The sequence below is a fragment of the Draconibacterium mangrovi genome (genome assembly GCF_010586825.1).
Classification (GTDB): domain Bacteria; phylum Bacteroidota; class Bacteroidia; order Bacteroidales; family Prolixibacteraceae; genus Draconibacterium; species Draconibacterium mangrovi.
In genome coordinates, this window is sequence record NZ_JAAAGB010000004.1 from 346,029 (window position 1) to 455,564 (window position 109,536).

A 109,536-nucleotide genomic window follows, 5' to 3' on the forward strand; every position below is an offset into this window, starting at 1 on the left:
TGGGAGTCGGTTTATCAAACCGATAAAAAAGATGAAAATGGTAATGCAGGAATGGGAGAGGCCATATTTTTAGATGCTAAAAACTCGTACGTGTCTACCGACGATGGACTTGTTGCTGTGGTTGGTCTTGATGATGTAATTGTTGTGCGCGACGGAAATACAACCCTGGTTTGCAAACGCGATAATGCAGAGGATATTAAAAAAATTGTTGAACAGCTAAAAGCTAATAATAAATCAGAGTACCTGTAGAAAGTTGTGCCCGGAAATGTTGCCGGGTAGCTTGCTAAAACTGCACTAACTTCCAGTATTTTAGTAAAACTATTAAACCAATGAATAAAACAAAACCAATTGTTGTGGACAAGAAAATTCTTGTTCCCTTTATACTTATAACCAGTTTATTTGCCCTTTGGGGGTTTGCCAATGATTTGACCAACCCGATGGTGGCTGCGTTTCAAACGGTAATGGAAATTTCCAACGCAAAAGCAGCTATGGTACAGTTTGCATTTTATGGCGGATATGCTACCATGGCGATTCCGGCGGCGTTAATTATAAAACGATATTCGTATAAAACCGGAATTATTGTTGGCCTGGCATTATATGCCGTTGGTGCCTTGTTGTTTTTTCCGGCTGCACAATACGAAATTTTTGGATTCTTCCTTGTGTCGCTGTACATCCTCACTTTTGGTTTAGCTTTCCTCGAAACCACTGCCAATCCGTATATTTTATCGATGGGAGATCCGGCAACCGCAACGCGTCGTTTAAACCTGGCGCAATCGTTTAATCCAATGGGATCGATATTGGGAATGTTTGTGGCCTCAAAACTCATTCTTTCGTCGTTGGAGTCGGATAAACGGGATGCTGCCGGAAACCTGATTTTCGATACTTTAAATGCAGCCGAGAAAGCAGCTATTCGTACCAACGATCTGTCTGTAATACGCAACCCGTATGTAATTTTGGGATTCGTAGTAATTTTAATGCTGATTATTATTGCTGTTTCAAAAATGCCGAAACGCGAAAGTGCCGACCATGAAATTCATCCATGGCACTCGGCAAAACGATTATTCCGCAACAAAATATACCGGGAAGGCGTAATTGCCCAGGTATTCTATGTGGGGGCACAAATCATGTGCTGGACCTTCATTATTCAATATGCCGATAACCTGGGTATTCCAAAAGCAAAGGCTCAGGATTTCAATATAATCGCCATGGCGATTTTTATCGTCAGCCGATTTATCAGTACCTTTTTAATGAAATACCTGAATGCCCGTTATATGTTGTTGCTTTTTGCCATTGGCGGAATGTGTACAACGACCGGAGTAGTTTTAATTCAGGGAATGATGGGCTTGTATTTACTGGTGGCCACGTCGGCTTTTATGTCGCTGATGTTTCCAACCATTTACGGAATTGCACTTGAAGACGTTGGTGATGATGCCACGCTTGGTGCCGCCGGTTTGGTAATGGCAATTGTGGGCGGAGCATTAATGCCTCCACTGCAGGGTTTAATTATCGACCAGGGGACTATCGGGCCGCTTCCGGCAGTGAACTTTTCGTTTGTTTTGCCTTTTATCTGCTTTGTTATAATTGCAATTTATGGTAAGAGAACATATAACGCATTTAAAAAAGCTCGATAAGGCTAGACTCCAATAGCTAATTATAATTCATAAATGTGGAAAACAATACGAAATTGATTGAGTAGTATAAAAAAGTGCGTGTAACTGATATCATTTATCCTAAAGTTACCTGTAACATCGGCAACATTGGTATATTTGATATGGAAATCTATCCGGATGGAAATATAATTTAATCAGCTACTCTATTAGTATTTGCTGAGTATAAAGTGTTTCCGGCCGGGAGATTTAAGCTACAGATTTTCGTTAAAACAATTGCATAATCGAACTGTTTGTGTAACTTAAAACAAAGTTTTCTGTATGAATGCATACCTCTTTCTTATTGGCCTTTGTGTCATTATAATATTTTCTTTTTTCACTAATATGTTTTCGCGGAAAACCAACGTGCCTAGTGTGTTGATTTTAATATTGCTGGGTGTTGGAGTACAGGAATTAATGACCTACTTTGAAATGGAGCCCGATTATTTCTGGGCACTCGAAGTATTAGGAATTGTTGGATTGATAATGATCGTGCTGGAAGCCGCTCTCGATCTTGAGTTGAAGAAGGAGAACTGGCCAATTATATGGAAATCGTTTACCATCGCTTCTTTATCGTTGGGATTAACAGCCGTTTCAATTGCATTTATCATTCAGTCTTTTATCCCCGAAATCAATTTCTTACCGGCACTGGTTTACGCTTTGCCACTTTCAATAATGAGCAGTGCGATCATCATACCAAGTGTTGCGAACCTTACAAAATACAAACGGGAATTTTTAATTTACGAAAGCACATTCTCTGATATTTTGGGTATAATGGTGTTTTACATGATTGTTGAAAACCTTCATGTTGAAGGGATGCGCCAGTTAAGTTTTGCCATTGGCAGTAACATCGTACTTACGTTGGTAATTTCGGTGGTACTATGTTATGGTTTACTTTATATCATTCAAAATATTAAAGGCGATGCAAAGTTTTTCCTGTTTTTGGCGGTGCTGGTTTTACTATATGCCGTTGGTAAAATGTTCCATCTGTCGTCGTTAATTATAATTTTAATGTTTGGCCTTCTTTTACGTAATTACAAAGTTTTACTTTTTGGAAGGCTCCGTGAGTGGTTAAACGATGCAAGAATTGATGGTCTTTTTGATCAGTTTAATATGATAACCACAGAAACCGCCTTTCTGGTGCGTACTTTCTTCTTCGTTGTTTTTGGGATGACTTTACCGCTGGCGTCGTTATTTAGCGGGAAAGTTTGGCTGATCAGCGTTATCTTCCTGGCGGTTACTTACATTTTACGATTTGGATTATTCTATGTTATCGAACGAAAAGATACGCTGCCGCAAACATTTATAGCACCAAAAGGATTAATTACAGTGCTACTGTTTTTTGCTATTCCCGAATCGTTAAGGGCCGAGAAATTTGAAGGAGCTGTATTGTTTGTTGTAATTATCGCAACCAGTTTAATTATGGCGTGGGCTTTAATTGCAACAAAAAGTACGAGTACAAAAAATGGGGGAGATGAAGAGAGTTCGGAAGGTGATGAGGGGAAAAACTCTGATTTTATTGAGCTGCCGATTGACTAATCACGATTAGAAATAAAACTGAGCTTTTGGTTCATTTATTCCCAAAGTCTCCTTTCTTTACTATTGGCATTAACCATTGTAATTTCAGAGCTTCGCTTGAGGCTCACTCCGAAAAACAATTGGTATAAAATAAAAAAGGTTGCCATTTTTGTAATGACAACCTTTCTTTTTTTCTCCTTAGCCCAGATATGATTTTAATAATTTGCTACGCGATGTATGTCTTAATCGTCTGATAGCTTTTTCTTTTATCTGCCTTACCCTTTCGCGGGTTAATCCAAATCGTTCACCGATTTCCTCCAATGTCATTTCCTGGCACCCTATGCCAAAAAACAGTTTAATGATGTCACTTTCTCGCTCAGTCAACGTTGCTAACGCGCGAAAAATTTCTCTTGCCAAAGATTCGTTAATAAGGCTCTTGTCGGCATTTGGCGAATCGTTGTTCACCAATACGTCAAGAAGACTGTTGTCTTCACCATCAACAAATGGTGCATCAACCGATACATGTCTTCCCGATACTCTTAAAGTATCAGCAACCTTATCAGCAGGCAGCTCTAATGTTTCAGCTAACTCTTCAGGCGACGGTTTACGTTCGTGTTCTTGCTCAAATTTTGAATAAGCCTTATTGATCTTATTCAGTGAACCTACCTGGTTCAAAGGCAAACGAACAATACGCGACTGCTCTGCAAGCGCTTGAAGAATAGATTGGCGAATCCACCATACTGCGTAAGAAATGAACTTAAAACCGCGGGTTTCATCGAACTTCTCAGCTGCTTTAATCAACCCAAGGTTTCCTTCGTTAATTAAATCGGGTAAGCTTAGTCCCTGGTTTTGGTACTGCTTAGCCACCGATACTACAAATCGAAGGTTTGCTCTTGTAAGTTTCTCCAAAGCTGCCTGATCGCCCTTTTTAATCCGCTGTGCTAACTCCACTTCTTCCTCTACAGTAATCAGCTCTTCCTTACCAATTTCCTGCAAATACTTATCTAAAGAGGCACTTTCACGGTTAGTGATCGACTTTGTGATCTTTAGTTGTCTCATATATAATCCTTAAAAAATCGTGCAAATATAGAACATTAATATCTAATGGTCAAGGAGAAAGCTCATCGTATTCTGTAATTAATACAAAGTTAAAGGTTATGTACTTTGAATGTTAACGTTCAACGCCAAAAACATAGTATGCTGATTCCCCATTTGGATAAACACCTTCAACCAGAATTCCTCCTCTCGCATTTCCAACTTCTCTCTTAAAATCTGATACCTCGTAAATAGGTTTTTTGTTTACCGAGGTAATAATAAAACCTTTTTCGAGACCGGCATCCTTTAGTTTTCCTTTATTCAGACTGGTGATCATGATGCCATTATTGATTCCCAAATCTTGTTTAACACTGTTACTAACTGTTTCAAACTCGGCACCCAGCACGGTTATATTGTCGCGTACTATTTCGGTGTCGCCATGTTTGTTACGCAAGGTAACGGTAAATTGTTTCTTTTCATTGTCTCTAATTACAACAATGTCAACATTGTCGCCCGGACGGTACTGACTAACTTTTTCCTGTAGCTCGGCTGCTGTTTTTACTTTATCTCCATCAACGCTGATGATTACATCTTCTTCTTTTATGCCGGCTTCGTTGGCAGCTCCGTTCTCAACGACTCCACCTATATAAACACCTTCCACCTTGTCAAGGTTCAGTTCTTCAGCAATTTCTGCATTTACGTCGCCAATATTTACACCGAGTAATGCACGTTGTACCTCTCCAAATTCTTTTAAGTCTTCAACAACTTTTTTTACAATTGAAACAGGTACAGCAAAAGAATATCCGGTATATGATCCTGTCTGTGAGGCAATTGCAGTGTTAATTCCAATCAGGTTGCCTTGCTGATTCACAAGTGCTCCTCCGCTGTTTCCTGGATTTACTGCCGCATCGGTTTGAATAAACGATTCGATACGATACTGATCCTGGTTAATTCCCAGGTTTCGTCCTTGCGAACTGATAATACCAGCAGTTACTGTAGAGGTAAGATTAAACGGGTTACCAACTGCCAAAACCCATTCGCCAAGTTTCAGATTATCAGAATTTCCATAAGTTAAATATGGTAAATCTTCGGCGTCAACTTTTAACAGGGCAATATCGGTTGATGGATCGGTTCCAACCAACCGGGCTTCAAACTCGCGTTTGTCGTTTAATATTACTTTAATGTTCTGTGCATCTTCAATAACGTGGTTATTGGTAATAATGTACCCATCTTCCGACATAATTACACCTGATCCAAAACCTTGTCTCACTTGTGGTTGTTGCCTTTGCAAGCCAAAAAACTCATCAAGAAACGGATTACCGCTCGACCATTGACCCGTACGAACTGATTTTGTGGCAATATGCACTACCGCATGAATTGATTTTTCGGCGGCAAAAGTTAAATCGGGTAACTGTTGTTCACTGTCTGCGGGGTAATTAACAAATCGTGCTGCTTGCTCTTCTTTCACTGTTACAACTTGTGGCTTGTCGAAAAAAGTGCTGTAAGCCCAAACTCCTACAAATGCACCTGCTATAACAAGTAAAAATGTCAGCGAAATTCTTCCTACTCTTTTCATAACTTAAAATTTTTAAAACGTTCTTGTTTTCTCAGGGAATTAAGAACGCAAATTTATTGCCACTGTTTTGCTTGTCTGCCAGTGATTGCCGCTATTTTGCATAATTTAACACGCACATGCTTATAGTGTTAAAAAGTGAAAATAAAAACGGTGTCAACTGAAAGTATGTCAGTATGGCTTGACAGAACGTGCAAATAATACGACAATTTATCGTATTAATAATTACAAATACAAGCAATTATTTTTCGGGAACTTTAAACCATTTGGAATCAAGTTCTACTTCCTCGTAATTTTCGATGTATTTCATCGCTTCTTCCGGCGTTTCTGCCACAAAATATAATTGTCGGTAAATATCTTTTGCAAATAGTTCGACATATGAAACCTCAAATTGTTTAAAGAGGTTGTCGAAAAAATTATTAGTGTTAACAAATACAATTGGTTTGTGGTGATAGGAGAGTTGGCGAAGTGTAATAACCTCCAGTATTTCTTCGAGCGTACCAAAACCACCGGGCAATGCAATAAAAGCATCCGACATGTCGCGCATTTGAGCTTTCCGTTCCATCATATCAGTGGTAATTATTACTTCGTGCGAGTTGTTGGAGGCCAGCGAACGGCCGATCATTCGTTCAGGAATAATACCTACTGTTTTTGCACCTGCTTTGCTGGCAGCGATGGTAGCCGCCTCCATAAGTCCAACATTGGCACCACCATTTATTAAACTATGGCCGCTGTTACCAATTAGCTCGCCCAGGTTTTGTGCGGCCTCGAAGTACTTTTCGTTTATGGCATTGCTCGATGAGCAGAAAACACAGATGTTCATATGTTAGGATTTAGTTAAGCGAAAAAATCCGGGAAATGATCCCGGATTTTAACACAGTATTTTATTAATAGCATTCCGAATCGTAACTCGCCGTGCTATTTGTTGTTCAAACGAATTACGCGTCGATATTTGCGTAGGTAGCGTGGTCTTCAATAAACTTACGGCGAGGCGGTACATCGTCGCCCATAAGCATAGAGAAAATATGGTCAGCTTCAGCAGCATTTTCAATGGTTACCTGCTGTAACGTACGTTGCTCAGGATTCATGGTAGTTGACCAAAGTTGCTCGGCATTCATCTCTCCCAAACCTTTGTAACGCTGCGTGTGAACAGCACTTTCGTTACCGTCGGCCCATTCTTCAATGAGTTGCAGACGTTGTTTCTCTGACCATGCATATGCTTCTCTCTTTCCTTTTTTTATAAGGAAAAGTGGTGGAGCTGCAATATAAAGGTGACCTCTTTTAATCAGATCATTCATATAGCGGAAAAAGAAGGTCATAATAAGCGTTGCAATGTGACTACCGTCAACGTCGGCATCGGTCATGATCACAATCTTGTGATACCTTAATTTTTCCATATTGAGTGCTTTTGAATCTTCATCAGTACCAATGGTTACACCCAATGCTGTAAATATATTTTTGATCTCCTCGTTTTCGAAGATTTTATGTTGCATGGCTTTTTCCACGTTCAAAATCTTACCACGCAATGGCAGAATAGCTTGAGTTCTGCGGTCGCGACCTTGTTTTGCCGTACCACCTGCCGAGTCTCCCTCGACAAGGAATACCTCACATTGAGCAGGATCTTTTTCCGAACAGTCGCTCAGTTTACCCGGCAAACCTCCACCCGAAAGTGCGTTTTTACGTTGCACCATCTCACGTGCTTTACGTGCCGCATGACGAGCTTGAGCTGCAAGAATTACTTTGCTAACAATCTGCTTGGCTGCTTTTGGATTTTCTTCCAGGTAGTTTTGTAAGGCTTCACTGGTTGCCTGGTCAACGGATAAACTCACTTCAGAGTTACCTAATTTGGTTTTCGTCTGACCTTCAAACTGTGGCTCCTGAACCTTAACCGAAATAATTCCGGTCAATCCTTCACGGAAATCGTCTCCACTGATGTCAAATTTCAGTTTTTGGAGCATTCCGCTTTGGTCAGCATAGTTTTTCAAAGTTCTGGTTAAACCTCTGCGGAAACCGGTTAAATGCGTTCCTCCTTCAATGGTGTTAATGTTATTCACGTAAGAGTGAATATTCTCAGAGAAAGAAGTGTTGTATTGCAAAGCGATTTCTACCGGAATACCATTTTTCTCGGTGGTTATGTGAACCACATCGTCAATTAGTTTTTCACGAGTACCATCAAGGTATTCAACAAACTCTTTTAATCCTTCTTCCGAAAAATAATCTTCCGATTTGAATGAGCCATCTTCTTCCGTCACACGCTCATCGATAATTCTTAATTTGATTCCTGCATTGAGGAAAGCCAGCTCGCGTAAACGGGCCGCCAGAATTTCATATTTATATACGGTGGAAAGGAAGATACTGGCATCAGGCTGGAATGTAACCTGAGTACCTGTTTTGTCGGTTGTACCAATAACCTGAACATCGCCCTGTGGTTTCCCAATAGCGTATTCCTGTACATAAATTTTTCCGTCGCGGTGCACTTCTGCTTTCAGGTAGGTAGAAAGTGCGTTCACACACGAAACACCTACACCGTGCAAACCACCTGAAACTTTGTACGAATCTTTATCGAATTTACCACCGGCGTGTAAAACGGTCATAACAACTTCCAGCGCCGATTTATTTTCTTTTGTATGTCTTTCGGTAGGAATACCGCGTCCATCATCTTTTACAGTGATGGAATTATTTTCATGAATAATAACTTCAATGTTGTTACAGTAACCGGCCAATGCTTCGTCGATCGAGTTATCAACCACTTCGTATACCAAATGGTGTAACCCTTTTTCGTTGGTGTCGCCAATGTACATCGACGGCCTTTTTCTTACTGCTTCCAAACCTTCAAGCACCTGGATACTATCTGCTCCGTAGTTTCCGTTGCCATTGCTTTGGACTTCATTTTTTTCAATTTCGCTCATCTCTGTTTGTTAAAATTAAATCCTCTAAAATAAAATAGTTTCCCCCGCAAAAAATTCTTTAAAACTTTTCGAAGAAAACTAGTTGATTTTTAAGCTCTTATCTTGTTCTAAAAATGATCTGATAATCACGCCACAAATATATAAAAAATAGGCAGAAATGTGCTGTTTTTAATGTGTTAAAAGACCTTATTTTTCAACAAAATATTAACCTCAAAATCAGGGTGAAGCAGCCGGTTTTTATTTCGGAGAAAATTGAGTAGAAAAAACGGTTAAATTGAGTCTGGTTTTTTCGTTAATTACATTCATTTTTCTGGAAAATTACCAGCATTGATGAGAGTAAAGTAAGTTGAATCTAACTCTCCCTCATTCCCTCTCTACGCGTAGAGAGGGACGATTGTGTCGCAGGCGCAATCAGGGTGAGTGTTTAAATCTTGATCCAGATTTCGCTATTGATTTTCAAGTGACTCCAACGAAAAAAGGGAAGCTTTTGCCTCCCTTTTACCGAATTGAGTTGTTAGTATTGTTTAGAACGAATAGCTTATACCGGCCAGCATATTAAAGCTTTGTACCGGGTATCCGAACCAGCGTTGATATTTTTGAAAACCAAAGTTGTTGAGTTGTGCAAACACCGAAAATTGATTGGTGATCTGGTAGTTGCCTTTTACGTTTAGATCGAAAGCTGTTTCCAGGTTGTTTTTGTCTATCCTTACACCATTTCCATTAAATGTGTCGTCATTAATGATCAATGCTTTCCTTTCACCCATTAAAAAGATATCAGCCGACAAACTTAATTGGTCGTTTACTTTGTAACCAATGTTTAAGTTTGCGTCCCAGGTTGGCATATTCCACGCTTCTGTATTTTCCTTAGGAAGTGTGAAGTTACTAGGATACGCAAAAGTTTGCTCTTCAGTTTGATAGTTGTAATAATTCACTGAAGCTGTCAAGTCAACATTGTCTGACGAGGCGTGAAATATTTCCGCATTAAGTTTTAGTCGGTTCATATTTCCATAGAGTACATCAAATGTATTGTCGACAATCGATAGGGCAGGATTGTATGCCGGATCGAGATATAATGCTTCGCTCAGGTAGTAAAACGGTTGGTTGTCGATTATAGCATATTCTGCCGAAATTTTAAAGTTGGTCTTTTTCGAGAACTTACCATCAAAACCACCATAAAAACGAAACTTTTGGAACGAATTCATTACATCGTGCTCCGGATCTACAAATGGATTTTCGTAGGCTATTTTTGAATAGTAATTGCTAACGTAATCGCCATCAATACCGGCATAAAGATTTATCAGCTCCGGAACCGGTGCCCAGTTGGCGCGGATATTAGGCGAAATTTTAGCTTCGGTATCTTCGTCGGAAACCATAACAAACCAGGTGTTTACTCCCAGGGTAATGTTTGCTGTTTCGTCGCCAACAAACCAGGCCGGTTTGGCGTGTATGATAATCTGCGAACGGTTGCCGGTTGTTGAGTCAGCCTGTAGGAAAATATCGCTGGCCTGAGTGTATAAAATGCCACCTTCGAGCAGTCCAACGCCGGTAACCATTGGTTGCTGCACATCCAATACAAAACTGGCGTAATGTTCGCGCTGATCGGTTTTTGTTCCAAAATAATGGTAGGTAAAATCAAAACCAATGGTGGCATCGTCGTATTCGGCAGTCGGGTTTTTCAGCCCAATGTTAATGCCGCCCTTAGCAAACGACTGTTTGGTATCGAAATAATTAATGGTCTGACCGTCTTCGAGCAAAGGATCAGGAACGGCTGTTAACGGGTAACCGTAGTAATTAAATGCATCGTGTTTAAAATCCAGGTTCACCGAAAGTACATTGTCCTGAACCAGGTGTTTTACAAACAGATCGACCTCGTTCTTCATAAACGGAGCATCCACTTTATTGCCGCCTTCCAGTTCAATATCGTCAAACGACGAAAGGTGCATGGCATGAATTCCAAACAACGAATTTCTTGAGTTTTGGTTGTTAAAGAAAACCTCGCCATACGGGCGGAAAGTTGTTCCCAAACCGGCGCGTACCAAACCGTAACCGTTGTCCTCATTCTTCGATGTCTCAACAATGGCTGCTTTTAACGGATTCACCGAAAACGTGCTAAAAACAGGTTTGCTGTTAATGTTGTAGTTAAAGGTTGGTTTCTGGTGTTCCGTTTCATCAATTGTTGGCATGCTGTTTAGTTTGTTGGCATCAGAAAGTGTGGGTTTGTAGGCTTTTGTAACCTCAACCTCCTTCGTAAGCGTGGTGTCTTGTTGCGCCTGTACAAAAACGGCAGTACCAAGTAATATAAGTGTGAAAATATATCGTGCTGTTTTAAACATGTTGTGCATTTTTAGTTTTGTTTAATTTCCATTTGGAACGAGCTGTCAACTGCGTTTTGTTGTTCCTGTGCTTCTTTTGCCAGAATAACATCAAGGCGTTGCTGCGCTTCGGCTTTTATTCCGTCGTTGTCGTCGTTATAATTTTCAGCAAGGCTTTTTAACGTATGTTTTGCCTGAAACTGATCGCCGCCATCTTCGTAAATGCTGGCCAGCAACAAAAAGGCTTTACCCAGCCAGTAAGTGTATGGCGTTCCTTTATCTATAAAATCAACAATCTCTTCCTCGGCTTTTGCTCTGTTATTGTCGCGGTAATAAATTTCTGCCAACAGGTATTTGGCTTCAGCACCCTGTTCCAGTTTGGTGTCTTTTGCCACATCGCGTAACGGACTAATTGCCGAACTTAAATTGCCCAGTTCGTAGTTCGATTTTCCAATGGCATAATCCGTTTCCTTTTTCAGCGCTTCGTTGGCTACGTCTGATTTGTTTACTTTTTCGGCTGCTACAATTACCGCCTGATAATTTTGATTGATCAACTGGCAACGCATTTGGCCGGTGTTGGCACGAAGCGAATTCCATTTTCCGGTTGATTTTTCTTCCAGACGGTTAAACAGATCAAGCGCAGTATCGTAGTCGCCGGCATTATATGTCAGCTCCGATGCACGTGCAAGTGCCTGTTCTGTAAAAATATTATCGGGTTGGTTGGCTACAAACGAGTAGTGTGAATTGGCTTCCCCGTAACTGCCTTCTTTGTATTTTATTTCTGCCAGATAGAAATGTGCATTGGCAGCGTAAGCTCCGTTTGGAAATTGATTCAGGTATTGTTGAAGCTGGATATCAGCATCATCATTTCCTGCCATATAAACACGTTCTGCAGCCGAGTAAGTTAACTGATCCTGTTCCGATGCACTAACACTAACATCACCGCCCAAACGTTTTACGTAGGCAAAATAAGCATCCACATTATTCAGTTCCACGTAGCAGTTTTTTATGCCTTGCAAAGCTGAATTGGCCTCGGGTGTACCTTTGTAGTTTTCGGCTACTTCTTTGTACTGGCTCAGCGCTTTGTTAAAGTCGCCGTTGTTGTAATTTACCAATCCCAGTTGCAACAGTGCATTACGATAATAATTACTGTTAGGATGGTTTTCAACGATCTCCTGATACTGGCGAACGGCCTCGAAATTGTTGCCCAGTCTTTCGTTCGCACGCCCAAGTTCATACAAGGCGTCATCGTAGTAATCCGACTCCGGAAATTCGCGTAACAACAGGTTCAGGTTGTTGATCTTGTCTTGCTGTTTACGCTGTAGCCCCTGGCAAAATGCAATTTGTAACAGCGCATAATCGGCTTCCAGCATTTTTATGTTATAGGCACGCTCGTAATTATCGATGGCCTGCGCATAATTTGTATTCAGGAAATAATAGTCGCCAATACGGTTGTATGCGTCGGCAATTTTTGGTGTTCGTTTGCCCTGCATTTTTTCCACGTACTGTCGGAAATGTTGGTGTGCCGCTTCTTTATTATCGGTTTTCAGATAAGCATAGCCCATGTTGTAGTCGGCATTTAAAACCTCGGCATCGTTTGTGGAAGCAGAACTTCGTGCGAACTGGTTGTACGACGCGATAGAATTGTTGTAATCGCCCACACGGTATAAGGCTTCCGATTTCCAGTACAGTGCCCGCGCTTTTATTTCTTTACTGTAGTTTCCATTGGCCAGCGACAGGTCGAAATTTTCGATCGCCTCGTTGTACATCAGATTATTGAAAAGCTCCAAACCACGGTAAAATGTTACGCGCTGGTAAGCTTCTAAAATATGGGGCGTTTTGTTTTGTATTTTCTCAATCGACTCAATAGCGTCTTTGTAGTTTTTGGTAACCATGTATACCTCGCCCAGAATTTCGTAGGCTTCGGCATTTTTTGGAGAGTTTGGATATTCCGCAATGTAGCGGTCGAAAGCTTTTATGGTTTCGTTAAACGGAGAGTAAGAAAGCTCGTAGGTTAATTTGGCGTAACTGAACAAAGCGTCTTCTTTAATGTCCGGGTTGAAATCGAATTCCGAAGCCGCATTATAGGCTGTTTTTGCCTTTTCCTTGTCGTCCAGTTTTATGAAACAATCGGCCAGATGATAGTAGGCGTTTTGTGTCATTTCATCTTCGCCGGTAGCCGCTTTTTGTAACAATTCGGCTGCTTCGGTAAATTTATTGGTATGGTAGTAACAAAATCCAAGAATGTAATTTTCTTCGCGTGTTTTTGTCCCCGATGTTTTAAAATATCTCTCGAGGTAAGGAATGGCGTTTTCGTATTGGCCTAAATGAAAATACGAATCGCCAACAATTTTTGCCAACTCGGTTTGGTGCTCTTCCTGCACATCATCGATAATGGTTGTGGTGTAGTTTACCACCTCGTTGTATTTCTTTTGTTTGTAGTAGACATGGCTGACATACAATGGAATTACCGGCGAATACGACGGGTCGTTGTTCAGCGCCCTAAAAGCTTCAAGTGCCGCATCGTAATCCTCTCTTAAGTACAAAATGTGCGCACAGTAGTAGGTGGCCGGTTTGCTGTACAAATTATTGGTGTTCCGGATGGCCATAAATTCGCGGTAGGCCACATCGGTGTTTCCTTCTTCGAGGTTGGCAAATCCATTCTGGTATTGCAATTCAATGCGTTCATTGTCCGAAAGGTCGCTGCGGTCTACTTTTGCAAAAGTGCGAATGGCCAAAGAATATTGCCGTTTTTCAAACTGGTTTTTACCAAGGTTAAATTGCGCACTGTTCATGTACGGACTATCAGGATAGGTTTCAACAAACGTGCGGATCAGCTTGTCGCCCGATCGGTAACCGGCGTGAAGTGCCGAAACAGCTTTGAAATATTCGGCTTCTGAATACAGTTCCGATTTGGGCTCAACACGTTTCTGAATTTTCTCAAATTGCCGGTAAGTTGAAATGTATTTTCCTTTGTTGTAGAGTTCTTTTGCGATGTCGATATCCTTTCTTACATCATCAAAATAAGCCGTTTCCTGCGCTCCGACTTGCTGAAAAGAACCAATAATGATAAAAAGAGATAACAAAATTTGTATTGTTCTCATGCTTTATTCGCTTTGTTTGAAATGAATAAATTGTTTAAAACCATTAGCTGGCTTACTTTTTAAAATTGACCAACTAAAATAGTTATTCCCTGTATGCTAAACTGTCGTTAATGCTTGTAATTCTTAACAAAAAACTGTTTATTTCTTTCCTTTATTATATATGTGGGTAAGAAATTTCGAACTATTTTAGTTGTAACACATTTTTTATGGACAAAAAAACAGTCATAAAGTTGCTGGATGCCAGCATTTACCAGTACGATAACCTGGTGCTTTCGGGGGTTGATGTAGAGGTGAAGGAAGGTGAATTTATCTATGTGGTTGGAAAAGTGGGAACAGGAAAAACCAGCCTGATAAAAACACTGAACGCTGAATTGCCCTTGGAATTTGGCTCGGGGACTGTGTTGGATTTTGACCTCGTAGGACTGAAAAAACGTAATATTCCTCATTTGAGAAGACGGCTTGGCGTTGTTTTTCAGGATTTCCGTTTGCTTACCGACCGGAATGTGTATGCTAACCTGGCTTTTGTGTTAAAGGCCACCGGATGGAAAAACAAGCTGGAAATTGAAAACCGCGTTGACGAAGTGTTGGAGCGCGTTGGAATGTTGCATAAAAAGGAAAAAATGCCGCATCAGCTAAGTGGGGGCGAGCAGCAGCGTGTTGTTATCGCACGCGCCATTTTGAATTATGCTGATATTATTTTGGCTGATGAGCCCACCGGTAACCTCGATCCCGAAACTTCGGAAGATATTCTGGATTTGTTTATCCAGTTAAACAACGATGGAAAAACCATTTTGATGGCAACGCACGATTATGCCGCAATAGCCAAAAAGCCTGCGCGAACGCTGGTTTGTGTAAATGGAAAATTAAACGATTCGGCAAAAAATACTGACGAATTGGAGTTTGAAAATCTGTTGGAGAAAAATGTTTAGTTTGATTAAAAACTCTGTTTTCTTGCTTTAGGAATGTCATCCTGTACTTCATGATAAAAGTGAATAATCGTATTAAGCGATCGAATCTTGTGGTATAGAATATTCAAATTTTTTATTGACCCCTAAATCCCCTAAAGTGGACTTGCCCAGCTCCCCTTTAGGGGCCGGGGGTAAAACAATGACCATGTGTAGTCGTATGAAATGCCTAAAGAAATTCAGCAAAAATACCTTTCAAAACTTTCGCTTCATTTTCCCAGGTAAGATCTTTTGATGCCTGAACAAGGTTGGTTTTCCAGTTTTTTCGTTTGTCCGAATTATTCAAAGCTTCATTAATCGCATTTGCCAAATCCTTCGAGTCGTGCGACTTACTGATAGCACCAATATCGTATTTTTCAACAACTGCTTTCATTTCCGGTAAATCGCTAATCAACACCGGAACTCCGGCCCTGATGTAATCGAACAGTTTATTGGGCAGGGCGAAACGGTAATTCAGACCCAGGTCCTCTTCTATCGATAATCCCAGATCGGCAGTTGGTGTAAGTTTTGTCAGTTCTTCAATGGAAAGACGACCCGTAAAACGAACTTTATCTTCAAGTTGTTCGGTGCGAACCAACTCTTCTAGTTGGCCTTTTATATCGCCATCGCCGGCAATTACAAGTTGAGCTCCACCGATAAAATGCATGGCTTTAATAGCTTGTTCCAGCCCGCGGCCAATGTTTACAGCTCCCTGGTAAAGAATGATTTTTTGCTGATTTTCTTTTTCGTTAAGCTGAATCGTATTTTTTGAAGTAGGAATATTTCTGACTACCTGAAATGGTACGCCATATTTTTCATGGTACACAGCAGCAATGGAATCGCAAACGGTATAACAATGTTTTAAATTTGGCAGCATTTTACTTTCCAGCCACTCCCAAATCCGCTTTACACGGGGGCGGCCAATTAATTCAGGAACCTCGGTAAAATACTCGTGGCTATCATAAACCAATGCCGATCGTTTAATTTTTGAAACCAGATAGTTCGCTGTCAACGCATCCAGGTCGTTCGCCAGCAAAACATCAGCTTTCCGAAAAATTAGAAACAGAAACAGACGGAAATTGTATTCAGCGTAAAAACAAGCGCCTTTGGTAAAACACAAACGCATTCGGTGAGTCCGGTAGCTTCGGGTGAGCGGCTGACTGTCTTTTAATTTTCGGCCAACCAGCAAAACACTGAATCCCATTTCTTCTAATGAAGTACAAACTTTGTGCACCCGGTTATCGGCAACCAGGTCGTTTGTAACCGAAACAATTATATGCTTTTTGCGCTTCAAGTGAATGAAATGAATTTGATGTAAAGATAGAAAAAGTAGGAAGCAGGAGGCGCGAAGTCGGAAGATTCTTGTAGTGGAATCAATCTTCTTTCACAATGTTTTACCACAGAGTTGCCCAGAGAAGACTCAGAGGTTCACAGAGAATGGCAGGACTGATGTTAAGTGGTTTAATAGGCAGTTGGCAAAATGCAATTGGCAAAAGCGGGTATAAGTTGGAGGCGTTCGTTGCATACAATTTTACAATTTATCAGTTTAGCAATTTTGTAATTTAAGCATTCTCGCATTAAAGCATTGCAGGCAAATTAATCCTTAATCCTTCCTCATTAATCAACGGAGCTTTTATCTTTGCGCAAAATTTATTCTATGATCCGCTTTTCAGAAAATCATTCGCTAAAGGCACACAATACATTTGGCATCGAGGCCAAAGCAAAATATTATTTCGAATTTACCGAACTGGAAGACCTGCAGGTTTTTCTGAATTCCAATAAAAGCTGGAAAGAAGAGAAGTTGATCGTTTTAGGTGAGGGCAGCAATATTTTGTTTATGAATGATTTCGACGGCCTGGTAATTCATCCGAATGTGCCCGGAATGAATTCGGTTTGGGAAGACCGCAATCATGAATGGTTTGAAGTTGGTGCCGGCGAAATTTGGGACGAATTTGTAGAATTTGTCGTTAATCAGGGTTTGGGGGGCGCTGAAAATCTATCGTTGATACCCGGGAAAGTGGGGGCTGCACCTGTACAAAATATTGGTGCCTACGGACAGGAAGTGTGCCGTTTGATTGAAAAAGTAAAAGGTTTTGACCTGGAAAAAGGCTGTGCAGTGGAGTATCCGGCTACTGAATGCGGTTTTGCCTACCGCAACAGTGTTTTTAAAAGTTACCTGAAAAACCGTTTTATCATCACTTCGGTAATTATGCGAATGGATAAATTCCCCGAATTTAACCTGGGTTACGGTCAGCTGGAAGAAAAAGTAAAAGAAAAAGGAGATGTAAATCTTCACAATATACGCGAGGCGGTTATTGAAATACGCTCTTCTAAATTACCCGATGTAAAAGAATTGGGTAATGCAGGTAGTTTCTTTAAAAACCCAGTGGTGGATGTTGTTCTGGCTGAGCAAATAAAATCGAAATACCCTGAGGTTCCATTTTACCCTGGAGGAGAAGGCAAAATTAAACTGGCTGCCGGCTGGCTCATTGAACAGGCTGGATGGAAGGGCAAACGTATTGGCGATGCCGGTGTTCACGAACAACAGGCATTGGTTTTGGTGAATTATGGCAACGCCACCGGAAAAGAGATTTATGCACTTTCTGAAGAAATTTGTAATTCTGTAGACGAAAAATTCGGAGTTATGTTGGTGCGTGAGGTGAATTGCATTTAAAAAATAATTATCGGTAATTCTTTCAATTTTATTTGCACGCAGATATCGCGGAATTACGCAGATGAAAAACAGAAGTATTTTAGAAAATCTGCGAAAATTAGTGTAATCTGCGTGAAACTTCATTTTGTGATGTAGTTAATTTCATTCACAAGATATCACAGAAAACTTACGGCATAAAAAAATCCCGGCGTCCAGTCCGGGATTTTTGTTTTTTGTTTGATGTTGTGTCCTAATCTCTTAGGTGGATTTGTAGCTACAAAAGTAGCTGTCATTTAAAAAATCAAAATGACCTTTGTCATGGCAGGTGGTCAAATAACACAGCGCCCGAAACCAATTTCCTGTTTTGTTGTTCTTCTGAGTACAATGGTTTCAGAACAGAATCAGGCTGAAAACAGCTTGGTTAAAAACAATTATTTTGATATGCCACATACCAATGCGCTCATAAATGCCACTTCGCCATATCTTTTGCAGCATGCTTATAATCCTGTAAACTGGGAGGTCTGGAGCGAAGAACTCATTGCTAAGGCAAAAGCCGAAAACAAACTTGTTTTGGTAAGTATTGGCTATGCTGCCTGCCACTGGTGCCACGTAATGGAACACGAAAGTTTTGTGGATGAAAAAGTGGCTGCAGTGATGAATGAAAATTTCGTTTGTATTAAAGTTGATCGAGAAGAGCGCCCCGATGTGGATCATTATTATATGAGTGCCGTTCAGTTGATGGGGCAGCAGGGCGGCTGGCCTTTAAATGTAATTGCTTTGCCTGATGGAAGGCCAATCTGGGGTGGCACATACTTCCCAAAAGAAACATGGGTGGAGAACCTGAAGACAATCGCTGCATTTTACCGGGGAAAACAAGATAAGGCGGAAGAGTTCGCCACCCGTTTGCAGCAGGGAATTCATCAGGTTTCGTTAATGCCCGAGGTGGAGACAGAGGTGGCATATAGCAACGAATTGTTGCAAAACGGTGTTGATGGCTGGAAAAAACACTTCGATTACGAAGAAGGCGGAAGAGCAGGTGCTCCGAAATTCCCGATGCCGGTAAATCTCGATTTTTTGCTCTACTACGGTTTTATGAATTCAGATGAAGCCGTGCTCGATTTTGTAGAAACTACATTACTGAAAATGGCTCGCGGAGGTATTTACGATCAGGTGGGCGGTGGTTTTGCACGTTACGCGGTGGATGAAATTTGGAAAGTACCGCATTTCGAGAAAATGTTGTACGATAACGGGCAGCTCATCAGTGTTTATTCAAAAGCATATCAGCATTTTAAAAATGAGGAATTTAAAACTGTCGTTTACGAAACGATTGCTTTTGTAGAGCGGGAACTGATGGACGAAAGCGGCGCTTTTTATTCGTCGCTGGATGCCGACAGCGAAGGCGAAGAAGGAAAGTTTTATGTGTGGAAAAAAGAGGAGCTTCAGGAAATTCTGGGCGATGAATTCCCATTGGTTGAAGAATATTATAACATAATTGGTAAAGGATTTTGGGAGCATAACAATTACATTCTCCTTCGCGATATTTCAAATGAAGAATTTGCCGAAAACCATGAGCTGAGTTTGCACGAACTACAGGTAAAAGTTGGCAAATGGAAATATGCTTTGTTAAAAGCGCGAAGCAAACGTATACGTCCCGGATTGGATGATAAAACGCTAACATCGTGGAATGCATTGATGCTAAAAGGACTTGCTGACGCTTACAAAGCTTTTGGCAACGATGACTTTTTAAGACTGGCATTAAAAAATGCTGATTTCATTCAAAATAACCTCATAAAACAAGATGGTCAGCTTTACCACAGCTGGAAAAATGGCATCACATCTATCGATGGGTTTCTGGAGGATTATGCTTTGTTGATTGAGGCCTATCTGGCACTGTACGAGCTTACCGGAGATGATAAATGGCTGGTATGGAGTGATAAAATAATGGAATATGTTTTCAATTATTTTTTTGATGCAGAAAAGCAACTATTCTATTTCAACCGATATAATACCGATGCGGTAATCACCAACCATTTTCAGAAAGAAGATAACGTTATTCCGGCTGCTAATTCGGTAATGGCAAACATCCTGCACCGTTTGTATTTAGTACATGGAAAACCCGAATATCTGGAAATTGCAAAGAAAATGTTGCTATACATTACGCCACATTTTGCAAGTTATCCGATGGCTTACGCCAATTGGGGAACTCTGGTGTTAAAACTTTCAGCACCTTATTTCGAGGTTGCTGTTTGTGGTATCAATTCCCGCTTGCAGCTTAAGAAATTGCAAAAAGGATTTCATCCGCATGTGCTTTGGGCATTCACCGAGAAGGAGAGCAAGGTGCCACTGTTGAAAGATCGTTTTAACCATACTGCCGATTTGATATATGTATGTAAAAACGGTTCGTGCGAATTGCCGGTTGAAGAAGTAGAAGAGGCTGCCAAAAAGATTCGGATACAATGAAACGAAAAGAGGTATTGATTGTGGGGCAGGGTTTGGCAGGTACCTTGCTGGCTTTTGAGTTGCATGTTGCCGGAGTGGATGTTTGTATTGTTAACAACCCGCAGAAAAGCACTGCAACACGCTTAGCGGCTGGTATGGTAAATCCGCTGGTTTTTAAACGCATGACTAAAAGCTGGATGGTAGACGATTTGCTGCCGCTTATGAAAAAACGTTATCGCGATCTGGAAGAATTGCTGGGGGAACGTTTTTATTTCGACATGCCCATGATAAAACCGCTCTCGGAGCAGGAAACAGAGCTTTGGCAGGAACGAAAAGCCGACGAGAAATTTGCGCCGTTTATTGAGAAAATAAATGAAACCAGTCCGGTTGATCATGTTTTTGCCTCACATGCCTATGGAATTGTAAAAGGATCGGGCTATTTAAAAACCGGTCTTTTTCTGGATGCAGCAAAACGTTACTTTCAGGAAAATGAGATGCTAATAGAGGATGATTTTCCGGCAACCCAAAGCAGTTTTGAAAATCACATTTTCCAGGATATTCAGTTTGATAAAATTGTGTTCTGCGAGGGCCATTACCTGAAAACACATCCGCTATTTGATTTTGTAAGATTACAGCCGGCAAAAGGGGAGGTGCTGCAGATTTATGCGCCCGGTCTTTCGGAAAACTACATTATCAACCGCCGCGTATTTGTGCTGCCAATTGGCGATCATCGTTTTAAAGTTGGCTCAACTTACGAGTGGAAAGACCTTACAGATCATCCAACAGAAGAGGGCAAAAACTCAATTATCGATCGTTTAAAAGAGCTTATTCAGGTTGATTTTACGGTTGAAGCGCATTGGGCAGGCGTGCGGCCAACAGTTATCGACCGGCGACCTGTTTTGGGAAAACATCCGGAGTTTGATCACGTTTATTTATTTAACGGCCTGGGAACAAAAGGAGTGATGCTTGCGCCTTATTTTGCAAGTGAGATGAAGAAGTTTTTAGTTGATAATCAGTATCAGGTTGATAAAGAAGTCAGTAGCGATCGCTTTTTATAGATTGGGAAAAGCTGCAAAAATAAATACCCACCTTGATGGCGGGTATTTATGGATTTATTTGAAAGAAGGCTGTTAATCTATAAGTTTTCCTTCATCGATAATGGCTGTATTATCAACGGTTACTTTGCTTCCGGTCAAGTGGAATTGAATTCCTGCATTTGAATCATTATCTCCGTTTGCCCAAAAATTATTGCCTATTCCTAAAGTTATAGTGCCGGCAGGAACATAAGAGTAAAGTTTGCTGCCTTTCGGGACGGTTATTTTAGGATTGATCCCAAAATCTACCAGTGAAAATTCAGCTAACTTTTCGTCCTGTGCATCATAGTATTCCTTTAATACTGCAATATCAGATTTAGCGCTCATTGAAGTTAGTTCCCCATCTTTAAAAACTAATTTTAGTCCTTCAATAGTTTGACCCCTAAACCTAAAATGATCCAAAACGAGCGTTCCGTTGGCAGTGCCTGAAACAGGAGCAAAAAATACTTCGCCAGCCGGCAGATAAACAGATCTGCTCGCACTTCCTGATTTATCAGCTGGTACTTTGCCATCGCTGATAAAAGGTTTACAATCTGTAATTTTTACACTGATATTAGTGCCGTTATCGTGAGTTATATTCAGTGTGTTTCCGGAAGTCAGTTTTTTTGAAAGCTTTTCTCCAATTGTGGTCAACTGATTATAATCAATATTAATACCATCCCAAAACATTTTTGCCAACTGGTCTACCGGCACTTCAAATTGATCAGCCAGGTTTTTGGTAGGATATAGACCGTTCCCAAGTTGCACAGACTTGATATAGCTTTCACGATAAATGTCTTGCACCGGTTTTTGTGCTTTATTTCTTGTTGCAAAACGTTCCGGGGGGATGTCGGCAAGCAATCCCGGTGTATCGCTTGAAGTAACATTTATTTGAGTCGTTATCATTTTTACAATTTCCATACCCAGTTTCGGGTACTGTGTGTCATATTTCTCCGGAACCTCTGTAAACATTTTTCGGGTTAAACGGTCGCTACTAACAGTAAGCAGGGGGAATGCTCCATTTTTACGAACATTGACAGCTATGTTTTCAAGCAATTCAATATCCCGGGCATTTCCGTTGATAAATACGATTTCATCCGTTTGGATGTTGGCACATTGATTAACAATGTTTTTGGCGAGAGCTTCAAGGTCAATACCAGCATTTTCTGGTGATAGTTGTGCATGAACAAAGAACGGTAAAAAGAAAAAGATGATGATAAATTTTTTCATTTCATGAGATTTTTGTGGTTAAATACTATTTCGAAAAAGCCTGAGGATAACTGATTGAAAGTACTCAAAACCTATCTTTTAAATAGAGCTGAGTGTTGGGAAGCAGGGAATAATAACTATTTGGGCGCTTAAGTTTTCCCTGGAAATAAGCTTTCATGCCAAATAGTGCGGGGATGGTTTTACAACCGTTTTAGTTCAACCGATCAGATTAAAGAAAGAAGTTACGAAAATTGAAGGAATTTGTCAAGGTGATTGTAAGAATACTTAATTCAGTGAAATAGCATTGTTGATTACTAGACAGGTGTTGAATGATTCTTATGTTTACAAACTTTTTTATTCAACCTTTGTTCTATTTTCCTTAACTTGAGTATTTAAAAATTACCAAACAAATATTGAAATGAAAAAAGTACTGATTCTATTATTTTTACTACCTGCATTTGCGTTTGCACAAGACGAACCAAAAGATACCCTTTGGACAACAAGTGGTAGTACAACACTTAATTTTTCGCAGGTTTCATTAAACAACTGGGCGGCCGGAGGAAAAAGTTCCATGTCGGGAGTTGTGATGGTGAATTACGCGGCCAATTACAAAAAGGACAAGCTGAACTGGGATAATACCTTCGATTTTCGTTATGGGTTTTTAAAGGAAGAGGACCAGAAATTGAGGAAATCTGATGATATGATCGATATGAGTTCGAAACTGGGTATTGAGGCCAGCAAAAACTGGTATTATTCGGCTCTGCTGAATTTTAAATCGCAGTTTGCAACGGGTTATGATTACCCTGATACCGACAATGCCATTTCTAAATTTATGGCGCCGGGTTACCTCAGCATTGGTTTGGGTATGGATTATAAAACCGATGGCTTTTCGTTGATGATGGCTCCTGTGTCGGGAAAATTCACTTTTGTTACCGACGATGATTTGTCGGATGAAGGTGCTTTTGGTGTTGAAGAAGGAAAAACAATGCGTGCCGAGCTTGGTGCCACGGTGAAAGCGCAGTTAAAGAAGGACATTTGGGAGAACGTCACTCTGGATACCAAAGTAGATCTTTTCTCGAATTACCTGGATCAGCCTAAAAATATTGATGTCGACTGGACATTCAAAATTATTATGAAGGTGAACGATTACCTGTCGGCGAACCTGATTACGCAGCTGATTTACGATAATGATGTAAAAATTCAGGGCGACGACGAAACCCTTCCTCCATCGCCTGCTTTACAGTTTATGGAGTCGTTTGGAGTAGGACTGACGTTTAAATTCTAATGAATACAAAAATATTGAGAGAGGCTTTCTGCTGTTTGCGGGAAGCTTTTTTTGTTTTTAGCTACGAGCGACTAGCCACTAGCCACTAGCTGCGAGCTGCGAGTTACAAAACCGGAGAGCTTAGCTGAGAAAATAGATTGTTGTATTTTGACAATTTATCAGTTTCGCAGTTTTCAATCTTCTTCAATCTTATATCAATCTTCATCAATCTTTTTTACCACAAAGCTTCACAAAGCAGGCACAAAGTTTCACAAAGAAGAAGCAGTTCAAGGGGATTTACAATTTTACAATTTATCAGTTTTTCAATCTTCTTCAATCTTATATCAATCTCCATCAATCTTTTTACCACAAAGCTTCACAAAGCAGGCACAAAGTTTCACAAAGAGGAAGGAGTTCAAGTGGATTTACAACTTATCAGTTTTTCAATCCTCCTCAATCTTATATCAATCTCCATCAATCTTCTTGCTAGTGGCTAGCGGCTCGAAGCTAGTGGCTAATATCACAACACCGTTCCCAAAGTAATTAGCAGAATCCCCGTCAGTATACCCACAAGGTAAGCGCCTTTCTTTTTTAGGTTTTGTTCTTTAAACAGCACACCGCCAACTACAAAAGCTACCAAAACACTTCCTCGGCGCAATGCTGAAATGACCGAGATCAAAGCATCTTCGTTGCTGAGGGCATAAAAATAAAGGTAGTCGGCAATAACCAAAAACAGCCCGATCAGCGGGATCGTCCAGCGCCATTCGAAGTGGATGTTTTTGCGTTTTCGTACTTTCTCGTTTAGCAAAACAAAAGGCAGCAAAATTACCACCTGGTAAACCGAAAACCAGGCCTGAACAGCTACGCGGTCAATTCGGCGTAAAATGAATTTATCGTACAGGCCACTGCAGGCGCCAAGCAGTGTGGCAGCCACAATAAAATAGATCCATTTGTTGCGTTTAAAATGGATGCCTTCTGCTTTTCCGGCGGTGGAGAAGAGATAGAAAAATACCAGTGTGATGGCAATTCCAATCCACTGGTAAACATTCAGGCGTTCGTGAAAAATAATGAGAGCACCGATTAGCGTCCAAAGCGGACCGGTTGCTCTAATAGGAGCCACAATCGTTATAGGCAGGTGTTTTAAGGCAAAAAAGGCAAGCACCCAGCTCGACACCACAATGGCCGATTTTAGCAACACCTGGAGATGTTCGCCAGTGGTAAGTTGTGGTACATACAAACCGGTGTTGGCCAAAAGTTCGGGCGATTTAAACGAGATAAGAATAAAAGGGGTAAACAGCAACGCACTGGCAACGGTTGAAAAAAACAAAACGGGCATAACAGCATTGCTGTTAAGCGATTGTTTTTTGAAAATGTCGTAAATGCCCAGAAACAAGGCCGAAGCCAATCCAAATAGTGCCCACATAATGTTTTCTAAAGCTGCCAAAAGTAGCCGTTTTCGTTGAGCTCTATATTTCCTGAAAGTTATGATTTCGGTGAAATCTATTTGCAATCATTTTTTTCAATGGTTATTTAAAAACTAAATGTGTTTGTTGCTGTTTCAAAGTTAGAAGTAAAAAAGATGAAGTTTATAAAACAAAAGCAGTTGGCCCTTATTTTATTGGTAGTTGGTGCCGTGGGAGGTTTCCTTTACTGGAAATATGTGGGATGTTTAAGCGGTACCTGCCCCATAAAATCGGTGTGGTACTGGAGTACCTTGTGGGGAGCTGCGGTTGGCTACCTTGTGGGCGATGCCATAAACGATTTTATTGTGAAGCGCAAAAAAAGAGCAGAACAGAATGATAGCTAAATTCAAAAATATTATCAATTGCAAACGTCCGGTTTTGGTCGACTTTTATGCCGATTGGTGTGGCCCGTGCAAACAAATGCCGGCCATTCTGAAGCAGGTAAAAGCTGAGCTGAAAGAAAATGTCAAGATCATAAAAGTGGATGTTGACCGCAACCCGAATATTGCCTCGAAATACCAGATACGAAGCATTCCAACGCTGATGCTGTTTAAAGACGGCGAGTTGAAGTGGAGTGGCATGGGCGTACGTTCTGCCGACGAAGTAAAAAGTATTGTTGAGCAATATTTGTAAATTTGCACATGCACGATTCACAAAATATATTCTACACCTCCATATCAAAGTATTATTCCGAAATTTTTCCGTTTAATCCCATGCAACTGAAGTTTGTGAAAAACAAACTCGGTGAGTTGCCCGGTAAACATATTCTGGATATTGGTTGTGCCACCGGCGAGTTGGCCTTTCAGCTGGCTGAAGGTGGGGCAGAGCTTATTGGAATTGATCTGAACGAAGATCTCCTGCAACAAGCCATTGACAATAAGAAACACGAAAAGCTGACTTTTCAGCAGGGAAATATGCTGGAACTGACGCAGGATTTTAAAGCGCAGCAGTTTGATGCCGTATTGTGTTTTGGAAATACCTTGGTGCACCTCAACTCCGAAGCACTTGTTTTGCAAATGCTGGAAGGTGCCAAATGCGTGTTAAAACCCGGCGGACAATTACTCATTCAGTTACTGAACTACGACTACATTTGCAGCGAACCGGTTGATGCACTACCGGTAATCGACACGGAGAATATAAAGTTTATTCGTCGTTATAATTTTATTGAAAACGCTGAGCTTATCGGTTTTCAAACCGACCTGGAAATAAAAGCCATCAACCGAATCGTATCGAACGAAACACCTTTACTGGCCCTAAAAAGTGAAGCTTTAAGAACGCTGCTGGAAAAAGCTGGTTTCCAAAACATTCAGTTTTATGCCAACTTTAAACAGGATGTTTTTGGTGGAAAACATTTGCCTTTGGTGGTGAGTTGTGAGAAGTAGGTTTTCGCTTTTCAAGTCGTTTTAGTTTTTCGCACCATAAATCTCCTGCCGGAGGCTATCATTTTTGTCTTGACACAAAAACGATACAAAAAAGTCAAGGCTCCTTTTGATCTTCACCCTACGTTTTTATAAAACCTAAATTCGGACGGGTGATCTCCTCGATCCCTCGGAGCTTCCCGCTCTCATTAAGGCTTTATTTCAACTTCGGGCAAAGACCAAAAGAGGCCGTTCAACTGCTGCAGCGTCAGCCACATCGCAGCTTGGCCTCGTCAGGTGAGCCGGAAAACAAGCAGTGACGGCGTTAAAAAATTACTGTTGTTTGAGGAGGTACGACGAGTTTCAGGAATTTTAGCTGGCATTGCGTAGCTTTTCCGAGCGAAGCGGGCGCAGCCTTGAGTTTTTTGTTTACTTATTGTCTCAAGACAAAAAGTAAAATCGGCCCGATAGGGCAAAAGGCATTTTTAATACTTCTTGATGTGATTGGGATTACCCAAATTTGGCATCAGATGTAATGCTAAAGCTCATTTCAGCTATAGAAAAAAGGATTTCCTGTCAGGAAAGACAACAGCAAATAATTATCTTTCGGGCACAAAAGAGAACCGGAATGAAAAGAAAAGTATATTACCTGTCCACCTGCGATACCTGCAAACGTATAATGAAAGCAATAAACGTTGACGATAGTTTTGAGAAGCAGGATATTAAAACCGATCCAATCACAGAGGAACAGGTTGAAAGCCTGTACGCTTTTACTAAAAGCTACGAAGCACTGATAAATAAACGAGCCCGGAAATTAAAAGCTGCTCTGGAAGCCAATCCCGTTAAATCCGATGCCGATTACAAAAAACTGTTGCTAAGGGATTACACTTTTCTGAAACGCCCGGTATTTGAAATCGACGGAAAACATTTTGTTGGAAATGCCGCCAAAACTGTGGCGGAAGTTAAAGCGGCTTTAGCAAAAGAATAGTCAATTAAGACAATCCCTTTGGGGAGCACGATTATTCCCTTGGTAAGAAAGACAATTCCCTTGTCCTTCATAGATATTCCCTAAGTAATCGAAACAATCCCTTAGGTAATATCTATGGTTCCCTTGGGTAAAGACATAATTCCCCTGGGTATAATAGATATTCCCTAGGGTACAGGAGTAATCCCATAGGGAATATCTATGATTCCTTAGGGTAGAAGAATAATTTCCTCGGGTAGAATGGTTATACCCTGATTGTTTGAGTTGTTAAAAAGCTCCTGAAAGGCTTGAGAACAGGGACTTTCTTGATTTAAATAAGTTAATAGAACAATTCCGATATGCTAATATGGGAGTTTGGATTTTTGTAATGGTTGTTTTTGTTGTTAACGGTTGGTACATGTTGTCGGGGCGGATTTCGGAGAGCGTTCCTGTCCGGCAGGACGGAACGATGTTGCGAGAATCTAGCGTACGACACACCAAGAACCCCGCAATGCAATTTACAATTTGTTATGCCACGTTATTTTTTATTGTTTAATCGAGCAATCATTTTTAAGTTTTCAAAATTCCCTTTACTAAATGGATTTGAGTAATCTTCAATTCTGTCAATTGCTGATGAGTCATTTAGTACTTCATTAATAATCTTCAACTGTTTATCAAGTTTATCTTTTAAGGGCAAAGTCTCAGCTTTAATTTTCTCTAATTCAAATAAATCTTTTTCAATTTGTTTCGATTTTTTAATGATATCTGTTTCGATTCTCTTTAATCTTTCCCATTTGTCGGTTGACAATTCATCAGGTTTGTTTTTTAGTTCAGTGCCAAACAATACATTGTTTAACTCATCTCTTAGTAGCTCATTTTGAAGTTTTAGTTTTTCAAGGTTTCTAAACTTTTGTAGAAATGCAGTATATTTTTCCCAATCATTCTCATTAATGATTTCAGGCTTTCTGCTATTCAACAATTCTGATATTTTATCTATATCACTATAATCACTCACATTAAAAATACATGACGTAACGTAGGCTCGACTTATCAATGAAATGATTTCTTCCCACGCATCTTCATCTATGTTTTTAGGTCTTTTAAGAGAAAGATACTTATCACTTTTCCAGTTGTAGCTTTGGTAAATATCTTCGGAGATTGACAATTTCATTTTTTTTTGTGAAGCTAATTTCAGTTTAATCCATTCATCATCTGTTATAAATTTTTGTTTGTCTGTATTTAAAATTTGATAACAAAGTGAATTAACTAGATTGATTGAGTAGTCATTATCAAAAACATATTTGATTGAATCTTCCCTGAATTTTTTCCATTTATCTATCGGGACATACCACGGTTTTGACTTTCTAAGAATTTCATCATAAGGCTTGTAATTAACTCTTGATGCAACTGAGTCAATTGCTAATTTTCTAATTCCAAAAATTGATAAAATCAGATATAATAAGAGTACACCCAAAGAAATAAATCCAATTGAATTGTTTGAAGCTAATGCTGGTTTTGCAGAGCCTTTTGAATGTTTTATGTCTAATTCGTTCACGGTTATTCCATTGCCAGAGGATTTAAAGATTATTTTAACATTTCCTTCTGGTGGTATTTGTGGGTATAAAATTTCCAATGTGCTTTTATTCTGTGATACAATAATTGAATCAGAAGAAGTTACTTTTTGAATATAATAATCAAGCACATTAGTGTTAATCTTTATAATAATTCTTTGTAATTCGACGTCACCAGTATTGAGTAGTTCAAGTTGCTGAATGCTTTCAGTTTCATTGCCATCAAAAAGGTTTGTTGGAATCCTGTCAGACACAACATATCTAAGTTCTGTTTTATCATCAAAAAAGTACTTAGTTATTAATCCCCCAATAACTATTAATACAATTCCAGCTATTATCGAATTTTTCATAATCGGTCTATTTTATAATGTGGCATAACGGTTTGGCTATGTGGAGTGCGGGACTTTGAAATGCTTCACAGTCAGGCTGCCACTGAGCCAATTTGTTTATTCATATTTTAGTTTTTATAGCCAAATCGTCAAAGACGAATGGTCGGTATTGCAACGGAGAATTGCGGTTGGATTACCCACTGTACCCCGCATTACATATAGCTTTTGTTGGCGGTTCGTTATTTTACTCAATCATTTGCACTAATAAGTTTAATAAATCCAAAAATTAATATTGTTGATATAGAAAAAGTGAATAAAAAACCAATCGGAGAAGGATTCTCAAGTTTAAATAAATAATGAACTGGATTGATGACCAACCACGCTGCTAAAAAAGATAGTGAAAAGAAAAACAAATTCATTATTATTGATATAGTTAAACTTCGGTAGGAAACTAGTACTTCATTTTTTGAGCCAAATAGCGAAGAGAAAGCTGTATTAATTGAAAATGGTGAGCTACTAAATTCTTTCCATTTTCGGTATGACAACATTGTCATTAACCATAACATTATAGGAAGAAAAATACAATATATTAAGAAAAATATCCATTCATAAACGGTTGTTGTCCAGAAGTCTTCACTAATCCAAAGTTCTGCTGTAAAAAGAACGATATTGTAAACTAATCTATAAATAAGTAAGGATAAAACAATAAGGATAGAAGTTCGAACCAGCCTAAGTACTATTAGTAAAGTACGAATTATTGTATCTTTAATAAGAGAAAAAACTTGTTCAAATATAATTACTAGAATCTGCCTAACTAAATCACCCGCAGTAAGTATTCCTCCACCAATTATCTTAAAAAAATTCTCTATGCTGTTAATTATTATTTCAAAGGGAGAAGCTCCTGTATGTAATTTGCTATTTGGGAAAATAAACGGTTTTACTTTTAGTTCTTTGATTAATGAAGCAGAGATTGAAACGATGGATACTAATCCAAGTATTACTGCTACAATTGCACTCCTATATTCGTAGATGATTTCTAAATAATAAAATAATTTATTTAAAACTTCCTTAATAAAGCTATGATTGATTAATCCAATTATTATGGGTAACGAGTAGTATAACAAAGTCAGACTTATGCTTACTATCATAGACAAAACAATCCAAAAGGAGCCTTTATTCAATTTGTTTAAATATACGGCATCTTTAAAACCAAGATTTATTGAACTAATAATAGGTATTAGCAGGATTAATACTGACACTATTATTAATAGTTTCTCAATATTCATAAAATATTGTGGTGCATTTTTATCAATTAATACTGATGTAATAATCATGGAAGGAATTAGGAGCATTAATGCTTTTGTTAATTCATTTGGTCTATTTCTTAAAATGAATATGACTATTAACCAAATTCCAATTCCAAAAACAGGTAAAAGTAAGTCTACAAAATTTAAGGGACGCAAGTAATAGATTATCAACAGTAATAACGAAAATATTAAGTAAGGCACATATGGTCTTTTCATAAAACTCCTACCACATTTTGGACAAATAGTGTCCAATTCACAATTCGTTACATGTCCGCAATTTAGTTTCATATTTTTGTTTTTATAATGACCGCCAACGTATGTGTAAGTGTATTACACATACATCGCTTATAGCATAAGTTTTTAAATTTTGTATAAATCGTATTTTCCTGGGGCGCGCTCCACTGCTTTGAATCTTCTTCCTGTGTCGCCGGGTGAAAAGGTCGAATAAAAATAGAAATAAATACTATGTAAACCAAACAGGGAGCGTAAAACTGCTTAATTGTATTTGGAGCAAGGGCAGGAAGCTATATTTGAAAGTGAAAACAATTCTGATGAATATCCTGAATGCCGATGATTTCCGGCTCCTTTTGTAAGCTACTCTATACATAAAAATAACTTTTGAAGGGGTAGGTAAAATGACCAATATTCAATAACGAATATCCAATGCAGAACAAGGCAAAACGTATCAATCTGCAGTTGATTTGGATATCGTTTATTCAGATTTTGCTATTGGCCTTCAGAGGACTATCAAAAAAAAAGGAAGCAAACTTCCTATCGAAGTGCTTCCTTTCTGATTTATTTAAATCGCGGTTAGGATTATACAAATTGTAATTTAAAATGGCCTGTGGAAAATTTTACATATTACAATTGTTAATGCCGATAGACTGAAAAAGGAGTCCCGACTTCGGGACGACATTTTTGAAGCTAATCGGTATTATTTTTTTGCCTTTTGCATGGGGTTTTCGCCACCTCCGGAGTATCGGCCACTGCCATATCTTGATTTGTACAATTCGAAACGGGTTGGCTGTCTACGCTCGGGCCAGTAGTTGTTGTTCAAATCGGTGTCGGCAGTTTCGCGGTAAGGGTCGAGGATAATTTGCTCCACTTCTTTGCTAAACATAAACACCTTAGATACCTCTTCGTTGTTTTTCCGCCAAATTTCGGCAGGAATGTACTGAAGCTCTTCTGTTCCGTCGGTAAATTCAAATTTCAGGATCACCGGCATTACCAGTCCGCCCAAATTCTTAAAGTCGATCTGGTAGAAGTTCAGGTTGGCACCCAGCAATTCTTTTTCTTCCTTGCTCAGGCTTTTTACAAACCGATCGTACTCCTCTTTATCTTCTTTGGTTACTTTGTATTCGTCGTAGGTGGTATAAAAATCTGCAGCTTCAGGGTTTTTAGCCCTGTAGGTTTCATTGGCAAATGCTTTGTTGCGCATGGTGGTAATGGAAATAGCTGCCTCTTCGTCAGTGGCTTTTTTTAGTGGTTTTTCCACTTCAGGATCTTGGGTATTGGCCTGGTACCATTTTACGTTCTCCATCGAAATATCGCAGTGGTCGGTGGTAAAAAACCATCCGCGCCAGAACCAGTCCAAATCAACTCCCGAGGCATCTTCCATGGTACGGAAGAAATCGGCAGGAGTAGGGTGTTTAAACATCCAGCGTTGTGCATATTCTTTAAAAGCATAGTCGAACAGTTCGCGGCCCATAACAGTTTCGCGCAAAATATTCAGTGCCGTACTTGGTTTGGCGTAAGCATTGCTACCCAGGTTCCAAACCGACTCGGAGTTGGTCATTACCGGCGAAATAAATTTCTTGTCGCCACTCATATAAGGAACAATGTTGGCTGCTACTCCGCGCGACGACGGGTAACCGGGTTCCCATTCCTGTTCGGTTAATAACTGTACAAATGTATTTAATCCTTCGTCCATCCAGGTCCACTGGCGTTCGTCGGAGTTTACGATCATCGGGAAGAAGTTGTGTCCCACTTCGTGAATGATAACACCGATCATTCCGTATTTGGTGCGTTTGCTGTAAGTACCGTCGCTTTCGGGGCGGCCACCGTTAAAACAAATCATCGGGTATTCCATTCCAATGCGGTCGGTGTGTACCGAAATGGCTACCGGGTAGGGGTAATCGAAAGTGAATTTCGAGTAGGTTTTTACAGTATGCGCTACCACGCGTGTTGAGTATTGCTCCCACAGCGGGTTCCCTTCTTTGGGGTAATACGACATGGCCATTACGGTGCGTTCGCCAAATTTTACGGCCATCGCATCCCAGATAAATTTACGCGAGCTGGCAAAAGCAAAGTCGCGTACATTTTCGGCTTTAAATACCCATGTTTTTTCTTTTTTTACTTTTCCTTTCTCAGCCTTCAGTGCATCTTCAGGAGATACAATAAAAACAGGATCTTCCGTATCGGCTTTTGCTTTTTCAAAACGATCGATCTGTTCCTGAGTCAATACCTCGTCGGTGTTCTGAAGAACTCCGGTTGCACCCACCACGTGGTCGGCCGGAACGGTAAGACTCACTTCAAAATCGCCAAAGGGCAGGGTAAACTCGCCTGTTCCGAGGAACTGTTTGTGTTGCCAGCCTTCCACTTCGTTATAAACGGCCATACGCGGGTAAAACTGAGCAATGGTATAAATGTAGTTGTCTTCGTTTTTAAAATATTCGTAACCCGAACGGCCACCATCAGTTAGGCGGTCGTTAATGTTGTACCACCATTTTACTTTAAAAGTGAAAGATTCGCCCGGTTTTAAAGTTTCGGGTAAATCAACACGCATCATGGTTTTATTAATGGTTGCCGGCAAATCGTTTCCATCGGCATCCTGCACGTAATCCAGTTTAAAACCACCATCAAAATCGTACATCATGCGTTTCAACTGGCCAAATGAAACACGCTGATTTAATCCTGAAGTCATTGTTTTGTAGGTGTCCGAATCCTTTGCACGCATATTCTGGTCGAGCTGCAACCATAAATATTTCAGAATGTCGGGCGACTGGTTGTGGTAGGTAATGGTTTCTTCGCCATAAATTCGCTGGGTTTCGTCGTCCAGCCTGATGTTCATTTTGTAATCGGCCTTTTGTTGCCAGTACTCGTGCCCCGGTGCCCCCGATGCGGTACGGTAAACATTAGGTGTTGCCAACTCTTGTTTTAACTGCCTGAACTTATTCAGGTTAATGTTTTCCTGAGCCAGCGAAACGGCACAGGCAGATACAAAAAAGGTAATAAAAAGTGCTAATTTTTTCATTATGTAATTAAATGTCTAATATCGATGCCAAAATGCTAGGCGAACAAAATTAGCAATACTTTTAAGTTATTGTAATTTCTACTATAAAAAATACAATTTGTTTACAAAAGCTTGCAATGGCTTCGGATTTGTTATGAAACGAAAGTTTAAAAAACGGCCGGTGCTTTCTCTATCATTAAAATAACAGAAATACCAAAAGCCATTCCGGATACAAAAATGCGCCAGAAATCGCTTTTCGACCGAAACAATTGCACGGTGAGAAACATCAGCGCAAAATAGATGGCAAGTATCAGCAGTTGCCCCAATTCGAGACCGATGTTAAAGGCCAGCAGAGGTGTTAAGATATTCGACTCGCGCCCCAACAGTTGTTTCAGGTAGTTTGAAAATCCCAGTCCGTGTATCAGACCAAAAAACAAAGTAAGCACATAAACCACCCGGTTATTTTTGGCTTTAAACGGAATAATATTGGCAATGGCCGTAACACAAATGGTGGCCGGAATCAGAAATTCAATTATATCGGACGAAACATTAACGACGTTTAAAGTGGATAGTGCCAGCGTAATCGAGTGCCCAATGGTGAAAGCCGTTATCAGTATAAATATCTTTTTAAACTGGCTTAAATTGTACCCGGCACATAAGGCCAGAACAAAAACAATGTGGTCGTAACCGTGAATGTCAATAATGTGTTTGAACCCCAATTTGAGGTACATCTCGAATAAACTCATAAAATTTTTACTTTTGCCCAATAATTTGAAGGGCATGAAAATAAGTAAAAAAATAATTCTACCGGTTTTGTTTCTTTTTTTAGGGGTGTTTTTCTCCAATGCACATCCTTTTTATGTGAGTATTTGCCAGATAGATTTTAATGAGCAAAACCAATCGCTTGAAATTTCGGTAAAAATCTTTGTCGACGATCTGATCGAAGGATTGTCGGAAGAAGGGCACAATAAACTTTACATTGGCGAAACGCGGGAAGATGCGCATACCGACGAATATATTTATGATTATTTAAAGAAAAGTATCCGGCTGAAGGTAAACGACAAGGATGTTGAACCAGCATTTGTTGGCAAGGAGCTGGAGACAGACGTAGTTTGGACCTACATGGAGATCGGTAACATTGCCGACCTGAAGAACATAGAAGTAGACTGTAATTTGCTTACCGATGTTTTTAGCGACCAGAGCAACATTGTACAGGTGAATAAAAACGGGGAAATAAAAAACCTGCTGCTGAGTAAACGAGATACAAACGGCCGGTTAAAGTTTGATTAAAAACTGAACCAACTTATTGTTAGGGTGAATATTTACGCAGATAATATTATCTTACAACCCGAATAACAGAGTAATATGAATCCATTAGCCATTATTGGTGCATTTGTAATAACCCTGTCGTTTCTGGCCTACGGCGTTGGAAGCATTTCATTGGTGCGATTCAGAATTGTTGGACGAATTGTAGTTACCTTTTTGTCGATAGGCGTAGTACTGGATATTGTTGCAATAACTTTAATGGTTTTGGGCTCAAAGGGATCTCCCTTTACCTTGCACGGTTTTCTTGGTGCAACAGCGTTTTTAGTCATGTTGGTGGAGGCAATATGGTGTTGGAAAATGTATATTGCCGAAGGTCGCGACAGCAAGGCACATAAAACGCATATTATTTATACAAAAACCGCTTATTTATTTTGGGTAGTGGCTTATTTTACGGGAAGTTTAATAGTAATTTGGAGGTGATATGTCGAATAATGACTGGAAAGAACGATTAGGAGTGGTGTTTTCAACCAATCCTGATTTTAACTACGATAAAGACGAACAGGAAGAGCAGGACACCTTAGCTGCCAATCAACAGGATTTGCGGGTAATGCTGGATCGGAAAAAACGAAAAGGCAAAGCGGTAACGCTTATAACCGGTTTTGTTGGATCAGAAGACGACCTGAAAGAACTGGGTAAAAAACTTAAATCGAAATGTGGGGTAGGCGGTACTGTTAAAGATGGCGAAATCCTTATTCAGGGCGACTTTTGCCAACGTATTATCGAGCTGCTTAAAGCTGATGGTTATAAAGTAAAACGATCAGGTGGTTAATTCAGATTATTATCAAGAAGCCGGAATTTACTTCCGGAAACCTTACCCTCACTTTTATCTCTCCCTTCCTTGAAGGGAAAGACGATCAGCCTCCACAAGTAAATACGAATTAAATAAATTGATGTTTTTGATGTGAACAACCACTGTCCAATCGTCCTTCCTTGCTTGCAGGGAAGGATAAGAGGAAGGGTATTTTAGATGAAGAGAAAAGCCCCGTTCCATTTTTACAAGGAACGGGGCTTTTTTATGCTTTTTAGCCGACGTTAAAATTCGATCAGTTTGAGTTTTGGAACAGTTTTGTGTAGGGAGCAAAAAAAAGGCCTCCAAGCGGAGACCTTTTACTTATTGCGATGCAATTTTTAGAATCTTTTTTCTTTGATACGGGCTTTTTTACCTGTTAAGCTACGTAAGTAGAAGATACGTTTACGACGAACGCTACCACGTTTGTTCAATTCGATACTCTCGATGAAAGGAGAGCTGATAGGGAAGATACGCTCAACACCAATGTTACCTGACATTTTACGGATAGTAAAAGTTTTGGTAGTTCCTCTTCCACTTATCTGGATAACAACACCACGGAATTTCTGAATCCTTTCTTTGTTACCCTCTTTAATTTTATAGCTAACAGTGATAGTATCACCTGCGCCGAATTTTGGGTGGTTTACTTCCACTTCAAATTCTTTCTCTACTAATTTAACTAAGTCCATTTTCTTAATTTTTAATAAGTTGGCAATGTATCCAGATGATTATCGGGAAAGAGATTGCATTAAATCGGCTGCAAAAATAGTGTTTTTTTCAACTCCTCAAACACTTTTGGCCTTTATTTTCAATTATTTGCCTGGTTCCAGGTATTGAAACACACTTTTCTTTTAATGGCTGTTACCATTTACTTTAAAATGGTCGCCCGTAGCTTTAATTATTGCTTCGTACCACCATTCGGGGTATCCTGCAAAAATTGGCGATGCCGGCATACCTGTTTCGGTACGTACAAATTCGCCGCCACTTTCGCGTTTTATGTTGCCATCGGTGTATTTTACCACCAAATAATGATAGAGTTTTTTCCATTCTTTGGTCATATTTTCAGCTTCATTTCGCGAGAACTCGGTAATAAATTTTCTTGCCTGTTCTTCATTAACCGTGTTATACAGGTTTTCAGCTGCTTTATCAATTGACGGTACGTAGGTCACAAATTTATCTTCCAGTTGGCGCTGAACGATTTTTACATCTTTAATCATATCGCTGTAACGCAGGTAGGCGTAGTTGGCCACCTGGCTGAAAGTCCAGAATGCAGATGTTTCGCTGTAAGTAAGCAAATCGCCGTTGCCCACTGCAAAACACTCCGGAATTTCTGTAATTCCGCAATACATCGGAACGTAGCAGGTTGAGTAGGTGTCGTCAACGCCGAACCACAGAATTCCACCAATTGGATCGGGCAACCAGTTGCGGCATTGTGCCACAAACGAAAATCCGGTTTGCTGAGTTGAAATGGCGCGCTCGTTGCAGTATTCAACCGAATCAACTTCCCATGTCAGTCCGCGCCAGCGGTAGGGCAGTCCGTAAGGTCCGGCTCCCAAATCCTGTGTCATATCCAGTTCTGTTCCTTCAAAATGATCACGCATCATACCCATCACATCCTGAACGCTCAGTTGTTTATCGGGCTTTACCCACAAGGGCAAACGGTTGGTTGCATAATTGTTTTCGCCACCTTGCAGCACAATTCCTTTTGCATACTCGGTGTATTCTTCCATTCCGCCGGCCACTTTGTTAAAACCGGCCCAAACGCGCGCATCGCAAAAACGTGCGGCACCAAAATCAACCGGAGCATATACATCGGAGAAACTAAAATCTTTATTGGTGCCCATAAACCAGCCTTTTTCGCGGGCAAACGAAATTACATCTTTTGAATACAGGCAGTTTTTCGAGTCGTTTAACGGGAAAGTTGTAATACGCGCCTGGTTGGCGTGTCCGCTTATATAACCATCGGGAATACGTTGTGCAACCCAAACAGCCCCTTTTTCGCCTTGTCCTTTGCCAATCATCTCTAAAATCCAAACTTCTTCAGGATCGGCTATCGAAAATGATTCCCCCGAGCTGTAGTAACCATATTCTTCAACCAAACCGGTCATTACCTCGATGGCTTCGCGGGCTGTTTTGGCACGTTGAAGTGTTACATAAATCAAACTGCCGTAGTCCATAATTGCACCCGGCTGGCTCGCTAATTCGCTGCGGCCGCCAAAAGTGGTTTCTGAAATGGCCAGCTGAAACTCGTTCATATTGCCAATTACACTATAGGTGTGTGCCGGTTGCGGAATTTCACCTAAATAAATACCGGTGTCCCATTCGTAAATCTTACGCATGGCACCTTCGGGGTGATCGGCTGCCGGCTGATAATATAACTCGCCGTAAAGCGTGTGCGAATCGGCCGCATAGGTGATCATCGTTGACCCGTCGATAGAAGCGCCTTTTGAAATTAAAAAATTGGTACAAGCATTCGATAGCTGCTGATTTAAAAGAATGAATGTCAGAACGAGCATTCCTATAACCCTAATCTTCCTCATTTTAAGTCTGTTTTATTTCAATCAATGGGGCAAAGATAATGAAATGAAAAAACTGGCTAATGATTTTTATTTCGTATTACAGGCAGCTTTTTATCCGTTCAAAAATCTCCTCAATATCGTTATCCAAACCAACAGAAAACCGCACCAGTCCATCAGATAATCCCATTTCTTTTTGTACTTCAACAGGAATTTCTGATGATGTACTGTGTCCCGAGCAGCTAAACAGCGTGCGGAAATAGCCCAGCGAAACTGCCAGGTAGCCAATATTGGCCTGTTGCATTTTAAACATCACTTCGTTAGCGCGTTTTTCCGTTTCCAGGTCAATCGCCAGCATTCCGCCGTAACCGTATTGTTTGTTCATTAGGCGTGTGTGCAATTCATGTTGCGGATGGCTTGGCAGGCCGGTGTATTTTATTGAAACGCCCATTTCTTCGAGTTTTTCTGCCAGAAATAAGGCATTCTTGCTGTGCTGTTTTATACGCAGATGCAGGGTGTGCAGATTCTTCAAAATGCTCGACGAGCGTAAAGGATCAAGAACAGGACCCAGCAACATGGCTGTGCCGTCGTTTACATTCGAAAGCTGACTGATAAACTCATTCGAGCCGCAAATAGCACCGGCTACACAATCGTTTTTACCGTTTATAAATTTGGTCATGCTGTACACCACAAAATCGGCACCCAGTTCGGCCGGCGAAAATATCATAGGCGTAAAAGTATTGTCGACCATAATTTTTGCCTGATGGTCGTGGGCAATTTTTGCCAACCCGGGAATATCAGAAACCTGAAGTAACGGATTGGTAACCATTTCGGTGTAAATGATTTTTGTATTGGGGCGCAAAGCATTTTTCACCTGTTCCAAATCGGTAATATCAACAAATGAAACTTCAATATTGTATTTAGGGAGCCAGTTTTTGAGAAAGGCATAGGTGCCGCCATATGTGGTTACACTGGTTATTATGTGGTCGCCCGATTTGCAAAGTTGCAATATGGAACAGGTAATGGCTGCCATTCCTGATGATGTTATCCATGCCGATTCTGTTCCTTCCATGGCTGCCAGTGCGTCGGCAAGGAATTTATTACTCGGGTTCCAGTGGCGCGAGTATAAAAAACATCCCTCCATATGGCCGAGGAATGTTTCTTCCATGGTTTCGCCTTCCAGAAAAGTGTAGGTTGAAGAATCGGTTATCGATGGGTTTACACCACCAAATTCGCCAAATTGCTGGATATCGAAAATTCTTTTTGCAGGATCTGAGTTCATATTCAAAGTTTTAGTTTGAGGGCAAGTTAGAGGGAATGAAAATACAAGAGAATGATTTTTGTCTGCAAATGAATTTCCCTGCTGTAGAATATCTTTTGTGTGAGGTTAAAACGAATTTAGGGCAAAAAGATCACACCGCCACAACTGTCCTTTCTTGCCCCGGTCACTGATGCCAGACAGTTTACCTGTTCTTTCAGACGAAGCACGCCCATAAATGCAAAAACGATGGCTTCTTTGTAATTGATCAGATCCGGTTCGGGAAGAACGATTTCAGTTGTTGTTAATTCCTGCATCCGTTCAATTAAAAAGGAGTTGAATGCACCGCCACCGGTTACCAGCATTTTTCCTTTACCTGACAGATCTTTTGTGATTTGCACGGCAATATGCTCGTAAATGGTGCGCATATTATCGTAAGTATTCAATTCTGATTCATCCAGAATGGGTAGAAAATCAGCTTCGATCCATTCGCGCCCTAACGATTTTGGAGGCTGCTGGTGATAGTAGGAGAGTGCATTTAATTTTTTCAGAAGGGTTTCATCAACTTTTCCTTTCCTACCTAAATTGCCGTTTTTATCATAGGGCAGACCAAATTCTTCTGCCAGCGGATTTAAAACAATATTCACCGGGCAATTGTCAAAAGCTAAACGAACACCTTTCGCATCGTACGAAATATTGGCAAAACCACCCAGATTGAGGCAGTAATCGTATTCCGAAAAAAGCAGGCTGTCGCCAATAGGTACAAGCGGAGCTCCCTGGCCACCAAGTACTACATCGCCGGTTCTGAAATCGCAAACTGTAAGGCAATTGTTTTCGGCAGCAAGATGTGCTCCGCTGCCTATTTGCAGGGTAAAACCATTTTCGGGCTGATGAAAAACAGTGTGGCCGTGTGATGCAATTAAATCCGCTGCGAATTTTGTTTTATTAATAAACTTGCTGGCTTGTTCGCCCAGGAATATCCCGTATTCTGCATTTAGTTTTGTGAGTTCAGTTCCGGAAAGCGTATGTGCTGTTTCAAGGCGTTTTTTCCATTCAGAAGTGTACGAAATGGTTTCGGCTTCCTGCAATTTGAACGCCCATTTATTATTGTGCTCCGTAAATTCAACAGCCGCAAAGTCTAATCCGTCGAGTGAGGTGCCCGACATCATTCCAATGGCCTTAAACGTATTTTTACTTTCCCGGGAATTTTTCATCTTTTCACAATTTTAATCACTTCCAAAATTGAGTTTCATAAACTGTATTGTTATTTCGATAGTCGGTAATTGTTAATTTGAAGGTATGGTTTTTTCCCATTTCAAATCGCTCCTTATCGAAATAATGGGTTATTGTTGCTGTTTTCGGGTCGTATTCAAAAAGTGCCCACCTTCCGTCGAGCAAACCTTCAATGGTATTTATGCCGGCAAGGTCATCCTTGATTTTAAAACGAATCCGGTTCGCCTCAGTTAGTTTATTGTCTGCGATACTTAATGGGACTATCTCTGGCGGAATGGTGTCAACCGTAACTGCATAAACGCCTAAATTAGTCGTTTCTGTTGTAACCCAGCCATTTTGGTAACGGCCACCGGCAGCGCTGAATTCACCCGTTACCGGGTGAACGTAAGCCATAACTACTTTAGATTCCAGATGTGCAGGCAGGCTGTCGGTGCGAATGGCAATCATTGCATTTTTGTGTAAGGGAACGGTATTGTTGTGGAGGAAATGATAATCGGAGAAAAAGGTATCGGAAGCCTTTTCGGTGCGGTATTCAAAACGAAAATCGGAATACAAAGCACCTGCCGGGATCTCCAACCGAACCGAATCGTTTGCAAAACGATTAAAATGGTTATAAACAAAACGTTCACCTTTTATTGAATCTGGTTTAAGGTTAGCATTTTTCCCCACAATTGTAAAGTCAATCAACGAGGTATTTCCGTACGTGTCCTGCAGTTCTATTTCAACCTTTCCGTTTTGCTCGTTCTTCGAAATTAAGTGTCCTTCTGATCCGTTGTGCGTGTATATTGGGAGTTTGTTTCCCGGGTCGATCCATGTTTTTATATAACGGCGTTGTTCCGTTTTATACGCGCTGTACACAATGTGGCTGTTCAGATAACGCGTATCGTTAAACGAAAAACGGTTGAGGGTAAACGAGAACTGATCTTCGTTATTAAACAGCATCCGCAGCAGGTTGATACCGCATTTGTTGTAGCTGTCGTTAAAATAGTCGTTGGTTTGTATGGCAACGCCAATCTCTCCCCAAACCGGAATGATTGGATTGTTTTTTAAGTGGTATTTGCCCTCGTAAAAAACTACGGGGTAACTTTTTGGCGTGCGCGAATAAGCCACATGCGAACTGTCGGAGAGCGGAACCAGCAACACTGAGAATATCTTTGGGGCAATATCATCTTTCACCGGAAATCCAAAATTCAAAGGATTTAGTGGCTCTTCCGTTCTGGTGTCGCGAATTTCGAAATGCAGGTGCGGCCCGCCCGAACTTCCGCTGTTCCCGCTTTTGGCAATCTCTTCGTCCTGTTTAACCGGGAACAGATACGACGGAATTTGGAGGTCGACCCGAAAAGATTGTTTTTTGTATTGCTGATCTTTTACATACTTGGCAATTTCACGACTAAAAGCTTTTAAATGCCCGTAAACAGAGGTGGTCCCGTTGGGATGATCGATATATAAAGCCTTACCATAACCAGTTGGCGATACCACAATACGCGATACGTAACCATCGGCAACAGCATAAACCGGCAAGCTTGTTGTACCCTGTGTTTTTAAATCGATGCCCGAATGAAAATGATTGCTTCGCAGCTCTGCAAAACTTCCGCTTAGCAGTAAGGGAATCTTCACCGGATCGGTATAATAGCGTTGTTGGGCCATCCCAAACAATGCGAATAAAAGAAAAAGAGGTGTAAAAAATGTTCTCATCGTTGTTTAATCCGTATTATTTATCTCCACGTAGCAAACCTTCCAATGCGACAAAGTTTCGTTCCCATTTTCGATAGTCAAAAATGAACTCAACAAAGTCGGGATTAACCCGGAAAAACATGTTTATTGCTCGAATCAAATGAATTATCCGGCTTAATTGGAAGCACCAAATTTAATTAATTTATAACGGCTGCAAGTCTTGTTTTTAACTTTGTCCTGTAATCTTCATTGTTCATCTGCAAACTACTAACATAGGTTTGTTAGCATAAAAAGAATGCAATCGATTTGATTTCCTTTTACAATCAGGAAAAAAAGTTAACTTTGTTCGCGAAATGCAGCTAAAATGACCGAAGAGGATCACTTGCTACTTAATGATTTAAAGCGCAATACACAGCAACTGTTCGAAAAATACAATGAATTGGAACAGAAAAATAAAATGCTGAGTGAACAGGTAGAGGACCTGAAGCAGGAAATTGAATTAATGGAGCATGAAAAGGTTGAATTAGGTCGGAGTTACGAGCAACTAAAAGTAGCCAACCGGATTTTATCTGAACGGGATGAAAACGGTGAAGCTAAACAGAGAATTGACTTTTTGATACGGGAGATTGATAAATGTATCGCATTACTAAACAGGTAATGTTTTGAAAGATAAAGACTTTAGAATACATATTAAGATTGATGGACGGGTTTACCCTCTAAACATCAATCGCGACGAGGAAGAGAGATACCGAAAAGCTGCAAAGATTGTTGAAGAAACGATTTCGTCATTTCGGAAGATGTTTCAGGATAACGACAATCAGGATATTTTGGCAATGACTGCATTTCAGGTGGCACTGCGTTACACTGAAGAGCAACAAAGCCGCGATTACTCTCAATTCGTTGATGATATAAAGGATATAAAGGATGATATTTCTGATTTTCTTAAGGAAAAGGAAAAGAAATAAAGTCTGAATACATAAATAATCAAAGCCCGTATTAGGCCGGTTCGAACGAGGACCAGGTTTATTACGGGTTTTTTAGTAACTAATTATTTGAAATATGGATATAATAATAGGAGTAGCCGCAGGGTTTATTGTGGGAGGCGCTTTAGCTTATCTGGTGTGGGATAAGGCCCTGAAGGCGAAAAAGAATCGGATTATCGGCGAAGGAAAAGCCGAGGCCGAAGTGATTAAAAAAGATAAAATATTGCAGGCCAAAGAAAAATTTCTGCAGTTAAAATCGGAACACGAAAAGTACATTAATGAAAGGAATTCGCAGTTAGCGAAGGAGGAGAACAAGTACAAACAACGTGAGACAACTTTAAATCAACGTCGCGATGAGTTAAATCGCAAAACAAAAGAATTTGAAACTACACGCCGTGAAGTGGAAGCTATTCGCGAGAATTTGAATACACAATTACAGCGTGTTGAGCACAAAAGCGAAGAGCTTGATAAAGTACACAGACAACACCTTGAAAAACTGGAGCAAATTTCAGGACTTTCGGCTGATGATGCAAAAGAGCAGTTGGTAGAATCGTTACAGGAAGAAGCCAAAACAGAAGCCGTTGCATACATTAACGAAATAATGGAAGAGGCGAAACAGACTGCCAATAAGGAAGCTAAAAAGATCGTTGTAAAATCGATTCAACGTGTGGCTACCGAAACGGCTATTGAAAATGCTGTTACTATTTTCCACATTGAAAGCGACGAAATTAAAGGACGAATTATTGGTCGTGAAGGCCGAAACATTCGTGCCCTTGAAGCCGCTACCGGTGTTGAGATTGTTGTTGACGATACTCCGGAAGCAATTGTGCTTTCAGCTTTCGATCCTGTACGACGCGAGATTGCCCGTTTGGCTTTGCACCAGCTGGTAACCGACGGACGTATTCACCCTGCACGTATTGAAGAAGTGGTGCAGAAAGTGAAAAAACAGGTTGACGAAGAAGTTATTGAAACCGGTAAACGTACTGCCATCGACCTTGGAATTCATGGTTTACACCCTGAGTTGATTCGTTTGGTTGGTAAGATGAAATACCGTTCATCATACGGACAAAACCTGCTGCAGCACTCGCGCGAGGTAGCTAACCTATGTGCTACTATGGCATCGGAGTTGGGATTAAATCCTAAAAAAGCAAAACGCGCCGGATTGTTGCACGATATTGGTAAAGTGCCGGATGACGAGCCGGAATTGCCACACGCAGTGCTTGGTATGAAACTGGCGGAGAAATACAAAGAGAAACCGGATATTTGCAACGCCATTGGTGCTCACCACGACGAAGTGGAAATGCAATCATTATTTGCACCAATCGTTCAGGTTTGTGATGCTATTTCTGGTGCTCGTCCGGGTGCCCGTCGCGAGGTGGTTGAGTCGTACATTAAACGATTGAAAGACCTTGAAGATTTGGCACTTTCTTATCCTGGAGTACTGAAGACATATGCTATTCAGGCGGGTAGAGAATTACGTGTAATTGTTGGTTCAGAGAAATTAACCGATCAGGATACTGAACAGCTTTCATACGATATCTCGAAACGTATTCAGGATGAAATGACTTATCCGGGACAGATTAAAATTACTGTAATAAGGGAAACCCGTGCAGTAAGTTATGCGAAGTAAGAAGTACAACTTTATAGATACAAAAAAAACTTCGGCCAAATGGTCGAAGTTTTTTTATGCCTAAAGTTTGCTGTCCTTAAAACAAACTAAGCAATTCTTTTATCTTATCTTCCTTTTCGGTATATCCAACCGCATTGTATGCCTCAAGCATCGATTCTACCAGACGTTGTATAAATAAAACATCAGGTTTTGGCTCGGCATATTCTCTTATAGGTCGGTATTCGTTTCTTTTAAGGTGATAATCAATTTCTCTGCGGCTGGTAATCGAGCCTTTATTCGATGGGTTGATATAAAAGAGCACCTCTGTATCCCGGGTTGAACCATGTACTTTTTGTGCCAGTTCTGCATCTACAATGGCTACCAGCGGGTTTTTCGGGAAATCAACCAGATATGCCGGTAGCTCAATGGCTCGGGCAATAATCGTATAAAAAATACTCATCGAAACCGGATTACCGCGTTTGGTGTCCAGTATCTGGTTTAAAAAGCAGTTTTGTGGCGAATTGGGATTGCTCAAATTCACCGAATAACCATTCAAATTAAAAATGAAATGGTTTAATATGGTCGTCTTTTCAAGTAGCGTCAACGAGTTATTCAATTCCAGCCAGATCGATTTTCGCAGGTTCTCGATCTTTAAGGTCAGGTTTAACGGATTCAAATCCGGGTACTGAAATTTATCGACGGCACAAAATCCTTCAAAAAGATCTTGCGTTCCCGGCGTTTGGTTGATCCAGTTTTTCAGCCCGCTAAAAGTTCTTTTAAACTGAAGGCTTTGAATGATATTTTCAATACGGTTTTGACTGTTCTCATCAAAACTTTGTTCCCACTTTTTTTCCAAAGCCGGAATAATTTCTTCATCTTCTTTTAGCAATTCCTGTTGAACCATCTGGAACACAGTTGTATCCGGATCATCAAGGAGGGTGATTAGTGCATCAAGTCTTTCCTGTTTCATGCCTAATTACTTAAATTATCGAGTACTGCTTTAATTAGTTTTTTCATCTCGTCGCGGTAGTTTTCGTTGGCGGTAAGCGTAACGCGGTTGGCAATAATTAAACATACCGTAAGCGCGTTGTGCCCCATCAGTTTCGACAAGCCATAAATGGCCGAGCTTTCCATTTCAAAATTGGTTATCCGCAAATTTTTGTACGAAAAGGTTTCAACCAATTCGTTTAATTGAGGGAAAGCCAATGGTAAACGCAACTCCCGGCCTTGTGGGGCATAAAAGCCCGGTGCCGAAATGGTAACACCCTTTTTAAAGCGCTCATCCGAAAATTTATCCAGTAGCTTTTGTCCGGCATCAACGGTATAAGGAGCTGCCAGCGAATTGCTCCATTGGGTATGATTCCGAAAGGCCGTTTCGAACTCCATGTCGGAAACCTGCTCGCGGTTGGCGTAATAATTCAGCAAACCATCAAAACCAATCGATTTTTCAGAAACCACAAAGCTGTTTACCGGAAGATCAGTCTGTAATCCGCCCGATGTGCCTATACGAACAATATCAAGCGAGCTCAGTTCTTTTTTTACACTGCGTGTTTCCAGGTCGATATTTACCAGAGCATCTAGCTCATTCAATACAATATCAATATTATCGGTGCCAATTCCTGTTGAAATAACTGATATTTTCTTTTGCTTGTAAAATCCGGTAATCGTTTTAAATTCACGGTTTTGCACCGTAAAATCGATTTTGTCGAAAAAGCCGGCAATGGTATCAACGCGGGCAGGATCGCCAACAAGAATAATTTGCCTGCCAATGTTTTCAGGTTTTAAATGTAAATGGAATATACTTCCATCGCTATTTAAGATTAGTTCTGAGTGTTTAATCATTGTTTGCTTTTATAGTCCGACCAAATCTATTTAAAATAACGTTGAACACCAATGACGGCGCGGAAAACATATAAACAGCTAAGAACGAAGTTTCAGTTTTTATTGTGTGATTTTGTTAAAAACCCTACATATGTTAAACAGAAAGGATAAATTTTGGAGAAATCCCCAGATTATTACGTTTTAATACTAAAAAACCCATTAAATTTTTATTTTTGATACAAATACGAATCTAATAGCAAACCAGATGTCATTTAAAATTTTTTCACTTCAACTTACAGGTAAGATCAAGTCGGTTGAGGTAATCGAGAAAAAGCGCAAACAATTAGCCGACGATTACGCTGAATTTTTAAAAACGCAAGATTCAGAAGAGCTGAAAGCATTTTTAGAGTTGGAAAAATATGTTACTTCCAATGAATTTGCTGCAAGGAAGAAGGAGGTTGAAGGACATAGTTTTAAAGGAAGTGAGGAGGAAAAGCAATTAAAGGAATTTCATGGATTGCAAAAGGCAGCACGTATAAAGAACTATTTTAAGGTAGAAGGTTCTGCTGACCTGATTCGGTATGAGAAAGAAAAAGAATCGCAGAAACTGGCAGATTTTTATGCGCTTGAAGAATACGTGAAAGATGGCGATTTTGAAAAAGATAAAAAGGAAATTAAAGGCCGGGTTTTTAAAGGTTCGGCTGAAGAGAAGCATTTAAAGGAATTAAAAAAGCTTGAAAAATCGGCCGGTATAAAAGCCTACAATGAGCTGGAAGGTTCGGAAAAACTGAAACAGCACAAGGCATTTGAAGCTTCGGATAAAATGAAGCAATACAAAGAGTTAAAAACGGCAGCAGTAAATGATAGCGAAAAGAAGAAGGAGTTTAACCGTTTGAGCAAGGATTCGGCAGTTGTAAACTATTTCAAATTCGAGAAATCGAAAAACCTGAAGTTGTATCACGAGATTAGCGGAAGTCATAGTCTGGTTCGTTACAAAGAATTAAAAGAACAGGTAAACACCGAAGAATTCAAAAAGAAGGTTGCCTTTTTAAAAGACAAGAAGAAGTTTGAAAAAAGCGAAGCCTACAAAAAATACACAGATTATAAAAAACTGGCAGCTGATCCGGTGGTGACTTTTGTGTTGAAATACGAGAAATCGAAACTCTACAAAAACTACCTTGACGTTAAAGAATCGTTTGATTTAAAACGACATAACGAACTTAAAGAGTTGATTGAATCGGAAGAATATAAAAAGAAAAAAGCGTGGTTGGAAGACAAAAAACGCTGGGAAAAAACAGAAGATGCGCAGAAGTTGAACCAATACGAAGCCGATAAGAAGAAACCGGAATTTGTAAAATACTTTAAATACAAAGACAGCAGCGATTTTGACTTTTTCAAAAACTGGGATGTTGTGTTTGAGGACTCGTTTGCCGATAAAAAACTGGATAATACCAAATGGATGACAAGCTCGTTAACAGCATCAAAAACTTTGGGGCAAAACTATGCAATGCCGGGCGACTTAAGTGTTTTCACTAACGGTGCCAACATTCAAACCGGTAATAAACTAAGTATTCAGGTTAAACGTGAAAACAAAGAAGGCATGGTTTGGCAAATGCCAGCCGGCTTTGTTCCTGCTGATTTCGACTATACGTCGGGAATGATCAGTTCGTGCGAGAATTTCCAGTTCGGGGATGGAATTGTTGAAGCAAAAATTTTCTTTAATCCCGTGAAACAGGTGGCCAGTTCATTTTACCTGGCCAATGGCAGCAACGTTCCGCGTGTTAACCTGGTTGAAATGGGAGCAAAAAATATTCTGGGAATTTACACCATGAACGGAAGCGGAAAAATAGCTTCAGAAGGATTGGAAATTAATAACCTGAAAAAGGGAGCTTATATTTTCTCGCTCGAAAAATCGGGAGCAACTTTCACCTGGAAAATTAATGAACAGGAGGTTTTACAGCTGAACAGTAACGATTTAAATAAACCTTTGGAGTTAAATGCTTCAAGTCTTGTTATTGATAAATTACCCGGATCATCAGCCAGTTTCGATGTTGAATGGGTGAAATGCTATCGTAAAAAATGATATTGAAAGATAGGGACGTAAACTGGATGGACGCATTTGGTGGAGCCATTACAGTTTGCAATACAGAGGGGATTATTGTTTATATGAATGATTTTTCCATTCGGCAGTTTGAAAAGTATGGCGGCGAAAAATTGTTGGGTACAAACCTTCTGGATTGTCATCCCGAGCCATCGAAAACCAAACTTCGTGAAATGCTGGCAACACCAACCGAGAATACCTATACCACTGAAAAGGATGGAGTAACAAAGGTAGTTACCCAAAAACCATGGATGGAAAACGGGAAATTCTGCGGGGTAGTGGAGCTGTCGTTTGAACTTCCTTCAGCTATAGAAAATCATATTCGTAGTTAATTTGGATACCTGTTTTACAAACCTCGTTTGTTGAATAAGATATATCCAAAATTCAGCGTAACATAAAGGTTGGTATTACTTTTTTCGTAGTAGTTGAACGACAGACTTACCGGTCCGATTCCGGTTTGATAAACCAATGCAGCCAATCCCTGCAGATAATAATTATTGATAAAATCGTCGCTTTTAATTGCCGAAAGGTCTGCTTGTTCCAACTCTTCATGAATAGGGCAAAAACCATAACCTTCAACACGAAGATGCCAGTCGGGCGAGAATTTGAATATGGCTTTTAATCCTCCGGCCAGGAAATTATTCGAATTAAATTCGTTTATAAACAGCGATTTACTGTGTGGTGTTGGCGAAAATCCCTGGGCTGAAAGTTTTGTCGACCGGTATGTTTGAAACAATTTTTTTGTACTTAAAAATGATTCGAGATGAGTACCCAACACAAATCTCTCTCCCAACGAAAAATAGCGTAAAGATTGGGCATGAAGTTGAAAATAATTATGATTTGAAAGTTGTGTTGCAGACTTTGCATTATTTCCTGCTATGTACTTTTCTTCGCCAATCACAAATCTACCGTCAATTACACGATGGGCACCTTCTGTTGCATACTGCTTGTAATTCAGTGAGTTATTTTCGAATGCCAACTTCGAAACGAATGCGTTGAATTTTGAATTGTTAGGCGTACCTCCTTCTTCCGTTTCATCGGTTTGATAAAAATCATTACTTGCCGATGAATAGGCAATACCCGCATAAATTTTACTGTGCAGGCCCAGCGGTAATCCGGTTTCTAATCTGAAGTTGGTTTCATCTTTTATAATGAACGGCGAGCGAACATCTTCGAAAATCAGCTCTGTACTCGACGAAAAATAATCCCAGCGGTTAAAGGTTAGATACGACTCGAGGTAGAAAGGCAGTGCTGTTGGATAATCAATGCGGCCCCCCAACTTAAATGAACTGTAAAATCGCCCAAAATAAATGTTTGAATGAAGCGAGTAGGCTCTGCTGTTGTAGCTCCGGAAATTAATCGCTGCAAAACCCTGGTTAATCGGCTTGGTAGAAATATTTCCACCAATACTCAAATCCAAACGTTTTTCGGGTTCTACTTTTAAATGCAGATCGAAATAACCCGTACCGGGATTGTAGCGCGTAATGGGTTGGATCGACTTTAGCTGTTCATCGGCAACCAATTTGAAATATTCGGTTTTTAATGCAGAAAGCGAGACAATGTTATTCCGGTGTTTTATACTTTGGATGATGAACTGTCGTTGCATGGGGTCGGTAACACCTTCAACCTGAATATTTTGAAAGTTGAGTTCAGGTTTTCGTGCATTAAAACTGTCGCGTTTTGCCTGAACCACTTCTTTTGGAATACGACGTTTAATCAGTTGTTTTATACTATCTATTTGGGCCAGTGTAGTTTGTTCTCCGCGGGCCAGAACGGTATCTATTTTATGAAAATCGAGCAAACCAACATTGTCGAATTTAGTTTCCAGAAGAATTCCATCCGATGGTTTAATCTCAAAATTAGTAGGCCGCATCACCATGTTCGAAATTTGCCGCATAACATCATCGGCGTCGGCAGCTCTTACATCATCAGCCACCTTATGCCCGATAATAATATCCGGGTTAAAAATTTCTTTCATATGGTCGGTAGGGAAGTTATTCAGCAAACCACCGTCGAAGAGTAATTTCCCGTCAATCTCGATAGGTTTAAAATAAAGCGGAACCGTCATCGATGCCCGCATGGCATTGCCCAAATCGCCGTTGCGCAAAACCAGTGGTTTACTATTGTTTACATCGGCGGCAATACAAAAGTAAGGCACCATCAGCTGGTTAAAATCATAGTTACAGGCCGCGCTGGTTGCAGCCGTTAGTTCCATAAAGGCAAAATCCATTTGTTCACCTGGAATAATATTGGTTGGTGGCAGAATTTTTACTTTTTCATCTTTTTTTGCCACACGAAGTTGTACCCAGGTTGGATCGTCTTCCTGACGTTTAAAATAATAACGGTATTCACGTTGTATTTTTCCGGTCGACCAGAAATAAAAATCATCCGACTTAAAAAGTTCTTCCATTTCCTCGGTAGAATAACCTGCGGCATAAAGTCCACCAACAATTGCTCCAATTGAAGTTCCTGATATATAATCGATTGGAATGTTGTTTTCTTCCAGAACCCGTATCACCCCAATATGCGCCATTCCTTTGGCGCCACCACCACTAAGCACAAGCCCAACCGATTGAGCATTGCCATGCAAAACGGCAAAAATAAATAACGGAATAACAAGGAGTGATCTAATCATTGGGTCAATTGTTTTCTGAACGCTATCAAAATTACTAAAAAAGGAGAGTATGTTAAATACGCTTATCAGTAAATCTTACTAAAAACTGATTAAATTCATTTGTATCATTTATACAGACAGAAAAATACCAGAAGAGGTTGCTTTCATGTATCATAATTTTCTAAACACTACTTTTATTGATAGTTTTGTTAAAGAGAGCAGTTTTAGTGCCTGATTTTAGTTTTATCTTCAGGGTAAAACAGCTTTAAAGTGTTTTGGATATACAATTGACAACAGGTTCGAATTAAAAGATAACGAGTGAAACGACTAATCACCATATATATTCTTGTTTGGCTTAGCTTTTTGAGTAGTGCACAGCTGGTGACCGAACCCGATTTTAGTTGGGGAAATTGCCACTATTACAATGCCAGTGTTGGAGATACCATAAAGTTTAAGGGGGAAGATATAGTGCTGCTCGGTATACATAACCACTATAACACACTGAGTATTGATAATGATACCATTGAACTGAAGGTAAGCCGGCGCAGTTTGCCGACGAGTTTAAATCGGGTGCGTGCTTTTGTTGCCGATAATCAAAATGTAAAAAAGCTGGCTTCCAATAAAGCGGCGCACGGATTATTAAAAAAGGACGCACTGATTTGTTTGTCGGATAACCAGGATTTGATGCTGGCTCCTGATTCGTTTGGTTTTCCGGTGAGTTATAACGATGGTTTTAATTGGAATATGAACGAAGATAACCATATGTTTTCGTTCCCGGGAAAAGCTTGCAACGGGGGCAATGATGAAGTGAAATCGAACGAGGGAATCGGAATTGCTTTAACCGATGCGCGGGGCATTGAAAAACACTGGTTGCTGGCCATTGAAGATAGTAAAGTTGTTTGGGTAGAAGAGCAAAAAGATGGACGCAATAGTAAAGAAGCGTGCATGCTTTTGCAGAGTAATTCAAATCCGTCGGTTTTTTATGTGTACGATCGTTTATACGCCAACACTGTTCAGGTAAAGGATGGACAGGATGTGAGAACCGGAGAGCTTTTAGGAACGGTATGGAGAGACGAAAAATGGGCTTATCTGCAACTGGCAGTGGTAAAAAGTGATACCATTCCTAATTACGAAAACAGGTATGCCAACTGCATAAATTTTTTCCCGCAGTTGTACGAGCTGTATTTTAAAAACACCTTTAATTTTACGAAATCGTTCACCCGGGGAAAAGTGGATTTTGCGCGGCAACCACAAAGTAACGGCAACCGGAAAAACCTGCTTGCCTTTGAGGAATATGCCGGTATGGGATGGGATATGGGAACCTGGAACACAACCGATAAAGTTATGTTTTGCACAAAGGGCGAACAAGGGAATGCCCGATTAAAGAAAGTACTGTTCGGGGGCTCTGATGCGGAATGTCGGAATCCGAAAAATTATTTTGAATACGAAATTAATGTGCGAAACGGTGTGTACCGGGTGCGGGCACAGGTAGGAGATGTGGAACAGGATTCGTGGCAAAAAATTGAATACGAAGGTGTTGAAGGCTCTTCCTATGACCTGGACGCAGGAGAGCTAAAATGGACATCGGAAAAAGTTGTTAGAGTAAACGACCGGCGCTTAACGGTTCGTATATATGTTGATCCAACTAACCAGAAAGTTGCCGGAATCAGTGAGATTGTATTTCAGCAAGCGTACTAAAATCTAAAGACCATTCCTGTTTTTACCTGCTCTGTTGTAAAGCTTGAGTGAAATAATGCCAGGGCCGGAAGTGCTGTACAGTGCGATGGTAAAAGTTTCTCGACTTTACTTTTCTTAAAATATTCAACGGTTTTTAGCGATTGTTTGTCTTGTTCTTTCAAATGAAAACCGCCGATTACAGCTTTAATATTATCAACTCCGGTAACCTTTTTCGCATGTTCACAAATATTACATATACCGGAATGTGAGCAGCCGGTAATCACAATCAATTCTTTATTCACAATGGCAGCCAATGCTGAGTCATCAGGGATAAAATCATCGGAACCATCTGCAAATTCAAAGCTGGTTGATTGGCTTTCAAAATCATTATTTCGTGATATTTCGCCCAAAAAGAACAGGTTTTTGGAAAGTTGTAGCGAGTCTCTGCTTTCCATTAATGTAAACTGTTTTTCAATCTCATTTTTGGTTAGTTCCAATCCTACCAGAGTGTGGTCTGTTTTTCGGTATCGTTTTGAAAAACTGTCCGGATGAGTTATCAGCGTTTTGTTTTTCAGGTATTTTAATCCGTTTCCATGGTCCCAGTGTCCGTGACTCAGAACTACCTTTTTTACCTCTTTTTCAATGTCGATATTTAGCTTTTTAGCATTTTGCAAAAAAACATCAGAATGACCGGTATCGAATAGAATTTTTTCATTATCGATCTCAACGAGGTAGGAGAGTCCATGCTCTGCGATAAATTGTCCTCCGGCTGTATTATCTGTTAAAATAGAGACTATTAACATGTTTAATGAATCGAATTATTGCTGATTTTTTCCCAAATGGTTTTTAAATTTAAACTTATTGGATGATTCGGCGCATATTCAACCAACGATTTTTCGTGTAACATGCACTCAACAAACATTTCTGAAAAAGGTATTTTTCCAACAAGCGGAATATTGTTGTCGATTAAATAGTGTTCGACTGTTGCCGTAAATTCAAGGTTTATGTCGTGTTTGTTAATGATGGCATAAATTGGAACTTTAAACGAATTAACCAGTTCCACAAGCCGTTTGGCATCGTGTAATCCTGAAACTGTTGGTTCTATCACCAGCAGAACGGCATTTGTTCCGGTTATAGATGAAATGGCAGTGCAGCCAATTCCCGGAGGCCCATCGTTTATTATAAATTGTGCTTTATTTTCCCTGGCCAGTTCTTTTGCCTTTTCTCGTATTCGTGTTACCAGTTTACCTGAATTCTCTTCGCCGGGACCCATTTTTGCGTGTACCATCAATCCAAAACGTGTGTCGGAAATAAACCACTGGTTGTTCCGGTTTTGAGTAGTTTGAATGGTGCCGACCGGGCAAAGTCGTTCGCATAAACGACAGCCTTCGCACTGATAGGGATTGATTTCAGGGAAACCAGTCTCGTTAGTAAAAATCGCTTCAAATCGACAAGCTTTCTGACAGGTTCCGCAGTTTGTACACTCTTCCTGATTGATGAATGCCAGTGAGCCGCTATCGAATGGATGCGTTTCTTTTATCTCGGGTTTTAAAATCAAATGCAAATCGGCAGCATCAACATCGTTGTCGCAAAATACAGCGTTTCGGGCCAACGAAGCCAAGGCAGCAGCAATGCTTGTTTTGCCGGCACCACCTTTTCCGCTGAGTATTGTAATTTCTTTCATTTTAGTTGATAATGGTAGCCAGTTTTGCAAGGATAGAATGATAAGCTTTTTCTACATCCACCGGTATATTTTCAAATAATTCTCCCCGCGAATAATTCTCCGCATACACTTTTGAAAATGGTATTTTACCCAGCAACGTGATGTTGTTTTCCTCTAAAAATTGATAAATAGCGTTGTTCCCCAAACCTGCTTTGTTTACAATAACGCCAAATGGTTTATGAATTTCATTTAGCAGCTCAACTGTTATTTTTAAATCGTGCAAGCCAAAGGGAGTGGGTTCGGTAACCAGAATGACGTAATTAGCTGTTGCAACGGTTTCAACAACCGGGCAACTTGTGCCGGGAGGTGCATCCAGCAACGTAATTTGTTGATTTGAATCAGCTAGCTTTTTTACACTTTTAATCAATGCCGTTTGCATGGCGGAACCAATTTTGAGCCGTCCTTCAACTATTCCGGCGCCAAAGGTTGTCCGGTAATCAGAAATGCTGCCCAGCGAATTCTGAACCGGTGTGAGCGCCTCAAACGAACAAGCCGCAAAACATGCACCGCAGGAATGGCAAAGTTCGTAATTTAATTCCGCAAATTTTAGTCTTTGAACAATGCTAATTGCATTGAATTCGCACCATTCCCCGCATTTTTTGCAATAGATACACCTTTCTTTATCAATTTCAGGAACGATGGTAAAAACCTCTTTTTCTGCTTCTTTTTTCGCTTGAGGAAAAAAGAGTATATCGTTAGGTTCTTCCACATCGCAATCGATTAATTGTATGCGGTGATAATATTTTTCAGATAAGAAATAGTACAGGTTAACCGAAACGGTTGTTTTGCCGGTACCTCCTTTACCGCTTGCTATGGCAATTTGCATATTCAATTGTGTTTAAAAAATTCCCCGGAGTGTTGCCCCGGGGAATACCGAATTAGTAGCTAACCTAACTCTGAGTGACTATGAAATCTCAGAAATGCACTAAACTTAGCATGTTTTGGACTATTGTCAGACAGCATAAAACCGCCAGATATTTCCTAATGGTCGCAGTAATTGGCCGAAAACTCGATGGTATCGTTAAGGAAACCTTGTGCCAGTTCGGATGCAGAAAGGTGCGGTGCACCCACAAAAACATTTACATTGTTGTAGTTGAAAATTTGAATGGCTTTATGGCCCATTCCTCCTGCCAGCACATCGGTAACGCCATTTTCGGCTAACCACTTAGGCAACACTCCCGGCTCGTGAGGTGGGGGAGTTACCCGTTCTTCGTTTACAATCGTTGTCTCTTCAACATCTAACAGTGCAAAGTACTTGCAGTGTCCGAAATGTCCGTCTAAAATCCCGCTTTCGTCAACAGGAACAGCAATTTTTTTTCTCATGCTTATTTCAAATTATTAATTTTCTAAAGGGCCAAATCCCCGGCCACGACCTCTCCCTTTTCCACGTCCCCAATCAATTGGTAAGTTTTCGTCGGTTGCGCGATTTCTAAATCTGAAACCTCTTCCACCTCGTCTTCCAACGTTGGCAAACTGTTCTTCATTTAATGCGGGGTTGCATCTTCCTTGTTTTCTGCCGGTTTGGGCTCCTTGTCCCATTGGTCCGGTTTTGTTTAATCCTGGCATTGTTTCTAATTGTTTTCAATTCTCGAAATCACATCTCTTACTTTCAGTTCTTCATCATTTAACTCTATCATTTGAATTTCAAATTTCTCCAGCATATCCTTGGCTTTTGGTCCAAAATGACCCGAGATGATCTGTTGCGCACCCAATTCAGCAGCCATTTCCGAAGATTTTGTACCGGCTCGGCCATTTGAGTTTTTAAAACTGTTTTCAATGAAGTTAGTTGTGTGGGTTTCTTTGTCGTACACACAAAACCAAGCCGCACGTCCAAATCGTAAATCAAATTTAGCATCTGCATTGTCTCCGGATGAAGTAATTATTGTTTTCATATAATAAACATATGTGCTTTACGAAAGTAAGTGAAATAGTTGAATTAAACAAGAAATAAATTGATCAAATGTTTATTTATAAGGTTTGGTGATTATTAGAATTGGGCACAAAAAAAATTGCAAGGCCATTGTTGATCATGGCCTTGCAATTTCTAATAAATTGAAATACAGAATAGTTAATTATTCTCCATTTCCTGTGCTTTCTTTTTTACGCGATTAGCGAGCAAAATAGTAATTATACCTGCAAAGATGGCAAAAGAACCCATTACTTTTACAACGACCAGTGCCGATGTATACGGAGAGGAAATTAGAATAATACCGAGGACTATTGAAAATATTCCGCCCCAAATCATAGAGCGTTCGCCGGTGTGGTATTTCTTTATTCGTATCCCGGTAACAACTCCGGTAATTCCGTTTATTAAAGCAACCAATCCTAAAAACCACATTAAAAAAGAAGTAGTGAGTACTGAGCTCGAAAAAGGTTTTAATACGACGATTAGTCCCGCAATTATGCTTAGGCCGCCAGTAATTAATCCCCACCACCAATTTCTTCTCACATCTTTTTGTTTGTAGGTGTTGTAAAGAGTTACAACTCCGTCAATTAGCCAGTAAATACCGAGAATAAAAATCAACGTTGTAAGCGTTGCCTGAGGGAATAGGAGTAAAACTAATCCTACGACTACTAGGACTATGCCTCGGGCCATGATAAGTTTCCATAAGCTTTCGGCAACTTTTTTGTTTGTGTTGTCTGTCATTTCTACGATTTTATTTGAGTTGGTATGTACTACAAGTTAGGGGAAATTACTGAAAGTTACCAAAGAATTATTATAATAAATACAAAAAGGTTGCCTGATACAGACAACCTTTTATGTTACGCATTTTATTGCAGAGCTATTCTACTCCTGCCTTTTCAAGGATAAGTTCCAATGGGCAGAATTTGGTGATTGATGATTGAAATAAATTCAATCCAACAAAACCTGCCAGGCCAAGCCAGTATATATTAACGAATATGGCCAATAGAATGCTTGTCAACACAAATATTCCTGCAACTGCGCGTACTATTCTCTCTTTCATCATATTATTGTTTTTTTATTGATATCTATATTAAAATGGTGATTATACAAATTTCTCAATAGCTGATATATAGGCACTTATTGGGCTTATTCCTTCAGCTTCTTCATTAAATACTTTTATTCGCTCAAGGAGTTCATTTGCTTTATCCTCCTCCAAAAAGGTAAATGAAATGAAATAGCGGTACGGATTTTTTGACGATCCAAACCAGTTGGAAATATCTGAGTGTCCATCGGCGCTTTCCATAAAACCGTCAACCGGTAATTCGCTGTACGAATTGATGTGGATGTCGCGAAAGATCTGCTCCAGCTCATGATGATAAGCTTCGGCGCTCTGAATAATTATAAATTTCATCATTTTAATTTTCCTCTTCGTTAGATAAGTTATTTTCAGTTTTCGGAGTTTCAGCTACCGGAGCTTCTTCTACCGGGTATTTTTTCTTCTCAGTCATGTAATAAATCAGCGGAACAATAACCAGCGTTAAGAATGTAGATGCAATTGTTCCACCCATTAATGAAATCGCCAATCCCTGGAAAATGGGGTCGAATAAAATCACTACAGCACCGATTACAACGGTTCCGGCAGTAAGCAGGATAGGAGTGGTTCGCACTGCACCGGCCTCGATTACTGCGTCTTTTAGCGGCGCTCCGTCTTTAAGCCGGAGGTTTATAAAGTCGATGAGCAGTATGGAGTTTCGGACCATAATTCCCGCCAGTGCAATCAATCCGATCATTGAAGTTGCTGTAAAGAAAGCTCCCATCAGCCAGTGGCCGATTAAAATACCAACCAATGAAAGCGGAATGGCAACCATCATTACAAACGGAACCGTAAAGTTCTGGAACCATCCAATGATTAACAAGTAAATTACCAACAGAACTACTGCAAATGCAGCGCCCAGATCGCGAAATACTTCGTAGGTAATTTGCCACTCACCGTCCCATTTCAGGCTGTAATTATCTTGTACAAACGGCTGTTGTGTGAACTCTTCGTTAAGCGTGTAACCTTCAGGTAGCTGGATTTTATCGAGATTGTTGCTCATATCAAGAATTCCGTATACCGGGCTTTCCAGTGCTCCTGCAATATCGGCAGTTACATAAACCACGCGTTTCTGGTTTTTACGGTAAATGCTTTTATCCTGAATTTCTTCTTTTATTTCAACAACATCGCCAAGCGCCACTTTCTGGCCGGTCATGCTCATGATATTTATTTTCTTAAGATCCTCAATGCTCGAACGTTCATCTTCAGAAAAACGTAATGCAATGCCAACCTGCTCGTGTTCTTTCTCTGCGTAAAGTTGTGTGACTTCCTGACCGCCAAGAGCCATGGCAACACTGTTTACCACTTGTTGTGTTGAAATGCCGGCCAAAGCCGCCTTTTCTTTCAATACATTAAATTTATATTCCACCTGGTCGTCTTCCACTTGCCAGTCGATATCTACCACATCCGCGGTATTGGCAAACAGGTCTTTTACCTGGTGGGCAACCTCAATTTGTTGATCGTAATCAGGACCGTAAATTTCAGCAACCAGTGTTGAAAGTACCGGTGGCCCCGGTGGAACTTCAACAACTTTTGCGTTGGCATTGAATTTTTTTGCCAGCTGCTGAATACCCGGACGCATGGCTTTTGCAATGTCGTGACTTTGCGCTTTTCGCTCAGTTTTGTCAGTAAGGTTTACCTGAATATCAGCAACATTCGAACCTCTTCGTAAATCGTAGTGACGAACCAAACCATTAAAGTTCATTGGCGAAGCGGTTCCGACGTACGACTGGTAATTTAATACCTCTTCCTGCTGAGCAATGTAGGCTGCCAGTTCTTTTGTAACGGCAGCAGTGCGCTCAAGCGTGGTTCCTTCAGGCATGTCGATAATTACCTGAAATTCATTTTTATTATCGAACGGAAGCATTTTTACGGCTACCATTTTGAAATAAACCAGTGTCATTGAAGCCAACAGGAAAAATGTGATGGTACCGATAAATGTCCAGCGTTTCCACGATGATTCCAACATCGGTTGCATCGTTTTATAGTAGATCTTGTAAATCGGCGAATTTTCAAGTTTGAATGCCTTTTTTACCTTGTCGTCTTTCTCAACAACTTTCAGTAAACGGAATGCCAGATATGGTGTAATCGTTAGTGCTACCAGCAAAGAAAAGATCATGGCGATAGAAGCTCCAATTGGCATCGGACTCATGTAAGGCCCCATTAACCCTGAAACGAAAACCATTGGCAATACAGCTGCAATTACTGTAAATGTGGCCAGAATTGTTGGGTTACCCACTTCATCGATCGAGCGTAAAGCAGCCTGAATGAACGGCAATTTTTTCATTTTAAAGTGCCGGTGCATGTTTTCGGCAATAATTATCGAGTCGTCGACCACAATACCGGTTACAAAAACCAGCGCAAAAAGTGTAATCCTGTTCAGTGTGTAATCGAGGAAATAGTAGCTGAACATGGTTAGTGCGAAAGTAATCGGTACCGACAGGAACACAACCAGTCCGCCGCGCCAACCCATGGCAAGCATTACCACAAAAGTTACGGCAATAATTGCTCCGGCAAGGTGCATCAACAGTTCCGATACTTTGTGCGACGCTGTTTCTCCGTAGTTACGGGTTACATCAACATGCACGTCTGAGGGGATAAGGTCTTTTTCAAGATGGCTGATTTTTTCCAGAATCTGGTCAGCAACTTTCATGGCATCAGCTCCACGGCGTTTCGCTACTGAAATAGTAACTGCTCCATAGTCGCCTGCAAATTCATTTTTCTTTTCATCCATCGATCCGTAACCAAAATTCACATATTGAATCGGTTCTTCAGGACCGTCAAGAATTTCGGCAACTTGTTTCAGGTAAACCGGACTTCCGTTGTGGATACCAACAACAAGGTTGGAAACATCATCTGAAGTTTGCAGAAATTCACCCGCTTCAACCAGGTATTCCACATCATTTTTATTAAAAGCACCGGTATTGAATTGCTGGTTTGCAATCTGTATTTTCTGTGCAATACTCAATGCATCAACATTGTAACGAGCCATCGCTCCGTTGTTCAGCATCACGCGGATCTGACGTGAGCGGCCACCAATTACCTTTGTTTCCGAAACATCGGTAACCTGTTCAATTTCGTTATTTACTTCCTGTGCGATTCTTTTCAACTGGTAATCGTCGTAATTCTCGCTCCAGAAAGTCAGTCCCAACACCGGCACATCGTCGATCGAACGTGTTTTAACCAAAGGCAAACTTGTTCCGTGCGGCATCTGGTCCATGTGCTTCATAATTTCGTTGTACATTTTTACCAACGAGCGTTCAATGTCTTCTCCAACATAAAACTGAACGATAAGCATGGCCTGACCCGGCATTGAGGTAGAGTATACGTATTCAACTCCCGGAATATTGGCCACCACTTTTTCGAGCGGTTGCATTACGCGGGATTCAATTTCTTTCGGGCTGGCTCCCGGGTAGCTAAAGAGGATATCGGCAATTGGTACGTCAATTTGCGGTTCCTCCTCACGGGGAGTCAGGTACGAGCTGTAAATACCGATCGCCATAAATGCGACCATCAACAGCGGCGTTAATTTTGAATTTATAAATTGTCTGGCTATTCCGCCGGCAAATCCTGTTTTCATTTTTTTTCTCTTAAATTCATTTTTTAAGTTCTGTTTAATAGACCCCCTATCGTCACTTTGTTCCGATTGTCTCCGTCGGCTGACGGAACAAGGGCTTTGCAGAAGCGACAGGGGTAATTCACTTAGGAATTACCTTTTTGTTAGTTAGAAGCTATAATTGCTCCGTCAAAAAGTTTGCTGTCAGATTTCACAACATATTGTTCTCCATCCGATAAACCTGAGATGATCTCAATTTTGTCGCCAAATGTTTTACCGGTTTTTACCCAGCGAAGCAAGGCATTTCCCGACTGACCAACAGCGTAAATTCCAACCAGCTGACCACGGTGGATCAGTGCTGATTCTGAAACCAGGATGCGTTTTTGAGTTCCATATTCAAACAACACTTCGGCATACATTCCGCTGTACAATTTTGCTGTACAGTTTTCAGGAACGTTAACTAAAACCTTTGCCATGTATTGGTTGCCGGTATTTGTTGTTGATGGATTTATTTCAATGATTTTTCCGTCCAATTCTGCATTTGCTGAAGTGAATTTCACTTTTACGGCATCGTTCAACTGAACTTTTGCGATGTCGGCTTCAGGAACGCGTGCAATTACTTTCCACTGCGACGGGCTTTCCATGCTCAACAATGGCATTCCCGGATTGGCCATGTCGCCTTCCTGAACAAATTTGGTTGTAATAACTCCGCTGTAAGGTGCACGAATCGATGCATAACGCATGTTTTCCTCCACTTCGTTTTCCATTTGTTCAACGGCAGCCAAACGTGCTTTAGCCATGTCGTAACGCGTGCGCATGTCGTCCATCTCTTTGTCCGATGCACTGTTTGCTTCGTATAGTGCTTCGTAACGTTTCAGGTCTTTTTCTGCGCTTTCGTAAGCGGTGCTTGCTTCAACTTTGCTTGCTTCAACCTGTGCTTTTTTTGCCAGAATATCCTGGTTTCTGATCTGGATCAACAGATCGCCCTGGTTTACTTTCTGACCTGGTTTTACGTAAATACGCTGAATTTGACCCATGATACGGGTGCTTAAATTACTTTGTTTATCGGCTTCCAATTTGCCCGAAAAACTATGTACTACCGGGTAATCAGCAAGGTTGGCAACAGCTGTTTGTGCTGTAACTTTTTCTTGCGATACCGTGGTGTGTTCTTTCTCTTTGTTCCCACATGAGATTGCAATTATTGATACCAATGCAATTGCAATTATGAATTTTGATTTTTGTACTAGTGTCTTCATTTTTAGTATGGCGTTTATTCGTTAATATCTTGTTCTATAAGCAATTCCATCTCAAAAATGGCTTGCTTGTAATTATAAATGGCTTGAATGTATTCTAGTTCTTTTTGTGAGGTGAGGGCTTCCGACATTAGCAGATCGGCAGTTTTTTCCAGTCCTTGTTCAAAACGGTTTGTGCGGATTCGTAATGACTCCTGAGCCTGATTTTTTGCCAGTTTGCTCGATTGGATTCGGTTATAATTGAGTTCCATTTTACGGGTAGCACGATTGATTTCTATTTGGCTTTGAGACAGGTAATCTTCGTAGTTAATTCGTGCTTCGTCCAGTTGAGCGGTTGCATGTTGAATGGCTCCTGCATTTTTATATCCACTAAACAAGCTCCAGCTTAGAGATGCTCCAACCATGTAGTTATTCGCTGAAGTTCCGAACAACGATTCGTCGTTCCATTCAAATGCTCCAAAAGCATTCAGGCGAGGAACGAATTTCATTTTGTTCGATTTAACCATGTTCTCGCCGGCCTCGATTTGTTTTTGATAAGCGAGCATGTCCGAACGGCTTTCCAGGTTTACTGAATTCCGGTCGATAATCACCTGCATTGGCGGTTGAATCAGTGAATCGGTGGTTTCAATCACTTCGCTGAATTCCATGCCCAACAGGTAAGCCAAAAAGTCGTTGGCAGTTTGTCGCTGGTTTTGCGCTTCCAGTAATTGGTTCTTGCGTTCTTCAACACGAACAGAAGCTTCAAGTACATCTGCTTCTTTAGCAAATCCCTGTGCGGCATTATTTTGTGTTAATCGTAAAGCTTCTTCTGCAACAGCTACTGATTTTTCCAGTACCTCAACTGACGACTCGGCCAGCTCCAACATGTAGTAAGCTTTTTTTACTTCGTATTTAATGTTCAGTTTAACCCTGTTATTCTGAAACGCTAAAGCATCCAGTTGATTTTTGGCTGCTTTACGGGCATAAATTCCGTCGAGGTTCAGCAATGGCTGCTGCAGCTCGATTTTTGTCTGGAAATTCTCGATACTTCCCGGATCATTCAGCAGATCAGGATTAAAATCTTGTTGCGTTACAATCTCTTGTTTCAATTTAAAACCAAAAGAATTTAGCGGGTCGTTGGTTGACATTCCGGTGTGACTCGCTTCAACTCCTGGTAAAAAAACAGAGTTTGTCATTCGGTAGCGGGCGCGTGCGGCTTCCACACGGGCTTCAGCACTTTTTACATTAAGGTTGTTTTCTTCAGCAAGGGTAATGGCCTCGCTCAAACTTAATGGTCTTGGTTGTGCCTTTACTATTGCCGGCGTTAATAACAGCAATAAAATAAGGTAATTGAATTTTTGTGTTGACATATTTGTAATCGTTTTTGATTCTTTTTTCGCCGCAAATATATGTTATTAGATGCAAATATCTACATAAATAGATATATAAATAATTGATTGATCATTTTTGAAATCTATTACGATAATAGGTTGTTGATTTGTACGACTATTAGCATTCCAAAATTTATGTAAAAGCTAAGTGTAGTAACGTATTCTGATTCTTATAGTTACTGTGAGTTGATAAATTAATTCTATGAGGCGATAAAATTGATTTAGGGGATGAATTACATAGCAATTGTGAACATTATTTCAATGTTAACTGGAATTGGTTTGAATTTGAAGGGTTTAGAAGTAGGAGAGAAGTTCCAATTTGTGTACAGAATTGGAAATAGGATGTCATCTCTGTAAAAAGACGACATCCTTATAAAAAGTTTATTGTTGCAGTGTTTAGCGGTATATTAGCAATTGCGCCCTGGTAGTGCTTAATTCTTTTTCCATTTCAAGCAATTTCTCCAGGCTGTCGTAATACACAGTCAGCTCAAATAGATACTCAGTAAGCGAAATAGAACCTTTATCCAGCGCTTTACGCAACAATTCCAAATCGTTTTGCAACGATAGCTGCTCACGAAACTGTGTAATGTTTTGCTGTATTGCGATGGCTTTGGTATGTAGCGTTTTCATCTCGTTGTAAAAACGTAGCTTTGCATCCGTCTCACGTTGTTGGGCCGCTTCGTTTTTTAACTGAGCATATTTCACCGTGTTTTTATTCTCAAACAATGGTATTGAAACGCCCACCGAAACACCCTGAAAATGTTCGCCAACTACTTTTTCGCTCATATAACCTGCATTTAGTTTGGGCAGACTTTGCGCTTTCTGCAATTGCGTGTTTTTGTCAGAAATGGCAATTTCCTGTTCTAACCAGGCCAGCACCGGATTGTTAACAGCTGCCTGCGTAGCCCACTGCTCAAAATCGTTATCGATCGGAACAGATTGAAAAGTCGTCTCCTCAAAACTGACTTCATTGCCACCGTTTAGAGTTGCCAACTGTTGCAGTAGAGTTTGTCGCTGAATCTCAATGTGGCGAAGTTCAGCTTCCGTATTCAAAAGCGTAACTTTTGCTTTGTTTTGATCCAGAATATTGGCTTCTCCGGCATTCAGTTTTGTTTCAACTGACTTTGCAATCTGGCTGGCATTTTCCTGTCGTTTTTGGTATTCCGCCCGCAGTGCATTCTGGTAAGTGAGTTCTGCACAAAATAAACGCACCTGAAGGAAAATATCCATCTTCTGCTTTTTGTACTCCAGTTCAGCCTGCTCATTTTTCATGTCTGCAATCTGGTTGCGGTAGGCATAAGCCGATGGAAAATCAAACGACTGCTGAACGCTGATATCTGTGCGGTTACCAATGGCCGAGGGATCGCCCCACAAATAATGGAACTCCACTTCAGGGTTTTGCAGTTGAATACCTGTTTTATTGCCCATTTTTTCAGCGTCAACCATTTTTCTAAGCGCCGAAAGGGTGGTGTTGCTATTCTCAATCTCGGTCAACAATGTTTCGATGCTACTTTGCGCTGACGCAAATTGGCTGAACGTTAGAATCGATATAATTGTGAATATTAGTTGTTTCATTTCGAATCCTTTTTAATGTTTCCATTTTTGCTTAAAGCATAGTAAACGATGGGCACTACATAAATATTCAGAATGGTTGATGTTAGTAAACCTCCTAAAATTACCTGTGCCATTGGGCTTTGGATTTCGTTACCCGGTAAATCGCCATTCATTGCCAACGGAATTAGCGCCAATGCAGCTGTTAGCGCCGTCATTAAAATGGGTAACAAACGGTCTTTTGATCCGTGTACCAGCGTTTCGTAAAGCTTTTCGCCCTCTTGCTCCAAACTTTGATAACGCGATACCAAAAGAATCCCGTTTCGTGTAGCGATACCAAAAAGTGTTATAAAGCCAATAATTGCCGGAATACTCAGCATCCCGGAAGTAAGCATGATGGCAAAAATTCCACCGATCAATGCCAGCGGTAAATTCAGCAAAATGATACCTGCCAGTTTAAAGTTTTTGAATTCCTGGAATAAAAGCAGGAAAATGACAAAAAGTGCGGCAATAGAAGTGAGCAGCAACATACGTGAAGCTTTTTCCTCACTTTCAAACTGTCCGCCATATTCCACACGATAACCTTCCGGCAAGTCGATATTCTCGTTTACACTTTGTTTGATCGCTTCAACCACACTGTGCAAATCGCGACCGGCAACGTTGGCGGAAATTACCAGTTTACGTTTTACATTTTCGCGACTGATGGAATTTGGTCCGCTGGCCGAAACAATTTCTGCTACCTGGTTAAGTGGTACTTTTTTCCCATCGTAAGTATCGATCAGTGCATTTTTAATGCCTTCCAGCTGGTCGGTGTAATCGGTTTTGTAACGAAGCAGCAAATCGTATGTTTGTTGTCCCGCGTAAATGTCAGCCATTTTTTCACCACCGAGTGCTATATCAACAAATTCGTTGAATTCATGAATTGAAATGCCATAAAAAGCCAGCATATCACGATTTGGACGAATTTGAATCTGTGGAATTTCAACCTGCTGTTCAACGTTCACGTCTACCAGACCATCGATATCAACAATGTGTGCTTTAATATCGTTACCCATTTGGAACATGCGGTTTAGATCGGAGCCAAACAGTTTAATGGCAATGTTGGCGCGGGTTCCCGAAAGCATGTGGTCGATGCGGTGCCCCAAAGGCTGCCCAACGGTAAAGGCAATTCCCGGAATTCCGTAAAGTTTGCTGCGAACATCTTGCAAAAATGTCTCCAGTTCGCGGTCGTTCAGTGTAAAATTCACATCAATTTCGGCACTGTTGGTACTTTGCGAGTGTGTGTCCAGTTCGCCACGTCCGGTTCGTCGGGCAGTGCTGCTAACTTCTGGAATGGAAAGCATCTCGGTTTCAACGAGTGAACCCAGTTTGTCGCTTTCTTCCAGAGATGTACCTGGTTGTGTTATAACCGATAGCGTTAAGGCACCTTCGTTAAATTCGGGTAAGAAACTACGCCCAAAACCCGAGAAAATAAACAGCGAAACCACAAACAAACCGAGAATCGGGAATATCACCACTTTTTTGTGGTTCAGCACCCAAACCAACGAACGTTCGTAGCCTGCCGAAAGGTTTCGTGCCAGCCAGCTTTCTTTTGATTTTCGGGATAAATAGTTGTCGCCCGACAGCATCATTTTTGAAAGCAGAGGCGTTAATGTCATGGCAACAATCAGCGACATAAACAACGAAACAATGTAAGCAATACCAAGCGGTTTTAGCATGCGGCCCTCCATTCCCGAAAGGAAAAATAGCGGCATAAATGCAACGATAATAATGAGGGTTGCATTTAAAATGGAAGCCCTGATTTCTTTTGAGGCTTCGTAAACCACAGTGAAAGAACTTTGCCGTTCGCCTTTTGGTAACAGGAAATTTTGCCGAAGACGTTTGTATACGTTCTCCACATCGATAATGGCATCGTCAACCAGCGAACCAATGGCGATGGTCATACCACCCAAACTCATGGTGTTGATATTAAGCCCAAGCAGGTTCAGTACAATCACCGACCCGAGTAAAGAAAGCGGAATTGCAAGCAGTGAAATCACTGTTGTTCTAAAACTTCCCAAAAACAAAAACAGGATGACGATAACCAGCACGGCACCTTCCAACAGCGCACGTTGTACGTTATTAACCGAAGTTTCGATAAAATCCGCCTGACGAAAAATTTTTGTATTTATGGTTACATCGGGCGGCAGCGTGGCTTTCATAGCCTCCAGTTTTTGTTCGATTTTTTCTGTAACCTCGAGCGTATTGGTATTGGGCTGTTTCGAAACGGAAATAATAATCGACTTTTTTGCATTATGCGAAGCGTAGCCCATTTTAACGGCGCTGCCAATTTTTACTTCGGCAACATCGTTTACCCGAATCGGTTTCCCGTTTATTGTTTTTACGAAAGTATTTCCAAGTTCTTCGGGATTTGAGGTACGGGCCACTCCGCGAACTACATATTCGTTGCCATGCTCGCGCACGATTTTACCTGTTGAATTCTGGCTCATTTCGCGACAAGCGTTGGCCAGCTCGTTGATGGAAACGCCGTAAAAATTCATTTTTAGCGGATCGGCCAGCACCTGGTACTGTTTGTAATCGCCGCCAATAATGGTTACCTGCGAAACTCCACCTGTTGCGAGTATTACCGGCTGGATATCCCATTCGGCGATTGAACGCAGAGTCATCAGATCCGTAGAATCCGCTTGCAGGCTCATAAAAAATATTTCGCCCATAACGCTCGACTGTGGCGCCAGAATGGGGTCACCCACATTTTCAGGCATTGCTTCCTGTACGGTAATCAGTTTTTCACTAACCACCTGGCGTGCTTTGTAAACGTCGGTGCCCCAATCGAAATCGACCCACACAAATGAAAAGCCCAGACCTGAAGATGAACGTACGCGACGTACGCCCATGGCTCCGTTTACTGCTGTTTCAATGGGGTAGGTAACCAGGCGCTCCACTTCTTCGGGAGCCATTCCATGTGCATCGGTCATTACAATTACGGTAGGCGCCGTAAGGTCGGGAAACACGTCAATATCCATATTTTTAGCCGTGTATACGCCGAACACCACCAGAACCACCGAGCACAAAATAATAAGGTATTTGTTGTTCAGCGAGAACTTTATAATATTGTTAATCATAGTGATTGTCTTTTAGTGAACATGTCCGGCATGCGGATCCAAAGCTCCGGTTGATTTTGCCAGTTTTACCTGCATTGCACCTTGTGTTACAATTCGCTCATCGGCATTCAATCCCGCTGTTATTTCGGTTCGCAAACCATCGATTCCACCGATTTTTACCTCGCGTTTTTCGAACATTTCGGGTGTTACCTGTACAAAAACATAGTAAATGCCTTGCTCTTCCAGCAATGCAGTGTTCGGAACGGTAATCGCTTTTGAATTAGTCATTGTTTTCAGAAATACTTCAACAAAAGTGCCCGGTGCAAAACCCGCACGATTTCCTATTTCCAGACTTACCGGAAACAGGTACGAATCATCGTTTGCCGACTTTCCATAAGAAAGGATCTTCCCGTTTAACTCATCCAGCGTGTATGTTTTTTTGTCGTGTATGGTGGTGATGTTGGCCGTATTTATAGATGGCAACAACGATAGATATTTTTGTTGCACCTGCGCGGTAAGCAACAATTTGTTGTTTTGACTGATGCTCACCAAGGGCTGGCCGGCAGCCACATATTGTCCGTTACTCACAAAAATCTGTTTCACAAAACCGCTCATTTTACTCTTCACCATTTGACCGGATTCATTGAAGTTCTTCGACAAATTTTCGTAAACAGCTTTACTGGTTTCGTAGGCATTTTTTGCATTCAACAATTCCTGCTCCGTTACCAGACGATCTTTTACCAGCTCTGACTTACGCTCGTAATTGGCTTTGCTGGTTTCATAATTGCTTTTGGCTTCAGCCAATTGAACCACAAAGTTGTTTTCGGCCATTTCGCTCGAAGAAATCGTGAAAAGTTTTTCGCCATTGGCAACTTGTTTTCCTTCAACCAAATTGTTGTTGGTAAACAATACCAAACCGGAAGCTTTGGCAGCAATAATCTCTTCTTCGCCGCGTGCAGGTTCAATTTTTGCTACTGTTTTTATTGCTGGCCCGAATTCCTGTTCCAGTGGCAAAGCCGTTGCAAAATCAATCTTCCACGATTGTTCTTTTGTGAATACGGTGGCATTTACTGCCGAAGGCTCATCTCCGTGATCGTGATGGTTGTGGAGTTCTTCATCGTTGGCAAAAACGTCCACATCGGGAACGATTACCTCAAACTGTTCGCCTTCGGTTTCGATATTAAAATACAATTTGCCTTCACCCGCAGTAGTAGGCTCAAGTTCGAAGCTGTAAATGCCTTTCCGAAGCGGTTCATTCAGCGTTTGGCTTACCGTTTTATCATTTACGACAAGTTTTGCCGTTATTTTTCCTGCTTCTAGCGGTTTAAAATTATCGAGAAAAGTAAAATGTGCCAGGATATCAGCGTGTTCGCCAGTTATCATGGCATCGGCTTCAGCAAACAATTCAAAATCGCTGCTGTATGTGGTATACTGAATTTTCTCGTGTTCGTGTTCACTTTCTGCTGCTTCCGCTTCGTGTTCGTGATCGTGTTCAGCTTCGCTACTACGGGGTGAGTTTTGATGGCATGAAAACAAAAGAAAAGCGATTGATGCCACCCATAAATATTTCAATTTCATTTTTTATTGCTATTTAATTTTCCAAAAAATAATAACCAGAGTTTTGATTCAACAGAATCTGAATAGAATCGGGGTAGGAAAATTAAACTACAGGAGGAGCACGAAGCCCCTTCGTGGAAGTGTAAATGTTTGTGGGTAGGGGAATGGTCCCTTCAATGTGGTATTGCCAGTTACTTTTGTCAATATCCAAATTGGCATTAAACAGGCCGGTTATCAGCAACGAGCAGTATGTGTGTTGCAGCGTGGTAATAATTAGTGGCTGGTCGGCTCTGATTTGTTTCCCCGGAAGTACCAGCAGGTTGTGAAGTGCGCAGTCAGTCGATTCACCTTCGGAATGGTCGTGCGTACAACTTGCTGTCTGAGCAGATGTTTCATGATGGTGATAAAAACACTTACATTCGGATGTTTCGATAACTGCCTGCCCGCTGTGCAAATGATGCGGGATAAAAGCATGCGACAGTATAATCGCTCCTGCAAAAATCAGTAAAAAACTTCCGATATGATTTATAGTTTTTTTCAAGCTCTAATCGTTTAGTTCTATTCCGAGGAAAACAAAAATAATAAAAAGTAGCAGAAAAGGGGCTTTTTGTTTCTCTTAACAAAAATTACAGCTGTTCGATAGCACGTGCAAGCTTATCTTTAATGAGGTGAGCAATTGGTTCGATAGATGAATTGTCAACAGCCATCATTGATGCAACCGGATCGATGGCAGAAACCATAATTTTGCCTGGTTGCGACGATTCCTGAACCACAACATTACAGGGCAGCATTAATCCGATATGTTCTTCTGCTTTCAGTGCTTCAAATGCGTTTGGCGGATTGCAGGCACCAAGAATTTTGTATTTTCTGAAATCCACATCCAGTTTCTCTTTTAGTTTTTCGTGAATATCAATTTCTGATAATACTCCAAAGCCTTCTTTTTTAAGTTCTTCTTTAACTTTTTCTACTGCTGAATCAAAGTCAGTTTCAATGGTTGTTTCAATATAATACTTCATCTCTTAATATTTTAAAGTGTGTTGCTTTATACGCTTATAAAACCATGCCATTCCTAACAGGTTTGGTTAGCGTATTGTTTACGTGGCGTTTCGTAAAATAGTTGACATTTGTTTGTAGAAATATTTCGACAAACTGTGAATTTTGGCCACAAAAAAGGGTTTCACAACTAATGAAACCCTCTCTTTTTATTCAATAGAAAATTAATGCATATGTCCTTCGTGTCCTTCTTCGGATTTAGTTTCGGCAGCACGGTCGTATTTGCAACAGCCTGGAAGTTTGTCGTAAACTTCGTCTTTTGCTTTGTGCATATCGGTGTCGTGACCAACAGCAGCAACGGCCATGTGAACTTTGTGGATGTTGGTTTTTGCATCATCGAAAGTCACTTCAAGCATTTTGGTTTCTTTGTTCCAATCTGCTTTCGAAACACCTTCAACTGCGTTAACAGCTTTTTCAATGCGGGTTTCGCACATTCCGCAGTTTCCGTAAACTTTAATTTTCTCCGTTTTATTTCCTGCAAAAACGGTAAATGCGCCCATCATAAAAAGGGCTACTAAACTTAAAACTTTTGTTTTCATTCTATTAAAATTTTAATGGTTAATAAATTAAATATCATTTTATGATTTCCCGGGTTTCCCCGCAACTCAGCATCATATCTCCGAAATAGGGATTTCGGATTTCCTTTTCAGCGCTAAACCAATAGGCTCCCTGGTCGCCGTTGGCCATCGGGCAGTACTGGTAATAAGTAGTGTCGTTATCCAAACCGAACATTTTCAGACTTTTGTAGAACGCCTGGTTAAATGTGGCGTATTCTAATCTTTGCTCATCAATGTTGGTGCTGTTGCCAATTTTTTGTAATGATGGTTTCAAAACATTTAGTTGATCCATCCAGGCCATATGTGTATCGCCTTTCAACAATTCCATTTTAATAGCTGCAAGAGCTTTGAAGGTGTTCTTTGCTTCCGCACTTACTTTGGCTGCATCTGTTGCAATAAAAGCCTCATTCATTTTTAGGTAGTCCTCGTAAAATGCGGTAAGTTGTTTTACAAATGCCGGATCAACTTCTACTGATTCAATCGTTACATTTTGCTCGTCGTTGCCCATGTCCATTCCACCGTGGTTGTGACCTGTTGGGGCAGTGCCTCCTTCGGGGCTCATCATACTTGGTTTGCCTGCCAGCTGTGCCGCCGCATCAATACTAAATGTCCCGTTAACAGCAATTTCTTCGCCTATCTGAAGGCCGTTTTCAATAACATAACTTTCGCCAAGGGCAGGGCCGAGGTCCACCTCGCGCATATTAAAATACACGCCCTGGTCGGTTTCCGATTTTACATAAACTACCGAGCGTTCACCCGTCCACATTACAGCTGTTTTCGGTACCACAACAGCATCGGTTTGTGGCAATTTTGCGTCCACTTTCCCCGATACGAACATTTCAGGTTTCAGTTTTAAGCCCTTATTGGATTGAACAATGCGCGCTTTGGCAACTCTTGTTCTTGGATTGATAACCGGATCGAGGTAATCGATAGTTCCTTCAAATGTTTCACCCGGCAGCGACTCGATCGTATAACTTACTTTATCGCCTTTTTTAATCCACGGCAAGTCCGATTCATACACATCAAAAAGTACCCAAACTCGTGAAAGGTCAGCAATCTCGTAAATCGCTTGCCCCCTTCGAACATAGTCGCCGGTGTTAACTTTTTTTAGTGTTATATATCCAGAAACTTCAGCCATTACATCAAATGTTTGTTGTGCTGTTCCGGATGCTAAAACCTGATTGATCTGCTCGTCGGTAAGTTTCCAGTTTTTTAGTTTTTCTTTGGAAGCCTCGAAAAGCTGTGGTTGCGAATCTTTTATTTTTTGTGCTTCAAACAACTCTTCCTGCGCGGTTACTAAATCGGGTGAATAAACTGAGGCGATCACCTGTCCTTTTTTTACATAATCGCCGGTAAAATTTACCATCAAATCCTCAATTCTGCCCGGAATATGCGACGATTGTGAAAAGATCAGGCGTTCATCTTCCTGTACTTTCCCGTTGAGCCGTACAACTTTCAGCGGTTCTGATGAGCCAACAACCGCTGTTTGAATATTTGCCAATTGCATGGCCGTGGCCGACATACTTACCGCATTCGGATCGATTTCACTGTTTTGCTCTCCTTCCAGTGGAATTAAATCCATGCCGCAGATAGGGCAGTCGCCGGGTTCGTGCTGACGAATTTGCGGGTGCATAGAGCAGGTCCAGGTTGTTTCGCCTGCAACTTCTTCAGCACTGTGTTCGTGCTGATGTTCCTCAGTTACTGTGCTTTCTGAGCCACCAAATATCAACCACCCCAGCAACAATCCAATTGCCAGTGTTGACAGAACTATTAATATTGTTTTTCTATTTGTATGCATCGTTAATATGTTTTTGCGGTGATGTAATTGATTTTTGCCACAGCGGTTTGGTACTGAGATTCTGCCATGGCTTTCATTTTTTCGTATTTAAGCAGTTGTTGCTGCATGCGTAAAACTTCCTCAAAATCTTTTCCCGAATTTCCGTAGGCGCTAAACAGAAGGTTCAGCGTTTGTCCGGTTTCAAGGATTTGTTCCTCGTACAAATCGATTAAATCTTTTTGCTGCTGAATCTGAAACCAAACAGACTCATATCCCGAGGTAAGCGAATTGATGGTTTCCTCTTTTTGAAAAGAGTATTGTTCCTGCATCAGTTGCGCCTCTTTTTCTGCTGCTCTGTACTTTTTTCTGAAAATTGGAATACTAACCGAAACCATAGGCATGAATATGTTCTTGCCATTGTCTTTTACTTCCATATCGGTGCGTTTTCCAACAATTGCGTAATCCAGACCAACACCTACTTTCGGAAGTCCCTGCCTTTGTGCAGCCAGTTCACTTTTTTCGCTTGCCTGTTGTTTTAGATCGATTGCGTCAAGCATTGGATTGTTGGTCAGTAAAGAATCTCTCCTGAAATTTTCAGGCAACAATTCCATGGCCAGCGAATCCTGAAGAACCACAGCCTCGTTCTCGTCTCTGTTAAGCAAGTTATTGAATGCAACTAGCAAGGGTTTTTCCTTTTTATTCAGAATACCAAGATTGGTTTCTGCATCTTTCAGCATAATATCAACCCGTAATACATCGGTCATTGGCGAAACTCCGTTTTTGAATTTCGAGTTGGCAATGGTTTTATACGATTGCAGAATTTCGATATTTCTCTGTTCAATTGCTTTTAACCGGCCCAACTCAATCAATGGGTAATAAGCTTCCGAAACGCTGTAATAAAGTCGGTTGCGTGCATCGAGAAATGCCTGGTATTTTGCATCGGCCATCAACGAAGCAGCATCAGCCTGGGCTTCCAAAGTTCCAAACCATGGGAACATCTGGCTCAACGAGAATTTTGCCCGTTGCGGTCCAACACGCGTTTCTACCGGCGAAATAAAATAGCCGAAAGAAAAGGTTGGATCGGGCAATGAACTTACCTGCGGTACTTTTTGCAGGGCAGCTTCAAAATCCTTGTATTTGGCCTGCAGCCCGGGATTATTTTCGGCAGCAACCTGGAAATAATCTTCCAGCGTTTGAGCGTTTGCTGCAAATCCTGCCACAAATAATGAAATGAATAGTATAATCGTAGTTTTCATGCTTACTGTTTTTTAATTTTTCGTTCTTCCCTGAAGCTGTACAGTACCGGCACAACAAAAATGCTGATGAGCGCCACGGCCATTCCTCCAAACGACGGGATCGCCATCGGGATCATTATATCGGAACCACGCCCGGTGGATGTAAGTACAGGCAACAGAGCAATCATGGTTGTTCCCACGGTCATCAGTGCCGGACGAATTCTCCGTAATCCTGCCTCAACTACTGCGGCTCTCACTTCTTTCAGATTTTGCGGATGGTTACGTTCGAAACTCTGATCGAGGTAGGTGGCGATCAACACGCCGTCGTCGGTGGCAATACCGAAGAGGGCAATAAATCCGACCCACACCGCCACACTGAGGTTGATGGTGTGCATCTGGAAGAGGTCGCGGAAATTGATGCCAAACACCGAAAAGTCCATAAACCAGCCTTGTCCGTACAACCAGATCATCAGAAATCCTCCGCTGAACGCCATGGCAATTCCGGAGAAAACCATCATTGATGTGGAGACCGATTTAAACTGGAAGTACAAAATCAGGAAAACAATGATCAAAACAATTGGTACGATGATCGACAATCGTTTTTCGGCACGGATCTGGTTCTCGTAACTTCCCGAGAATTTGTAGCTCACACCTGAGGGCACCGTCAATTCTCCCGAATCAATTCTGTCCTGAATTACTTTCTGTGCGTCGTTTACCACGGTAACTTCCGAGAATCCTTCATTTTTATCGAAAAGCACATATCCAACAAGGAACGTTTCTTCACTTTTAATGGCCTGCGGACCGCGCTGATATCTGATATGAACCAGCTGGCTTAATGGAATTTGTGCTCCGGTTGGTGTTTGCATGAGTATTTTTCCTAACGATTCCGGATCGTCTCGCAATTCACGAGGGTAACGTACCCTGACCGGGAAACGTTCGCGTCCTTCTACCGTGGAAGTAATTTTCATTCCACCAACAGCCGTTTCAATGGTCTGCTGCACATCTTCTACATTTAAACCGTAACGAGAGATTTTATCCCTATCGATATCTATAAGTAAGTACGGTTTTCCTACAATCCGGTCGGCAAAAACAGCCTGTGCTTTTACCGAAGGAACTGTTTTCAGGATATTCTCGAGTTGAATTCCAAAATTTTCGATGGTTGTCAGATCCGGTCCGTACACTTTAATTCCCATCGGAGCGCGCATTCCGGTTTGTAACATCACCAGCCGGGTTTCAATTGGCTGAAGTTTTGGTGCCGAAGTCACGCCGGGAATTTTTGTTGCATTCACAATTTCAGTCCAGATATCATCGGGCGATTTTATCTTATCGCGCCAGTTACGGAAGTATTCACCTTTATCATCAGGAATCAAATCATCCCTTGTAATTCCACGTTGTAAAGCTTCTTCGTTGTTAAGTTTTTCGCCGTTCGTCAATACAAAACGATCGTCCTTATCAACTTTAAACCGAACACGGTGCCCTTTTTCATTCAGCATGTATTCCGGTTTGTAGTTGATTATATTTTCATACATCGAAATTGGTGCCGGATCGAGTGCCGATTCTACACGACCCAATTTTCCAACCGATAAATCAACTTCAGGAATATTGGTGAGCAACATATCGAGCTGGCCAACCACTTTTTGGTTGTATGCAATACCCGAGTGTGGCATCGATGTTGGCATCAACAGAAAACTTCCTTCATCCAGCGACGGCATAAATTCTTTACCAATTCCCGGGAAAGAATGTGCCAGCGTAGACCAAACTTTTGTTGTACGAACATTCCATCCCAGTTTGTCAAAACCTTTCGGAACGAAGCCAAACAGATTGCTGAATCCCATCCATGAAGTGATTCCGACAAGGATCAGGAACGACGGAATGAGCAGAAATGCAACTTTGTGATCCAGACACCAGGTTAAAATGCGTTTATAGAAATGTTCGAGAAGCAGAAAACCGCCTAAAATAATTCCGACGAGGAGCCCAACAAAAATAAAGTTGGTGACGATTGTTCTTGAAGCTCCCAGTGGCAGCCAGTATTTGGCCAATAGCCATACAACCGCAATTATTGAGATAATGATGCTGGCATATCTTAAAACCAGCAATCCAAACTTTTTCAATGAAGCGATGATTTTAGAATCATCTGTTGTATTCACTACATTTTGGCTGTAAATCAGGTTGAGTAATCCGGAAACTCCAAAAGCGATCAGTAGTGAGCCGGCCCATAAATAACCGGCAAAAAGTGCTACAATTCCGGCAGGAATAATGGCAATGTTCAACCAGCGCACAATGTTTTTCTTTTTGATTTTTGCGCCAAATACCCAGTGAGCAAATGCCGGAAGAAATATCAACGAAACAATTAGCGCAGAAACCAACGCGAATGTTTTGGTAAACGCCAGTGGGCCAAATAGTTTTCCTTCGGCAGCCTGCATGGTAAATACCGGTATAAAACTTACAATGGTTGTGGAAACGGCTGTTAAAATTGCTGAACTTACTTCAGCAGCTCCGTCGTAAACCGTTGTAATGAGTTTTTGTCCGGGTGGCGCTTCTTCAATGTGTTTTATAATGTTTTCGGAGAGAATAATTCCCAAATCGACCATGGTCCCGATGGCGATGGCGATACCCGAAAGTGCAACAATATTTGCATCTACGTGGAAATAGCGCATGGCAATAAAAACCATCAACACCGCAATTGGCAGCAAACTCGATATAAGGAACGAAGCCCGCAAGTTCAGCACCATTACAATCACCACCAAGATGGCGATCAGAATTTCGAGCGAAAGCGCTTCTTCCAGCGTTCCCAGTGTTTCCTGGATCAGTGTTGAACGATCATAAAACGGAACAATGGTCAGTTGGCTTTCCTCGCCATTGTCAAGTGTCTTTTTCGGTAGGCCGGGTGCAATTTCGGCAATTTTAGCTTTTACATTGTTGATGACTTCCAGCGGATTTGCCCCATAACGGGCAACCACAACTCCTCCAACCACTTCGGCGCCGTCTTTATCGAGCGCACCACGGCGGGTGGAAGGCCCAAGACTAACAACTGCAATGTCTTTCACCCGAATCGGCACATTGTCCTGAACCGCAACCACGGCTTTTTCAATGTCTTCAACATTTTTAATGTAACCCAGTCCGCGAACGAGGTATTCTGCCTGGTTGATTTCAATGGTTTTGGCACCTACATCGCGGTTCGATTTCTGAACGGCCTGCATGACTTTATGCAGCGGAATGTTGTAGGCTTTCAGCGCATCCGGATTAACATCGATCTGGTATTCCTGCACAAAACCGCCAATGGAAGCGACTTCAGAAACACCTTCAGCGGCATTCAATGAATACTTCACGAAGTAATCCTGTACCGTGCGGATTTCATGCAAATCCCAGCCTCCGGTCGGATTATCGTCTTTGTCGCGCCCTTCAATAGTGTACCAGTAAACCTGCCCGAGTGCCGTAGCATCAGGACCAAGCGCGGGCTGAACACCATCAGGCAAAAGTCCCGATGGTAATGAATTCAACTTTTCGAGTATCCGCGAACGAGACCAGTAAAATTCTACATCTTCGTTAAAAATGATGTAGATGCTGGAGAATCCGAAAATGGACGAACTGCGTATTGATTTAACACCCGGAATCCCCAACAAGTAAGTAGTTAAGGGATACGAAATCTGATCCTCGATATCCTGAGGCGAACGTCCCATCCATTGGGTAAATACTATTTGCTGGTTTTCGCCAATATCGGGAATGGCGTCAACCGGTACCGGATCTTTTGGAAGCACTCCTGTATCCCAGCCAAAGGGCGATGTTATGATTCCCCAACTTACCAGTAGGATCAAAACCAGTATGGTAACCAGCTTATTTTCAAGAAAAAACTTTATGATTTTATTGAGCATATCTTAATATCCTATGAGATTAATACAATAGAGAAACCGGATCATGAGCATTCATGATCAGTTAAATTATCATAATAAAATCATAAAAGATATACCTGTTCCTCGGCAAGAAATTCGAGTACTGTTGGAGGTGGAGGATCGTCGGTTAAAGTAAAGTTTTCTTCTGAATACTCAGAAGGAATCAATAAATCAAGATCGATAAAGGAATGCTGCAATACGTCGATTTCGGCCAGAACCGGAATCGTAGAAATTACCGGTGCAGAAAAATCTTCTTTTACCTGGTAGAAATGGTTTTCATTGGAACAACATCCGCCATCGTCGCAGCATGAATCGGCCTGGGCGAAAATAGAAACATCAACCAGCGAACTGTGGCAATAATGTTTGCTCACAGCCAATCCCATTGTTGAAATCAACAACAGAGATACTAAAATAATATGGCTGAGTTTTCTAATCATTTACAATTTAAACTTCACTAAATAAACATTCTACAAAACTAAAGGTTTAAACAAACCTGCCAAATGTTTGGCAAAGTTTGTTTAAATAATGTCTACACTGCTTTATAACCAATCGATTCAACGGTTTCTTTTACTTTATCCAGGTCGATGTTGTCGCCCTCTAAAGTAACCGTTTTTTCGGCAAGGTTTACTACTGCACTTTCTACAAATGCCAGTTTTTGCAGGTTGTTCTCTACATTTGCCTTGCAATGGTTGCAAGTCATCCCTTCAACTTTAATAGTTTTTAATTGCATTGTATTATTCTTTAATTGTGTTTCAGCTTGTTCTTTTGGAGTCCGGTATCGCTGGATGTAGCCGTTTATGATCAGTCCCAGAAGTAAAACTCCCGAAGCAATTTGCCACCAACTTAGGTGTGTTCCGTGATCGTGCCCCAAATGTTGTTGAGTAATTTCTGTAAACCACTGTACAGGCAGCAGGTAATCGATGATCAGCCCGGATCCCAAAGCACCAATTATAATAGTTCCGAGATAGGTAAACAGACTTTTTTTGCCTAATACTTTTCCAATCATAGTAATTGTAGCTGCGTTGGTTGCCGGTCCGGCCATAAGCAATACAAAAGCTGCTCCGGGACTTACTCCCTTCAATATTAATATGGCTGCCAAGGGAATCGATCCGGTTGCACAGATATACAAGGGAACAGATACAACCAAAATCAGTAACATTTGCAGTATTGGCGAAAGGTTCAACAGTTCAAAGAAATCGTTGGGTATCAAGGCTGAAATAATCGCGGCCAGAACCAGACCAATGATCAGCCATTTTGAAATATCCTGAATAAACTCCACAAAACCGTAACGAAAAACATCCTTAACTTTCTGTACCAGTGATTTCGGTTTTGAAACAGTATCGGCAACATGCTGTTGTACAGGCTCATTTTTTGTAATTGCGCTTGTTATTAAACCTCCTGAAATTCCGGTAATCAATGCGGCAATCGGACGAATAATGGCAAATGGTAATCCCATAAGCGAAAACGTTGCCAAAATAGAATCGACACCGGTTTGCGGTGTGGAAATCATAAACGAAACAGTTCCTCCTTTTGATGCACCATTTTTATACAAAGCTGCTCCGGTAGGAATTACTCCGCACGAACATAAAGGCAGCGGGATTCCGAGTAATGATGAAAAAATAGATGAACGAAATGGCGATCCATTAAAATACTTGTCTATTTTTTCGCGTGGGATAAATGCATACAATAGTCCTGCAAAGAAAAAACCCAGTAAAAGATAAGGGGCCATTTCTTCCAAAATGGTAGCGAAATCGCCTAAAAACTTCAATATATATTGTCCGATATTCATTTTTGTAATTTTTACAATACAAAGTAAGGGAATGGAAGGGAAGGGGTTGTTACACGATTTTGGAAATGATTTATAAGATTTTGGGGTTTCACGCAGATGGCGCAGATTTACGCAGAAAAAAAAAATCAACCATTTGGGTGAAAGAAAATCAGCGACAATTGGCGATATCTGCGTGAGACAATAAATAAGGAGGAAAATAAATTTTGGATTTTATACCTCGTCAAGCGGTTTACGTTTATTTTCCTTTAGTTTTTTAAAGTGCGAAGGTGTTAATCCGGTAACCTTCTTGAACTGGTTCGAAAGGTGTTGTACACTGCTGTAACCCAGCTGATAAGATATTTCATTCAAGGTGAGCTCATCATAAACGAGCAGCTCTTTAACTCTTTCGATTTTTTGATTAATGATGTATTTCTCGATCGTTATTCCTTCCACCGAAGAAAACAATTTACTTAAGTATGAATAATCATATCCAACATCACCGGCAATTACTTCCGAGAAGTTAACCGGTTCTTTTTCTTCGTTTGAGTAATGAGTTTTTTCAATGATAACGGTTTTTATGCGGTCGATCAGCTGGCTTTTTTTATCGTCGATCAGTTCAAAACCATTGTCGTTTAGTACCGAGCGCACTTCCTCGGTTTGGTCTTTATCTAGATTTTCTGAAATAGCAACTTTACCCAATTCTATTGTTTCAACTTGTAAATCAAGTTTCTCAAGTTCTTCTTTCACCACTTTTATACAGCGGTTGCAAACCATATTCTTTATGTACAGAACTTGTTTCATTAAGTTGAATTTATGGCTCAAACGAAACGGGAATATTTTTGCTGCAACTATTTAAACGATTGCTGCAGTGCCACCATTTTAATGGCAGTAACGGCAGCTTCGTCTCCTTTGTTGCCCAGTTTGCCTCCGGCACGGTCGAGCGCTTGTTGTTCGTTGTTGGTAGTTAGAACACCAAAAATAAACGGTTTGTTGTATTTCAGGTTCAAATCTTTTGTGCCTTGTGTTACGCCTTCGCAAATATAATCGAAGTGGCGGGTATCGCCCTGAATAACACAACCCAGAAGAATTACAGCATCCACGTTATCCAGTTCTGCAAAATATTGTCCGCCCAATGGAAGCTCAAAAGTTCCGGGAACATATTTTACTGAAATGTTTTCGTCAGTTGCTCCGTGCTTTTTTAATGTATCAACGGCGCCGTTTGCCAATGCCGAGGTAATTTCCCAGTTCCACTCGGCTACTACAACGCCAAAACGCATGTTTTCTGCTGATGGTACCGAATTAATATCGTATGCTGATAAATCTTTTGTTGCCATAATTCTGTGTTTTTGTATTGCTGATAAAGCAAAAGTAATGTTTATATAAACAAAAAACCCCTCCGAAGAGGGGTTTAACTATCGTTTGAATTCTTTTTTAATTCAATTTTGTTTTGATGCGGGCAATGTAACGGTCGGCATTTGTACCTTCTGAAGATTGCGGATATTCCGCTTTAATATCTTCGTACAACGCCAGTGCATCTTCCAGTTCGTCCATCGATTCGAGCAAATTAGCTGCTTTCATCATATAAACCGGAGTGGTTAATTCGTTATCGCTAACTGAATATGCTTTTTTGTATTGTTTCAACGCGCTGTCGGTCTCACCTAATTCAAGGTAAGCATCGCCTTTTGCACCTTCGGCAACGGGAGCCAGCAACAAATCGTCAGTTTCAAAATCATTTAAATAATCCAATGCATTTTCGTACTCACCAAGGTACAGGTACGAAATACCAGTGTAGTATTTTGCACGGTTAGCCGATTTCGTCATTCCGTAATCGTCAATAATATCAAGGAAACCCAGGTAGTTACCATCGCCGTTGATAGCCAGATTAAACGAATCTTTTTCGAAATAATTCTCGGCCATAAACATTTGCGATATCGCTTCGTCCTCTTTTGGTTGTACATAAAATTTGTTAAAACCAAGATAAGCTGCAACAACTATGATAATTCCACCAATTACGTAGCTGATGATCTTCGAATTATCTTCAACAAATTGTTCCGTTTTTGTTAACGCACTTTCAAGTTCCTGTAAATTATCGGCTTGCTCTACATTCTTCTTTGCCATTTGTCTCTTTTTCAAAATTGTGCCGCAAAAATAGCTTTTTTTTCAAAACAGCTAAACCAATGCTTGTTTTATTTTCCAGAATAATCAACATAGTAGTGTTATTAAGTCCTTTTTGTCAACATTTCGGAAATGTGCAGGCTTTTTATTTAGTTTTGTACGAACGAATACAAAGAAACAGATAATGCATATTGAAGAGATTTCAATTGTAAATTTTAAAAATATTCTGGAGGTAAAGGCTGAATTTTCGCCCAAACTGAATTGTTTTATCGGGAAGAACGGTGCCGGGAAAACCAACATGCTCGACGCTATTTATTACCTGTCGTTTTGTAAGAGCTTTTTTAATGCTACCGATCAGCTGAATATAAATCACGAGGAGAGTTTTTTTATGCTGAACGGTAATTACAGTAGAATGGAATCGAAAGAAACTATTAATTGTGGTTTGCAAAAAGGGCAGAAGAAGCAGTTTAAACGCAATACAAAGGTTTATAAAAAGCTCCAGGAACACATTGGTTTGTTGCCTTTGGTGATGATAACCCCGTCGGATGTAAACCTGATTTTAGGTGGCAGCGACGAGCGCCGCAAATTTATGGATGGTGTAATTTCGCAATACAACCAAACTTACCTCGACGATCTGTTAAAATACAACCGGGCACTGATGCAGCGGAATAATCTGCTGAAACAATTCGCCAGCGATCGTTATTTCGACGAAGAGTTGCTGGGTATTTGGGATGATCAGTTGGTGGAGTACGGAACACGCATCCAAGAAGAACGGACACGTTTTGTTGAAAAGCTGATTCCGGTTTTTCAACGATACTATAATTATATATCGGGAGGAAACGAAGTGGTGGAGTTGGTGCATCAGTCGGATTTGTATGAATCGGATCTTGCAACAATGCTAAAAGCGTCATTACATAAAGATCGGGCGGTGCAGTACACCACCGTTGGAATTCATAAAGACGATCTGTTATTAAATATTGGTGAATACCCAATAAAAAAATTGGGATCGCAAGGGCAGAAAAAAACCTACCTCGTAGCACTGAAACTGGCACAATTCGAGTTCATAAAAGAGATTTCGGGCATAAATCCCATTCTTTTACTGGACGATATTTTTGATAAACTGGATCAGTACCGGGTAGAGCAAATTGTTACTGCTGTAGCGGGCGAACAGTTCGGTCAGATATTTCTGACAGATACCAATCGCGAGCATCTCGACACCATAATTAAAAAGATGGATGCCGATTATCGTATTTTTAAAGTAGAAAACGGAAAAGTAGAACTGGCAAAATGAGACGAAGCAATACACAATCGTTAAGCGAGGTTTTAAAACAGTATATCCAGGAAAACCGCATTGAACGGAAATTGAAAGAAGTGGATATTGTGCAGGGCTGGGAAAACCTGCTTGGAAAAACTATTGCTCGTTACACCCGAAATATTTATATCCAAAACCGGATTTTATACGTGGAAATAACTTCTTCGGTGGTAAAGAACGAATTGTTTTTAATGCGCGAAGAAATTTGCCGGCGCATTAACCAGAATGCAGGAGAGGAGATGATTACCCGAATTGTTTTTAAGTAAGTGCTCGATTCTGGATACTGGATGCTTGATCCTTGATTCTGAATCCTCAAAATCTGAAACTAAATAAAAATGAACATAGACGAATTAAACGAAAAATTTGGCATTGAAGGCGAAGTTGGTTTTATGGAACTTGACGGCGATCTGCCTTTTATAACCATAACAAATAAATATGCCGAAGCCGATATTTGCCTGTATGGCGCACAAATAACCGGTTTCAGACCAATGCGAACTACCGATGTTTTGTGGATGAGTCCGTACAGCGTTTTCGAAAAAGGCAAAGCAATTCGTGGTGGTATTCCGGTTTGTTTTCCGTGGTTTGGCCCGCATGCAAGTGATTCTACTTTGCCGCAACACGGTTTTGCCCGTACATCGATGTGGGAAGTTACCGAAGTGGAGACATTGGAAAAAGGGGAGACTTACGTTTCCATGCAGTTAAAATCGTCGGAAGAAACTAAAGCTTACTGGCCTCATGATTTTCTTGCTGAATTGATTTTTGTGATTGGCGATTCATTGTCGGTTACATTAAAGGTGACAAATCCTTCCGACTCGGCTATTTCGTACACATCGGCATTGCACACTTATTTTAATTTATCGGCTGTTGAAAACATAAAAATTGCCGGACTGGCAAATACGCATTATGAAAACCAGCTGGACGGCAATCGTTATATTCAGGAGGAAGAATTGCTGGAAGTGTCGGAAGCTATAACAAGGCATTATTTTGATACGGAAACTGATTGTATCATTCACGATCCGTATTTCAAACGCGACATCCGCATTGCCAAAGAGGGCAGTAAATGTTCAACGGTGTGGAATCCCGGTGCTGAAGCATGCGAACAAATGAGTGACATGCCCAACGACGGATATGAAACTTTTGTGTGCCTCGAAACGGTGAACAAGATAAACGATCAGATTGCTCTGGCTCCGGGGGAATCGCACAAAACTACAGCGGTAATTAGTGTTGAATAAAAGAAACAAATCAAGGGTTGAAAACATTAATCAGGAATTAAGCTTCAGCCCTTGATTCGTATATGTGACTTATTCGTAATCATAAAAACGTTCGAAAGTAGAAAAGAAAAAGTCGGCTTCACGGGTTGCGTTTTCGTCGCTGTCGGCACCATGAACCGCATTTTCGGTAACACTGCAGGCAAACAACTTGCGAACGGTGCCTTCTGCTGCATTTTCAGGATTGGTCGCTCCAATTAGTTTGCGAAAATCTTCAATGGCATTTTCTTTTTCTAAAATGGCAGCAATTATTGGCCCCGAGCTCATAAACTTAACCAGGTTATCGTAAAAGGGTTTTCCTTTGTGAACTTCGTAAAAGGCACCGGCTTGTGTTGTGGACATGCGCGTGAGTTTCATTGCACGAATTTTAAAACCGGCATCGTTTATCATTTTTAAAATTGCGCCCTCGTAGTTTTTTCTCACCGCACCGGGCTTAATCATTGTAAAGGTTCTGTTACCAGCCATTTTAAAAGTTTTAGTAGTTATTGTCTGTTTATTGGTTCAAGCCATTAATAAAAGCTTGTCATTTACAATATTAACAAAATTTGGGTTATTAGCGTTTTCAGGCGAGGTAAGATTTTTTATCTTTGCCAATTCTAATTTTTGCGAATTTTGAAAAATACTGACATAGAGATTATTACATCGATTAAGGCATTACTCGCCACTTCGAAAAAGAAGCTGGTAATTATTCCGCATGAAAATCCGGATGGCGATGCTATTGGTTCGGCGCTGGGACTCGGGCAGGTACTTGCCGATTTTGGGCACGAGGTTAAAGTGCTGTCGGCAAACGACTATCCCGTGTTTTTGAAATGGTTTTCTGCAGATGTTCCGGTGCTTATTTACGATAAAGACAAAAAGAAAGCAAAAAGCTGGCTGAAACAGGCCGATGCGATGATCTGTGTGGATTTTAACGAAGCCTCGCGTGCCGGGAAACTGGAAAAGAAAATTCTTGAATTTGAGCATAAAAAGGTATTGATCGATCATCATCCGTACCCCACACAGTTTTGCGATTTTATGGTTTCCGAAACTTCGTACAGTTCAACTTGCGAACTGGTTTTTGATGTGTTAACTGAAACAGGTTTCAGCTCGTATTTCTCGAAAAAAGCAGCAGAGGCACTTTACACCGGCATTTTGACTGACACAGGTGGTTTTAGCCACAATATTTCAAAAAATACTTTTAAGGTGGTTTCGGAATTGTTGAACCACGATATTGAAACGGATAAAATACAGTCGGCAGTATTTCATAATTTTACAGCTGACCGGATGAAATTACTCGGATTCTGCCTGAACGATAAAATGCAGGTTTTTCCCGAGTACAGAGCCGCAGTGATCAGTATTAGTAAAGAAGAATTAAAACGGTTTAATTTTCAGCCCGGCGATACCGAAGGGTTTGTTAATTATCCGTTATCGATAAAAAATATTGTTTTCAGCGCCTTGTTTATCGAAAAAGATGAATATGTAAAAGCATCTTTTCGCTCAAAAGGAAATTTTCCGGCCAACGAATTTTCATCGAGCCATTTCAATGGTGGCGGGCATTTGAATGCAGCCGGAGGTGAGTCGGAACTAAATTTTGAAAAAACTTTATTAAAGTTCACGCAACTTTTACCAGAGTATAAGCATCAGTTGTTGGAAACAACTATTTAAAAAATGTTAAAAATGAAAATGAGATTAGTTACAAGATTATTATTGGCGATTATTATCGGAGTTGCAGTGGCGTCGTGTATTGAAGAGTCTGAACCATATATTCCGCCAACAAAAGCTGAAGAGGACGCATTGTTAGCAGAGTATCTTGATACCCTGACCAACAGAGGGCTGGATATTGATACAACAGCAATGGGTGTTTATTACATCATCGATTCGATCGGAAACGGCACTTTCCCTCAGGACGGAGATACCTGTGTGGTAAAATATTCGGGCAGGTTTATCGATGGTAGTGTATTTGATTCGACCGGGGATAATACCTGGGAGTATGTATTAGGTGCAGAGGGATTAATTGACGGATGGAATGACGCAACACGTTTTATTGATGAAGAAGGTTCTGCATTTTTGATAATTCCATCAGAACTTGGCTATGGAGCAACCGGTGCCGGCACTATTCCGCCAAATACTACGATAGTTTTTTTAGTAGATATGGTAGAAATCAAACCACATCATTAAATTTGCACCAAATTACAAGTTGAACGACACTGTTTTTAAACAATAGAAAATAATTAAAGATCAGATGAAGAAAACATTATCATATATTTTATTGATGTTAGGGGCCGTTGCCTTTTTTGCCTGTAACGACGGAATTGATTACCAAAAAATGAGGGATAATGAATTAGCGTTATTGGATGATTACCTGGCAATTACTCACCCGGGAGCGGAAGCTACTGCCTCTGGTCTTTATTATTTTAATGAGCCCGGTACCGGCGAAGGTGACACTATAAAAGTTGGCGACCGTGTTCAATTGTATTATGCTACCTGGTCGTTAGTTGAAGGACCGGATAGTTTATTGGTTGATGAAACAAACGGTTATCTGGACGGGCACAGGTACGATCCTTATGAGGTTACTGTTGGTACCGGAGGGTCGATTAAGGGGCTCGAAGAAGGTTTAACCTATATGCAGCCCGGAACAAGATCGCGCCTGGTGATCAACTCTGAATTGGCTTATGGTCAGCAAGGTTCAGGGTATTCTATCGGAGCTTTTCAAACGGTTTTAATGGAGATAGAAATTTACAAGGTCATTCCTTTTGAAATTTCTTCCAACGAAGAATAATCCATTGCTCTTTGTTTGCTATGAACAGAGCACAATTATTTAAAAAATTACTGCCCGGTTTTATTCCTCTGTTCGTTTTCATCGCTGCTGATGAAATATGGGGGACTAAAATCGGGCTTTTTGTTGCTATCGCTGTAGGTGTGGCCGAAATGGTCTGGATTGCCATTAAAGAAAAGCGATTCGAAAAATTTGTGCTTTTCGATACTTTGTTACTGGTGGTTCTTGGTGGTGTTTCCATACTGCTCGACAACGATATTTTCTTCAAACTGAAACCCGGACTGATCGAATTGATACTGGTGACTGTTCTGGCCATTTCAGCATTCTCAAATCTTAATATAATTGGATTGATGGGGCAGCGCTACATGAAAGATGTGGAGTTTAACACTGTTCAAATGCAACAGATGCGACAAAGTATGAAGAGCCTGTTCTTTATCTTTTTGGGGCATACTGTTTTGGTGTTTTATTCGGCCTTTTTTATGAGCAAAGAAGCCTGGGTATTTATCAGTGGCGGATTGTTCTACATCATTTTTGGCGTTTATTTTTTATATGAATTTTTGCGTCAAAAACAAAAAGCGCTTACAAACGAAGAGTGGGTACCGCTGGTTGATGAACAGGGAAAGGTTACCGGTCAGGCGCCGCGCAGCCAGGTGCATAACGGAAGCAAGCTGTTACATCCGGTGGTACATTTGCATGTGCTGAATAATAAAGGTGCCATCCTTATTCAAAAACGTCCCGCTAATAAAATCATCCAACCCGGGAAATGGGATACTGCTGTTGGCGGTCACATTTCAGCCGGGGAGACTTTGGAACAAGCACTTAAAAAGGAAGTTTTTGAGGAAATCGGTTTAAAAGAGTTTTCGGCAAAACTGCAAAAAGTGTACAAATGGGAATCGGAGGTGGAAGCCGAATTGATTTACCTGTTTACTACCTACGATTATAAAGGTTTTGGCATCCAGTCAGATGAAGTGGAGGAACTCCGCTTCTGGACCAAAAAACAGGTGGAGAAAAACCTTGGAAAGGATGTTTTTACACCAAATTTCGAGGTGGAATTTAAATTACTTCAGGAGCTCAAACTAATCTAAAACGATTAATTACCCCAACAAAAAGATTACCGGTTGTTTGTGCAAATCGGGTGCACCGTCTTTTTTCCAATCCTGAATCGATTTGGTTTGGATAAATTCATCCTCTCCGGTAATATTGGCAGCTATACAAAATAAGGTAGATGGCGAGCACGATTTTAAAATGTCGCTTACCAGCTGGTTGTTTCGGTATGGGGTTTCAATAAATATCTGCGTTTGCCGGTTGTTTCTGATCGTTTTTTCCAACGCTTGTAATTCTTTTATTCGTTCCTGCGGTTTAACCGGCAAATAACCTTTAAAAGCAAAATTCTGTCCGTTCATTCCTGAGGCCATTAGTGCCAAAAGAATTGACGAAGGCCCAACAATCGGCACTACTTTTATCCCTTTTTGATGAGCTATTTTTACCACATCGGCACCGGGATCGGCAACACCGGGGCAACCGGCTTCGGAAAGTACAGCCACATCATGTCCTTCTTTAACGGGCATTAAAAAGCGCGGCAAGTCGGCAACATTTGTGCGTTTGTTAATTTCGAAAAAAGTACACTCGTCAATGTTTATCTCGCGGTTTACCTGTTTCATAAAACGTCGGGCGGTGCGTATATTTTCAACGATAAAATATTTAGTGTTGCTTAAAATCGGTTCTACCCGGGCAGGTAAAACTGTTTGCCAGTCGCCTTCGGCCAAAACGTTCGGTACGAGATAAAGTGTTGCCATTCGTGAAAAGATTTTTGCAAAAGTAGTGATTATAGTTATTTCACAACTGCTTTTATTAATTTTGCCGCAAATGGAAAATCCTTCAATAAAAATAAAAGCAACTTTACTCGGAACGGGCACCTCGCAGGGTGTGCCGGTTGTGGCCTGCGAATGTGACGTTTGTACCTCAACAAACAAAAAGGACAAGCGGCTGCGATCTTCATTATTGCTAAACATAAACGATAAGAATTTTGTGATTGACGCAGGGCCTGATTTCCGCCAGCAGATGTTACGCGAGAGGGTAAAAGAACTCCGGGCGATTTTGCTGACACACGAGCATGTCGATCATATTTTTGGATTGGATGATATACGTTCATACAACTGGGTGCAGAAAAACCACATGGAAATTTATGCCGAAGAGCGGGTGCAAAAAGCGATCAAACGGATTTTTAATTATGTGTTTGCCTCGTTTAAATATCCGGGCATCCCGAAGATGGAATTGCAAAAAGTTGATGACGCACCGTTCGCTGTTGACGGTGTTGAGTTTGTGCCGATTCGCTGCTGGCATCATAAATTGCCGGTTTATGGCTACCGCGTGGGCGATTTAACCTATATAACCGACACTAATTTTATAGAAGATAGTGAGTTGGCAAAGATGGATGGAACAAAAATCCTGATCATAAATTGCCTGCGAAAAGAAAAGCATTTGTCGCATTTTAACTTGGCGGAGGTGCTGGAAATTGTTGACCGGATAAAACCGGAGCAAACTTATCTGACACACATTAGCCATGCTTTGGGTAAATACGATGATGTGATGAAAGAACTGCCGGAGAATGTGTATCTGGCGTATGACGGATTAAATCTGGAGCTTTAGAGAAACTTCGCGATCTGAGCAAAATTGTCAATTTTGTTAGCGAAATTCAAATCGGTATATTTTTCCAAACGATCATAAATAACCGTATCGATTCCAAGATCTTTCCCGGCCTGAATTTCTGAGTTTATATCATCGCCAACGATCAAAACTTCTTCTTTTGGGAATCTGTATTTCTCCAAAAGGCTGATAAAAATATCCTTTTTGGTTTCGTTTGATTGTTGCAGGTCGAGGATAACGATTTCCTTAAAATCATTGCGGATGCCCAGGTTGTCGATTTTGCTGTTTTGCAATTTGCTAAAACCAGAAGTAACTAAAAACTTTGTTTGCAGAAGTTCTCGCACCAGCTCATAATCCGGGAAATACTGCATCGGATCATCGTAAGTAAGATTAATGTGTACTTCCATACAATCTTTCAGCAATTGCTCACTAAACGAAAATGCGCCGGCTACTTTCTGAAATGGAGTGCGCTGTATTTCCAGTTTAACTGCCTCGAAATCTCCTTTGTATTCCCCGCTTTTTTCAATAACAGCATAGAGCTTTTCAAATAACTTTTCCGCTATTGAACTTACGGGATAAATTGTATTATCAAGGTCGAATATCAATACCGATTTATTCATTGTGATTCATTTTCAGGTTGCTGACGAAAACATCGGAATTCGTCAATAGAACAATTATATAAGTTTATATTGAATTTCGAATATTGATTAACGAATTATGAATGAAGAACTGAGTCCAACTGATTGTTGATTTCTTTCTTCCGATCGTTAATCTAAAATCGTTAATCGAGATTCATCATTCTGAGAACTCCTAATTTGTTGAGTTTTAGTTCTTAATTTAAGCACATCAAGTTTTAATTCTATTTGTTCGTAGCCACGGCAGCGAAACAGCTGTTGCAGCAACAATATAAATGATTCCTGCCAATAAAAATGCCTTATTTAAACTCACATTGTCAGTAATCCATCCCAGCAGTGGCCCAATGCCGGCAAAAGCCATACGAATAATAAAATTCCTGACCGAAAGCATGGTTGCCCGCACTTCGCTGTCGGTGTACTGGTTAATGTAGTTCTTAAAGATAGGAGTAGCTAAACCACGCACGAGGTAAAAGAGAAATAGGAACACAAAACCATAGTAGGAGATGGAGATACCTGTAAAGAAATAACCGAACGAGAGTAAAAGAATAACTATTAAAACCGACCGGCGTTTTCCCAAAAATAATTCAACTTTATAGGCGAAAACCGAAGAAATGCCTACACTTAAATTCAGGGCTGTCCAAAAAATACCAAATAACTCTTCCGGCAAACCAATTGCCACAAAAAAAGGTTGCACCAACCAGGCAAAGGTGAGCGTGGCAGTTCCGGTAAGCGCCGAAAGCAATATGGCAACTCTAAGGTTTGTATTCGAAACCAACGAGTTTTTGATATTCGTAACCAATTTCCTGATGGAATGCACATGCTCCACTGCATGAACCTTAGGTTCGATTAGTGTTAATGCTGCAGGAATTGCGAGAGCTGCCACTCCAAACTGAAAATAGAAAGGAGTTCGCAGACTAAAATAAACCAATAATCCACTAACCACACCCGCAATGGCTTCGGCAAAATTTCCGGCCGACGTTATTCGTCCCTCTTCTCGAGTATATTTGTCAGCTTTGTTATCGGCTTTCAAACTATCGTAAAGTAAGGCCGAGTCGGCCCCCGAAATAAACGACAGTCCTATGCCCAACACAATTTCAGCGGCTACAAAAGCCCAGAATTCATAAGAGAAACTGTATATAAGAAAACCAAGGCTTCCTAAAATGCTTCCAAGAATAAGTGTTTTTTTGCGCCCCCAAACATCGGCCATCCAGCCCGAGGGAATTTCCATAACAACAACGGCAACCGAATAAATGGCTTTTAGCACAAATAATTCATACGATCCCAGTCCGTTACTTTTATAAAAAAGCAACATAATGGGCATTACCATATTAAACCATTTCGAGATTTTTATCAGGTAAAGGCGCGGTATGTTCTTACTGAAGTTTGTCATCCGATCAGGCGCAAAAATAGTGTTTACTTTTTACTCCCGGTTATTTAGAGTGTGTTGTTGTAATTTTTCGGATTAAATGCAAAATAGCTTTTAAACTAATAGCAGATTTATATATTTGCCTACACAGACAGAATGATTTAAAAGTATTAACAACACAAGAGATTGTGTGGAGGAGACGATGCAAAAAACACTATGAGTGTTATTGTATGGTTTGTTCAAAAAAAATTATGACATGAAACTTACAATACCAGAAGGCTATCAATCGGTTTTAAATGTTCAACAAACCGAGCAGGCAATTAAATTAATTAAAGATTTTTTTCAGGAGAACCTGGCTGCCGAATTGCGTTTGCGAAGGGTAACCGCGCCATTGTTCGTAAAACAGGGAACGGGAATAAACGACGATTTGAATGGAATTGAGCGTCCGGTGTCGTTTCCGATGAAAGACCTGAATGAAGAACGTGCGGAAATCGTTCAATCGCTTGCCAAGTGGAAACGAATGGCCCTGGCCGACCTGAGAATCGAACAAGGTTTTGGCCTTTACACCGATATGAACGCCATTCGTCCGGATGAAGAACTGACAAACATTCACTCGTTGTATGTTGATCAGTGGGACTGGGAACGCGTAATCGAGGCTGAACAACGTAACCTTGAATTCTTAAAATCGGTTGTGCGTAAGATTTATTCGGCTCTTGTTCGTACTGAGTTTTTGCTGAGCGAAGCTTTTCCTGTAATTAAAGCCGAATTGCCAGAAGAGATTACTTTTATCCATACCGAGGAGTTAGCGGCAAAATATCCGGATTTAACGCCTTTTGAACGCGAAACCAAAGAAGCCAAAAAACACGGGGCTATTTTCGTTATTGGTATTGGTGGCGAAATGCCAAACGGCGAGATTCACGACGGAAGAGCACCTGACTACGATGACTGGAATACTGAAACCGTAAATGGTTATAAAGGACTTAACGGCGACATTATTCTTTGGAATAACGTATTAAACAGGGCTTTCGAGATTTCTTCGATGGGTATTCGTGTGGATAAAGAAGCATTGCTTGAGCAACTAAAAATACGTAATGCCGAAGAACGAAAAGAGATGTTGTGGCACCAAAAACTGCTGAATGGCGAACTGCCACTTACCATTGGTGGCGGTATCGGGCAATCGCGTTTATGCATGTACTTTTTGCGTAAGGCACACATTGGCGAAATTCAGTCGAGCATTTGGCCCGATGCCATGATAGAACAATGTAAAGCTGCAGGAATTAACCTGCTTTAGCCGCATGTAATAGCGGTACCGACTACTGAAAAATTATGTAATTTGAATTATTTCAGAGTTGGTATTTGTTATTTGCGATTAGATTTATACTTTTGCAGCGCAAAAAAGGATGCCTCGGTAGCTCAGTTGGATAGAGCAACTGCCTTCTAAGCAGTAGGTCATGGGTTCGAATCCCGTCCGGGGTACCAATTAGAATAGGGGATTAGATGAAAGTCTAATCCCTTTTTTGTTTTTGATTGGTAAATCAGCTCACAATCAATCATCCTGTTCAATGCCATACTTTTTTGTAATCCACCAACAAACTGCAGACACCGGGTTTAGGTGTATGATTTAGCCAGTCATTACGATATCACCATCCCAACACTATCAAATTATCAGATCGTGGTTGTAGGCAGTAGATGTCTATTCGGAAAGTATATACATGTATTTTCTTACAGATTTAAAAGGTAAACTAAGGTATGCTGGTACCTGTTTACAATATTGTTTGTTACCGTTTTCATTCAATATGAACATTAGTGGTTAATAAGATGTTTATATCTTATTCTTAGCTAGCTATTTAAATAACGACAAAGAATCATAAGTCGTTAGAATTTTTCTATTTACTAATCAAAAATGAACAAAATGAAATTAAAGCAAAAAATGTTTCGGATGACAATGACCTTGGTATTTCTGTTCGCAGGATTAATAATTACCAATGTTGTTCAAGCTCAAGAAAGTTTTATTCTTTCAACAACTGAATTTACGATTAAAAAAGGGCACGAAAGACTATTTGAAAATGGAGTAAAAGCATGGAAATCATGCTATCTTGAAAATGGTGGAGAATGGACATGGACAATGTGGAGAAGATATAATGGAGAAGGTTCTGTATATGTCATTTCATCAAGAATGGCTAATTGGGCGGAACTGGATAACGATGATGAAGCTGGTAAAAAATGTCGGCAGATAATATATGATCAAATAATTCCTCATATAGAAAAGACGGTAGATATGTTTTCCAAAAACATACCTGAAATAAGCAAAGCAGCCGATTCTGAAATGGGGGTAATTTGGGTCACATTTTTTCAGGTTGAAAATAGCTCTGTTTTCAGAGAAACGGTTGACGAGATTTCTAATATAATTGCTGAGGCAGAAGGAGATAAAAGAGGTTATTGGTATAGCGTTAACGGAGGAGGTCCTGAAAGCCCTGATTATTTTGTTACTGTACCATTTGAAAACTTTGCGGCATTGGATGTTGAACGTGATGGTGTATGGAAAATGGTTGAAAATGCCAAGGGTAAGGATGCAACTGATAAAATGCGGGCAAAGTTTCGGGATTCAGTTTCTGATAATTGGGCATACATGTTCAAAATGCTTGATGAGTTAAGTCATAATCCTGAAAACTAAGTTATCCTGGATTTCATAAATCACAATACATCAGTATCCATCCATTCATGTTCGTTGCGAATTTGGATGGATGGTCTGTAAATTCGCTAACAAACCAATGATGTTTACAGCGACAAATTATTAAAGTTTGTAACAGGAAGAACAGCCCTTCTTAATTCCAAATCTAACGCTACGTTTCTGGCCGATCAGGTTGAAATTCATCCGAACAAACTTTCGTGGCTGTTAAACGAACGGATAGGGAAGAACTTTAATGAGTTCATTAATTCTTACCGAATTGAATACATTAAGCACTTGGCGCTCGATCCTAAAAACAGGCACATTTCATTAATCGGTTTGGCTTACGAAAGTGGGTTTAACTCGAAAACCGTGTTTAATACCTATTTCAAAAAAGAAACCGGTATGACTCCCAAGGAGTTTCTTAAGCAGAATGCATAAATAATACGTGTAAAAGAATCCACGGAGAAAATTGTCCATCCACTAACGAAGTTTGTCCATTTTACAGCGGCTGAATACCCTGCATCTTTGTACTGTCGATAATGACACAGAACATTAGAACAGTAAAAAAATGGAAAACTTAGTAAAAACAGCATTTAATGTCCCCACACGAGAAGAGGTATCAGCAACAAACCAGGAGATTTTTGATGCTTTAAACAAAGCCTTGGGTTTTGTTCCAAACCTGTATGCAACAATCGCTTATTCAGATAATGGTTTAAAGCGTTATTTGGATTTTCAAAATGCCAAAACATCATTATCAAACAAAGAGAAAGAAGCTGTAAACCTTGTTGTTAGCCAGGTAAACGGTTGCGTTTATTGCCTGAGTGCACATACGGTATTGGGTAAAATGAATGGTTTTACCGACGAGCAGCTATTGGATATTCGTCGTGCTAAAAGCGAAAATGCAAAAATTAACGCCCTGGTAAAATTGACAGCAGATTTAACTGAAAAAAGAGGGAAAGTAAGTGCCGACAATGTAGAAGACTTTTTCGCACACGGTTATACCAAAGAAAATTTAGTGGATCTGATTATTCAAATCAGCGATAAAACAGCCATGAATTACTTACATAATCTCACCAAAGTTCCGGTGGATTTTCCCATTGCATCAGTTCTTTAATTTACAACGCAGGAAAGGAGAAATAGCAGAGGCCTGTTTTCTCCTTTCTTAAAACTTAAGCAAAATGAGTAACGAAGAAAAAAGATATCCGCTGCCACCATTTACAATGGAAACTGCCCTTGAAAAAGTACAAAAAGCAGAAGATGCCTGGAATAGTAAAGACCCGGTAAAAGTTGCACAGGCATATACCATCGATTCGGAATGGCGAAACAGAACTCAGTTTATAAACGGGAGGGAAGAAATTGTAGAATTTTTAACCCAAAAATGGGAAAAAGAAAAAAATTATAAACTAAAGAAAGAGCTCTGGGGTTTTAGAGTGAACAGAATTGCAGTAAAATTCGAATATGAATTTCAGGATGCAGAAAACCAATGGTACCGCGCTTATGGAAATGAGCTCTGGGAATTCGATGAAAACGGATTGATGCAAAAACGTTTCGCAAGTATTAACGACTTAATGATTGATGAAAAAGATAGGACGTTGACCTAATTTCATGCTTATGATACAGAATAACGATTTCACACTTATTGATCCGCAAACGGGTCACCAGGCTTTCAGACTGTTTCGCTTTGAAAAGAATAATCCGTTTGATGATGTTCAACGATTGAACCACTATTCAATGATTTGGCTGGAAAGTGGGACGGGGAATGTAAAAGCTGATTTCTCGGAATATAATTTTCGGGAGAATATTCTGCTTTCTTTTTCTCCTTACCAACCTTTTATGATCAATCTGGAAGGGGAAGTCAGGGGATGGGTTATCAATTTTCATCCCGATTTTTTCTGTATTCATAAGCACCACAAAGAAGTAGCTTGCCATGGCGTTTTGTTTAATAATATTTACAATCCGCCATTTGTTTACATCGATAAAAAAGCTGCTGCAAATTTTGAAATGGTGATTGAACAGTTTAAAGCCGAAATGCAAAATCCGGCCCTGGCGCAGTATGAATTGCTTATTTCATACCTAAAAATATTTCTGATCACAGCTTCGCGACTAAAAACGGAGCAGCAAACGGAAGCCCAACAAACCACAGCAAAAGAGGAAGAACCATTTATTTTGCAAAACCTGAAAAATGCTATTGAAATGCACTACAAAACAAAACACAGTGCCAGCGATTATGCCGATCTTTTGGCCATAACACCAAAAGCATTAACCCGGCTTACCAAAACTCATTTCAATAAAACTTTAAGCGACCTAATTGCCGAACGGATAATTATTGAAGCCAAAAGAGAATTGTACCTCACCAATAAAACCGTTAAGGAAATTGCTTACGATTTAGGTTATAACGATGAGTATTATTTTAGCCGGTTTTTCAAAAAAAATGCCGAAGTGTCTCCGCAGTATTACCGCGAAACGGTTGGTTATGATAAAGCATCGGCCGTATAAAAACATAAAAATTCCTGCGCACGAATGGTTTCCGAGGGTAATCAGTTAACCTCTGTATGTGTTTTTCTTCTTATGAGTCGTATTTGTATATTTTTCTAGCTGACTGCAATGTTTGCCCCTAACTTTTAGGCCCGCAATTATAATTCCGAACTTCTGAAATGTTTTCCCGAACGAATTACGTTACTACCTGCTCAACTTGTGCTTATTATTAAAGAAGGCTGTTTAGAAACAGTAATCGATCGACTGTATCCGTTGGAAAATATTTCCGAGGCACATCGTTACATTGCTTCAGGGCATAAAAAAGGTATTGTTCTGGTTATAGTTGATACACAAAATGCTTAAGCCAATTTGTACAACAATAAACTGTACTGCAAATAGACTAAATTCACTGGCGATTTGCTGATAGTGCACTTTTCTTAAGCGCATACCGAATAACCAAATATCCGCTAACACCTGCAACCAGTGAGCCGATAAGTATTCCCAACTTTGCCGAGTCTTGCAAATGAACTGACTCATAGGAAAGGTTGGAGATAAAAATCGACATGGTAAAACCAAAACCACCGAGGCAGGATAATCCGAAAATCTGCCGGAAGTCGACATTTTGAGGGAGAACGGCTATTTTCAGCTTAACCGCCAGCCATGTAAATAAACTGATCCCGATAATCTTACCGCAAACCAAACTCACGGCAATACTTATGGATAAAGGCGTAAAAGCACCTTCGTCGCCAATGAAATTTATGCCAGAATTGGCAAAGGCAAAAAGCGGAATAATCAAAAAGGAAACCACCGTGCTTAACCTATTTTGCAGGTGTTGTAAAGGCGACTGGATATCGGAACTAATTTTGTGTAAAATGTTAATCGCTGTTTTATGGTTTTTAAATTCCACTACTTTTTTCCCAATTAATTGCGACAACTCATTGAGGGCGTTTTTCCCTTTCACAATTACATCAACAAGCCTCTTTTTACGATGCGAAGGAATGGTTAAGGCAAAAAGAACTCCTGCAATGGTGGGATGTATGCCCGACTCCAGAAACAGAAGCCAGATAACAATCCCAACAGGAATATAGATATACATGGAATAGATGTTTCTATACGATAGGAGGGATAATGCAAGCAATAACACTAATGCGATGGCTACCAGGCGCCAGTATATTAGCGAGCTGTAGAACACCGCAATTACCATCACCGCGCCCAGATCGTCGATAATGGCAAATGCCGCAAGGAAAATCGTTAGGCCAAAAGGTACGCGTTTCCCTAGTATGCCCAAAACACCCAGCGAAAAGGCAATATCAGTGGCCATGGTTATTCCCCAGCCATGTACGCCTTCCTTTCCGTAGTTCAGCAAAAAAAAGATGGCAATGGGGAAGATCATCCCGCCAATGGCCGCCACAATGGGCAAAATGGCTTTTCGTGCCGAACTGAGTTCACCGATCAGAAACTCACGTTTTATCTCCAGCCCGATTACAAAGAAGAAAATTGTCATTAAACCATCGTTAATCCAGTGGAGTACCGATTTGGATAAGTGAAACTCGCGAAAACCGATTAGAAATTCCAGATCTAAAAATTGCTGGTAATAAGTGTGCAGCCTGGTGTTGGAGACAATGAGCGCCGCTATTGCCGCCAAAAGCATACAAATGCTGCTCAGTGATTTAATTTTTATAAACCGGCGTAACGGATCAAATTTTATCTCCATAATTCATTAAGTTTTTGTCTGCAATGCACCTTAATAAATTCTTGAGCTCGTTTTTATCTGATTCCATTGTACCTAAAAAAGAAATTCCATAGAGCGATATTTACTGAAATTCCTACGGTCAACAAAATCAGTTAATTTTTATAGATCATACATGAGTCGTTTTCTCGGAACCTTTAGTTTTCTTGTATTTACGGGTATGCATGTTAAAGAGTTTCTTATTTATTGGAGGGGAGTTTTACCGGGTGAAAACCTCTTCAAAATTATTTAAACATAAAACCATTTATCAAAAATATTATTACATTGGCACCCGAAGAAAACATTTTAAAAAACGATCAAAAAAACCAAACAGAATGGAAATCGTTAAGTGTACGCATTGTAACGAAGACAATAAAACCAATGCCAAATACTGCCGCTATTGTGGTTACGAACTGCCAAAAGTAGAGCCCAAAGAAACCCGGGAACAGCCGCTTGCAAAACAAACACAAGGTTCGACCAATAAGAAGTTAATCGTTGCGCTTGTTAGTGTAGTGGCTTTTGTTGTTGCCTTTGTTGTGGTGCAACAACTGGTGCAGCGTGTTTTTTCTTTCGATAAGGTTTTAATGAAAACCGCCAGTGAATTAAACGAAGCCTGCCCTTTAATGGTTGATGCCGAAACCCGCCTCGACAATACTGTGGCAATGGCCAATAATACTTTTCAGTACAACTATTCGCTAATGACTTTGGTAAAAGACTCGATTGATATCAGTAGTTTTGAAGCGTACCTGATTCCGCAAATAACCAACAATATAAAATCCAACCCCGATATGGAATTATTCCGCGTTAATCAGGTAACTATGAACTATAAATATGTGGATAAGAATGGGATTTTCATTACTAAAATATCTGTTGGTCCTGAGCAATATAACGAGTGACACCTTTGTTGATTGGTTTTATCTACAGTATAAAATTAACTCAGTACCTTTCTTCATCCCTTCAGGCATGTAACTTGGCATGATATATATCGTATAGTATCTATCGCCTTAATGTTGTAACTTTTATATTGTAGATTTTACTCAGTTGTGCTGTGATAGCCAGGTTTTTATTAACCAAAAATTAGCAATTATGAAAAAGATGAAATTCATTTTTGTGGCTTTTGCAGTGCTGCTATTTTCGGCAGTAGTAACAAATGCACAAAACAAAGAGGTCGAAACTGATTCATGGGACTATGAGGGATTTATGGACTGCACCGACGATTATGTATGGGGTGTAGAGACGATGGTGGTTACCAGCTGGGATTCTAAATTTCAGGCAAGGTACAAAGGTGAATATGAAGGCACATCCGGAAAACATTACTCCTGGAACCTGGTTATAAACGATAACTGGAAAAGCTGGAAAGAAGGACAGGCTGCTTTCAGAACCTATAACAGTACCAGTGTGATTGAATGTGATGGTGTACCGATTGCTATCTACAAAATCAGGTTTCATGTCACCTTAAATGCTAATGGCGAAATCGTGGTTCAGCGATACTGGGATTCCGGCGATGGATGGGTTTGCTTATAAATATTATAATATACTATATCATTTGGTAATAAAAGAGGACTTTACATCCTCTTTTGTTTTTTTTTCAAAGTTCAGTTTAAGTCTTTTATCTGTTGCGTTTTAAGGTGTTTTAACTTCTGTTTAGTTTTGAATGGCCAACTACCTTGTTATGATTGCTTCTTTAATAAGTATGCTAAGTCCTAATGTAAACTTTATCTAAAATCAATCCAGATAAGCTTGCATTTATCAAAAATCAATTTATATTTGCGTCAAACAAATTCGGCAAGAATGAACATTGACCAAAGAAATACTACTTCTTCTTTCGCAGCAATCCGTTGCGGAGCAATGTTTATGTCGTCTATGTTTATGTCTATGCGATAGCCTTCATTCGATGGTTATTCGTTGTTTGAAGGCATTCCGTACAAGCGTTTATTAAGCAAACAAAATTTCAAAAAAATATTTTTATGTCGGATAATGTTATTCGATTTGGTGGAAGCCATATTGGCAACCAAATAGCATTACAAAATTTAAAAGCCTGGTTAGTGGGCAGCAAAAGTCGCAATTATGTGGTGGTTTCGGCTATTCCCCAATTGCTCGATCTTATTCAGTTTAATCTGCAACAGGTATTTCTTCAAGAACTGGATGAAGAGGGATTACTGAACGAGATTTCCGGATTTTATATCGGTACAGTTGATGAGCAACCATCGGAAGAGTATTCAAAGTTAGCCAAACAGTTGGTTGGATTACTAAAGGGGATCGGGTTTATCGGCGATTATTCGCGGGCTTTAAAAGACCAGGTATTGAGTTTTTCGGAAAAACTGTCGGTCGAGATTCTGTCGTCGCTCTGGAACGAGGCAGTTATTATTCATCCCGAAGATATTGATTTACAGGTGTCATCCGATTTTGGAAATGCAACGTTCCTTTCGGTAGATACAGATAAACTCAATAAACTGGAGGAAGGTGTTTACCTGATTCCTGGTACTTATGGCATCGACGAGAACAATAAACTGGCGCGAACCGGAAAAACGGCAGCCGATTATACAGCAGCTTTTTTGACCAAAGAACTGGGTGTCGATACGCTAAAACTTTGGGGCCTCGACAACGATTTTCAACGGGCCAAACCTGCAATTATCAACAATCCCGAGATCATTCAACGCCTTACGTATTCCGAGGCAAGTGAGCTGGCGTATTTCGAGCACTACTCGTTTCACCCGCGAACCGTGGAACCGCTGGAACATGCGCACATTCCCATACAGGTGCTGAGCGCTGAAACTGCTGAGGGCAAAGTTCAAACCGTTATCAACACCGAAACCTACATTGAGGAGCAGATTGTAAAAAGTGTAGCCTGCACCGACGATATTTCGTTGCTGAAACTCGACGGGCCTGGCGTTGGTTTAAAACCGGGTATTCTGGCAAAAGTTACCAACCAGCTGAACGATGCCGGGCTAAACATTAAGTCGGTGATTACCTCGCAAACGTCCATCAATTTTATCTTAAGCAAAGAAAATGGTGCAAAAGCACTAAAACTCGTGCACAAATTAGGCTTTTCGGCTGTTACTGATATCAAAGTGGTGAACGACGTGGCGCTGATTGGTATTGTAGGCCACGGAATGCAACAGGCATATGGCGTGTCGGCAAAGATATTTACTGCTGTGGCTAACAATAAAATTAATGTAATACTAAGCGGCTCCGGAGCATCCGACCTTGTAAGCTATTTGGTGGTGCAGGAATCCGACAAAGAAAAAAGTGTAAGAGAAGTGTATAACGCTTTTTTCTAACCCAATAGATCCTTGAAAGAAGATCAAGTCACCTTTAGGGGATTTAGGGGTAACAGCAAGTTTCTAACTCAAAAAATTATAACAAAATGACAACTCAAAAATTAAATTTCGAAACACTGCAATTACACGCGGGACAACAACCTGATTCAGCAACCAACTCGCGTGCTGTGCCTATTTATCAAACATCATCGTATGTGTTTAACGATGCCGATCATGCGGCTAATTTGTTTGCCCTAAAAGAATTTGGCAACATTTACACACGTATTATGAACCCAACTTCGGATGTGTTTGAGCAGCGTATTGCAGCGCTCGAAGGGGGAGTGGCAGCACTTTCAGTATCTTCGGGGCACGCCGCGCAGTTTCTGGCACTGAACAATATCCTGGATATTGGCGACAACATTGTTTCATCGCCATATTTGTACGGCGGAACTTACAACCAGTTTAAAGTTACTTTTAAACGACTGGGAATTGAAGCACGTTTAACCGAAGATTTGGAAGCTGCATCGTTCGAAAAACTGATTGACGAGAATACAAAAGCCATTTATTTGGAGACGATTGGCAATCCGGGTTTTGTAATTCCTGATTTTGATGCAATTGCTGCAGTGGCTAAAAAATACGATATCCCGTTTATTGTTGACAACACTTTTGCCGGCGGTGGTTACTTATTCCGTCCGATTGAGCATGGTGCCGACATTGTGGTGGAATCGGCAACCAAATGGATTGGCGGTCACGGAACCAGCATTGGCGGTGTGATTGTTGACGCCGGAACTTACAACTGGGGCAACGGTAAATTCCCTGGTTTCACCGAGCCTTCAGAAGGTTACCATGGACTCAAATACTGGGATGTGTTTAATTTCGACGGGCCATTCGGAAACATTGCATTTATTATAAAAGCACGTGTTGAAGGCTTGCGCGATTTTGGATCGGCAATCAGTCCGTTTAACTCGTTCCTGTTGCTGCAAGGCCTGGAAACGCTGTCATTAAGGATGGATCGTCATGTGGAGAATACGCTGGCTTTGGCCAAATGGTTGGAAGCACATCCGAAAGTGGAGAGCGTAAATTACCCGGGACTGGAAAGCAGCCCGTCGTATGCCAATGCTCAGAAGTACCTGCCTAAAGGTGCAGGAGGTGTATTGTCTTTTAATGTAAAAGGTGATAAAGAAACGGCGAACAATGTGGTAAATAAGCTCGAACTGGTAAGCCACCTGGCAAACGTTGGAGATGCCAAAACCCTGATCATTCAGCCGGCAGCAACAACACACCAGCAGTTGTCGGAAGAAGCACAGGCAGCGGCCGGTGTAACGCCTACGCAGTTACGTGTAAGTGTTGGTTTGGAACACATCGACGATATTATTGCCGACTTTGAACAGGCATTGGCTAAAGTATAAGAAAATCATTCATGAATATTCACCTGCTGACTTCAGGTTAGCAGGTGAATAAATATTTTCCAACATTCATAATGTTGGTTATTTTTGCGCGAACTGAAAAAACGGAGTAACGAGATAAGGAATCGAGTGCTCTTGATACGAAAAAACGACTATAAAATGCCATTAAATATAAACGACAAATTACCGGCAATTGAAATTCTTCGCGAGGAGAATATTTTTGTAATGGATTCATCGCGGGCATCGCACCAGGATATCCGACCACTAAAAATTGTGATCTTAAACCTGATGCCACTGAAAATTTCAACTGAAACTGATCTGCTTCGTCTGTTGTCCAATTCTCCTTTACAGATTGAGATCGACTTTCTGAAAATTAAAGGGCATACGCCCAAGAATACGCCATCGCAACACATGAGTGAGTTTTACGACACTTTTGATGAACTAAAAAACAAAAAGTACGACGGTATGATTATTACCGGTGCTCCGGTTGAACAGCTCGATTTTGAGGAGGTAACCTATTGGGATGAAATGAAGGAGATCCTTGACTGGGCTGAGCATCACGTAACTTCGTCGTTGTTTATTTGCTGGGCAGCGCAGGCGGCTTTGTATCACTATTACGAGGTACCCAAATATCCGCTCGACAAAAAAATGTTTGGCGTTTTCGAGCATCATTTGTCCGACAATACATTACCAATATTCAGAGGTTTTGATGATGTCTTTTTTATTCCTCACTCACGTCATACCGAAATTCGTAAAGGTGACATAGAAAAAGTGGATGAGCTGCAGGTTATTTCACATTCGGAGGAGGCAGGTGTGTCAATTGTAAAAGCCAAAAACGGCCGGCAGTTGTTTATTACCGGGCATTCTGAATATTCACGAAACACTCTGGACGGGGAGTATAAGCGCGATATGGCCAAAAATTTACCCATCGAAATTCCAAGAAATTACTATCCCGATAATGATCCGTCTAAAACTCCGGTTATGCGCTGGAAATCAACAGCAAACCTGTTGTTCTCCAACTGGCTGAATTATTACGTTTACCAGGAAACACCATACGATCTGGAGCAGATTAGTTGAGAACTGATCACTGTTGGGCTTTCTGATTCACTTTTTATCTTGTAACTTTGAAATACAAAATTAAAAAGGAGATAAAATGAAAAATATAGCAGTAGTATTAGCCGGAAATGGTGTTTATGACGGTGCCGAAATTCACGAAGCCACATTAACTTTATTGGCCATTGCACAACAGGGTGCGGCCTATCAGTGTTTTGCTCCCGATGTGGATCAGGCGCATGTGGTGAATCATATTTCAGGAGAAGAAATGCCCGAAACCCGTAATGTGATGGTAGAAGCTGCTCGCATCGCTCGTGGTAATATAAAAGCTTTGTCGGAATATAAAGCTGACGATTACGATGCAATTATTTTTCCGGGAGGTTTTGGTGCTGCCAAAAACCTTTGCACATTTGCTTTCGATGGCCCTGATTGTAAAGTAAATCCTGATGTTGAAAAAGCCATAAAAGCTACTGTTGACGCAGAAAAACCTGTAGGAGCGCTGTGCATTTCTCCGGCAATAATTGCCAAAGTTCTAGGTGATGTAAAACTTACTATTGGTCAGGACAAAGGAACTGCCGATGCGCTGGAATCGTTGGGTGCCACACACGTTGCCACCACACACGGCGAAATTGTGGTTGACGAAAAATACAAAGTAATTACAACGCCTTGTTATATGCTCGATGCTACTATCACACAAATTGCAGATGGCGCTTCAAATGTGGTTGCTAAAATGCTAGAGATGGCATAATTGAGAAGAGTTTAGCTAACAAAACTGGTTTATGAGTTCAATTCCCTATATCGATATTCACACACATCCGTTTCATAACGAAATTGAAACGATAACGGTACAAAATATATTTCCGGGCGACGGATTTGCGGCTTTCAACGGGCGTAATTTTTATTCGGTTGGGCTTCATCCCTGGCACCTTGGCAGCAAACAGGAAAACAACGAAGCGCTGCAAATGGTAGAGGAAGCACTTGAATTTGACCATGTAATTTTCGTGGGTGAAGCAGGCCTCGATAAAATTAGCGGAGGCGATTTTATCGAGCAACTTCGGGTTTTTGAAGCGCAGGCCGTTATTGCCGAAGAGTATCAATATCCGTTAATTATTCATTGTGTGAAAGCGTTGAATGAGGTAATTGCACTCCGCGAAAAAATGAATCCCGTTATGCCCTGGATTATGCATGGATACAACGGTAGTGTTGAAATTACAAAACAACTGGTAGATAAAGGTTTTTTGTTTTCGTTTGGGAAAAACCTTTTCAGGGAGGATTCAAAAGCCGTAAAATCATTTAAATATCTTCCGCTAAATAAAATATTCTTCGAAACCGACGAGCTCGATTTAAACGTGGATACGATTTACGAGCAGGCTGCAGCTTTAAAGGAAATGCCGGTTGAGGTGCTTAAAAAGGCGGTGTGGACCAACTTTAACCAGATAGAAAAATCGTTGATGCCCGGAAGAATTTAAACACAATTTTGTTTCTTTGCGCCACGAAAATTTAGTTTTAGAGAGTAATGCACTGGTTAGAACGAACTGAGTTATTGTTAGGAGAAGAAAAACTGGCCAAACTTAAAAATGCAAATGTACTGGTAGTTGGCCTAGGTGGAGTTGGCGCTTATGCGGCAGAACAATTATGTCGCGCAGGAATTGGAAAAATGACCATTGTTGACGGCGACGTGGTGGAAGAAAGCAACCGCAACCGTCAATTACCCGCGCTTATCAGTACAAAAGGACAGCCAAAAGCCGAAATTCTGGCAAAACGTTTTATGGATATAAATCCGGAGTTGGAATTGACAATCGTAAATGATTACATCCGCGACGAGCAGACCATCGAACTCTTAAACAGTGCTCCTTTTGATTATGTTGTTGATGCTATCGATACGCTCTCGCCAAAGGTCTTTCTGGTTTATCATGCACTACAGTTAAAACTTCGTGTAATCAGTTCGATGGGTGCCGGTGGAAAAATGGATCCGTCGAAAATAGAAATCACCGACATTAAAAAATCACACAATTGCAAACTGGCAAAAATGATGCGAAAAAGGCTTGGTCGTCTGGGCGTTAAAAAGGGCGTAAAAGTGGTTTTCTCTTCCGAGGATATCGATGAAAAGGCCGTACGTATCGAGGAAGGCCGGAATAAAAAATCAACAGTAGGAACCATTTCGTACATGCCACCACTGTTTGGAGGTTTTATTGCCAGCGCAGTAATTCGCGATCTGATTGCGGAATAAATGTATGTTTAAGAAATATGTTAATTTTAGTTTGTTAGTTCGAATAAAGAATTACCTTTGGGCTGTTAATTTTTAGAAAAGTCTGGCAATTAGCATTTTGGTCTTTTTTTATTGATATTAATAAACCGGACAGTTTATCTCTCTTGTGTTTTTCCCGACGTTATTTCAATCGTTAATAAAGCTTATTTTATACTGTATTCAAGTAACACCAGGACGTGATGCATTTTGATTGGTTCTTCTGGTGATCAGTAAGATGGATATATTAACTTTAAATTATAGTATAAAATGAACATTTACATTGGAAATTTGCCCTTCAACATGGGCGAAGAAGATTTGAGAGAAATTTTTGAAGAGTATGGTGAAGTTGCTTCATCTAAAATTATCATGGATAAATTTACTGGAAGAAGCAAAGGTTTCGGTTTTGTTGAAATGGAAGACGATTCAGAAGCTAACAAAGCTATCGAAGAATTGAACAACGCTGAGGTTGCAGGTCGTAACATTAAAGTTAACGAATCAAAACCTCGCGAAAACAACAACCGTGGCGGTGGCGGCGGTGGTTACAACCGTGGTGGCGGTGGTGGTTACGGACGTCGTGACCGTTACTAGGATCAGAAAAGAATTTTTTGATAATATAGAAAAGGGGTTCATTAAGTTGAATCCCTTTTTGTTTTTATAAGACCAGAAATCAAAGTTTTTCTATTTTTGAGTTTCAATTCAACCCGATTATAATTATGAGCAATATCGTTTATCTGAACGGAGAATATGTAGCAGCCGATGAAGCAAAGATTTCACCAAACGACCGTGGATTCCTGTTTGCCGATGGTGTTTACGAAGTAGCCAAATATTATTATGGCAAGGCTTTTCGTTTCCAGGATCATTCAGAGCGCCTGAACCGCAGTTTAAAAGAGATTGGTATTGAATACGATACTGAGAAACTTGAAGCAGTATTTATGGAGCTGATTCAGAAAAATGATATGCTTAAGAAACATGCCGGAATTTACCTGCAAATATCGCGGGGCACAGCCAAACGTTCGCATCATTTCCCTGATGAGATTGCACCAACCGTTTATGCCTATGCTTTTGATCTGCCTTCGGCTACAGAAAAACTGGTGAACGGAATTAAAGTAATTACCCGCGACGATATTCGCTGGCAACGCTGCGATATAAAATCGGTTTCGTTGCTGCCCAATACAATGCTTTATAACGAAGCACACCAAAGCGGGGCAGGAGAGTGTATTCTTATCCGCGACGGAAAGGTTACCGAAGCTACGCATTCCAGCGTACTTTGTGTAAAAAATGGCATTGTGGTAACACGGCCTTTATCCAACCTGATATTACCCGGCATTACCCGAAAAGTAATTATGGAACTGTGCTCGGCGAATAACATTCCGGTTGAGGAGCGCCTGTACACCGAAGAAGAACTTTATGAAATGGACGAAGTTTTTATCGCAGGTACAGGTAGCGAAATTTGTCCGGTGGTGCAAATCGAAGATCAGTTGCTTGGTAACGGAAAACCAGGAGAAATAACACGATTGTTGCAAAAGCTGTTTTTTGAGTTGGTTTAATTAGTTTGTTCTTGCAAATTTATACATTCAAAATGGGGATTACCTGTAGGTTGTTCTTTTGCCTGCCGAATTCTAAGATAAAAACAACAGAATTATAAAAAATTACAGATGTTGGTGTAAAGGGACAAATGGAGTCTTTCTTTTAACAACTGCAAAAA

At 40.6% G+C, this 109,536-nt stretch carries 98 protein-coding genes and 1 tRNA gene (1 of these 99 cut by a window edge); 47 read left to right on the forward strand and 52 right to left on the reverse strand.

All coding sequences use genetic code 11. From position 1 onward, the window contains the following. The 3 genes from G4420_RS13045 to G4420_RS13055 form a co-directional block, all read left to right on the forward strand. Window positions 1-249: the 3' end of a mannose-1-phosphate guanylyltransferase gene (locus G4420_RS13045; protein ID WP_163324114.1), read on the forward strand. 831 nt of this gene lie to the left of the window's left edge; the window shows 249 of its 1,080 coding nt (coding positions 832-1,080); the start codon falls outside the window, past its left edge; the stop codon is at window positions 247-249. 80 nt (window positions 250-329) lie between these two features. Beyond that, on the forward strand, window positions 330-1,631 hold the full coding sequence (gene fucP / locus G4420_RS13050; RefSeq protein ID WP_163324116.1) for an L-fucose:H+ symporter permease: 1,302 nt from the start codon (window positions 330-332) through the stop codon (window positions 1,629-1,631). Between the two features lie 297 nt (window positions 1,632-1,928). After that, complete coding sequence (locus G4420_RS13055) at window positions 1,929-3,185, forward strand: cation:proton antiporter domain-containing protein (RefSeq protein ID WP_163324118.1); 1,257 nt, start codon at window positions 1,929-1,931, stop codon at window positions 3,183-3,185. A gap of 177 nt (window positions 3,186-3,362) precedes the next feature. On the opposite strand, the gene G4420_RS13060 is transcribed toward G4420_RS13055, so the two are convergent. From G4420_RS13060 to G4420_RS13085, 6 genes are all read right to left on the reverse strand, one after another. Then, window positions 3,363-4,223, reverse strand: coding sequence for a sigma-70 family RNA polymerase sigma factor (locus G4420_RS13060; protein ID WP_038562646.1), 861 nt, complete (start codon window positions 4,221-4,223; stop codon window positions 3,363-3,365). Between the two features lie 112 nt (window positions 4,224-4,335). After that, window positions 4,336-5,775 (reverse strand): Do family serine endopeptidase, encoded by a 1,440-nt coding sequence (locus G4420_RS13065; protein WP_163324120.1) that lies wholly within the window; start codon window positions 5,773-5,775, stop codon window positions 4,336-4,338. A 238-nt stretch (window positions 5,776-6,013) separates the two neighbouring features. Next, complete coding sequence (locus tag G4420_RS13070) at window positions 6,014-6,595, reverse strand: LOG family protein (protein WP_163324122.1); 582 nt, start codon at window positions 6,593-6,595, stop codon at window positions 6,014-6,016. A gap of 115 nt (window positions 6,596-6,710) precedes the next feature. Then, window positions 6,711-8,681 (reverse strand): DNA topoisomerase (ATP-hydrolyzing) subunit B, encoded by a 1,971-nt coding sequence (gyrB, locus tag G4420_RS13075; protein WP_163324124.1) that lies wholly within the window; start codon window positions 8,679-8,681, stop codon window positions 6,711-6,713. A gap of 524 nt (window positions 8,682-9,205) precedes the next feature. Beyond that, a complete protein-coding gene (locus G4420_RS13080; RefSeq protein ID WP_163324126.1) occupies window positions 9,206-11,014 on the reverse strand; it encodes a TonB-dependent receptor in 1,809 nt (602 codons plus the stop codon). An 11-nt stretch (window positions 11,015-11,025) separates the two neighbouring features. Continuing rightward, window positions 11,026-14,097, reverse strand: coding sequence for a tetratricopeptide repeat protein (locus G4420_RS13085; protein ID WP_163324128.1), 3,072 nt, complete (start codon window positions 14,095-14,097; stop codon window positions 11,026-11,028). A 206-nt stretch (window positions 14,098-14,303) separates the two neighbouring features. Between G4420_RS13085 and G4420_RS13090 the strand changes: the two genes are divergently transcribed. After that, the gene (locus tag G4420_RS13090; protein ID WP_045033134.1) at window positions 14,304-15,026 is read left to right on the forward strand and encodes a cell division ATP-binding protein FtsE; all 723 of its coding nucleotides are present in this window, start codon (window positions 14,304-14,306) and stop codon (window positions 15,024-15,026) included. Window positions 15,027-15,231: 205 nt separating this feature from the next. Here the strand turns inward: G4420_RS13090 and G4420_RS13095 are convergent, their stop codons facing one another. Then, a complete protein-coding gene (locus tag G4420_RS13095; RefSeq protein WP_163324130.1) occupies window positions 15,232-16,335 on the reverse strand; it encodes a glycosyltransferase in 1,104 nt (367 codons plus the stop codon). A gap of 363 nt (window positions 16,336-16,698) precedes the next feature. Between G4420_RS13095 and murB the strand changes: the two genes are divergently transcribed. From murB to G4420_RS13110, 3 genes are all read left to right on the forward strand, one after another. Further along, on the forward strand, window positions 16,699-17,715 hold the full coding sequence (gene murB, locus G4420_RS13100) for a UDP-N-acetylmuramate dehydrogenase (protein WP_204273681.1): 1,017 nt from the start codon (window positions 16,699-16,701) through the stop codon (window positions 17,713-17,715). 297 nt (window positions 17,716-18,012) lie between these two features. Then, on the forward strand, window positions 18,013-20,154 hold the full coding sequence (locus G4420_RS13105) for a thioredoxin domain-containing protein (RefSeq protein ID WP_204273682.1): 2,142 nt from the start codon (window positions 18,013-18,015) through the stop codon (window positions 20,152-20,154). Further along, window positions 20,151-21,191 (forward strand): NAD(P)/FAD-dependent oxidoreductase, encoded by a 1,041-nt coding sequence (locus G4420_RS13110; RefSeq protein ID WP_163324132.1) that lies wholly within the window; start codon window positions 20,151-20,153, stop codon window positions 21,189-21,191. The genes G4420_RS13105 and G4420_RS13110 overlap by 4 nt, the downstream gene beginning before the upstream one ends. Window positions 21,192-21,263: 72 nt before the next feature. Here G4420_RS13110 and G4420_RS13115 read toward each other — a convergent pair whose 3' ends face one another. After that, a complete protein-coding gene (locus G4420_RS13115) occupies window positions 21,264-22,436 on the reverse strand; it encodes an aminopeptidase (RefSeq protein ID WP_163324138.1) in 1,173 nt (390 codons plus the stop codon). Window positions 22,437-22,833: 397 nt separating this feature from the next. On the opposite strand from G4420_RS13115, the gene G4420_RS13120 reads away from it, so the two are divergent. Continuing rightward, the gene (locus G4420_RS13120) at window positions 22,834-23,700 is read left to right on the forward strand and encodes a DUF3078 domain-containing protein (RefSeq protein ID WP_163324139.1); all 867 of its coding nucleotides are present in this window, start codon (window positions 22,834-22,836) and stop codon (window positions 23,698-23,700) included. 499 nt (window positions 23,701-24,199) lie between these two features. Here G4420_RS13120 and G4420_RS13125 read toward each other — a convergent pair whose 3' ends face one another. Next, window positions 24,200-25,123 (reverse strand): EamA family transporter, encoded by a 924-nt coding sequence (locus G4420_RS13125; protein ID WP_246241630.1) that lies wholly within the window; start codon window positions 25,121-25,123, stop codon window positions 24,200-24,202. A 135-nt stretch (window positions 25,124-25,258) separates the two neighbouring features. Between G4420_RS13125 and G4420_RS13130 the strand changes: the two genes are divergently transcribed. The 4 genes from G4420_RS13130 (at window position 25,259) to G4420_RS13145 (ending at window position 27,488) form a co-directional block, all read left to right on the forward strand. Next, a complete protein-coding gene (locus G4420_RS13130) occupies window positions 25,259-25,486 on the forward strand; it encodes a DUF6132 family protein (protein WP_163324141.1) in 228 nt (75 codons plus the stop codon). After that, complete coding sequence (gene trxA, locus G4420_RS13135) at window positions 25,476-25,775, forward strand: thioredoxin (protein ID WP_045033125.1); 300 nt, start codon at window positions 25,476-25,478, stop codon at window positions 25,773-25,775. Before G4420_RS13130 ends, trxA begins: the two co-directional genes overlap by 11 nt. Before the next feature lie 8 nt (window positions 25,776-25,783). Beyond that, window positions 25,784-26,524: a class I SAM-dependent methyltransferase gene (locus G4420_RS13140; RefSeq protein ID WP_262888328.1), complete on the forward strand. Its 741-nt coding sequence runs from the start codon at window positions 25,784-25,786 to the stop codon at window positions 26,522-26,524. Between the two features lie 604 nt (window positions 26,525-27,128). Further along, a complete protein-coding gene (locus G4420_RS13145; protein WP_163324144.1) occupies window positions 27,129-27,488 on the forward strand; it encodes an arsenate reductase family protein in 360 nt (119 codons plus the stop codon). 514 nt (window positions 27,489-28,002) lie between these two features. On the opposite strand, the gene G4420_RS13150 is transcribed toward G4420_RS13145, so the two are convergent. From G4420_RS13150 to G4420_RS13165, 4 genes are all read right to left on the reverse strand, one after another. Further along, window positions 28,003-29,385 carry a hypothetical protein gene (locus tag G4420_RS13150; RefSeq protein ID WP_163324146.1) on the reverse strand — a complete coding sequence of 461 codons (1,383 nt, stop codon included), beginning with the start codon at window positions 29,383-29,385 and terminating at the stop codon, window positions 28,003-28,005. Window positions 29,386-29,612: 227 nt separating this feature from the next. Then, window positions 29,613-30,887 carry a hypothetical protein gene (locus G4420_RS13155; protein ID WP_163324148.1) on the reverse strand — a complete coding sequence of 425 codons (1,275 nt, stop codon included), beginning with the start codon at window positions 30,885-30,887 and terminating at the stop codon, window positions 29,613-29,615. A 718-nt stretch (window positions 30,888-31,605) separates the two neighbouring features. After that, window positions 31,606-33,924 carry a M1 family metallopeptidase gene (locus G4420_RS13160; protein ID WP_163324149.1) on the reverse strand — a complete coding sequence of 773 codons (2,319 nt, stop codon included), beginning with the start codon at window positions 33,922-33,924 and terminating at the stop codon, window positions 31,606-31,608. Between the two features lie 146 nt (window positions 33,925-34,070). Next, complete coding sequence (locus tag G4420_RS13165; protein WP_163324151.1) at window positions 34,071-34,649, reverse strand: HupE/UreJ family protein; 579 nt, start codon at window positions 34,647-34,649, stop codon at window positions 34,071-34,073. A gap of 34 nt (window positions 34,650-34,683) precedes the next feature. Between G4420_RS13165 and G4420_RS13170 the strand changes: the two genes are divergently transcribed. The 3 genes from G4420_RS13170 (at window position 34,684) to G4420_RS13180 (ending at window position 35,998) form a co-directional block, all read left to right on the forward strand. Then, a complete protein-coding gene (locus G4420_RS13170) occupies window positions 34,684-35,193 on the forward strand; it encodes a DUF6702 family protein (protein WP_163324153.1) in 510 nt (169 codons plus the stop codon). 75 nt (window positions 35,194-35,268) lie between these two features. Further along, complete coding sequence (locus tag G4420_RS13175; RefSeq protein ID WP_163324155.1) at window positions 35,269-35,649, forward strand: hypothetical protein; 381 nt, start codon at window positions 35,269-35,271, stop codon at window positions 35,647-35,649. Between the two features lies 1 nt (window position 35,650). Continuing rightward, window positions 35,651-35,998, forward strand: coding sequence for a translation initiation factor (locus G4420_RS13180; RefSeq protein WP_163324157.1), 348 nt, complete (start codon window positions 35,651-35,653; stop codon window positions 35,996-35,998). 359 nt (window positions 35,999-36,357) lie between these two features. On the opposite strand, the gene rplS is transcribed toward G4420_RS13180, so the two are convergent. The 5 genes from rplS to G4420_RS13205 form a co-directional block, all read right to left on the reverse strand. Beyond that, the gene (rplS, locus tag G4420_RS13185) at window positions 36,358-36,705 is read right to left on the reverse strand and encodes a 50S ribosomal protein L19 (RefSeq protein WP_163324158.1); all 348 of its coding nucleotides are present in this window, start codon (window positions 36,703-36,705) and stop codon (window positions 36,358-36,360) included. Between the two features lie 162 nt (window positions 36,706-36,867). After that, window positions 36,868-38,556: a dipeptidase gene (locus G4420_RS13190; protein WP_163324160.1), complete on the reverse strand. Its 1,689-nt coding sequence runs from the start codon at window positions 38,554-38,556 to the stop codon at window positions 36,868-36,870. A gap of 76 nt (window positions 38,557-38,632) precedes the next feature. Continuing rightward, window positions 38,633-39,814, reverse strand: coding sequence for an aminotransferase class V-fold PLP-dependent enzyme (locus tag G4420_RS13195; protein WP_163324161.1), 1,182 nt, complete (start codon window positions 39,812-39,814; stop codon window positions 38,633-38,635). Window positions 39,815-39,930: 116 nt separating this feature from the next. Then, window positions 39,931-41,004 carry an anhydro-N-acetylmuramic acid kinase gene (locus G4420_RS13200; protein ID WP_163324163.1) on the reverse strand — a complete coding sequence of 358 codons (1,074 nt, stop codon included), beginning with the start codon at window positions 41,002-41,004 and terminating at the stop codon, window positions 39,931-39,933. A 16-nt stretch (window positions 41,005-41,020) separates the two neighbouring features. After that, a complete protein-coding gene (locus G4420_RS13205; RefSeq protein ID WP_163324165.1) occupies window positions 41,021-42,718 on the reverse strand; it encodes a M23 family metallopeptidase in 1,698 nt (565 codons plus the stop codon). Window positions 42,719-43,061: 343 nt separating this feature from the next. Between G4420_RS13205 and G4420_RS13210 the strand changes: the two genes are divergently transcribed. The 3 genes from G4420_RS13210 to rny all read left to right on the forward strand — a co-directional run bounded on the left by G4420_RS13210 (window position 43,062) and on the right by rny (window position 45,310). Next, entirely contained in the window at window positions 43,062-43,355 is a 294-nt protein-coding gene (locus G4420_RS13210; RefSeq protein ID WP_163324167.1) for a hypothetical protein, read from the forward strand. 4 nt (window positions 43,356-43,359) lie between these two features. Beyond that, entirely contained in the window at window positions 43,360-43,662 is a 303-nt protein-coding gene (locus G4420_RS13215; RefSeq protein ID WP_045033106.1) for a cell division protein ZapA, read from the forward strand. Window positions 43,663-43,756: 94 nt separating this feature from the next. Beyond that, window positions 43,757-45,310: a ribonuclease Y gene (rny, locus tag G4420_RS13220; protein WP_163324169.1), complete on the forward strand. Its 1,554-nt coding sequence runs from the start codon at window positions 43,757-43,759 to the stop codon at window positions 45,308-45,310. Between the two features lie 76 nt (window positions 45,311-45,386). On the opposite strand, the gene G4420_RS13225 is transcribed toward rny, so the two are convergent. After that, window positions 45,387-46,259 (reverse strand): transglutaminase-like domain-containing protein, encoded by an 873-nt coding sequence (locus tag G4420_RS13225; protein ID WP_163324171.1) that lies wholly within the window; start codon window positions 46,257-46,259, stop codon window positions 45,387-45,389. A gap of 2 nt (window positions 46,260-46,261) precedes the next feature. Continuing rightward, window positions 46,262-47,131, reverse strand: a complete 870-nt coding sequence (locus tag G4420_RS13230; RefSeq protein ID WP_163324173.1) for a nucleoside phosphorylase — start codon at window positions 47,129-47,131, stop codon at window positions 46,262-46,264. Between the two features lie 244 nt (window positions 47,132-47,375). On the opposite strand from G4420_RS13230, the gene G4420_RS13235 reads away from it, so the two are divergent. Continuing rightward, on the forward strand, window positions 47,376-49,193 hold the full coding sequence (locus G4420_RS13235) for a hypothetical protein (protein WP_163324175.1): 1,818 nt from the start codon (window positions 47,376-47,378) through the stop codon (window positions 49,191-49,193). Beyond that, window positions 49,190-49,543, forward strand: coding sequence for a transcriptional regulator (locus G4420_RS13240; protein ID WP_204273683.1), 354 nt, complete (start codon window positions 49,190-49,192; stop codon window positions 49,541-49,543). The genes G4420_RS13235 and G4420_RS13240 overlap by 4 nt, the downstream gene beginning before the upstream one ends. A gap of 14 nt (window positions 49,544-49,557) precedes the next feature. Here G4420_RS13240 and G4420_RS13245 read toward each other — a convergent pair whose 3' ends face one another. Further along, window positions 49,558-51,846, reverse strand: coding sequence for a patatin-like phospholipase family protein (locus tag G4420_RS13245; RefSeq protein WP_163324177.1), 2,289 nt, complete (start codon window positions 51,844-51,846; stop codon window positions 49,558-49,560). A 297-nt stretch (window positions 51,847-52,143) separates the two neighbouring features. Between G4420_RS13245 and G4420_RS13250 the strand changes: the two genes are divergently transcribed. Further along, entirely contained in the window at window positions 52,144-53,523 is a 1,380-nt protein-coding gene (locus G4420_RS13250; protein ID WP_163324179.1) for a hypothetical protein, read from the forward strand. On the opposite strand, the gene G4420_RS13255 is transcribed toward G4420_RS13250, so the two are convergent. The 26 genes from G4420_RS13255 to G4420_RS13380 all read right to left on the reverse strand — a co-directional run bounded on the left by G4420_RS13255 (window position 53,520) and on the right by G4420_RS13380 (window position 83,010). Next, the gene (locus tag G4420_RS13255) at window positions 53,520-54,305 is read right to left on the reverse strand and encodes an MBL fold metallo-hydrolase (RefSeq protein ID WP_163324181.1); all 786 of its coding nucleotides are present in this window, start codon (window positions 54,303-54,305) and stop codon (window positions 53,520-53,522) included. The two genes, G4420_RS13250 and G4420_RS13255, sit on opposite strands and share 4 nt — an antisense overlap. A 2-nt stretch (window positions 54,306-54,307) precedes the next feature. Next, on the reverse strand, window positions 54,308-55,186 hold the full coding sequence (locus G4420_RS13260; RefSeq protein ID WP_163324183.1) for a nucleotide-binding protein: 879 nt from the start codon (window positions 55,184-55,186) through the stop codon (window positions 54,308-54,310). Between the two features lies 1 nt (window position 55,187). Then, entirely contained in the window at window positions 55,188-56,051 is an 864-nt protein-coding gene (locus tag G4420_RS13265; protein ID WP_246241632.1) for a nucleotide-binding protein, read from the reverse strand. 155 nt (window positions 56,052-56,206) lie between these two features. Next, window positions 56,207-56,548: a NifB/NifX family molybdenum-iron cluster-binding protein gene (locus tag G4420_RS13270; RefSeq protein ID WP_163324187.1), complete on the reverse strand. Its 342-nt coding sequence runs from the start codon at window positions 56,546-56,548 to the stop codon at window positions 56,207-56,209. Window positions 56,549-56,563: 15 nt separating this feature from the next. After that, the gene (locus G4420_RS13275) at window positions 56,564-56,791 is read right to left on the reverse strand and encodes a DUF5320 domain-containing protein (protein WP_163324189.1); all 228 of its coding nucleotides are present in this window, start codon (window positions 56,789-56,791) and stop codon (window positions 56,564-56,566) included. A gap of 5 nt (window positions 56,792-56,796) precedes the next feature. Next, on the reverse strand, window positions 56,797-57,117 hold the full coding sequence (locus tag G4420_RS13280) for a NifB/NifX family molybdenum-iron cluster-binding protein (RefSeq protein ID WP_163324190.1): 321 nt from the start codon (window positions 57,115-57,117) through the stop codon (window positions 56,797-56,799). 176 nt (window positions 57,118-57,293) lie between these two features. Next, window positions 57,294-57,872 carry an HdeD family acid-resistance protein gene (locus G4420_RS13285; protein WP_045033092.1) on the reverse strand — a complete coding sequence of 193 codons (579 nt, stop codon included), beginning with the start codon at window positions 57,870-57,872 and terminating at the stop codon, window positions 57,294-57,296. Between the two features lie 136 nt (window positions 57,873-58,008). Continuing rightward, entirely contained in the window at window positions 58,009-58,194 is a 186-nt protein-coding gene (locus G4420_RS13290; RefSeq protein WP_163324192.1) for a YgaP family membrane protein, read from the reverse strand. Window positions 58,195-58,233: 39 nt separating this feature from the next. Continuing rightward, on the reverse strand, window positions 58,234-58,545 hold the full coding sequence (locus tag G4420_RS13295) for a hypothetical protein (protein WP_163324194.1): 312 nt from the start codon (window positions 58,543-58,545) through the stop codon (window positions 58,234-58,236). 1 nt (window position 58,546) lies between these two features. After that, a complete protein-coding gene (locus tag G4420_RS13300) occupies window positions 58,547-61,804 on the reverse strand; it encodes an efflux RND transporter permease subunit (protein WP_163324196.1) in 3,258 nt (1,085 codons plus the stop codon). A gap of 140 nt (window positions 61,805-61,944) precedes the next feature. Then, window positions 61,945-63,036: an efflux RND transporter periplasmic adaptor subunit gene (locus G4420_RS13305; RefSeq protein WP_163324198.1), complete on the reverse strand. Its 1,092-nt coding sequence runs from the start codon at window positions 63,034-63,036 to the stop codon at window positions 61,945-61,947. Between the two features lie 14 nt (window positions 63,037-63,050). After that, window positions 63,051-64,382: a TolC family protein gene (locus G4420_RS13310; RefSeq protein ID WP_163324200.1), complete on the reverse strand. Its 1,332-nt coding sequence runs from the start codon at window positions 64,380-64,382 to the stop codon at window positions 63,051-63,053. Window positions 64,383-64,799: 417 nt separating this feature from the next. Continuing rightward, a complete protein-coding gene (locus G4420_RS13315) occupies window positions 64,800-65,978 on the reverse strand; it encodes a TolC family protein (RefSeq protein WP_163324202.1) in 1,179 nt (392 codons plus the stop codon). Continuing rightward, a complete protein-coding gene (locus G4420_RS13320) occupies window positions 65,975-69,076 on the reverse strand; it encodes an efflux RND transporter permease subunit (RefSeq protein ID WP_163324204.1) in 3,102 nt (1,033 codons plus the stop codon). Before G4420_RS13320 ends, G4420_RS13315 begins: the two co-directional genes overlap by 4 nt. 12 nt (window positions 69,077-69,088) lie before the next feature. Continuing rightward, window positions 69,089-70,633: an efflux RND transporter periplasmic adaptor subunit gene (locus G4420_RS13325; protein WP_163324206.1), complete on the reverse strand. Its 1,545-nt coding sequence runs from the start codon at window positions 70,631-70,633 to the stop codon at window positions 69,089-69,091. Window positions 70,634-70,715: 82 nt separating this feature from the next. Beyond that, window positions 70,716-71,153: a hypothetical protein gene (locus tag G4420_RS13330; RefSeq protein ID WP_163324208.1), complete on the reverse strand. Its 438-nt coding sequence runs from the start codon at window positions 71,151-71,153 to the stop codon at window positions 70,716-70,718. Between the two features lie 85 nt (window positions 71,154-71,238). Then, the gene (locus G4420_RS13335; protein WP_163324210.1) at window positions 71,239-71,628 is read right to left on the reverse strand and encodes a DUF302 domain-containing protein; all 390 of its coding nucleotides are present in this window, start codon (window positions 71,626-71,628) and stop codon (window positions 71,239-71,241) included. A 201-nt stretch (window positions 71,629-71,829) separates the two neighbouring features. After that, the gene (locus tag G4420_RS13340; protein WP_163324212.1) at window positions 71,830-72,204 is read right to left on the reverse strand and encodes a heavy-metal-associated domain-containing protein; all 375 of its coding nucleotides are present in this window, start codon (window positions 72,202-72,204) and stop codon (window positions 71,830-71,832) included. Between the two features lie 34 nt (window positions 72,205-72,238). Beyond that, window positions 72,239-74,020 carry an efflux RND transporter periplasmic adaptor subunit gene (locus tag G4420_RS13345; protein WP_163324213.1) on the reverse strand — a complete coding sequence of 594 codons (1,782 nt, stop codon included), beginning with the start codon at window positions 74,018-74,020 and terminating at the stop codon, window positions 72,239-72,241. A gap of 2 nt (window positions 74,021-74,022) precedes the next feature. Then, the gene (locus tag G4420_RS13350; protein WP_163324215.1) at window positions 74,023-75,255 is read right to left on the reverse strand and encodes a TolC family protein; all 1,233 of its coding nucleotides are present in this window, start codon (window positions 75,253-75,255) and stop codon (window positions 74,023-74,025) included. Between the two features lie 2 nt (window positions 75,256-75,257). Further along, window positions 75,258-79,106, reverse strand: coding sequence for an efflux RND transporter permease subunit (locus G4420_RS13355; RefSeq protein WP_163324217.1), 3,849 nt, complete (start codon window positions 79,104-79,106; stop codon window positions 75,258-75,260). A gap of 80 nt (window positions 79,107-79,186) precedes the next feature. Beyond that, window positions 79,187-79,561 carry an HYC_CC_PP family protein gene (locus G4420_RS13360; protein ID WP_163324219.1) on the reverse strand — a complete coding sequence of 125 codons (375 nt, stop codon included), beginning with the start codon at window positions 79,559-79,561 and terminating at the stop codon, window positions 79,187-79,189. Between the two features lie 92 nt (window positions 79,562-79,653). Beyond that, window positions 79,654-80,913 carry a permease gene (locus G4420_RS13365; protein ID WP_163324221.1) on the reverse strand — a complete coding sequence of 420 codons (1,260 nt, stop codon included), beginning with the start codon at window positions 80,911-80,913 and terminating at the stop codon, window positions 79,654-79,656. A 210-nt stretch (window positions 80,914-81,123) separates the two neighbouring features. Then, a complete protein-coding gene (locus tag G4420_RS13370) occupies window positions 81,124-81,693 on the reverse strand; it encodes an AraC family transcriptional regulator (RefSeq protein ID WP_163324223.1) in 570 nt (189 codons plus the stop codon). 47 nt (window positions 81,694-81,740) lie between these two features. Beyond that, on the reverse strand, window positions 81,741-82,226 hold the full coding sequence (ribH, locus tag G4420_RS13375) for a 6,7-dimethyl-8-ribityllumazine synthase (RefSeq protein WP_045033075.1): 486 nt from the start codon (window positions 82,224-82,226) through the stop codon (window positions 81,741-81,743). Window positions 82,227-82,323: 97 nt separating this feature from the next. Next, window positions 82,324-83,010: a tetratricopeptide repeat protein gene (locus G4420_RS13380; protein ID WP_163324225.1), complete on the reverse strand. Its 687-nt coding sequence runs from the start codon at window positions 83,008-83,010 to the stop codon at window positions 82,324-82,326. Window positions 83,011-83,191: 181 nt separating this feature from the next. Between G4420_RS13380 and recF the strand changes: the two genes are divergently transcribed. The 3 genes from recF to G4420_RS13395 all read left to right on the forward strand — a co-directional run bounded on the left by recF (window position 83,192) and on the right by G4420_RS13395 (window position 85,551). After that, window positions 83,192-84,298 (forward strand): DNA replication/repair protein RecF, encoded by a 1,107-nt coding sequence (gene recF / locus G4420_RS13385; protein ID WP_163324226.1) that lies wholly within the window; start codon window positions 83,192-83,194, stop codon window positions 84,296-84,298. Further along, window positions 84,295-84,585 (forward strand): DUF721 domain-containing protein, encoded by a 291-nt coding sequence (locus tag G4420_RS13390; RefSeq protein ID WP_163324228.1) that lies wholly within the window; start codon window positions 84,295-84,297, stop codon window positions 84,583-84,585. The genes recF and G4420_RS13390 overlap by 4 nt, the downstream gene beginning before the upstream one ends. A 69-nt stretch (window positions 84,586-84,654) precedes the next feature. Next, complete coding sequence (locus G4420_RS13395; RefSeq protein ID WP_163324230.1) at window positions 84,655-85,551, forward strand: D-hexose-6-phosphate mutarotase; 897 nt, start codon at window positions 84,655-84,657, stop codon at window positions 85,549-85,551. A 69-nt stretch (window positions 85,552-85,620) separates the two neighbouring features. On the opposite strand, the gene G4420_RS13400 is transcribed toward G4420_RS13395, so the two are convergent. Then, complete coding sequence (locus G4420_RS13400; protein ID WP_163324232.1) at window positions 85,621-86,052, reverse strand: nucleoside-diphosphate kinase; 432 nt, start codon at window positions 86,050-86,052, stop codon at window positions 85,621-85,623. Between the two features lie 147 nt (window positions 86,053-86,199). Between G4420_RS13400 and G4420_RS13405 the strand changes: the two genes are divergently transcribed. From G4420_RS13405 to G4420_RS13420, 4 genes are all read left to right on the forward strand, one after another. After that, entirely contained in the window at window positions 86,200-87,231 is a 1,032-nt protein-coding gene (locus G4420_RS13405; protein ID WP_163324234.1) for a DHH family phosphoesterase, read from the forward strand. A gap of 12 nt (window positions 87,232-87,243) precedes the next feature. Next, a complete protein-coding gene (locus G4420_RS13410) occupies window positions 87,244-87,744 on the forward strand; it encodes an FKBP-type peptidyl-prolyl cis-trans isomerase (RefSeq protein ID WP_163324236.1) in 501 nt (166 codons plus the stop codon). Between the two features lie 64 nt (window positions 87,745-87,808). Continuing rightward, complete coding sequence (locus G4420_RS13415; protein WP_163324238.1) at window positions 87,809-88,345, forward strand: FKBP-type peptidyl-prolyl cis-trans isomerase; 537 nt, start codon at window positions 87,809-87,811, stop codon at window positions 88,343-88,345. Between the two features lie 20 nt (window positions 88,346-88,365). Continuing rightward, window positions 88,366-89,427, forward strand: coding sequence for an NUDIX domain-containing protein (locus G4420_RS13420; RefSeq protein ID WP_163324240.1), 1,062 nt, complete (start codon window positions 88,366-88,368; stop codon window positions 89,425-89,427). Between the two features lie 9 nt (window positions 89,428-89,436). Here the strand turns inward: G4420_RS13420 and G4420_RS13425 are convergent, their stop codons facing one another. Beyond that, window positions 89,437-90,138 (reverse strand): SAM-dependent methyltransferase, encoded by a 702-nt coding sequence (locus G4420_RS13425; RefSeq protein WP_163324242.1) that lies wholly within the window; start codon window positions 90,136-90,138, stop codon window positions 89,437-89,439. A 70-nt stretch (window positions 90,139-90,208) separates the two neighbouring features. Between G4420_RS13425 and G4420_RS13430 the strand changes: the two genes are divergently transcribed. After that, window positions 90,209-90,991, forward strand: coding sequence for an MBL fold metallo-hydrolase (locus G4420_RS13430; protein WP_204273684.1), 783 nt, complete (start codon window positions 90,209-90,211; stop codon window positions 90,989-90,991). On the opposite strand, the gene G4420_RS13435 is transcribed toward G4420_RS13430, so the two are convergent. Then, window positions 90,988-91,608, reverse strand: a complete 621-nt coding sequence (locus tag G4420_RS13435; protein WP_163324244.1) for an HAD family hydrolase — start codon at window positions 91,606-91,608, stop codon at window positions 90,988-90,990. The two genes, G4420_RS13430 and G4420_RS13435, sit on opposite strands and share 4 nt — an antisense overlap. A gap of 226 nt (window positions 91,609-91,834) precedes the next feature. After that, the gene (locus G4420_RS13440) at window positions 91,835-93,013 is read right to left on the reverse strand and encodes an MFS transporter (protein ID WP_163324246.1); all 1,179 of its coding nucleotides are present in this window, start codon (window positions 93,011-93,013) and stop codon (window positions 91,835-91,837) included. 232 nt (window positions 93,014-93,245) lie between these two features. Here G4420_RS13440 and asnA point away from each other — a divergent pair, with 232 nt between their 5' ends. From asnA to G4420_RS23580, 8 genes are all read left to right on the forward strand, one after another. Then, window positions 93,246-94,280: an aspartate--ammonia ligase gene (gene asnA, locus G4420_RS13445; RefSeq protein WP_163324248.1), complete on the forward strand. Its 1,035-nt coding sequence runs from the start codon at window positions 93,246-93,248 to the stop codon at window positions 94,278-94,280. 111 nt (window positions 94,281-94,391) lie between these two features. Further along, a tRNA-Arg gene (locus G4420_RS13450) sits at window positions 94,392-94,468 on the forward strand. 433 nt (window positions 94,469-94,901) lie between these two features. Beyond that, window positions 94,902-95,663 carry a hypothetical protein gene (locus tag G4420_RS13455; RefSeq protein ID WP_163324250.1) on the forward strand — a complete coding sequence of 254 codons (762 nt, stop codon included), beginning with the start codon at window positions 94,902-94,904 and terminating at the stop codon, window positions 95,661-95,663. Between the two features lie 177 nt (window positions 95,664-95,840). Further along, window positions 95,841-96,098, forward strand: a complete 258-nt coding sequence (locus G4420_RS23575; RefSeq protein ID WP_163324297.1) for a helix-turn-helix domain-containing protein — start codon at window positions 95,841-95,843, stop codon at window positions 96,096-96,098. 130 nt (window positions 96,099-96,228) lie between these two features. Further along, window positions 96,229-96,774 carry a carboxymuconolactone decarboxylase family protein gene (locus G4420_RS13465; RefSeq protein WP_163324252.1) on the forward strand — a complete coding sequence of 182 codons (546 nt, stop codon included), beginning with the start codon at window positions 96,229-96,231 and terminating at the stop codon, window positions 96,772-96,774. Window positions 96,775-96,838: 64 nt separating this feature from the next. Beyond that, window positions 96,839-97,261 (forward strand): nuclear transport factor 2 family protein, encoded by a 423-nt coding sequence (locus G4420_RS13470; RefSeq protein WP_163324254.1) that lies wholly within the window; start codon window positions 96,839-96,841, stop codon window positions 97,259-97,261. A gap of 10 nt (window positions 97,262-97,271) precedes the next feature. Continuing rightward, window positions 97,272-98,156, forward strand: a complete 885-nt coding sequence (locus tag G4420_RS13475) for a helix-turn-helix domain-containing protein (RefSeq protein ID WP_163324256.1) — start codon at window positions 97,272-97,274, stop codon at window positions 98,154-98,156. 198 nt (window positions 98,157-98,354) lie between these two features. After that, window positions 98,355-98,498, forward strand: coding sequence for a zinc-binding dehydrogenase (locus G4420_RS23580; protein WP_204273685.1), 144 nt, complete (start codon window positions 98,355-98,357; stop codon window positions 98,496-98,498). A gap of 43 nt (window positions 98,499-98,541) precedes the next feature. On the opposite strand, the gene nhaA is transcribed toward G4420_RS23580, so the two are convergent. Further along, a complete protein-coding gene (nhaA, locus tag G4420_RS13485; RefSeq protein ID WP_163324258.1) occupies window positions 98,542-99,849 on the reverse strand; it encodes a Na+/H+ antiporter NhaA in 1,308 nt (435 codons plus the stop codon). Window positions 99,850-100,199: 350 nt separating this feature from the next. Here nhaA and G4420_RS13490 point away from each other — a divergent pair, with 350 nt between their 5' ends. The 10 genes from G4420_RS13490 (at window position 100,200) to dat (ending at window position 109,378) form a co-directional block, all read left to right on the forward strand. Beyond that, window positions 100,200-100,760: a zinc ribbon domain-containing protein gene (locus tag G4420_RS13490; RefSeq protein WP_163324260.1), complete on the forward strand. Its 561-nt coding sequence runs from the start codon at window positions 100,200-100,202 to the stop codon at window positions 100,758-100,760. 190 nt (window positions 100,761-100,950) lie between these two features. Next, complete coding sequence (locus tag G4420_RS13495) at window positions 100,951-101,388, forward strand: hypothetical protein (RefSeq protein WP_163324262.1); 438 nt, start codon at window positions 100,951-100,953, stop codon at window positions 101,386-101,388. A 443-nt stretch (window positions 101,389-101,831) separates the two neighbouring features. Beyond that, entirely contained in the window at window positions 101,832-103,145 is a 1,314-nt protein-coding gene (locus tag G4420_RS13500; protein WP_163324264.1) for an aspartate kinase, read from the forward strand. Between the two features lie 86 nt (window positions 103,146-103,231). Further along, a complete protein-coding gene (locus G4420_RS13505) occupies window positions 103,232-104,533 on the forward strand; it encodes an O-acetylhomoserine aminocarboxypropyltransferase/cysteine synthase family protein (protein WP_163324266.1) in 1,302 nt (433 codons plus the stop codon). A gap of 156 nt (window positions 104,534-104,689) precedes the next feature. Continuing rightward, the gene (metA, locus tag G4420_RS13510) at window positions 104,690-105,607 is read left to right on the forward strand and encodes a homoserine O-acetyltransferase MetA (RefSeq protein WP_163324268.1); all 918 of its coding nucleotides are present in this window, start codon (window positions 104,690-104,692) and stop codon (window positions 105,605-105,607) included. 76 nt (window positions 105,608-105,683) lie between these two features. Further along, on the forward strand, window positions 105,684-106,331 hold the full coding sequence (elbB, locus tag G4420_RS13515) for an isoprenoid biosynthesis glyoxalase ElbB (RefSeq protein WP_163324270.1): 648 nt from the start codon (window positions 105,684-105,686) through the stop codon (window positions 106,329-106,331). 31 nt (window positions 106,332-106,362) lie between these two features. Next, complete coding sequence (locus G4420_RS13520) at window positions 106,363-107,052, forward strand: TatD family hydrolase (protein WP_163324272.1); 690 nt, start codon at window positions 106,363-106,365, stop codon at window positions 107,050-107,052. Window positions 107,053-107,099: 47 nt separating this feature from the next. After that, window positions 107,100-107,813 (forward strand): tRNA threonylcarbamoyladenosine dehydratase, encoded by a 714-nt coding sequence (locus G4420_RS13525; RefSeq protein ID WP_045033047.1) that lies wholly within the window; start codon window positions 107,100-107,102, stop codon window positions 107,811-107,813. A gap of 285 nt (window positions 107,814-108,098) precedes the next feature. Further along, window positions 108,099-108,419 (forward strand): RNA recognition motif domain-containing protein, encoded by a 321-nt coding sequence (locus tag G4420_RS13530; RefSeq protein ID WP_038562309.1) that lies wholly within the window; start codon window positions 108,099-108,101, stop codon window positions 108,417-108,419. Between the two features lie 125 nt (window positions 108,420-108,544). Continuing rightward, window positions 108,545-109,378, forward strand: coding sequence for a D-amino-acid transaminase (gene dat / locus G4420_RS13535; protein ID WP_163324274.1), 834 nt, complete (start codon window positions 108,545-108,547; stop codon window positions 109,376-109,378). Window positions 109,379-109,536: the final 158 nt, after the last annotated feature.

Coding starts and splice junctions, on each gene's coding strand:
- G4420_RS13195 (WP_163324161.1), bottom strand. CDS start 39,814: ATGAACTCAGATCCTGCAAAAAGAATTTTCGATATCCAGCAATTTGGC.
- rny (WP_163324169.1), top strand. CDS start 43,757: ATGGATATAATAATAGGAGTAGCCGCAGGGTTTATTGTGGGAGGCGCT.
- G4420_RS13065 (WP_163324120.1), bottom strand. CDS start 5,775: ATGAAAAGAGTAGGAAGAATTTCGCTGACATTTTTACTTGTTATAGCA.
- G4420_RS13160 (WP_163324149.1), bottom strand. CDS start 33,924: ATGAAAAAATTAGCACTTTTTATTACCTTTTTTGTATCTGCCTGTGCC.
- G4420_RS13120 (WP_163324139.1), top strand. CDS start 22,834: ATGAAAAAAGTACTGATTCTATTATTTTTACTACCTGCATTTGCGTTT.
- elbB (WP_163324270.1), top strand. CDS start 105,684: ATGAAAAATATAGCAGTAGTATTAGCCGGAAATGGTGTTTATGACGGT.
- G4420_RS13275 (WP_163324189.1), bottom strand. CDS start 56,791: ATGCCAGGATTAAACAAAACCGGACCAATGGGACAAGGAGCCCAAACC.
- G4420_RS13285 (WP_045033092.1), bottom strand. CDS start 57,872: ATGACAGACAACACAAACAAAAAAGTTGCCGAAAGCTTATGGAAACTT.
- G4420_RS13530 (WP_038562309.1), top strand. CDS start 108,099: ATGAACATTTACATTGGAAATTTGCCCTTCAACATGGGCGAAGAAGAT.
- G4420_RS13470 (WP_163324254.1), top strand. CDS start 96,839: ATGAGTAACGAAGAAAAAAGATATCCGCTGCCACCATTTACAATGGAA.
- G4420_RS13105 (WP_204273682.1), top strand. CDS start 18,013: ATGGCAGGTGGTCAAATAACACAGCGCCCGAAACCAATTTCCTGTTTT.
- nhaA (WP_163324258.1), bottom strand. CDS start 99,849: ATGGAGATAAAATTTGATCCGTTACGCCGGTTTATAAAAATTAAATCA.
- G4420_RS13440 (WP_163324246.1), bottom strand. CDS start 93,013: ATGACAAACTTCAGTAAGAACATACCGCGCCTTTACCTGATAAAAATC.
- G4420_RS13370 (WP_163324223.1), bottom strand. CDS start 81,693: ATGAAACAAGTTCTGTACATAAAGAATATGGTTTGCAACCGCTGTATA.
- G4420_RS13210 (WP_163324167.1), top strand. CDS start 43,062: ATGACCGAAGAGGATCACTTGCTACTTAATGATTTAAAGCGCAATACA.
- G4420_RS13350 (WP_163324215.1), bottom strand. CDS start 75,255: ATGAAAACTACGATTATACTATTCATTTCATTATTTGTGGCAGGATTT.
- G4420_RS13140 (WP_262888328.1), top strand. CDS start 25,784: ATGCACGATTCACAAAATATATTCTACACCTCCATATCAAAGTATTAT.
- G4420_RS13290 (WP_163324192.1), bottom strand. CDS start 58,194: ATGATGAAAGAGAGAATAGTACGCGCAGTTGCAGGAATATTTGTGTTG.
- G4420_RS13175 (WP_163324155.1), top strand. CDS start 35,269: ATGAATCCATTAGCCATTATTGGTGCATTTGTAATAACCCTGTCGTTT.
- gyrB (WP_163324124.1), bottom strand. CDS start 8,681: ATGAGCGAAATTGAAAAAAATGAAGTCCAAAGCAATGGCAACGGAAAC.
- G4420_RS13070 (WP_163324122.1), bottom strand. CDS start 6,595: ATGAACATCTGTGTTTTCTGCTCATCGAGCAATGCCATAAACGAAAAG.
- G4420_RS13270 (WP_163324187.1), bottom strand. CDS start 56,548: ATGAGAAAAAAAATTGCTGTTCCTGTTGACGAAAGCGGGATTTTAGAC.
- recF (WP_163324226.1), top strand. CDS start 83,192: ATGCATATTGAAGAGATTTCAATTGTAAATTTTAAAAATATTCTGGAG.
- G4420_RS13505 (WP_163324266.1), top strand. CDS start 103,232: ATGACAACTCAAAAATTAAATTTCGAAACACTGCAATTACACGCGGGA.
- G4420_RS13255 (WP_163324181.1), bottom strand. CDS start 54,305: ATGTTAATAGTCTCTATTTTAACAGATAATACAGCCGGAGGACAATTT.
- G4420_RS13320 (WP_163324204.1), bottom strand. CDS start 69,076: ATGATTAACAATATTATAAAGTTCTCGCTGAACAACAAATACCTTATT.
- G4420_RS13230 (WP_163324173.1), bottom strand. CDS start 47,131: ATGATTAAACACTCAGAACTAATCTTAAATAGCGATGGAAGTATATTC.
- G4420_RS13115 (WP_163324138.1), bottom strand. CDS start 22,436: ATGAAAAAATTTATCATCATCTTTTTCTTTTTACCGTTCTTTGTTCAT.
- rplS (WP_163324158.1), bottom strand. CDS start 36,705: ATGGACTTAGTTAAATTAGTAGAGAAAGAATTTGAAGTGGAAGTAAAC.
- G4420_RS13475 (WP_163324256.1), top strand. CDS start 97,272: ATGATACAGAATAACGATTTCACACTTATTGATCCGCAAACGGGTCAC.
- G4420_RS13345 (WP_163324213.1), bottom strand. CDS start 74,020: ATGCATACAAATAGAAAAACAATATTAATAGTTCTGTCAACACTGGCA.
- murB (WP_204273681.1), top strand. CDS start 16,699: ATGATCCGCTTTTCAGAAAATCATTCGCTAAAGGCACACAATACATTT.
- G4420_RS13190 (WP_163324160.1), bottom strand. CDS start 38,556: ATGAGGAAGATTAGGGTTATAGGAATGCTCGTTCTGACATTCATTCTT.
- G4420_RS13435 (WP_163324244.1), bottom strand. CDS start 91,608: ATGAATAAATCGGTATTGATATTCGACCTTGATAATACAATTTATCCC.
- G4420_RS13090 (WP_045033134.1), top strand. CDS start 14,304: ATGGACAAAAAAACAGTCATAAAGTTGCTGGATGCCAGCATTTACCAG.
- G4420_RS13300 (WP_163324196.1), bottom strand. CDS start 61,804: ATGAAAACAGGATTTGCCGGCGGAATAGCCAGACAATTTATAAATTCA.
- G4420_RS13425 (WP_163324242.1), bottom strand. CDS start 90,138: ATGGCAACACTTTATCTCGTACCGAACGTTTTGGCCGAAGGCGACTGG.
- G4420_RS13420 (WP_163324240.1), top strand. CDS start 88,366: ATGAACAGAGCACAATTATTTAAAAAATTACTGCCCGGTTTTATTCCT.
- dat (WP_163324274.1), top strand. CDS start 108,545: ATGAGCAATATCGTTTATCTGAACGGAGAATATGTAGCAGCCGATGAA.
- G4420_RS13240 (WP_204273683.1), top strand. CDS start 49,190: ATGATATTGAAAGATAGGGACGTAAACTGGATGGACGCATTTGGTGGA.
- G4420_RS13130 (WP_163324141.1), top strand. CDS start 25,259: ATGAAGTTTATAAAACAAAAGCAGTTGGCCCTTATTTTATTGGTAGTT.
- fucP (WP_163324116.1), top strand. CDS start 330: ATGAATAAAACAAAACCAATTGTTGTGGACAAGAAAATTCTTGTTCCC.
- G4420_RS13245 (WP_163324177.1), bottom strand. CDS start 51,846: ATGATTAGATCACTCCTTGTTATTCCGTTATTTATTTTTGCCGTTTTG.
- G4420_RS13225 (WP_163324171.1), bottom strand. CDS start 46,259: ATGAAACAGGAAAGACTTGATGCACTAATCACCCTCCTTGATGATCCG.
- G4420_RS13455 (WP_163324250.1), top strand. CDS start 94,902: ATGAAATTAAAGCAAAAAATGTTTCGGATGACAATGACCTTGGTATTT.
- G4420_RS13410 (WP_163324236.1), top strand. CDS start 87,244: ATGAAAATGAGATTAGTTACAAGATTATTATTGGCGATTATTATCGGA.
- G4420_RS13355 (WP_163324217.1), bottom strand. CDS start 79,106: ATGCTCAATAAAATCATAAAGTTTTTTCTTGAAAATAAGCTGGTTACC.
- G4420_RS13280 (WP_163324190.1), bottom strand. CDS start 57,117: ATGAAAACAATAATTACTTCATCCGGAGACAATGCAGATGCTAAATTT.
- G4420_RS13145 (WP_163324144.1), top strand. CDS start 27,129: ATGAAAAGAAAAGTATATTACCTGTCCACCTGCGATACCTGCAAACGT.
- G4420_RS13465 (WP_163324252.1), top strand. CDS start 96,229: ATGGAAAACTTAGTAAAAACAGCATTTAATGTCCCCACACGAGAAGAG.
- G4420_RS13525 (WP_045033047.1), top strand. CDS start 107,100: ATGCACTGGTTAGAACGAACTGAGTTATTGTTAGGAGAAGAAAAACTG.
- trxA (WP_045033125.1), top strand. CDS start 25,476: ATGATAGCTAAATTCAAAAATATTATCAATTGCAAACGTCCGGTTTTG.
- G4420_RS13325 (WP_163324206.1), bottom strand. CDS start 70,633: ATGAAATTGAAATATTTATGGGTGGCATCAATCGCTTTTCTTTTGTTT.
- G4420_RS13055 (WP_163324118.1), top strand. CDS start 1,929: ATGAATGCATACCTCTTTCTTATTGGCCTTTGTGTCATTATAATATTT.
- G4420_RS13400 (WP_163324232.1), bottom strand. CDS start 86,052: ATGGCTGGTAACAGAACCTTTACAATGATTAAGCCCGGTGCGGTGAGA.
- G4420_RS13080 (WP_163324126.1), bottom strand. CDS start 11,014: ATGTTTAAAACAGCACGATATATTTTCACACTTATATTACTTGGTACT.
- G4420_RS13340 (WP_163324212.1), bottom strand. CDS start 72,204: ATGAAAACAAAAGTTTTAAGTTTAGTAGCCCTTTTTATGATGGGCGCA.
- G4420_RS13170 (WP_163324153.1), top strand. CDS start 34,684: ATGAAAATAAGTAAAAAAATAATTCTACCGGTTTTGTTTCTTTTTTTA.
- G4420_RS13395 (WP_163324230.1), top strand. CDS start 84,655: ATGAACATAGACGAATTAAACGAAAAATTTGGCATTGAAGGCGAAGTT.
- G4420_RS13150 (WP_163324146.1), bottom strand. CDS start 29,385: ATGAAAAATTCGATAATAGCTGGAATTGTATTAATAGTTATTGGGGGA.
- asnA (WP_163324248.1), top strand. CDS start 93,246: ATGAAACTTACAATACCAGAAGGCTATCAATCGGTTTTAAATGTTCAA.
- G4420_RS13380 (WP_163324225.1), bottom strand. CDS start 83,010: ATGGCAAAGAAGAATGTAGAGCAAGCCGATAATTTACAGGAACTTGAA.
- G4420_RS13365 (WP_163324221.1), bottom strand. CDS start 80,913: ATGAATATCGGACAATATATATTGAAGTTTTTAGGCGATTTCGCTACC.
- G4420_RS13430 (WP_204273684.1), top strand. CDS start 90,209: ATGGAAAATCCTTCAATAAAAATAAAAGCAACTTTACTCGGAACGGGC.
- G4420_RS13415 (WP_163324238.1), top strand. CDS start 87,809: ATGAAGAAAACATTATCATATATTTTATTGATGTTAGGGGCCGTTGCC.
- G4420_RS13500 (WP_163324264.1), top strand. CDS start 101,832: ATGTCGGATAATGTTATTCGATTTGGTGGAAGCCATATTGGCAACCAA.
- G4420_RS13110 (WP_163324132.1), top strand. CDS start 20,151: ATGAAACGAAAAGAGGTATTGATTGTGGGGCAGGGTTTGGCAGGTACC.
- G4420_RS13165 (WP_163324151.1), bottom strand. CDS start 34,649: ATGAGTTTATTCGAGATGTACCTCAAATTGGGGTTCAAACACATTATT.
- G4420_RS13205 (WP_163324165.1), bottom strand. CDS start 42,718: ATGAGAACATTTTTTACACCTCTTTTTCTTTTATTCGCATTGTTTGGG.
- G4420_RS13235 (WP_163324175.1), top strand. CDS start 47,376: ATGTCATTTAAAATTTTTTCACTTCAACTTACAGGTAAGATCAAGTCG.
- G4420_RS13060 (WP_038562646.1), bottom strand. CDS start 4,223: ATGAGACAACTAAAGATCACAAAGTCGATCACTAACCGTGAAAGTGCC.
- G4420_RS13315 (WP_163324202.1), bottom strand. CDS start 65,978: ATGAAACAACTAATATTCACAATTATATCGATTCTAACGTTCAGCCAA.
- metA (WP_163324268.1), top strand. CDS start 104,690: ATGCCATTAAATATAAACGACAAATTACCGGCAATTGAAATTCTTCGC.
- G4420_RS13085 (WP_163324128.1), bottom strand. CDS start 14,097: ATGAGAACAATACAAATTTTGTTATCTCTTTTTATCATTATTGGTTCT.
- G4420_RS13265 (WP_246241632.1), bottom strand. CDS start 56,051: ATGCAAATTGCCATAGCAAGCGGTAAAGGAGGTACCGGCAAAACAACC.
- G4420_RS13495 (WP_163324262.1), top strand. CDS start 100,951: ATGAAAAAGATGAAATTCATTTTTGTGGCTTTTGCAGTGCTGCTATTT.
- G4420_RS13390 (WP_163324228.1), top strand. CDS start 84,295: ATGAGACGAAGCAATACACAATCGTTAAGCGAGGTTTTAAAACAGTAT.
- G4420_RS13295 (WP_163324194.1), bottom strand. CDS start 58,545: ATGATGAAATTTATAATTATTCAGAGCGCCGAAGCTTATCATCATGAG.
- G4420_RS13335 (WP_163324210.1), bottom strand. CDS start 71,628: ATGAAGTATTATATTGAAACAACCATTGAAACTGACTTTGATTCAGCA.
- G4420_RS13490 (WP_163324260.1), top strand. CDS start 100,200: ATGGAAATCGTTAAGTGTACGCATTGTAACGAAGACAATAAAACCAAT.
- G4420_RS13260 (WP_163324183.1), bottom strand. CDS start 55,186: ATGAAAGAAATTACAATACTCAGCGGAAAAGGTGGTGCCGGCAAAACA.
- G4420_RS13305 (WP_163324198.1), bottom strand. CDS start 63,036: ATGAAGACACTAGTACAAAAATCAAAATTCATAATTGCAATTGCATTG.
- ribH (WP_045033075.1), bottom strand. CDS start 82,226: ATGGCAACAAAAGATTTATCAGCATACGATATTAATTCGGTACCATCA.
- G4420_RS13200 (WP_163324163.1), bottom strand. CDS start 41,004: ATGAAAAATTCCCGGGAAAGTAAAAATACGTTTAAGGCCATTGGAATG.
- G4420_RS13360 (WP_163324219.1), bottom strand. CDS start 79,561: ATGATTAGAAAACTCAGCCATATTATTTTAGTATCTCTGTTGTTGATT.
- G4420_RS13155 (WP_163324148.1), bottom strand. CDS start 30,887: ATGAAAAGACCATATGTGCCTTACTTAATATTTTCGTTATTACTGTTG.
- G4420_RS13520 (WP_163324272.1), top strand. CDS start 106,363: ATGAGTTCAATTCCCTATATCGATATTCACACACATCCGTTTCATAAC.
- G4420_RS13310 (WP_163324200.1), bottom strand. CDS start 64,382: ATGTCAACACAAAAATTCAATTACCTTATTTTATTGCTGTTATTAACG.
- G4420_RS13180 (WP_163324157.1), top strand. CDS start 35,651: ATGTCGAATAATGACTGGAAAGAACGATTAGGAGTGGTGTTTTCAACC.